Source organism: Bacillus sp. CBEL-1 (genome assembly GCF_004348885.1).
GTDB classification, from domain to species: Bacteria; Bacillota; Bacilli; order Bacillales; family Bacillaceae_H; genus Priestia; species Priestia aryabhattai_A.
The window spans coordinates 230,687-346,029 of record NZ_SBIM01000003.1 but is presented as its reverse complement, the minus strand read 5'-3'; the positions used below and the strand labels follow the sequence as shown (position 1 = coordinate 346,029).

Here is a 115,343-nt window from a genome sequence, read left to right as displayed (position 1 = left end):
ATGTTAAACATAAATAGAGAACATAAGGAGTGAGCGGACGTGAAAGTAATGACATTCTTAAAACGATTGTTTATCGTATGGACTGTTGGTACAGCTACGATTCCAATTAGTTATTTAGGGTTTAATGTAGGGGTAGGTGACAGCATTTTATTAAGCTTTGGCACTGCTGCACTAACAGGAATATTCTTTATCTTTAAAAGCGTTAGAGTTGCATATAAAGACCCGTATAGGGAAGAGCTTGCCTATATCAAGCATCAGGTAAAGGAAGCGCGTAAACAATTAAAAGTTATTAGTAGTTCTCGCTTTAAGCTAAAATCAATTCACATGTGGACAGAGCTTTCTAAGCTATACAGAGTAGGAAAGAGCATGGTTGATATGGTTGAAAAAGAGCCTGAGCGTTATAAGAGTGTTCAGCCATTTTTTACAAATTACCTGCAAGCAACGGTGACGGTTATTGAACGCTACGTATTTTTATTATCTAAACCTACTAAAAGTATTGATGTAAAAGAAAGTATTCATGAAGCTGAAAATGTGATACATGAACTCTCAGCACAGTACGATCAGCTTTTAAATTCTGCTCTTTCTCAAGATGTACTAAGTTTAGATGTAGAAATGAAGGTTTTAAAGCAACATTTTCAAAATGAAGAGGAATATGCGCCAATAAATCGAATGAAGTAAGGATGGGGTTTATATGAAAGAATTGGAAAAAAACCAATCGCTAGATGAACTTTTAAACGATCCGTTTGCATCACCCACTTTGGCTACACAGGCTGATCAACCGGTAGCTAAGCAGCTTTCAACGTACAATAGTTTAGCGCCTGAATATCAGGAAAAAGCACAAAAGATTGCTGAGCAAATTGACTATAAAAACCAGCAGGCTATTCTTCAGTATGGCGTAGCTGCACAGTCTGAGCTTTCCCAGTTCTCACAGTCTGTTTTACAGCATGTGCAAACGAAGGATACAGGTCCTGTGGGAGATGTAATAGCTGATCTAATGTCTAAGATACGTCAGGTTAATCCAGATGATTTTACAACGAAGAAAAAAGGGTTTATCGGGAGAGTATTTTCTGGATTGTCAAAGCCAATTCAAAATTTATTAACTAAATATCAAAGTATTAACGTTGAAATTGATAAAATTGCAGACAAATTAGAGCGCTCTAAGCAAATGCTTTATCGTGATATTACGATGTTGGATAGCTTGTACGATAAAAATAAGCAGTTTTATGATGCGTTAAATATTTATATTGGAGCTGCAGAGTACCGCCTGGAGTCACTTCGAAACGAGGCACTTCCTGCACTTCAACAAGAAGCAAAAGCGAAGAATGACTACTTAATGGCTCAGGAAGTAAATGATTTGAGCCAATTTATTAATCGCTTAGAAAAGCGGGTTCATGATCTGAAGCTAAGTAGACAGATTGCCGTTCAAAGCGCACCACAAATTCGTTTGATTCAAGAAGTAAATCAAACGCTTGTAGAAAAAATTCAAAGCTCTATCTTGACAGCAATTCCCCTCTGGAAAAATCAAGTGGTGATTGCTACTACGTTGTTGCGACAAAAAGCCGCAATGGAAGCTCAAAAGCAAGTATCTAAAACAACAAACGATTTATTAACGCGTAATTCAGAAATGTTAAAGCAAAATACAATTGAAGTGGCAAAAGAAAACGAGCGAGGAATCGTGAATATTGAAACGCTTAGACAAACACAATCAGATTTAATTACTACGCTTGAAGAAGTATTGAAAATTCAAGAGGAAGGCCGCACGAAGCGAACAGAAGCAGAAGCGGAGCTTTATCAGATGGAATCAGACTTGAAAACCAAGTTAATGAATTTAAAATAGATGGAAAAAGCCGAACAAAACTGTTCGGCTTTTTCCTTTATAAATTCTCGATTGAGCGAGTCATTTCTAAAAAGGCATTAACATTTTCTGTTTCAACCGGAGTAAAAATGGTAAGTCGCATAGCCGGACGTTTGTCAGATTCTTTCACTAAGTACGAAGTAGTACGATCCTTGTCGTTGCTGGCTGAATATACACTGCGAAATGAAAGATCCTCATTATAGGATGTGACAGAGTTTTTTTGAACATCAGCAGATACAGCTTCTAATCCTTTTATGGCTTCTTGCTCTATCTTATCCCAGTCCACGTTATTAGGGAGAACTTCAATACGCATCCACAAAGCATCATTAGCATCGTAGTAGATGACATCTTTTCGAGGTTCTTCTTCTGTAAACGTATATCCTTCTAGGACATATAAAGAATACTTTTGATTTTCACTAGTTTTTAAAAATCCCATTTTCTCCTCTTGCATACCTTCGTTTTCATACGTCAGCATTTGCTCAGGAAGTCGAATGGTTTGTTCATCAGATGAAGTATCTGAGGATTCTTTGGGTGATCTCTCTTTTGGAACTTGATCACTTGTGCTCAGAGAAGAGTCATCAGACTTAGAGTTTTCTTGTGCTGTTCCACAGGCTGTCAGCATAAACGCTGTCAAAAGAATTAACAGATATTTTTGCACGCTACCTCTCCTTTAACTGAATGCTATTAATCATATCGAACAATTGTTGTTCATCAGGTGAATTTCTTTTTACGTTGGTTGTAATAATGAGTATTTGTGCTCTACTAGGAACCTTTACGATATATAAGGATGCTTTTTCTTGATGAGTATAGGCTTCAAAAGCAGTAATGAGTGGCTTCTTAATGTGGTGCTGGTCGGCAATCATTTTAGCTTTTCCAAATTGTTCTTCAAAAGTAGATGTAGCTGAATTGACCGATGTAAGCGTATTTGTTGTATCGACTTTTAAGACTTGAATTCTCATCCACGTATGAGGGGATTGAGTCGAGAAAATGATGTCTTTTCCCTCTTCTTCTTTTTGTAATTCATAGTTAGGTAATACCTCTATTGAAAAACCTTGATGACTGGATGCATTCTCCCTTACGTTTTCTTGCTCATGTGCTAAAGGGGATATATTTGTTTTTATTTGAAGGGCACTAAGCGTAAAGATAAACAGAGCTACTATTACTATTCGATAGGTCATACACAGTCTCCTTTATCTGAAGTGAAATTATCAAAACCAATCTTAAATGCTCATGACATTCGATTTCTTACATTTTTCCCCATTCCATTAAAAGTAAACGCATTACCTGCGTTTTTATCGATTTGTTTTCATGTATTTGGGAGAACCTAAAAGAACATTCTAAACAGAAAGAGAGTGGATATTGAGTGAACGAAAAGCCGAAACAAGAGGAGTCGTTAGAACATTCATACGTGTGCAGTGAATCATTCTTTGACAATGACTTACGAGCCATTGTCATATCACAGCTAGAGCAAGATCAAATAGAGAAACAAGAAAGAAGGTAAGCGTATGAAAAAAAGTCTTTTGTTTCTTTGCGTATTTCTCTTTTTCGCCGGTGCATCGAACGGACAAGCAGCAAAAAAAAGTCGCTTTTACTATGAGAAAAAAGGTGATATTGTTTGGGAAGTTCCAACAAGTGAAGAAAAGATTATCGCATTAACGTTTGATGATGGGCCAGATCCGACATATACGCCGCTTATTCTAGATTTACTAAAGGAATACAATGCAAAAGCTACATTTTTTGTTGTAGGTGACCGAGTTACTCAATATCCTACAATTGCAAAAAGAGAGATTAAAGAAGGGCATGAACTCGCAAATCATACGTATAGTCATCTAGAAGTTCGCGGTCAAGATACTGCAAAAATAGAAGGAGAGATCGAAAAGGCTGATGAAAGAATTCAGCAGGTAACAGGTATTAAACCTTATCTCTTTAGGCCTCCTACTGGTTACTATGACGATAAAGTGGTGAAAGCAGCTAAAAACCAACAATATACGGTTGTATTATGGTCGTGGCATCAAGACACGTTTGATTGGAGAAATCCTGGTGTAGACAGAATTGTTCATCAAGTATTGAAAAATGCAAGCTCTGGAGATATTGTTTTGTTTCACGATACAGGTGGAAATCGTACGCAAACAGTTCAAGCACTAAAACAAATACTGCCTGAGTTAAAAGAAAAAGGATATCGTTTTGTTACAATTTCAGAGCTTTTAAAGCATCATCCAAACTATGAATCCCTTTATTTAATGCAAAAGGAAAACACAAACAAAGGCACTCCTTTAAAATAGGAGGTGCCTTTGTTTGTTTAAAGTGTAGATACTTCCTCTTCAGAAGGGTTCTTTTTCTTTTGAAAATATTCTGTAACGCGCTCGCGTTTCTTTTTAGATACAAGAACATATAGAGTATCCCCAGAGAAGATCTTAGTATTTCCGCGAGGTGTAATTAGCTTTTCTTCACGTATAACAGCTGTAATTAAAATGTCTTCCGGTAAGGGAATTTCTTCAAGTGATTTTCCGGAAATTGCAGCATCTGGCACTAGCTTCAGCTCAATCATCTCATTATTAGTTTTTCCCATAGAAACAAGTTCTAAGCTGTGTGGGACTACTTCTTTTTCACCATCTGAAAAATTCAAGTAATTAGCAAGCGGAGAAATTGTTGCTCCTTGCAATAACGCAGAAGTAAGAACAACGAAGAATACCACGTTAAAGATAAGCGCACTGTTTTCAAGACCAGCCATCATTGGGTATGTAGCTAAAACAATGGGAACAGCTCCCTTTAACCCTCCCCACGAAATGAATAGCTGCTCTTTCAGTGTATATTTGCTAAAGAGCATGCTGATGAAAACACCTAATGGTCGAGCAACGAGCATTAATAAAAACGACAGTAAAATACCTTGCCATGTAACCTGGATAAGTTCTTTAGGAAAGACGAGTAGTCCTAAAATAATGAACATAAGAATCTGCATCATCCAGGCAAATCCTTCATTAAATCGTACAATAGCATGACGATACGTTAAATGGGAATTTCCGATAATAACAGCCATTATGTAAACAGCTAGCAAGCCACTCGCTCCAATAAAAGCAGTGACACCATATGTTAAAGCTGCTAAAGCAAGAGATAATACTGGATAAAGGCCGGACGAGTCTAAATTAATGCGATTAATAATCCATACAGAAGCTTTTCCTAGCACTAGTCCCATTATTAATCCCATTCCCATTTGCCAGAAAAAATCGAGGAAAAGAGTAAAGATAGGTGATTCAGGTACTTGGATTAGTTCAATAATTGAAACAGTTAAGAAAATCGCCATTGGATCATTAGAACCTGACTCTGCTTCTAAAGTTGACGTGAGCTTTTGACGAATGTTTTTGGATCCTAAAACGGAAAAAACGGCTGCTGCATCAGTAGAGCCAACAATTGCTCCAAATAATAAGCCCTCTAGCCAAGTAACATCCAAAATATACTTTGCTAACACACCGGTTACAACAGTTGTAATTAAAACCCCTAATGTAGCAAGAGAAATAGAAGGGCGAGCAACGCTTTTGACGTCAGTCCACTTCGTTTGAATACCACCATCAAATAGAATGATAATGAGAGCAATTATTCCGACACCTTGTGCTAAAAGAGCGTTGTCAAAGTAGACGTAATGACTGAGTATCATACCTACAATAATAAACAGTACGAGGGAAGGTAGACCTAAACGAGAAGAGAATTTTGCTGTTAGGACTCCCGTAACTAGAAGAATGGATAAAAGGAAAATTAAATTGTCAATCGTAAAACTCAATGATTGTTCACCTCTTTTTCATAATTAAGTTGAATTTACTTTTGAATGGGTAACAGATAAAAAGCTGTTAGCAAACGTCAAGTTCATTATGTTCCTCCTTATAATAACCAAATCTACAGCAAAAAAGCTGTATCAATAAAAGTATACCATAATCGTCAGAATAGAAGGGATTATTATGCTTCAGCATGTTTTAATTAAAAAAGAACCCGGTTCTATAACCGAGTTCTCTTATTTTTATTTCAGATCTTGCTGATAATAAAGCTCAGGTGCTTTAAATGATTGTCCTCTTTGAGCTTTTGGTCCTTTATGATCTGGTCGAGCGCGATCATACACGGCAGTTCCTACAATTTCAGCAACATCTTGAAGTTTTTCTTTACTGATTTTGTCAATGCTATCTTCTGGAGTATGGTACCATGGCTCAGCTGGATCGTGAATAAATAGTGCAGCAGGGATGCCCGCTTCTGCGAACGGCACATGGTCACTGCGTCCACCTTCTGAATATGGAGTAGCAGCACCATTTAGACGTAGGCTTGAGGCTTGAGCTAATTTTGTTACGAAGTTAGCTTTTCCATCTGCTGTTTTCAATACTAAGTCACCAGCATCGCGACTACCAACCATATCTAAGTTAAACATACCAACGATACGATCTTTCTCATCGTGAGATAAACCATCCACGTACTCTTGAGAACCAATTAAGCCAAGTTCTTCAGCTCCAAATGTTACAAAGCGTAGCTCTGTATCTGTTGGTAGAGACTTTAATACGCGAGCTAATTCAATAACCATTGCTGTTCCAGATGCGTCGTCGTTTGCACCAGGCGCACCCTCAACTGAGTCATGGTGAGCCCCAATTACGATAATATCATCCGTGTTACGTTTCTTTTCAGTTGGTGATTTTGTTGCGGTTACGTTATATGAAATACGTTCGCTAACTTCAGCACCTTCAATATTTACAGTAGCCGTTAGAGTGCCTGCTTTTACTTTTTCAAGAAGCTGTTCACCCTCTGCTTTTGATAAAGCTACAGCTGGCACATAACCATCATTAGCTCCACCAAGCGTTCCGTTTAACTCACCATCAGCATTATTATAAATAATTACGGCTTTAGCTCCCTTTTCGGCTGCATTTAACACTTTTTCACCAAAGCTAATAGAACCACGTTGAATCAGTGCAACTTTACCTGTTAAGTCTTGAGTCGCTAACTCTTCTTTTGTTGCAAGACCAGCATAAACAACTTCAGCGCTGACATTACCGTTTACGCTGTATGTGAAAGAGCTAGGAGAATAGCTTGTCCCATCTGCTGAAAGTTCAACTTTAGATGCTTCAGTATAACCAACGAATGTAAATGGCTCGACGTTTGCTTTATAACCAAATGACTTTAATTTTTTCTGGATATACCAAGCTGCTTTATGCTCAGCCGCAGTTCCAGCTACACGAGGCGTTTTTGCTAAATACTCAATATCATTGTAGATGTTATCTACATTGATTTTGTTGAGAACCTTTTTATCTACCGCATTGTAAGCTTGACTCGATGAAGACTGAGCGACAGGAGCAGCTGCAGTATATGTACTAGATATTGAAAGGGCTAAGCTTGTTGCTAAAGCAACGGAAACAATTGTCTTTTTTGTTTTTTTCATTGTGTTCCTCCTTTGGGAAATTATAGATACAACTTAAAATTTATAATATTCATAAAAATAAAAAAAGGGCAAATATTCCTATTTAGTATGGGTGTTTTAGGGAAAATGCTATTTTTTTATGTCTAAAATTATAAAATTGACAAGAGGTTGTAAAAGAAAAGTAATCAAACCGTTATCGAATTCTTATTGATAAAGTTTCATGGACATGATGTAATAAAAGAAATAAGTGAAGCAGGAAGGGTAAAAGAATGAGAGATGCATATCAAAAGATTATATTGCCATATACGCCTGAGAATCTAAGAATGTTATTGTTACAAGTTTGTGATGATGAAAATATGTTTTCGCATCAAGAGCTCGCTTATTGGTGTGACAAATTTACGTTACATTACTATGAATACGATGCAGATGAAAAGCAGTGGATGAGTGATATGCAACAGCCTGATGCACGCCAAGACTTGGCGAGATCGTATGCTATCGCAAAAGATATTGGTTGGCAGTGGTATTATTACATGTCAAGAGGTACAACATTATCTGATATACAATATACGGATTTACACTACTTAGAGCTCCCAAAGCATTTATTTGTTAGGTGGCTAAATGAATTGTATGAAATGTAAATACATATGCAAAAACACCCCTTAATCAAGGGGTGTTTTTTTATGTTGAACCTTTAATGATAATAAATATGAACAATGACAAACAATTAAAGTGAAAAAATAGTAAAAAAAACGAAAACCGAGTTGACTTATTGGAATTGTTATAATATAAATAAAGGAGACTTATATTTGGAAAGTATTGTAGGAGGAATTATTTTGACTTCATTATTAGTTATTCTTAACATCATTATCATGCTGGCATTAATCGCTGGTTTATATATGATGCAAAAAAAATACGTTTCATTTTCAAAGCGTGTATTCACAGCTTTAGGACTTGGAATTGTATTTGGATTTGCTCTTCAATTTGTATATGGACCAACATCAGAAGTGACAGCTCAAACATCAGATTGGTTTAGTATTGTTGGTAGTGGTTATGTTAAATTTTTACAGATGATTGTTATGCCACTTGTGTTTGTTTCAATTGTGGCGGCGTTCACTCGTTTAAAATTAACGAGTAACATTGGGAAAATCAGTGGTCTAATTATTGGAATTTTAGTTGGAACAACAGCCATTGCAGCAGCAATTGGGATTGTGACAACAACAGGATTTAATTTAGAAGCTGTACAGATTGAACAAGGTGCAGCTGAAACTGAGCGTGGAGCAGCATTAGAAGAGAACTTGTCGGGAATGCAAGCCCAAACAATTCCACAGCAAATCATTGAATTGTTGCCTGCAAATCCATTTTTAGATTTAACCGGAGCACGACCAACTTCAACAATCGCAGTAGTTATCTTTGCTGCATTTATTGGAATTGCTTATTTAGGCGTAAAGCGTAAAAAACCAGAAGAAGCGGCTCTCTTTTCAAAAATTATTGATATGATTTATGCAATTGTGATGCGCGTTGTTACATTAATATTGCGTTTAACGCCATATGGTGTATTAGCCATTATGACAAAGACAATTGCTACGAGTGATATTGATGCCATCGTCAAGCTTGGTAAATTTGTTATTGCGTCTTATGTAGCGTTAGCAGCAATGTTTGCAGTTCATTTACTTTTACTAACGCTTGTTGGTGTAAACCCGGTTACGTATGTAAAAAAAGCATTTCCAGTTTTAACATTTGCTTTCACATCGCGTACAAGTGCAGGTGCATTACCGTTAAATGTGAACACGCAAACAAGACAGCTTGGCGTTCCAGAAGGAATTGCAAACTTTGCAGGATCATTTGGTTTATCGATTGGTCAAAATGGTTGTGCGGGTATTTATCCAGCAATGTTAGCCGTTATGATTGCACCAACGGTAGGTATTAATCCTTTATCACCATCGTTCATCGCCACACTGATTGCCATCGTAGCTATTAGCTCGTTTGGAGTAGCAGGTGTAGGTGGAGGTGCAACATTCGCGGCACTTCTTGTTTTATCTGCACTAGACTTACCGGTTGCGTTAGCAGGATTGCTTATTTCAGTAGAACCTCTTATCGACATGGGACGTACAGCATTGAACGTAAGTGGAAGTATGACAGCAGGTGTTATAACTAGTAAAGTAACAAAAGAATTAGATACAACAGTTTATAATGATAAAACAATTTCGCCTGAAACGGCAGAAGCATAAAAAAGTTGGGACATAAGTATTTCAGCTAATGATTTATCCGAGTGATCGCGAGTTAACTACTTTCGATCACTCGGATATTTTTTGTTTAAAAACTTTTTAAATAGAATAGTTGAATGAAGTGTAGAGCACGAGACTTACGAGGAGAAGGAAAGCAAGCTGAAATCTCGTAGCAAGGAGACTGCATTTCCTTCCTGTGGAAAGCGAGTGTCCGCAGCGCAATGGAATGAACTTATTCTTACAACCTAGCGACTGTAGAAAAAGTCATGATTCTTTTTTGAAAGTAAATCATTTAGCTATGTATCACTCTCTTTTGTGTGAGAAGATTAAAATTTCTAAATAATATGACATATCAGTTGATTTTTTTGAAAAGGGTAGTGTAAACTAATTCTTGGTAACGCTTTCTAAAATTGAAGGAGGTATGGATTTGATGCAAAATATTGGAGCAAAACAAGTTGAGGTAAGTCCAAAACTGAAGCAATTTTTACAAGGTGTAAAGAAGCTATATATTAACGGCCAATGGGTGGAAGCGGCATCTGGAAAGACATTCGAAACAGTAAACCCTGCAACTGGTGAAAAGTTAGCAGATGTAGCTGAAGGGAATGCTGAAGATATTGATCGTGCTGTGTTAGCAGCTCGTGAAGCTTTTGACAATGGACCATGGACAAAAATGTCTGCGGCGGAAAGAAGTCGTTTAATTTATAAGCTTGCTGACCTCATGGAAGAACATAAACTTGAACTTGCTCAATTAGAAACGCTCGATAATGGGAAACCAATTCGTGAAACATCAAATGCAGATATTCCTTTAGCTATTGAACATTTTAGATACTATGCTGGTTGGGCAACGAAAATTGTTGGACAAACTATTCCTGTACAAGGTGCATACTTTAACTATACGCGTCATGAACCACTAGGAGTGGTTGGCCAAATTATCCCTTGGAATTTCCCGTTGCTTATGGCAGCATGGAAGCTGGGTGCTGCCTTAGCTAGCGGTTGTACAATTGTACTGAAACCAGCAGAACAAACGCCTTTATCAGCTCTTTATCTAGCGGGTCTTGCTGAGGAAGCAGGCTTTCCTAAAGGAGTGCTAAACGTCGTTCCGGGATTTGGTAAAACGGCAGGCGAACCGCTTGTAAACCACTTACAGGTAGATAAGATTGCCTTTACGGGATCAACAGCGGTCGGAAAGTCGATTATGAAGCAAGCGAGTGAAACCCTAAAGAAAGTAACGCTTGAGCTTGGAGGCAAATCTCCAAATATCATTTTACCTGATGCAGATTTATCAAAAGCTGTTCCGGGAGCGCTGGCAGGTGTAATGTTCAACCAAGGACAAGTTTGTTGTGCAGGAAGTCGATTATACGTACAAAAAAAATTATATGATAATGTGCTAGCAGACTTAGTGGCACAGTCTAAGGTAATTAAACAGGGTAATGGATTAATAGAAGATACGACAATGGGCCCGCTTGTGTCTGCACAGCAACAGAAGCGAGTCAAGTCATATATTGATAAAGGTGTAGAAGAAGGAGCGGAAGTATTAACAGGAGGTTCGCTTCCGTTTGAAAAAGGGTATTTTGTGGAGCCGACAATCTTTGCCGATGTTGATCATTCCATGACAATTGCACGAGAAGAAATTTTTGGTCCTGTTGTTGCAGCTATGCCATTTGATGATTTAGATGACTTAATTGCTAAGGCAAACGATACGGCATACGGATTAGCAGCGGGCGTGTGGACACAAGACTTGAAGAAAGCTCACCATATAGCTCACGGTATTAAAGCGGGAACAATCTGGGTTAACTGCTACAATGTATTTGATGCAGCTAGTCCGTTCGGTGGCTATAAACAGTCTGGGATTGGAAGAGAAATGGGTAGTTATGCGCTTGATAACTATACAGAAGTAAAAAGTGTATGGGTTAATATGGAATCTTAAAACAATTTCTGAAACAATAGCATATCTATTTGTGAAAAAGAGTAGTCTTTAGTGGACTACTCTTTTTTAATTATACGTTGCATAAACCATCTAGTATTTTGCGGAAGCAATTAGTAACTACTAATTCCATAGAAAGAAGTGATGGATATGAAAGGAATACAAGGCCCGTCAACCTATCGTATGACAGGCCATTTGAAAGATTTTCAAGAAAGTCCGCTTTTGTTTTTGCGCCATCTCAGTGAGTATGGGGAGACAACACGTTTTCGGCTAGGTCACCGAAAATTTTACTTAACAACAAATCCTCAAATGGTAAAAGATGTTGTATTTACAAAAAACAATAGCTTTGTAGATGTAGGGATTAAAAATGTTGTTCGAGCACTTCATGTTCATGATTTATTTGAATTTAATTTTTTGTTGGGAATGCCAAATATAAAATCTTCTTTTGTAAAAAAGCATTTTTCTACCTGTCGAATTGATCATCGTACGATTATACAATCGTACTTATCTTTATGGAAAAGTGGAAGTTTAAGAATATTTAATGAAGAAGTGCAAGAGTTGGCACTATGGTTGTTAGCACATAGCTTTTTTGGTGTAACCCAAAATCATGACTTGACAACCCATTTGAAGAAGATAGCTGAGCTACGCACTAAAAGACATCAACCTTCAATGGTAAAAGTACGCCTTCCGAAAGTGGGAAAGCAAAATCAGATAGAGACAGATGCTATAGCAGGCGTTGTTTCCTGTCTTCAATCTCGTTATGATAATCAATTAGTGGATGAACAGCGTTATATTTACGATACACTTGTTAATGAAGATGAATCTGGTATTCTTCAGCGATTCTTTATCACGTATGACTTAATTTGTAATGCATGCAGCTGGCTAATGTATACGCTTTGTGAGCATGAGGATATTCTACGACATGTTCAGCTGCTAAAAGGTCATGAGCAAGATGAATACATGCGTATGGTTATTTTAGAGTCGCTGAGGCTCTATCCTCCAATTTGGTTATTTGGAAAACAAGCGGTAGAAACTGTTCAAGTTGATAACTATGTGTTTAAAAAAAATGAAACGATTTTTATTAGTCCTTATAGCCTTCATCGAAATGAAGCTTATTTTTTAGAGCCTCATGAGTTTTTACCTGAGCGCTTTTGTTTAGACTTAAACGTAGACATACCAAAGCATCTGTACTTACCGTTTGGTATGATTGCAGAAACTGAGGCTCAAATGGAGTATGTTATGACTATGGCAAGGGCAATTGTCCTCCCGATTGTAACGTCCTTTGATATAAAAAAAGTGCGTTCTATCATTCATCCAAAGGGAGAAATCTTATTGGAGATGAAAGAACCTTTCTCTATTGTGATAACAAAAGAAAAATTACCGATTGTAACGTCTTTGTAAGAGACTTTCTAACTATTGCTACACTAACGTATTGACATTAAACTCATTGAAATCTATCATTAAGTGCATCTATTATGAAAGGTACAGATAGAGGAGCTTATGGATAAACTACTGAATCAATTTATTGAACTTGTTGAAACATCCTTACTGCCTAACTTAATCATTAAAAGTGAAAATGAACATGACCCTGTTGTAGTCGAGTATGTACCTGATGAATGGATCTTAATTGGAAAAGGCAACTACGCAGCTGTTTTTTATCACCCTTTATATGAAGGTCTAGTAGTGAAAGTATATGGTCGAGCGTTTGAAGAGGTAAAAAAAGAAGCAAATGTCTATAAAAAATTAGGAAAGCACCCTGCTTATTCTCAGCTTTATTATTATACAAATAACTACTTAATTCTAAAGAGGCTACAAGGCATTACGCTATACGAAGCAGTTCAAAAGCGGGTTATAATTCCGTTAACAGTTATAGACGATGTAAACGAAGCATTAGCTTATGCTAAATTAAGAGGACTCAATCCCTTTGATGTTCATGGGAAAAACGTAATGATGAAAGATGGGCGCGGATACGTAGTTGATATTTCGGATTTCTATAAAGAAGGCATTGATAAAAAGTGGACGGATTTGGTGAAAGCTTATCACAAAATCTATGTGCCTATTATAAAAAAGTACCACCTTGCGATTTCACCATCTTTATTAAATCTAACAAGACACGTCTATCGCTTGTATCGCAAAGTAAAAAATAAATATAAAAATTATGTATGAAGGTCATCTGCTCTTAGTTCGTTATTAAAAGCAGATGGCCTTTTTATGTTGAAATAGCTATCTTATATAAACCTTTAAATTCTTAGGGAAGCACTCTGGTACTGACATTTATTTTAAGAAAAATAGAAAAAGTATTCAAAATTTCGTTTTAAATGTCGAAATAAAAGACAGGTATACTAAAACCACGATGCATTGAGCGGACAAAGATAGGAGACATAGAAATGGATAAAACATCTTTTTTGGGTTTGATTTTAGCACTGATTGCACTAATGGTAGGGATGTTTCTTAAAGGTGTCAGCCCAACAGTTTTAATAAATCCTGCGGCCATTTTAATCATTATTGTAGGCACAATCGGGGCGGTGGTCATTGCGTTCCCCACAAGTGAAATAAAAAGGGTACCTAAGTTATTTGGCGTTCTTTTTAAAGAGCCAAAAATGGCTACGCCAAAAGATCTTGTGTTTATGTTTTCTGAATGGGCACAGGTTGTTCGAAAAGAAGGCTTATTATCATTAGAAGCAAAAACAGCAGAGGTGGAAGACCCCTTCTTACAAAATGGATTAAATTTAGCAATTGATGGACAAAGCGCAGATTACATTAGAGACGTGCTGTCTGAAGAAATTGAAGCGATGGAAGACCGCCATCAGGCTGGCGCAGCTATTTTTTCACAAGCAGGTACATATGCACCTAGTTTAGGAGTACTTGGAGCAGTCATTGGCTTGATTGCCGCTTTAGGAAACATGGCTGACACAACTAGTTTAGGACATGCTATTAGCGCTGCGTTTGTTGCCACATTACTAGGTATTTTTACGGGATACGTTTTTTGGCATCCATTTGCTAACAAATTAAAACGGAAGTCTAAGCAAGAAGCCAAAATTAAATATATGATGATTGAAGGTGTTCTTTCTTTACTAGAAGGCGAAACACCTAAAGTGATTGAACAAAAGCTTGCATCCTATTTGCCAACAGCTGAGCGTAAGAAGCTATTGCAGGAAAGCGAAGTGGTTGAAAATGAGTAAGAAGCGTTCGCGAAAACAAAAAGAGGATGCTCATGTTGATGAGAGCTGGCTATTGCCATACGCGGATTTATTAACGCTATTACTTGCCTTATTTATTGTTTTGTTTGCCATTAGCTCGGTTGATGCTCAAAAGTTTCAAGCTTTATCAAAAGCCTTTAATGAAATGTTTGAAGGGGGAACAGGTGTGTTAGAGTTTCAAACACCACCTACTCCTAAAGAAGAAAATCTCCCTGCTGAAGACCCGACGGGAAAAAATGTAGCAAGAGATAATGGAATGGACCCAACTGAAAAAGAAGGAGAAAAGCCGTTAACAGAAGAAAACAAGCAGAAGAGTTCTCACGATGCAGATCAGCAAGAATTATTGACTGTTCAACAAAAAGTAAATACATATATTGAGCAAAATGGTCTTAAAGACGAGTTGCAGACCTCACTAACAGATGAAGGGCTACTAATTTCAATTCGCGATAACGTCTTTTTTGCATCTGGAAGAGCGGATGTTCGATCCGAAGATATAAGTCTTGCAAAAGAAATTTCAAACTTGCTCGTGATGGATCCTCCTCGTAATATTATCATTAGTGGTCATACTGATAATGTACCGATACGCAATGCAGGTTTTCAATCAAATTGGGAGCTTAGCGTTATGAGAGCGATTAATTTCATGAAGGTTATTCTAGAAAATAATCGCTTAAACCCAAGTATGTTTAGTGCAAAAGGATTTGGTGAATTTAAGCCCGTAGCCTCGAATGAAACGAATGAAGGCAAGAAGAAAAACCGCCGAGTAGAAATTTTAATTACGCCTCGAACAGAAGCAGAAAATGAGTAAAAACACGGTTTAGTCCGTGTTTTTATTTTTGTATTATAATAAAAGACGACGATTTTCATAAGTTCCGCGCACTAGATTAAGCTCTTCTCCCTCTAAAATTAAATCAATTAAAGCACCATTAAATAAATCAGATACTTGTTTTTTATCATTTGATTGCAAGTATTCAACTCGATACCATTTTTCATTATAACTAAAGTACATAAAGCGTCCCCACGTATAGTCTAGCCAGAATTTAATTGGTTTTCCATTCACAAGCTTCTTTACGTATCCCCAGCTTCTTCCTTGGTGTGAATCGGTCATTTTAGGCTGAGCTGAATTAAATACTTGATAATAAAGTTTATTGTTTAAATCATATAGCATCATACCTAAGCCACTCCTTTTTACTCGTTATTAATTAGTAGTATGCAAGGCAATAGAATTTAGAAGTAGTAAATAGACAAGCTTTCGTCATTTTAAAAATGATGGGAGTGTATACTAAAGAAAAGCTATCTAGAGTTGAAAAGAGGTGTTGATAATGGAAAGCAATTGGCTGATGAAACAAGTTTGGAGAAATCTATTATTTATACATTGGCCCGTTTCTGCAAAAGAGCTACAAAAACTTTTACCAGAGCCTTTAACAATAGATACATTTGAAGGGAAGGCGTTTATTTCACTTGTTCCTTTTACAATGACAGGCATTCGCTTTAAAGGTACGCCGTCTGTCCCATGCATATCTCAACTTCATGAATTGAATGTACGAACATATGTGAAGTATCAAGGCGAACGGGGTGTTTATTTTTTTAGTTTAGACGCAACGAATGCTCTTGCGGTATGGATTGCTAGACGCTTCTTTCATTTACCTTATCTACATGCTGACATAATGGTTAATAAATATAAGGATTCGATCAACTTTGAATGTACAAGGAAGCATAAAGGGTTTCAACAGGAAGAGATATTGTTGACGTATAAGCCTATATCAGCTCCTTATCATACAAAAGAAGGAACTGTGGATGAGTGGTTAACAAACAGGGACCGTCTCTTTACCGTGTACAAAAAGAAAGTTTTTCGAGGGAAACTTTTTCATGACCCTTGGATTTTACAAGATGGACATTATTCTATGAGAAAAAATACGCTTACGACAGCTTACCCACCAATAAATAAGGGTGAAACAATTGTGCATTATGCACAAGATCTTGTTACATATTTTTATCCTTTTCAAAAGATGTGAAGAAGTCAATATAAATAAAGTCTTGAATGATTCTACAAGGTTGTGGTACTATTTGCCTTGTGAAAATAGTGAATATTACATGGGGTAAAAATGGCCTTTTTAAATGTGAAAAGGTGAATGAACGGACGGTATATTTACATAAATTTGTTCAAATTATACATTTTTATCAAAAGATGTATGCGCTTTTACATCCTGCAGCCATTTAGTATTCAAGTCATAAGTTTAGGGGGATTTGATTTTGAAAACACCAAGGTTACCTTCAATTGGTGAAATTGTAATCGTGTTACTTTTATTTCTAGCGGTTGTCGTTTCATTTGCACTCATTTTCGAACTTCCCATCCAATTAGCGCTCTTTATATCATGGTTTATCGTTATTGCGCTAGGTATTCGCTTAGGATATAAATATAATTTTTTACAGAAAGCGATTACAAAAGGGATTGGGAACGGGTTAGAAGCTATTCTAATTTTATTAGCAGTAGGCGCTCTAATTGGAACATGGATTTCTGGAGGAATCGTTCCATCATTAATTTATTATGGTTTAGAGTTTATTAATCCTACGTTCTTTTTATTAGCCACTTTAGTTATTTGTTCAATCACTTCTGTTGCAACGGGTACATCATGGGGAACAGTAGGGACAGCAGGTATTGCAATGATGGCAATAGGGGAAGGAATGGGAATGCCTCTACCACTCGTAGCTGGTGCAGTTATTTCGGGTGCATATTTCGGAGACAAGCTATCTCCGCTATCTGACAGTACAATCTTGTCTGCTTCTATGGCAAAAGTAGATGTAATTGCTCATGTGCGAGCAATGCTTTACTTAGATATTCCAGCTTACATTGTTACATCTATTTTGTTTACCATTGCTGGATTTATGTATGGTGGTAATAACTTTGATAGTGAGCGAGTAGAGTTTTTAAAATCATCTTTACATGACGTGTTCCAAATCAACGTGTGGATGCTTATTCCAATGGTTGTTGTTATTGTGTTATTAGCATTAAAAAAGCCGTCACTACCATCAATTGCAGTGGGTTCTTTACTGGGTGTAATATGGGGAGTGCTTTTTCAGGATTTAAGCGTATCAAGTGCTTTTAATTCAGCTTATAGCGGGTTTTCCATCGAGTCAGACATAACGTTTATAACAGAGTTACTCAACCGCGGTGGGATTGAGAGTATGGTTGGTTCAATTATTGTTATTATTTTTGGGTTAGGCTTTGGTGGTCTTCTAGAAGAGTTAGGTGTACTCAAAGTACTTCTTTCTAAATTTGAACAGTTTTTAACAAATGCAGGAAACGTGACGACTGCTACGATTTTTACAGGTTTATTAGGGAATATTTTTGGTTGTGCTATGTACGTATCGCTTATTTTAACGCCAAAGATTATGCAAGATAGCTATGACCGTCTAAAAATCAATCGACTTGTATTAGCGCGTAACTCCGAAGTAGGAGGAACGTTAACCTCGGGTATGGTTCCATGGACTGATAATGGTATCTTTTTAGCTACAATCTTAGGTGTATCAACATTCGCTTATCTACCATTTATGTGGTTAAGTTTTGTTTCTATCATTATTGCTATTATCTATGGTTATACTGGAAAGTTCATTTGGTATACAACGGATGAAAATAAAAACGTTAGCTAAAAGCTAGCGTTTTTTTTTATGTATTTTATCTGAAAACGTTATCTTTATATTTTGTATTCATGAAATGTTGTAAAAAATCAGAAAAATGTTATAATCAAACAATGATTCTGATAGGAATACTTGCTTTTCGTGAAAATAGTTATAAGGAAAAGTGAGTAAACGAATGTTGGGAAAGATAGAAGGAAAGAAGTGAAGTTAATGGCACAACATGAAGGACAAAATGATTTAAAACGGACGATGAAAAGCCGTCACTTATTTATGGTTTCGCTCGGAGGTGTAATTGGAACAGGTTTATTTTTGAGTTCTGGTTATACAATCGGACAAGCTGGTCCGGGAGGAGCAATGCTTGCCTATTTAGTTGGTGGTTTTATTATGTATTTGGTGATGCTTTGTTTAGGTGAGCTGAGCGTAGCTATGCCACATGCAGGTTCATTTCAGGTGTATGCTACAAAGTTTATCGGACCAGGAACAGGATTTGCTGTAGGGTGGTTATATTGGTTAACTTGGGTTGTCACCGTAGGATCAGAGTTTATTGCAGTAGGACTATTAATGCAGCGCTGGTTTCCAGATTCGCCGGTATGGATTTGGAGCGTATTATTTGCGATTACCATTTTTGTATGTAACGCAATGTCAGTTCGCTTTTTTGCTGAATCAGAGTTTTGGTTTTCTCTTATTAAAGTAGTAGCAATTATTGTATTTATTATAGTTGGAGGAATGGCTATTTTCGGTTTTATTTCAATCGAGGGGCAGTCTGCGCCACTCTTTTCTAACTTTACAGGAGAAGGCGGTATGTTTCCGAATGGATTTACGCCAGTCTTAGCCACGATGGTCGCTGTTAGTTTTGCATTTTCAGGTACAGAGCTAATAGGAATAGCAGCAGGAGAAAGTGAAAACCCAGAGCGTGACGTCCCAAAGTCCATTCGCAACATTGTGTGGCGAACGTTCTTCTTTTTTATTGGAGCTATCTTTGTGCTGTCCGCACTTATTCCATGGAAGGAAGCCGGAGTGACAGAGAGTCCTTTTGTTACGGTATTTGCGCGCATAGGTATTCCATACGCTGCTGATATCATGAATTTTGTTATTTTAACAGCACTGCTTTCGATTGCCAATTCAGGATTGTATGCGTGTGCTCGCATGCTTTGGTCTTTGTCTAAGCAAAATATGATTTCCCCTGCACTTGGAAAGGTGACGTCAAAAGGAGTACCATTAAATGCTTTAATTGTAAGTATGGCGGTTGCTTGCTTATCACTTTTAACTAGCGTTTTTGCAGCTGATACAGTGTATATGGTATTAGTCGGTATATCAGGATTTGCAGTAGTAGCTGTTTGGATGAGTATTGCAGCTTCTCAGTATATGTTCCGCCGCAAGTATATTAAAGAAGGAAATGATGTAGGGAAGCTGGTCTATAAAGCGCCACTTTATCCTATTGTTCCAATTCTTGCATTCTTATTATGCTTAGCATCTTGCGTAGGATTGGCATTTGATCCAAGCCAGCGTATTGCTTTGTATTGTGGAATTCCTTTTGTCCTGCTATGCTATGCAGTTTATTATTGGAGACGACGTAAAGGATTAAAGGTATTTACAGATCAAAGTGAAGCAAAGTAAGAAAAGCCGCTCGTTTCTATAAATAGAAACGAGCGGCTTTATTATCTAACACATGTTTTTAACATTTAACACAGAAAAACACCCTATCCATTCCGAACTGGTTAAGTGTCCCGCAACAAGCGAAATGGTGATGGATAGGGTGCTAAGTTAAGAATAAGCTTTTTGAATCGGAATGTCAATGTTTAGAGGTTTGAACAGTTATATAATGATCCATTGTTATGTTGGGTTCGAAAAAACGTCCCATTTGTTTGTCCCACTCTTCAAATAATGAAGATTGAACAAAGTTCACCATATGGCTTTCGATAGTTTCCCACTCGACAATAATCATATATTTTGTATCCGTTTCAACGCATCGATGAATAGAATGGTCAATATATCCTGGTACGGATGCGATAACGCGAGCAGCTTGATGAAATGCATCTTCAAACTCTGCTAATAAATCTTTTTTTATATGAAAAAAAGCAACTTCTTTAACCATGATGTCCCCCTGTTTCTTCTATAGTATGATAAATAACTTCAAAGATTATCTCACATGGTGAATAGTCAGAGCAAACTTTTTTGACGCTTTCACCATCTTTTCATTTTGTTTTTGTATAGTTAAAAACGTAGAAAGAAAACTGTTCAAAAAGCTCATAATTTTTACGCTTACATACATAGCGTAAGTCATGGATGGAAGTTAGGAGAGGTAAGAAAATGGATAAGAAGAAAAAGAAAAAGCTTTTTTCTTTTCTTGGTATCATTACTGCTGGTGCTATCATTGCGGGTGTTGTATATCAAGTCAATCGCACCGATGCAGTAGCGAGTGTTGATGGAGACAAAATCACAAAGGATCAATTATATGAAGTGTTAATGTCTCAAGGTGGAACTGACGTTTTGGATTCAATGATTGAACAAAAAGTCATTAATAAAGAAGCTGAAAAGAAAAGCGTAACAGTTAGTGAAAAAGAACTTAATAAAGAGCTTGATGCATTAATCACATCATATGGCGGGGAAGACACGTTTAATCAAGCTTTAGAAGCAAGCGGTATTAAAGAAAAAGAAGTTAAAAAAGATTTAGAAACAAATTTAAAGGCTAAAAAATTAGTAGAAGATACAATTGAAATCTCTGAGGATGAGATGAAATCATATTTTGATGAAAACAAAGATTCATTTGATCAGCCGGAGCAGGTAAAAGCAAGCCATATTCTTGTAAAAGATGAAAAAACGGCTAATGAAGTGAAGAAAAAACTGAGCGATGGTGAAAAGTTTGCTGATTTAGCAAAAGAATATTCAACCGATACAGCCTCTAAGGAAGATGGAGGAAACTTGGGATACTTTAGTAAAGAAGATATGGTGCAAGAATTCAGCGATGCAGCATTTAACTTAAAGGTTGATGCCATTAGCAATCCGGTAAAAACGGAGTATGGTTATCATATTATAAAAGTAACTGATAAAAAAGAAGCTCAAGATGCAAATTATGAAAATAGTAAAGATGAAATTAAACAACTTTTATTAGAGAATAAATTCCAGTCTGAATATTCAACTTGGTTAGAAGAAACGAAGAAAAAGTATGACATTGAGAATTTTTCGTAATCCATTATTCTAAATAAAGTGAGGAATTAAAATGAAAACACAAAAGCCTTACAATAAGTTAGAACAAATTGTAGAAAAATTAAAAGAACGCGGTGTGCGAGCTGAGATATGCCGTCGCGTGGTACAAGTAACAGAAAGTGTAAACAATCAATCAAATTCTCATTCTCAACATGCTTTTAACCGTTGACATAGATAAAATGAATAAGGACATAAACAATCAGCAGGTAAACCTACCTGCTGATTGTTTATGTCCTAGCGATAAAGTAGTATATTTATAAATGAATGGAGCTGAGAAAATATGAATGTTTTATTAGCAGAAGATGATTTACAACTAGGAGAGCTAGTAAGTTATATGTTAAAGAAAAAAGCAGGCTTTAACGTCGAGTGGGTGACGGAAGGGCGTGATGCTTACCTATATGCTACTGATGCACATTACGATATTCTCATCCTAGATTGGATGATGCCCAACGGAGATGGAGTAGAAATTTGCCAGCAGCTTCGAAAAGAAGGGTATAATGGAGCTATCTTAATGCTAACAGCAAAAGATGCTGTTCAAGACCGTGTACATGGATTAGATGCTGGGGCAGATGATTATATGGTGAAGCCATTTGAAATTGATGAATTGTTGGCTAGACTAAGAGCTTTGTCTCGTCGTAACTATGCTCCAATTGTTGAAGAAACGGTTGAAATTGATCAAATTACCTTAAACCGTTCAAGTCAAATGATGAATAATGGAGACAAATCAATTCAGCTTAGTCCAAGAGAGTTTCAGCTATTGGACTTTTTACTGAAAAATAAGGGGCAGGTTCTATCAAGAGATATTATCTTAGATCGCGTTTGGGGCTATGAGTCAGATGTCTCCATTAAAACTATTGATGCAACGGTCAAGCTTTTGCGAAAGAAACTAGATCATTTTGGGAAACAAGAGCTAATCCAAAGTATACGTGGAGTAGGTTATAAAATTGACTAAAAAGTTAATAAGAAGAGCTCGTAACCGCATGAAGCAAGATTTATTTAGCAAAACGCAAAATCGTCTTACCTTTCGATACAGTGCACTGTTAATGATATTTCTGCTTTTATTTGTATTTATCGTCTACTCACTTGTGTACGTTGTGATTAGCAGCAATCAGCAACAAAGCTTAAACATGCTGCTCAAGCAAGAAACAAAATTTGTGAAAAGTCTCTTAGTTGAACAAAGTGACCGAGTAGAAGATGAATACCAAGATATTGTTGTGGCTAGAGAAGACGCATTCTTTTACTATGTCGTCAGCCCAGAAGGTCAATTACTAATGGGAAGTGAAGCGAGTGAAGGGTTGAGGCCGAAATTGTTAAATTTAATTAACGGTTGGATTCCAATTGAAAATGAAGTACGTAAAGAACGCATTGAAACAATTCGTCCCAATGTTGAACAGTTTGAGCGAAATGGTCATGCTGAAGATGAATTTAAGGTAAGCATTGATTTGCTTATGACTGGACAGCCAATCTTCTATAAAGGTGAGTTTTTAGGGATGCTTTACATTGGCAAAAACGTTTCGTTCCTATATCAATTGCTAAAGTGGCTGTTAGTAATCATGTTATCGTTAACGGTTTTATTTGTAGGCGTAGCTATTTACATGAGTCGCTTAATGTCAAAGCGTGCAATGATTCCTATTGAAACTGCGTTTTTAAAGCAAAAAGAGTTTGTAGCCGATGCTTCTCATGAGTTGAGAACACCATTAAGCGTAATGTTATCATCTATTAATGCACTAGAAATGCAGGATGAAGTAAATGAAGATCCCTTTTCTAAAAAGCTCGTCGGTAATATGAAAGCAGAAGTAAAAAGGATGACGAAGCTTGTAAGTGATTTGCTCACGCTTGCTCGATCAGATGCTAGCAAAAACCAGCAAGCCTTTAATAGATTTGATGTTAAGAAAATGGTTGAAAAAGTAATACAGTCCGTTGAACCACTTGCTCATTCTAAAAATATTAGCTTACACCTAGAAGCACCTAAGCAGATAGACATTTCTGGAGATGAAGAAAAACTTACACAGCTTATGTATATATTGTTGGACAACGGGATTAAATACACTACTCCAGGCGGACAAGTAGAAGTGTTTGTTAAGCAAAGAACGAATTCAGTTGAAATTCGAGTGACTGATACAGGTGTCGGTATCCATAAAGATGAACAAAAAAGGATTTTTGATCGCTTTTACAGGGCGGACAAATCCAGGTCTAGACAAATGGGTGGGCATGGGCTTGGTTTAGCTATTGCAAAATGGATTGTTGATATGCACAAAGGGACAATTAAAGTGGACAGTGAACCTGAGAAAGGAAGCACTTTTCGAATTAATTTACCTCAATAAAAATGTGCCAGATACTATCGTATCTAGGCACATTTTTTGTCTAGTTTGCACAAAACATCTTTTAAAAAAGGGTAAATTAAACGATGAAAAAATTAGAAAATTCAGTTACATTTAAGGTAATCTAATGCAAGTGGAAGGGGTTTATGGATGAAAAAATATGACTTGCTTATTAAAAGTGGAACGGTTGTGTTAGAAAATGAGGTACGCACAATAGATATTGGCATATATGATGGTAAAATTATCGCTTTAAAGTCTACTATTGATACCAGCCAAGCAAAAGAGGTAATAAGAGGAGAAGGAATGCATATATTACCTGGGGCTATTGATATACATGTTCATTTTGATGAGCCTGCAAGAGAACATTGGGAGGGGTTTGATAATGGTTCAAAAGCGATGGCAGCAGGAGGGTGCACAACTTATTTTGATATGCCTCTAAATGGCGTTCCTCCTACCATAACGGAAGAAGCATTTTTAAATAAAAAGCAGCTTGGAAACAAGAAATCATTTGTAAACTTTGGATTATGGGGAGGATTAGTACCTGGTAATAAAGATGAACTTGAAAAAATGGCAATGCAAGGAGCTATTGGTTTTAAAGCGTTTATGTCAGAAGCAGGATCAGAGTTTGAATTTTCGGACGGACTTACGTTATATGAAGGCATGAAAGAAATTGCGAAGTTGGGCAAGGTTCTTGCCTTGCATGCGGAGAAAGATAAAACGATTAAAGAGCTTCAAAAACAAAAAGAGAAAAAAGGGCTTACATCGATTAGAAGTTATTTAGAGACAAGGCCAATTGAAGTGGAAGTGGAGGCAGTGAAAGAAGCATTAGAGTATGCTAAGCAAACGGGATGTTCACTTCATTTTGTACATATTAGTAGTAAAGAAGCTGTTGATTTAATCTTACATGCTAAAAAAAGAGGAGAAGACGTTACTTTAGAAACTTGCCCACACTACTTGCTGTTTGGAGAAGAAGACTTTGAAGAAATTGGAGCGCTGGCTAAATGTGCACCTCCGCTCAGGTCAGCGGCAGAACAAGAGAAATTGTGGTCATCGATTGAAAAAGGTGAAATCGATATGGTATCTTCTGATCACTCTCCGTGTCCTATGGACTTGAAGCAATCAGATAATATATTTGAAGTATGGGGGGGAATATCGGGAGGGCAGTATACGCTTCAGGCAATGATCACAGAAGGATATCAAAAAAGAGGCGTGCCCCTTACTAAAATTGCACAATTAACTTCAACAGCTCCTGCTAAGCGTTTTGGGTTGTATCCTCAAAAAGGTAGCATTCAAGTTGGGGGAGATGCCGACTTAACAATTGTTGATTTAAAAGACTCCTACACTGTAAAGCAACAACACATGTTTTTTAAACACAAGCATAGCATTTATGAAGGCTATAAATTCAGCTGTACAATTCGCTATACGATTTGTGGAGGTGAAATCGTATACGAATCTGAAACTAATACGTTTGAGCAACCTCTTAACCAGTCAAAATTTGTGCAACAAATAGAAAATACAAACGTACGTTGAGGATGAAAGCATTCATCCTTTTTTTATTGTATAATTTTTATTATATTGGAAAATTATATAGGATAAAAGGCATATCTTTAAAAGAATACTAGGGTAAAAAGAAATAGAAAATATTAGTTTGATATTATAAAAAATCAGTAAAATGAATAATTAAAATAAAAAAATACAAAACGTTTTTTATTTAGGATAAGCTAGGTATAGAGCTATATCTGAAGCTTAAATAAGAAAAAAGTTGCATAAAAATATGTTTATTTACATTTTTTTATATTGACAGAATCATTTTATAAGAATAAAATTTTATTGTTTCTAATTTTATATCATCATAATTTTTTGATATTTTAAAAATTAGTAAACAGGGGAAAAAGGGAGAAAGATAGAGAAAGGATGTAAAATATGTCGCTTGATAAAGAGAAAATTGTCCAAAGTGTTCCTCAAAAAGGATTTTTTGGCCATCCAAAAGGATTATTTACGCTATTTTTCACTGAGTTCTGGGAGCGCTTTTCCTATTATGGAATGAAAGCACTTCTAATCGTGTATTTATACACGGAAGTATCCCAAGGTGGATTAGGTATTGATAAGGGAACAGCAGCATCTATTATGTCCATTTATGGAGCGCTTGTTTACATGTCAGGAATTATTGGCGGATGGATTGCTGATAGGATACTAGGAACCTCAAGAACAGTGTTCTGGGGCGGCGTGTTGATCATGATTGGTCATATCGTTTTAGCTATTCCAGCTGGGTTTAACGGCGTATTAGTAGCTATGTTGTTTATCATTTTAGGGACAGGTTTATTAAAACCAAACGTTTCAAGTGTTGTGGGAGACTTATATAGAGAGAACGACAACCGACGTGATGCCGCATTTAGTATTTTCTATATGGGGATTAACTTAGGAGCATTTATTGCTCCATTAATCGTATCTACGCTTGGAGAAAACTATGGGTTCCATTTAGGTTTCGGTGCCGCAGCAGTTGGAATGTTAGGTGGATTAATTGTTTTTTCTATGACAAAAAAGAAAAACCTAGGTTTAGCAGGTACAGAAGTGCCAAACCCGTTAAAGCCTGGTGAACGTAAAAAAACGTTTGGAATTATTGGTTTAATCGTTGCTGTGCTCGCTATCTTTTTAATTGTAGCAGGAGTGGTAGGCTTCTTAACTCTAACGAATGTTATTGCGTTCATTAGTTTCCTAGCTGTTATTATTCCAATCATTTATTTCACAGTTATGTATCGTAGCTCAAAAACTACAAATGTTGAACGCTCTCGACTACTTGCTTATATTCCACTGTTTATTTCTGCAGTTATGTTTTGGGCAATTCAAGAGCAAGGATCAACAATTTTAGCAATTTATGCTGAAACATCAACACAGTTAACATATGGAAGCTTTACAATTCCAGTAGGTTGGTTCCAATCACTTAACCCATTATTCATTATTTTATTAGCACCTGTATTTGCTAAGCTGTGGGTGTCGCTTGGAGACCGTCAACCATCTACACCACAAAAATTTTCTTTAGGCTTGTTATTTGCCGGTTTTTCATTCTTAGTAATGGTTATCCCGTCAGTAACAGGTGATGCAGATCATTTAACAAGTCCGTTATGGCTTGTATTAAGCTTCTTCTTAGTTGTAATTGGTGAGCTTTGCTTATCACCGGTTGGATTATCAACAACAACAAAATTAGCGCCAAAAGCATTCTCTGCACAAACGATGAGCTTGTGGTTCTTAGCAAGTGCAGCTGCACAGGCAATCAACGCACAGATTGTTCGATTCTATGAAGGAATTTCACAATCTGCATACTTTGGATTATTAGGTGGAATATCTGTTATTCTGGGTATCATCATTTTCCTTTCTTCTTCAAAAATTAAACAATTAATGAAGGGGATTAATTAATAAAAGCCGTCAAAAGACGGCTTTTATTTTTTTGATCCAAAGATATTCATAAATGACCGGTAACTTTGATCATCTTCTTCACCGTTATAAGTAGGAAATTGAAAGAGTGTGTTCATTGCATTCGTTGAATTTTCAGTTTCAGCAATAATTTGATAGATATGAACGGCTTCGGATGTATAACCCTTAGCATGTGCATTTTTTATTTGATTTAGCGTTAAATGAAGTGAGAAGACTTCTTTACGAAGCTGTACCTTTGTGTGCTCGTCCAAATAAAGAAATTTCTCGTAATAAAGATTGGACGCTTGATTAAAGACCCCAAGTCCATTTTCAAGCTCATTTACAGCAATGTGCCTAATCGCTTCATCATCTAACCGTGTAAACGGTTCTTCAATCATTAGACCCAAAACGATGGCTGTATCAGGTTTCAGCATAGCTATTCCCTCCTACTCTCAATTCGTCATTATTATATATGTATGAAAACATTGTTGGAATATTCGTTACACTTTTAAGGCTAGCCGAATATGGCAAGCTCTATACATTTTAATCATTTAATTTTTTTAGTTACAAAATTGCTTTAAAAGTTACAAAACGTATCAAGTTGTCTGAACATTAAGTATCATAGACTTTGTAGAAAGACAGGAGGTTAAGGTAATGGGTACAGCTCGTAAATTGGAAACGTTTTCTGAATATCAACAACCTAAGAAATCAAAAGGGCTATGGTCCAAAATTAACGATGTAAAAGTAGGTGTACTGCCACTTCCACTTTATGTTGTGTTAGCGCTAATTGTTTATGGAGCATCTGTTTACAATCAGCTTCCACCAGATATGATTGGTGGGTTTGCAGTTATTATGGTAATGGGGATTTTACTTGGCGACTTAGGTATGAAAATTCCTATCTTAAAAGATATTGGTGGGCCAGCAATATTAGCACTGCTTGTTCCTTCCATTCTAGTTTTTTATAATTTGATTAACCCTGCTTCTATGGAAGCGGTAACAACGTTGATGAAAACATCAAACTTTCTCTATTTTTATATTTCAGTGTTAGTAGCAGGAAGTATCTTGGGCATGAATCGAAAGGTTTTAATTCAAGGATTCACCAGAATGTTTATTCCATTAGTTGTTGGGACACTGGCAGCAGTGGCGGTTGGTATCCTTGTGGGACTACTATTTGGTTATGAAATTAAGCATACTTTCTTCTATATTATTGTCCCAATTATTGGGGGAGGAATTGGTGAAGGTATTCTACCACTGTCCCTTGGTTATTCTCAAGTGCTGGGTAATTCAGCAGAATCGTTTGTATCACAAATGATACCAGCTGCTGTAATTGGAAATATCGTAGCAGTTATCTGTGCCGGTATGATGAAACGCCTAGGAGAAAATAAGCCGGAACTTACGGGTAACGGTGTATTAGTTAAAACAGCGGGCGGAGATCAAATGGATGAAGAGACTAATATTGATAAGCCTGTTGATTTCTCTTTAATGGGTGCAGGTGTATTAATCGCTTGTTCATTCTTTATCTTTGGTAGCTTAGCTCATAAATTTTTAGGAATCCCAGGTCCAGTATTAATGATTGTAGCAGCAACACTAGTTAAATCTTTACAGCTTATGCCGAAAAAGATGGAACAAGGATCTTATCATTTATATAAATTTATTTCATCAAGCTTAACATGGCCACTAATGGTTGGATTAGGGATTTTGTTTATCCCATTAGATGATGTTGTGAAAATTATTACACCTGCTTATATCGTAATTTGTGCATCTGTTGTTATTGCAATGGTAGGAACAGGTTACTTTGTTGGTAAACTATTAAAAATGTATCCGGTTGACGCTGCCATTGTTACCGGCTGCCATAGCGGTCTTGGAGGAACTGGAGATGTTGCCATCTTATCAGCATCAAATCGAATGTCACTTATGCCGTTTGCTCAGGTAGCAACTCGTTTAGGAGGCGCATCTACGGTAATTATTGCAACATTATTAATGAAAGCATTTAGCTAATAAAAGAAGGGACGTTGACAAGCAAAATGACATTACGTGAAGAAGCACTTAAAATGCATAAAGAAAAACAAGGAAAACTTGGTGTACATTCTAAAGTAGAAGTTCAAAGCGCAAAAGATCTAAGCCTTGCTTATTCACCAGGAGTAGCAGAGCCGTGTCTTGAAATTGCAGACGATGCTGAAAAAATCTATGATTATACGATGAAAGGAAATTTGGTTGGTGTTGTTTCAAACGGGACAGCCGTTCTTGGGTTAGGTAATATTGGGGCGGGTGCTTCCATGCCAGTTATGGAAGGAAAGGCACTGTTGTTTAAGTCATTCGCAAACGTCGATGCATTTCCTATTTGTTTAGATACTGAAGATCCAGACAAGATAGTTGAAACGGTTAAGCTTCTTGAACCTACATTTGGCGGTATTAACTTAGAAGATATTGCAGCACCTTACTGTTTTGAAATTGAAGAACGTTTAAAGAAAGCTTGTAATATTCCAATCTTTCATGATGACCAGCACGGGACGGCAATTGTTACGGCTGCGGGATTATTAAATGCGCTGCGCCTAGCAAATAAAAAACTTGAAGATATTAAAGTTGTAGCAAATGGTGCTGGTGCAGCAGGTGTTGCAATTGTGAAACTTCTTTTAAGCATGGGTGTAAGAGATGTTATATTATGCGATACAAAAGGAATTATTTATGAAGGACGCCCTGTTGGCATGAATCCATTTAAAAAAGAAATGGCGCGCATGACGAATAAACATCAACAAGAAGGTACCTTAGCTGACGCATTGGTAAATGCAGATGTTTTTGTTGGGGTTTCAGCAGCAGGAGCCGTTACACAAGAAATGGTTCGCTCAATGAACGAAGATCCAATTATCTTTGCAATGGCGAATCCAGTTCCGGAAATTATGCCAGAAGAAGCAAAAGAAGCGGGGGCTTTGGTAATTGGTACAGGTCGTTCAGATTTTCCAAACCAAGTTAATAACGTATTAGCTTTCCCAGGTATTTTCCGCGGGGCATTAGATGTACAAGCAAAGGAAATTAATGAAGAAATGAAAGTAGCTGCAGTATATGCAATTGCTGGACTCATTAATGAAACAAATATCCATGCTGACTATGTAATTCCAGATCCGTTCGATAAGAGGGTAGCAGCTCATGTTGCAGCTGCCGTAGCGAAAGCTGCAATGGATTCAGGGGTGGCAAGAAAACAAATCGATGTGGAAGCTTTACGCAGCAAAATGCTTCAAACGAACGAAGTGCCAGAGCTTGTTACAACAAAATAACAAAAAAAGCCAGCGTCAGCTGGCTTTTTTTTATTTAACGGCTAAACGACTTAAAACAAATTCTTCTACTACCTTAGCAACACCATCGTCCATATTTGTATCTGTTACGTGATTTGCTAGCTTTTTAATATCTTCAGGTGCATTACCCATTGCGACGCCTAAGCCTGCAAATTCAATCATGGCCACGTCATTATAGCTGTCACCCATAGCAATAACTTCTTCACGCGTAATACCTAGCTTTTGAATAAGGAAATTAAGGCTTGTTCCTTTCGTTACGCCAACCTCTGTAAACTCTAAAAAATATGGTTTTGAACGCATAACGCTTAGCTGTCCATCAAGCTGTTTTTGTAACTTTTCTTCAACATGAACAAGCTCTTCACCTGGTGCGAGCATTAAGACTTTTACAACGGGTTCTTTTACTGCTTTAACAAAGTTGGGTACTAGTTTAATAGGTAATCCAGTAATATCACTTTCAATATTCGTAAACTCGTTCTCTATTTCCGTAACAATCTCATCTCCTACATAGGTATGAATTAATACGTTTTCTTGTTTGCTTAATGCATCTAATTGATGAACGGTTTCAGGCGGTAATGTACTGCTAAACAATTCTTCCTTAGTACGCCAATCAATAATCTTTGCTCCGTTAAAAGAGAGGATAAAGCTTCCGTAATCAGTTAGTCGAAGCTCTTCAGCGATATGAACCATACCATAGGTAGGTCTACCGGAGGCTAGCACAACTTTTACTCCGGCCTCCTGCGCGTCCATTAACGCTTGCTTTGTACGGGGAGAGATTGTATGGTCATCTCGTAAAAGAGTATCATCTAAGTCTAGTACAATCATTTTATAGGCCATTTTCATAATTCCTTTCTACGACAATATGTTCATATCGTACTACAAAAGGACGGGTAGTTCAATTTTTGTTCAAGTCATGTGAAAAGGAGTGCCTAAATCACACACATAAGATTGAAAAGGCAAATAAAAGCGAAGCAGCTAAAAGATGCTTCGCACATAGCGGTTACTCTAGTTCTGTAATTGGATGACGACGAAAAAACTCGTTTATTTGATGCTCATTGCCATCATTTTCAGCGCTAACGTTTTGAATGCCCTTTGAAGCATTTGGTTTAAGCGGATGTTGATGGAATGCTTCTAATTCTGCACGTGTAATCGTAATGCTTTGAGGAACAACAGTATGAACGTTAAAGTGGACAGAATCAGCATAGTCAATTAATCCAAGTAATATTGTTGCGTTATTAAAAACTCGTTCTTTAGTAAGGTTTGCTGACCAATTGTGTTCAAACTGCCTACTTGTTTCCGTTGATGCTTGTGTATAATCGACGGAAATATAAGAAGGGGATCTTTTGGTTTGCAACGTTATGTTATGAACATTTTCATGTCCAGGAAGTTCATTGATAATGGAAGTAGCATCATGTTGATTTTCATTATACGAATAGTGGGTAGCTGTTGGTTTTTTAACTTCAATTGAAGCATTCTTTTGAGAAGCGTCATTTATAGAGTTGCATCCAACTAATAGGGTGATAAAAGCAAAAAAATAACATAAAAAAACAAGGTTGCGCATGATAAGTCTCCATTCTTTGCTTGAAAATAATATTGTAATTATATACATTAAAGAGATAAATTTACAATAGTTAATAAGAAAAATAATCTAAAACGACCGAAGTTAAAAGGCCAAGTGACGTGATGAAACCCGTAACAGGGCCACCTTGTTCAAAAGCTTCGGGAAGCATCGTGGAAGCTACCATTGCGATAATACCTCCTCCCGCAAATGCAGCAATAAAGCTCATTGTATAAGATGAAGCCTGTTGCAAAAACATGAAGCCTCCTAATGAACTGATAGCAGAAATAAGAACCACTGATAGCCATAGAAATACAACTTTTTTGTGTGAGAACGAGTTTTTAATAAGTCCGGTTGTTCCGGAAATACCTTCTGGAAGGTTACTGATGAAAATAGACATAACGAGCAGTGGACTGACTTGATTCTGTTCAATTAGACTTGCTCCAATCATAATTGATTCTGGAATAGCATCCATTAATGTCCCCCCGAAAATAGCTAAACCTGAACTATTTGTATACTGAGGGCTAGAACGCTTTCGATTAAGACCACCTTTCCTAGCTAACAGTAAATCGAATACTGTAAAAGTTGCTGCTCCAACAATAAAACCTAAAGCAGTTGAGAGCATGCCACCTTCTTTGACAGACTCCTGTAGAAGTTCATAGGAAGCAGCGCCAATTAATACTCCCGTTCCAAATGCCATAATATATGAGTTTACACTTTTTTTCATAGGCAAAAAAATAGCCATCATAGCGCCTATAAAAACGGCAGAGCCAGATAAAGCTCCCCATAAAAAAGCAGAAGTCATTGATATCACACTCTCTTAAGATGTAATCTACATACTGTTAAGTCGGTTTTTCTTTTTCGTATAAATCAATATAGATAAAGCCAGTACGGTCAATTTGACCAAGCATTACATCAGAAATGCTCGCGATATTACGAGTAGAAAGCTGTTGGTGTACCCAGTCGAGCGTAAAAGAGGACGCAGTTAACTCTTTTTCAACAAGTTTTCCATCTTTAATGAGGAGTCGAGGTAGGCCATTGCTGCTTGTAACAATGTTCATTGCTTCCATCGTAACTGCTTGCTGGCTTGACTTTAACTGCACGCTAAAACCACCGTTTTGTTCAATAAGGACCGTCTCTACGTCTTGAAAAGAAAAGATACTTTGAAGTCTAAGCTGACTAGCAAGCTCTTCGACGTTTAACCGCGCCTTCCTTAAATTTTGTTCAAGAATTCGCCCATTCTCCATTAAAATGATGGGTTCCCCATTGTTTAGTAGCCGAAATTTATCAAATTTCATTGAAAGGTAAGAAAATAAAATTTCAAGAACAAGAATGATAACCAAAGCTGGTATATAGTTAGTAAAAGGTTGATTATGATCAACCGCACCTTTAGCAGCAATGGACCCAATGGTGATTCCAACAACGAAGTCACTAAAATTCATTTTTGATAGCTCTCTTTTTCCCATGATTCTGGTTAAAATAAGCAGAGAAAAATAAGCTAATATTCCTCTTAACAGCAAGTCGAAAAGGTGCTCCATGCCACCATCTCCCTAATCTCTCTTTTTTTAGAGAATGTCCAAAGGGGATAGGAAATATGTAAGCGGCAAATAAAAAAAGAGTACAGTAGTGTACTCTTTTCTTGATTCATGAAGAAGCATTGTTCCATTTTGTGTAAGGGGTGGAAGGAGAAGTGAAGTTCATCATTGATGAAATTAACGATTGCGGGCTGCTTGAAATATTGATAAGCTGAATGGCTGATTCTTGTGAAAAGCCCTCTGTTACAGCGTGTTCAACCATACTCATTAACGCATTATAATATCCGTTCACATTGAGTAGTCCAACTGGCTTTTTATGAATACCAATTTGGGCCCAACAAAGTGCTTCAAATAGTTCTTCAAAAGTACCAAACCCTCCTGGCAGGGCAATATAGCCATCAGCCAAATCGTGCATGGCGGCTTTTCTCTCGTGCATGCTGCTTACTTCAATCAATTCTGTAAGCGCGGTATGAACAATCTCACCGCTGAAAAGCCCTTTTGGCATAATGCCTACCACGTGACCGCCATGCTTTAACATTTCATTAGCTACTTCACCCATCAAGCCCATTTTCGATCCACCATAAATTAATTTATAATCATGTTTAGCCATGTACGCTCCCAGTTCTACAGCAGCATTTTTATAGTGGTGGTGAACACCGGAATTGGCTCCAGCAAAAACACAAATCGCTTTCATGTGCATTCCTCCTTTTCACAATGTATAGTAATAACATTTCGTTTATTTATGATAAAACCCTTTTTTATGATAAAAAATAATCGATTCCATAAATGAGAACATACGTTTTTGTTTTGATACTAAAAAAAGTAAAACCTCTTTTGGAGTTACCTTGATTATTAGTATAATTTTCTTTATAATCAAAGCGTATATTAAGTGTTTAATAGAAGGCGTCATGCAGCGTAGTACGCTAGTTAAAACGGAAAAGCTGAGAATTAAGCACACTCATATAAGAATTAACTAATAGAAAGTAGGTCGCGGTATGGCGAAAAAGGAACAGCAAAGTCGTATTGAAAAAGATTTTCTTGGCGAAAAGGAACTTCCAAAAGACGTATATTACGGTGTCCAAACAATGCGCGCAGTTGAAAACTTTCCAATCACTGGATACAAAGTAAACAAAGAAATGATTCGCGCTCTTGCGATGATCAAAAAAGCAGCTGCCATGGCAAATATGGATACTAAACGATTATACGATGGTATTGGAAGCGCTATCGTACAGGCGGCTGACGAAGTGATTGCAGGGCAGTGGCATGAGTATTTCATTGTGGATCCTATTCAAGGTGGAGCAGGTACATCAATGAATATGAATATGAATGAAATTATTGCAAATCGTGCATTAGAGCTAATGGGCCATGAGAAAGGAGATTATGTAAAACTTAGTCCGAACAGTCATGTAAACATGTCTCAGTCTACTAATGATGTGTTCCCTACCGCTATTCATCTATCAACATTGCGCCTATTAGATGATTTATTAGCAACAATGGGTAATATGGTAGAAGTCTTTAAAAAGAAAGCAAAGCAGTTTGATCCAATTATTAAAATGGGCAGAACGCATCTTCAGGATGCAGTACCAATTCGTTTAGGACAAGAATTTGCTGCATACAGTCGTGTTTTAGAGCGTGATATTAAACGTATCAGCCAATCCCGCCAGCATCTATATGAAGTGAATATGGGAGCAACTGCAGTAGGAACGGGTTTAAATGCTGATCCGAAATATATTGAGAATGTGGTGAAGTATTTAGCTGATATTAGCGGACTACCGTTATATGGAGCAGAGCACCTTGTGGATGCAACGCAAAATACAGATGCTTATACAGAAGTATCAGCAGCTTTAAAAGTCTGCATGATGAACATGTCTAAAATTGCAAACGATTTACGCTTAATGGCTTCTGGCCCACGCGCAGGCTTAGCGGAAATTAGTCTTCCTGCTCGCCAGCCCGGATCTTCGATTATGCCTGGTAAAGTAAATCCAGTAATGCCAGAACTAATTAATCAAGTGGCATTCCAAGTTATTGGAAATGACCATACGATTTGTTTGGCTTCAGAAGCAGGGCAGCTTGAGTTAAACGTAATGGAACCTGTGCTTGTCTTTAACCTATTGCAGTCTATTAGCATCATGAACAATGGCTTTGACGCGTTTACAAAATACTGCTTAGAAGGTATTGAGGCAAACGAAGAGCGATTAAAAGAATATGTAGAGAAAAGTGTAGGCGTTATTACTGCAGTTAACCCACACTTAGGATATGAAGTTGTTTCTCGTATTGCAAGAGAAGCTATTATGACAGGGAAATCTGTACGAGAACTTTGCTTACAACATGACGTATTGACAGAAGAAGAGCTAGATTTAATCCTAAACCCTTATGAAATGACGAATCCAGGTATTGCAGGCAACTCACTTTTTGACCGTCAATAATCGTAGGACAAGTAGACAGACTAAGAATTAACACTAAAATGATAAAAATGGAGGAGTCAACATGAGCAATATTATTCGTACTTTAATGATTCAAACACCAAGTGTACCAGGGAATTTAGGACGAGTAGCTACGGCAATTGGTCGCGTAGGTGGCGACATTGGAGAAGTTGAAACAGTTAAGGTAGGCCATAACTATACGCGAAGAAGCATTACCGTACAAGTTGAGAGCGAAGAACAACTAGAAGAGTTACTAGATGCAGTTCGTAGCTTGGATGGAATTACGCTGCACACAGTTTCAGATGAAGTTTTACACGCTCACGAAGGCGGAAAAATTCAAATGAAAAGTAAAATGAAAATTGAAACGTTAGCGGATTTACGACGTGTGTACACACCAGGTGTAGCCAACGTATGCATGGCGATTAAAGAACAGCCAGAAAAAGCAAAAATTTATACAAGCATTAGCAACACTGTAGCTGTTGTAACAGATGGGACAGCAATCTTAGGTTTAGGTAATATTGGACCAGTAGCCGGTATGCCTGTTATGGAAGGGAAAGCAGCCCTTTTTGATCAGCTTACTAATATTAATGCTATTCCTATCTTATTAGATGTGAACAGTCCGGAAGAAATTATTCAAACGGTTAAAAATATCTCACCAGGATTTGGTGGTATTTTACTTGAAGATATTGGTTCTCCGCATTGTTTTGAAGTGGAAGAGCGCTTGAAGAAAGAGCTGGATATTCCAGTTATGCATGACGATCAGCACGGAACGGCGGTAGTTACGTTAGCTGCAGCTATCTCAGCATGTCGCAGTGCTGGTGTTAACTTAAAACAAGCGCGTGTTGGTCAAATTGGCCTTGGAGCAGCTGGTATTGCAATTTGCCGCATGTTGATGGCATATGGTGTCGAAAGCGTAGTTGGGGCTGATAAGTCTGAAGAAGCAAAAGATCGTCTTCGTTCATACGGTGGCGAAACAGTTGATAGCCTAGAAGAGTTAATGAAGCAAAGCGATATTGTTATTGCAACAACAGGTGTACCAGGACTTATTAAGAAAGAATGGGTACAAAAAGGACAAATTATTTTAGCTCTATCAAATCCAAAGCCTGAAATTGAACAAGAAGATGCATTGGAAGCTGGAGCAATTTATGCGACAGATGGACGCTCTGTAAATAATGTATTAGGATTTCCAGGTATCTTCCGCGGTGTACTAAACGCTGGTGTTCGCGATATTACTCACAAAATGCTAGTTGCAGCTGCAGAAGCAATTGCAAATTCAACAAAACCAGGTGATTTAGTTCCTCATCCGCTAAATGTTAATGTACATGAAGCTGTTGCTGAAGCAGTAGAGCGCGCAGCAGTACAAAGTGACGTAAAAAAGAATGTTTATCAATAATGAATAAAAAAACCGCACTGAAATAATTCAGTGCGGTTTTTTATATACAAATTAGAAAAAATATGAAAAAATACATATTATTGAAACTTTTTGGGTAGCACAAGCGTATAAAAAGAAAGAATAAATGAATTGAGAGGATATATATATGGAAATTACACATTTACAGGGGAAGCTACCTTCCGCAGCTAAAAGCGCAATGAGAATTCAAGCGTTGTTGCCACATCTAGTATGGTTAGCTGGCACAATTGGTTATTATGTTCTTGTTTATTTTTTTAATTGGTGGATTTGGGTTTTTTGGGTTTCTGGAGCTTTGCTAATTGTTAGCTTTGTTGTGTATGTTGTTATCGCCCCCAGCATTTACATGAAAGTGTATTCGTACCAACTAACAGAGACGCATATTGAAGTACAAAAAGGTTTGTTTATCTGGAGTCATACAAAAGTGCCGATTGTGAAGGTACAACATGTGGAAACATCTACGGGTCCAATTTTACGTAGATACGGTCTTGCCTCAATTAATGTTGTAACAGCTGCAGGGTTTCTTGAGTTTCCAGCTCTACAATCAGAAGATGCAAATAACTTACGCGAAACAATCGCAAAGATGGCAGAGGTGAAGGACGAATATGAGTAAAAAATTACATCCTCTTGCCGTTCTTGTTCAAGCTGCAAAGTACATAAAAGACAATATTTTACCATTTGCATTTTTAATTATTCTTCAGCGAGATAAGATTTTGACATACTGGTGGATAGGTTTAATCATTGTAGGCATCAGCTTGTTTTTTGCATTTATTAAATGGAAAACATTTCGTTATGAAGTTACGGAAAAAGAAATTCGAATCAAAAAAGGCGTCTTTAAAAAAGAAAATAGTTTTATTCAATTAACGCGTATTCAATCAATTCAAATTGATCAGCCTTTCCTCTTTCGACTAGTTAGACTTGCACGACTTCGTATCGAAACAGCAGGTGGAACAGGAATGGGGGCAGAAGTGGATTTGCCGGGCATCTTGATGAAAGATGCTCACGAGTTAAAAACAATGCTTCAAGCAGGGGAGTCTCTTTCAGTGGAAGAGAGTCCTGAAAGGGAAAATATCATTAAAACATTAAAGGTTCCTACCAGTCGCTTAGTAATTGCTGCTGCATTATCGGCAAACTTTGGCTATATTTTTGCTGGACTAGGTGTGCTGTACGAATACGTGGATGACTTAATCAACCCATGGATTCAAAATGCTTATGAACAAATTATTACCCAGTCAATTGTAGCTATTATCATATTAGTATTTTTTATTTTATGCATAGCGTATATACTTTCTATTATTTTGTACGTAATTCGCTTTGGTAATTTTGTGGTGGAGCGTTATGAAAAGCATCTTCAAGTTCAGTACGGGTTATTAAACAAGCGCTCGCTCACGGTTCCTTTTGAAAAGATTAAGGCAATTACAGTTGAAGAAGGACTTCTTCAACGTTTATTTGGCTGGGGAGCTATTTCGTTAAAAGTCGTAACTTCTGATCTAGAACAAAAAGTATATTTACACCCCTTTCTAAAGAAAAAAGAAATGGTGGATGTTTTTTCAGATTATCTTCCTACTTATCATTATCTTGAGTATAAGCCAAACGTAGTGAGAAACTATGTTTGGTATAAGCTGTTGTATGTCTTCATCCCAGCTTGTATTGCAGTGGTAGCAATTAGCTTTTGGAAAGTTCAGCTTGTGTGGGGAGTAGTTATCCTCTTTCTAGCAGCTTGGCTATTAACATGGTTTGGATATCGCCAAGGAGGCGTAATGATGACACGTGAATTTTTAAGTGTTCGATCGCAGTTTATCACTCGGAAAACAACGATTATGCAGCGTAGAAAGATTCAGGATGTCAAAGTGAAAGCAAGCAGCAGGTTTTGGAAAAAAGGGTGGCGTTATCTTAGTGTATCAACGATGGGGCTTGGTTCTTCCTATGGAGTGGGCTACTTGCCAGAGCGCATATGGAAGCCAATCTTTGATGAAGTTACATGTTGGGATGTTAAGAAAGATAAAGTATGATGAGCAGAATGTGTCCACTGTGTGGAAAACAGAACGGCTGTCAGTATGTTTTAAAAGAAGAAGAATTTACTTGTTGGTGCACAGAAGAAGAGTTTCCTACTGCGTTGACAGCAAGTTCTAGTCATTCTTGCATTTGCAAATCCTGCTTGCAAGTCTATAAAGAGAGTCAGCGTGAAGAGTAGTACTTCCGCTGACTCTCTTTACTTAATTAATCAATGCTTGTAAGGGAGCAGGAATTCGTCCACCGCGATTTACCAATCGTTCAGAGCTGTAAGGATTAACACCCATAACTGGCGCTCGGCCTAGAAGGCCACCGAACTCGACCATTTCACCTTCATTTTTACCGGGTACAGGAATAACACGTACAGCCGTTGTTTTTTTGTTAATCATTCCAATTGCCGCTTCATCAGCAATCATTCCGGAAAGCGTAGCAGGACTAACATCCCCTGTTAAGGCGATCATATCTAAACCAACGGAACATACGCAAGTCATCGCTTCAAGTTTTGACAGATTTAGAGAACCATCAGTAATTCCTTTAATCATCCCATTATCTTCACTTACGGGAATAAAAGCCCCGCTTAGCCCACCGACGTAAGAGCTAGCCATTGCACCACCTTTTTTTACAGCATCGTTCATAAGTGCTAAAGCAGCAATTGTACCGTGAGTGCCCACACGTTCTAAACCAATTTCTTCTAAGATTTCAGCAACGCTGTCGTTAATAGCATTAGTAGGCGCTAGCGATAAGTCCATGATACCGAAGGGGACGTTTAGTCGCTCAGCTACGACGCGTCCAATTAACTCACCAGCGCGCGTAATTTTAAATACCGTTTTTTTAATTACTTCAGATACTTCACCTAAATCAGCGTTAGGATGACGTTTTAATGCATTTAAAACAACACCAGGACCACTAACACCTACATTTAAGACCACTTCACCTTCACCGGATCCGTGAAAAGCTCCGGCCATAAACGGATTGTCTTCAACAGGATTACAAAAAACCACAAGTTTTGCACAAGCAATGCCGTCACGATCTTTTGTACGTTCCGCAGCTTCTTTAATAATAATACCGAGCTGTTTCACAGCATCCATATTAATACCCGTACGAGTGGTAGCTACTGAGATGGAAGAACAAACGCGTTCTGTTACGCTAAGAGCTTCAGGCAGCGCGTCCAGTAGCGTTTGATCACTTTTTGAAATTCCTTTATGAATAAGAGCTGAGAAGCCACCGATAAAATCGACGCCAACCTGCTGTGCAGCGCGGTCTAGTGTTTTAGCAAGGGTAATTGTTTCTTCAACCGTTGCATGGCCTAAAATCTCTGCGATAGGAGTAATTGATATGCGCTTATTGACAATTGGAATTCCATATTCTTTTTCAACCTGTTCCGCTGTTTCTTTTAATTCGCCTGAATATGAAACAATTTTATTGTAAACATTTTGATTCATTGTTTCAAAGTTAGAATCTGCACAGTCTCTTAAACTAATACCCATTGTTACTGTACGGATATCAAGGTTTTCCATTTGGACCATGCGGATGGTTTCCATCATTTCTGTTAAGGCAATGCTCATATTAATTTCTCCTTTATACGCGGTGCATAGCTTGGAACGTTTCTTCAAGCTGCACGTGAATTTTTAAACCAAGCTCTTCGCTAATGTTATTTAAAGAACGTTGTAGCGAGTTTAGTTCAGTAGTTGATACATCGACAATCATCATCATTGTAAAAAAATCTTGTAATATTGTCTGACTAATATCGAGAATATTAACACCTTGATTTGATAAGATAGTTGTGACGCTCGAAATGATACCTACTTGATCTTGTCCAATTACGCTAACCACAGCGCGCTTTTGTTGCATAATAATCACCTCAAAAATAATATAGAAAATAAAAAAAGAGATTGGAAGAATCCAATCTCGAATAGGTCATCGAATAACATACGTATGTATCGTTACTCTTCTGTCCTTTTGCCTGAGATTGTGAATCCTTCGGCGCCGCCTGTGCGGTCTCTCCAGAAGCTGCTCCTGTTGTAGTGTTATCCACAACAATCATTGCTTGGGGAATATTCAACTTAGTATTGGCTCAAAAACCAATAGAGAAATCATATCAACAAAGGAAAGGATAGTCAACGTTTTTTGAACATTTGTATTATTTTATCACGTGTACGTAGGGAGGCTGGGGGTGCTTTGAAGTCCTTTTGCTTAAGGTGGTATGTCACAGTTAAAAGTAGAATAAGCGAAGGGGAAAAGGTACGATTTTTATAAAAATAAAAAAGGAAAGCGTATAGAAGTCGCTTTCCTTTAATAATTGTTGGCTTACTCGTCTTCTCCAGAAGGACGAGTTGTTTGAGTAGCAAGCGTGTCCCAAAAGCTTGTATCTGCTTTTTCTATTGAGCCATCTGCAATAGCTCGTACAGTTGAGTCTAAAGTAGTGATTGTTTGTTTAATTAAATAGCCGTTGCTTTTTTGACCAAGTACATATGATTCGTTGTTGTGATCGGACATTCCGCGCATTTCAAAGAGAAGGGTTGCAATACCATACTCAGTCGCAGCGCCGTTACGGCCAATCGCGTTATCAGAACCGCCAGCATATTTACCAAGGTGTCCCCAACCTTTTGAGTCAACGGAATGAAAGACAACAGACCCTAGCTTTTTCGATTTCTCAACCACTTCAGGATTTACCTGGGGATTTGTTGGATAAAGAATAGAACCGGACACAAGTTTTCCGTCACGTTCACTTTGTGTACCTTGATGATGCAAATCAATCATGTAGTCAATCTTATATTTACTTAATACGTTATTATGAAGAGCCTTTGTTTCAGGTTGCTCTTTTTTTACATGGTCACGGTTTAAGTCTACTTCCATGGCATTATAACGAGTTAAGTGACGATCTCCGCTTGCTCTATAGTCATCCAATGAGAAGTTTACGTCGCCCATCGCTCCGTCAGCGTTCAACATTGGTACAATTAAAATATTTACATTGTCAAGAATTCCTTTTGTTTTATTAGTCCCTAGGTGTTTAATAAACTCTAGAGTTCCTTCAGTCGTTAGTTGTTCATTTCCATGCTGCTGTGTTAAAAACAAAATGGTTGGGTTGTCTGGATTTGATATGTACTTGACTAAATGAATGTCGCGACCTTTTACAGTTTGTCCAATGACTTCAAGGTTCATTGCGCTTTGTTTTGCTTCTTGCGTTTTTAAGAAGTTTACCATTTCTTCATATGTATGGAGAATTGACGTGTTGATCGTTTCATTTTCACCAACGTTTGGACCGTTTCCAACAGCTTGAGCAGGTAGTGTAGTTGATGTAAATACCCCTAATGTCATAATACTAGATAATGATAATACCGTGATTTTCTTTTTCAATGTCATCCTAATTCCCCCAAGATATCAGATTATACGCTATGCCTGTACACACAGCGCTACTCTTTTATAATAGAATAAGTAGTTAAAAAAGGCATGAGCTTAAAATACTGTATTTTGAGAATATTTTAATGAGAAGATTAATAACCTATTGCAATCATACAAGCAAGTGGAAGGTAAGCTAGGAGAGAAGGGGGGAAGTAATGGTAGTGCTGAGTGATGTAAACTATTGATTATCATCATAGGTAGAATAAAAAGTTAGGTATTATAGGAATACTATGCTATACTAAGTTTACCATTTTCTTTACCAGTTACTATCTGTGTTTTGATTTTCCCTATTCATTCGTGAGTAGGGTTTTTATTATGTCTAAATTTTGTTGCAAATTAAAAACAGACTCTACAAGTAGAGTCTGTTCATAGGTGTCTGTATTAATTATGCTTTTTGAACGTTAGTAGCTTGAGGTCCACGTTGACCTTGCTCAACTTCAAAAGTTACAGCTTGACCTTCATCTAAAGATTTGAAACCTTCGCTTTGGATTGCTGAGAAATGTACGAATACATCGTCTCCGTTTTCGCGCTCGATGAATCCAAAACCTTTTTCTGCGTTAAACCATTTTACTTTACCTTGTTCCATAGTTGTTGCCTCCTCGTGTGCTTTGCACACATTGTGTTACTATTCTTGCTCAAATCTTCAGACGAAAGTTGTTAACTTGTCAATCCTTACCGAACAAAAATAATTCTTCCTAAGCATAACAGAAACAACTCAGTATTGCAAGTAAAGGGAGAAATAGCTACGTACTTTTATCAATTTCACTCATTCATCCCAGTTCTTACTGCTGATTTTCTCAATAATCTCGTGCAAATCCCCAGGCTTATGAAACTCAATCGGAGACGCGCCTTTTTCAAACAGAATCGATTCCGCTTCAATTACAGCTACGTAGCGTCCGTTTACTTTCGCTAAGTGAATATTTTCCCCGAAATCCGCTAACAGTCCTTTAATCTCCGTTTCGCCAAGCTTCATTTTAAGCTCGGCATCAGGCGTATGCTCGACGATATGAGCAGCAGCTTCCATAACTTGATGGGTATCCAAACGTTCTTGAAGCTCACGCTTTTCACTTGTTGCCCACAGTTCCATGTCCGATTCAAACTGTTCAAGTTCTACGCTTTCTGCTTCAAACGTTTCGCTGACGTGTTCACGCACCATATCCATTACCTGTGTTTTCATAATCTCAGGCATCGGCTCGTTGTAGTCAATGAACTTTAAGAAGTCTTCAAAGTAACGAGCGTGAGACGCTTGGTGGATGACAAGTTCGCTTTCTTCGACCATGCCTTCTTCAGGCATGTAGGGGTATTGAATAGACTTCATGTTCTTGGTTGTAATGGCCATTTCTACATGGCGAATGAGTGTTGACTCATCGGTAATTGAAGCTACTTTTGGTTCGAAATCACATTTTAAAATAAATACAAACGCATGATCGAAATATTTGCGTGGTACAGCGGATATAACTAAAAAAGCACCGCCTCGCACGGCTGCGGTATCTAAATATGCGTGAATAAACTGTTCGCTATTTTCCTCAAATTCTTCTTTTGTCGTTGCGAAGCGCGTGCGATGAAATAAGTTAAAGTTAGGGTTAGAATCCAAAGCGTGTCCAGGTTCTGTGACAAAGTACCCGAGTTTTGTGGGAACTTGTTCAGCCTTTGGGTGACGTTCAACCTTCCGTTTAACAATCTTTTTAAACTCACCGTCTAAAAAGTCTTTAATTGAGCTCTCTTCATACTCTTCTGTATCTAGCGTTTGAAAATGCTTGTAGCGTTTGTCTGCTTGTTCGTCTTTACCGTCTACTTGAATGACGTAAAATGATAAGAAATTAATTTTAAAATCCATAGCTTCACCTTGTTTCATTAAGAGTTCATCATTTCAGTATAGTGGAAAAGAGAAAAAAGCGTCAATGATAAATAAAGCATAGTTAAACTTGAAAAAACGAAACTTTCTAAAATTTACAAAAAATAGTATAATAGATAACGAGAGTCTAGTAAAAAAGGGAGGGAATTGTATGACTGTAGAATTACATACGAATGAAGCGCCTACTCGTCTGAGGAGTAGACTTTCAAAAGTTGGACCTGGATTAATCACGGCTGCAACGGGTGTTGGAGCTGGGGATTTAGTTGCTGCATTAGTAGCAGGGGCGACGCTTGGCATGACGTTCGCATGGGCTATTGTCGTAGGAGCCATTTTAAAGTACTACTTAAATGAAGGTGTAGGAAGATGGCAACTGTCAACTGGACAAACTATTTTAGAAGGCTGGAATTCAATGGGGAAATGGGCTACCAGCTATTTCGGAGTATATTCAGTTCTTTGGGGATTTGTATTTGGAGCCGCTGTTTCATCGTCGTGTGCTTTAGCCATGCATGCTTTATTTCCTCAGCTCCCGCTTTGGGCATGGGCGATTATTCATGCACTTATTGGTTTTATACTAGTTTGGAACGGGAGATATGCATTAGTTGAAAAGCTGATGACTATTTTTGTTGGCATCATGTTTGTTACGGTTGTAGGAACTGCCATATTGCTTTCTCCAAATCTAACAGCACTTGCTTTAGGCATGGTGCCAAAAGTACCTGAAGGCTCTTTGATGAACGCTTTGGCTTTAATTGGAGGAGTAGGCGGCTCTATTACAATGGCTTCGTATGGGTATTGGATTCGTGAGAAAGGTTGGAACCATCGTTCTTGGATTTCAATTATGCGTCTTGATTCAGCAGTTGCATATATTGTAACCGCTATCTTTACGCTATCTCTTCTTGTCGTAGGAGCGGAGTTTTTATTTGGGACAGGCATAACATTAAGTGGTGAGCAAGGTCTTGTCCAGTTATCGAGCATGCTAGGTGAGCGTTTTAATGAACCAATGCGCTGGTTATTTTTAATCGGTTTTTGGGCAGCGTCCTTTACGTCATTGTTAGGCGTATGGAACGGTGTGCCATACCTATTTGCTGACTTTGTTCGTATTATGAAAAAAGAGCCAAAAAATCCAGGGGTGGTCGTGGAGAAAACAAAACCATATCGTGCGTATTTAATCTGGTTAACATTCCCTTCCATGCTTTTATTGTTTATTGGAAAGCCTGTTGGCCTTATTATGGCTTACGGTGCGTTAGGGGCGTTATTTATGCCGTTTCTAGCTTTATCATTACTTTGGCTTTTAAATTCAAATCGAGTAGAAAAACAATATCGTAATCCATTATGGAATAACGTTATGCTGGCTGTTTGTATTTTATTATTTATTGTACTAATGATAAACGAACTGCGTAATATATTTTAATTATATATAGAAGAGAACAGTATAAATGAAGAAACTCTTCATTTATACTGTTCTAACATAGCAAAAAAGGATTTAACAAACTCATAAAAGATTTGATCAGAGGGTGCTAAATTTCGGTTTCTTGGGATAATCATTCCAACTGTTCGTTTCACTTCAGGAGTATGGATAGGAATCTTTGTTGTGAATCTTGGCGTTGTTTCAGAGACCGTACTTTCAGGTAAAAGTGTAATTCCCATACCTGCTGAGACTAGACCTTTAATTGCATCTAAATCTTCACCTTCAGATGAGATATTCGGCATAAATCCAGCTTGCTTACAAGCATCCACGGCAATCTTACGAAGCACAAATCCATTTGGGAATAAAACGAAATCTTCGTTACGTAGATCACGAAGGCGTAAATTTTCCTGTGTTGCTAAGGGATGACTTGAAGGAACAAGTGCCAGTATCTTTTCCGTAAATAAAATATGCCCTTCAATATCTTCATCGTCTACAGGTACAGGGCCTAAAAAAGCAATATTAATATCTCGCTTCTTAACGGATTCAATAAGAAACTTATAAGAACCTTGTCTTAAGTGAAAAGCAACGTTTGGATGACTCTCTTTAAACGCAGATATAATCGTAGGTAAAAGATGACTTGATAAGCTGGTAGGGAATCCGATTTTAATCGTTCCTCGCTCAGGATCTAAATATTCATCCACTTGCTCTTTTGCATAATCAATTGCTTTCATAGCCGTTTCCGTATGTTCTAGAAATAATTTTCCAATCGACGTTAACTTTACATTTCTTCCTTCTCTTTGAAATAACTCCACGCCCAGTTCATCTTCTAAATTGGCGATTTGTCGGCTGATAGCAGACTGTGCAACGTGCAAATGTTCAGCTGCTTCAGATACGTGCTCACGTCTGGCAACTTCCATAAAATAGCGTAATTGTCTAAGTTCCATTGGCTTACTCCTTCTCTATATCTCGAAATGAGATTGGTTTCATCTAAATTATATATTGTTTATATTAATTTGAAAACTTAAAATATAACCAAGTGGTCTTAATAAATAGATAAAGAAAACGAACGGGGGAGAAAAAAATGACATACAATCAAATGCCGAAAGCTCAAGGTCTCTACCGTCCTGAGTTTGAGCACGATGCATGCGGAATCGGATTATATGCTCACTTAAAAGGAGTGGCATCGCACGACATCGTAAAAAAAGGACTAAATATGCTTTGTCAACTAGATCATCGCGGTGGTCAAGGAAGTGATCCGCTAACGGGTGATGGAGCGGGATTAATGGTTCAAATTCCACATGACTTTTTTACAAAAGCATGTACTGATTTTTCATTACCTCAAAAAGGTCGCTACGGTGTAGGTATGATCTTTTTCTCAAATAATGAGCAAGAACAACAAGAAATCGAAGCGTATATCAATGCTTTAATTGAACAAGAAGGGCAAACGCTGATTGGTTGGAGAACTGTACCAACAAATGTCGGAAAAATCGGAATAGTCGCAAAAGAAAGCTGTCCGCACGTGCGCCAAGTATTTATTGGTGCAGATGAAAGCATTACAGATGATTTGGCGTTTGAACGCAAATTATATATTATTCGTAAACAAGCTGAGTATTGGGCAGCAGAGCGTAAAAATCGCGTTTACTTTTCAAGTTTATCTAGCAGAACGATTGTTTATAAGGGTTTATTAACACCAGAGCAAGTAGATGCGTTTTACCTTGACCTACAAGATGAAAGCTTTACATCTCCGTTTGCTTTAGTGCATTCACGCTTTAGCACAAATACGTTTCCGAGCTGGGAGCGCGCGCATCCAAATCGTTATTTAATTCACAACGGCGAAATTAATACGCTTCGTGGAAATCAAAATTGGATGAAAGCACGTGAGCAGCAGTTCGTTTCAGAAGCTTTTGGTTCAGATCTTCATAAAGTACTGCCAATTTTAGATAGCGAAGGCAGCGACTCGTCCATTCTTGATAATGCGCTTGAGTTTTTCGTGTTAGCAGGCAGAAAGCCAGCGCATGCTGCAATGATGATGATTCCAGAACCTTGGACTGAGAATCCTCATATGTCTGATGAGAAGCGTGCATTTTATGAGTACCATAGCGCTCTTATGGAGCCATGGGATGGACCGACTGCTATTTCATTTACTGATGGAAAACAGATTGGTGCAATTTTAGATAGAAATGGATTGCGTCCAGCGCGTTATTACGTGACAAAAGATGATTATATTATTCTTTCTTCTGAAGTAGGGGTTATTCCAGTAGAAGAGGACAATGTTCTTTATAAAGAGCGTTTAAGCCCAGGAAGAATGTTGCTAATTGATTTAGAAGAAGGGCGTATTATTTCAGACGAAGAAATTAAAGCTGAAATGGCGCAAGCAGCACCGTATCAGCAGTGGTTAGATGAGCAGATGGTAAAGTTAGCTCATTCAGCTGATGAAAAGCCGGAATCTTTTGACGATTTAGTTGTGCGTCAAAAAGCATTTGGCTATACGTATGAAGACATTCATAAATATTTACTACCGGTCGTGAATGAAGGTAAAGATCCGTTAGGTTCAATGGGAAATGATACGCCACTTGCGGTTCTTTCAGATCGACCTCAATCGCTATTTAATTATTTTAAACAGTTGTTTGCGCAAGTAACGAACCCTCCAATCGATGCAATTCGTGAGCAGCTTGTTACTTCAACAATGACGCTGTTAGGTGCAGAAGGTAATTTATTGCATCCAACAGAAGAAAATAGTCGCCGCATCCAGCTAGAAACGCCAGTGTTAACGAATGGACAGCTTCAAACGTTAAAAGAAGATAGTATTAAAGGTTTCAAGAGTGCTGTTCTTTCAACAGTATTTAAAGATGACTTGAAAGCATCTTTAGAAGGCTTATTTAATAATGCAGAAAAAGCAATTGTAGAGGGTGCTAGTATCTTAATCCTAAGTGATCGAGATATTAATGCCAACAGTGCTGCGATGCCAATTTTATTAGTTGCAAGTGCTCTTCACCAGCATTTAATTCGTCGCGGAAGTCGTACAAAGGTCAGCTTAGTTATTGAATCTGGAGAAGTTCGTGAAGTACATCATTTTGCAGCTTTAATTGGTTATGGAGCAGACGCAATCAACCCTTATTTAGCATTTGCAACGTATGATTATGAAATTGCAGCTGGTAATTTAAAAACGTCTTATCAAGTAGCGGTAACAAAGTATGTAAAAGCAGTTACTGAAGGCGTTGTAAAAGTAATGTCTAAAATGGGAATTTCTACTGTGCAAAGTTACCGAGGAGCTCAAATCTTTGAAGCAGTTGGAATCGGTGAAGAAGTTATTGCAGCTTACTTTACAGGTACAGCATCTCAATTAGGAGGAATTGGTCTAGACGTTATTGGAAGAGAAGCGCGTACACGTCACGAATCAGCTTATGCTGAAGCATACGAGCAGACTTTAGAGTCGGGAAGTGACTTCCAATGGCGAAAAACGGGTGAGCATCATGCGTTTAACCCGAAAACGATTCATACCTTACAATGGGCTTGTCGAAAAGGTGATTACGATTTATTTAAGCAGTTTTCCGAAGCTGCAAACGAAGAGCGTATTGGGTTCTTACGTAACCTGTTTGCCTTTAAACAAGAACGTCCAGCTCTTTCAATCGATGAAGTAGAATCTGTGGATTCTATTGTTAAACGCTTTAAATCAGGCGCTATGTCGTTTGGTTCTTTGAGTGAGGAAGCACACGAAGCATTAGCCATTGCAATGAATAAATTAGGTGCTAGAAGCAATAGTGGTGAAGGTGGAGAAAATCCAAGACGCTATGAGCTTGATGAAAACGGTGATAACCGTCGAAGTGCCATTAAACAAATTGCATCAGGACGATTTGGTGTGAAAAGTCACTATTTAGTAAATGCTGATGAGTTGCAAATTAAAATGGCTCAAGGAGCTAAACCAGGAGAAGGCGGACAGCTGCCAGGAAACAAAGTATATCCATGGGTTGCAGATGTTCGTGGATCTACTCCGGGAGTGGGATTAATCTCTCCTCCACCACATCACGATATTTATTCAATTGAAGACTTGGCTCAGCTTATTCATGACTTGAAAAATGCCAACCGTAATGCTCGTATTAGCGTTAAGCTTGTATCAAAAGCAGGTGTTGGAACGATTGCTGCTGGTGTTGCAAAAGGTGTAGCAGATGTAATTGTTATTAGTGGATACGACGGTGGAACAGGTGCGTCACCAAAAACGAGTATTAAACATACGGGCCTACCTTGGGAGTTAGGTTTAGCGGAAGCTCACCAAACTCTAATGTTAAACGGCCTTCGCGAGAAGGTAGTGCTAGAAACAGACGGAAAGCTAATGACAGGAAAAGACGTTGTTATGGCAGCACTTTTAGGTGCAGAAGAGTATGGGTTTGCTACGGCTCCACTAATTGTATTAGGTTGCATCATGATGCGTGCTTGCCATTTAGATACATGTCCTGTTGGTGTAGCAACACAAAATCCAGAGCTTCGTAAAAAGTTCTTGGGTGAGCCAGATCATATCGTAAACTATATGCGTTTTGTTGCACAAGAAGTTCGTGAAATTATGGCGGAGCTAGGGTTCAAAACAATGGAAGAGATGGTTGGACGCACAGATGTGCTGCATGTTAGTGAGCGTGCACAGTCACATTGGAAAGCACAGTACTTAGATTTGACAACACTTTTACATCAAGTAGATGGTGTGCGTACGTTTAAGACGCCTCAAAATCATAAAATTGATCAGTCTCTAGATGTGCAAAAAATCTTACCTGCTGTACAGCAAGCGATTGAAGAGCAATATCAAGTGGACCTTTCATTAGATATTCATAATACGAATCGAGTGGTAGGTACGGTTGTTGGTAGTGAAATTACCAAACGTTACGGTGAGCAAGGATTGGCTGAGGATACGATTACGCTTCGCTTCTCAGGTTCAGCTGGCCAAAGTTTCGGAGCATTTATTCCAAATGGTATGACGCTCCATTTAACAGGTGATGCCAATGACTATATTGGTAAAGGTTTGTCAGGTGGAAAAATCACGGTATCTGCACCAAAGCAATCCACTATCGTTTCAGGAGACAATGTTATTGTTGGAAATGTTGCTTTTATCGGTGCAACAAGTGGAGAAGCATACGTAAGTGGTAGAGCAGGTGAGCGATTTGCAGTTCGTAACAGCGGTGCGCATGTTGTGGTGGAAGGTATCGGGGATCACGGCTGTGAATATATGACAGGTGGTCGAGTTGTTGTTCTGGGAACTGTTGGTAAAAACTTCGGAGCAGGTATGTCAGGTGGTATTGCATACGTACTGGCAGATGATAAAGACGAATTTAAGAAGCTTTGTAATCAAGAAATGATTGGTTTTGAAGGTTTAGAAGCTCATGAGGCAGGCGAAGTAAAAGCGATGATTGAGCGTCACCTTGAATATACAAATAGCCAAAAAGCAGCGTTTGTTTTAGAGAACTGGTCACAAATGATTAGTAAGTTCGTAAAAGTTATTCCAAATGATTACAAGCGTATGATTACTCGTATTGAAGAACAAAAAGAAGCAGGGCTTTCTGAAGAGGAAGCAATTATGAGCGCATTTGAAGAAAATGCACAGCAAGAAAAGAAGTCAATTTCAAAACAACAAGAAGCGGTAGCTCAGTAAGAAAGGGGAGAGTAAAATGGGAAAACCAACAGGATTTATGGAAATTAAACGTGAAAAAGGCAAAGAAAGAGATCCTTTAAAACGTTTAAGTGACTGGAACGAATATGCTGCTCCTTTATCTGATGAGGCACTGAGTCGACAAGGAGCACGATGTATGGATTGTGCAACTCCATTTTGTCATATGGGGATGGATATTAATGCTTTTACATCGGGCTGTCCAATTTATAATTTGATTCCAGAATGGAACGATTTAGTATATAGAGGTCAGTGGAAAGAAGCACTTGATCGTTTAGTAAAAACAAATAACTTCCCTGAATTCACAGGGCGCGTCTGTCCAGCGCCTTGTGAGGGATCCTGTACATTAGCTATTTCAGACCCTGCAGTTTCAATCAAAAATATTGAACGAGCAATTATTGATAAAGGGTTTGAAAACGGTTGGATTACACCGCGTATTCCAGAGAAGCGTACGGGGAAAAAGGTAGCCATTATCGGTTCAGGGCCAGCTGGTTTAGCAAGTGCAGATCAGCTGAACCAAGCAGGACACTCTGTAACTGTATATGAGCGTGCAGATCGTCCTGGTGGCTTGCTAACATACGGCATTCCTAATATGAAGCTTGATAAAGAGGTAGTGGAAAGAAGAATTCGCTTATTAACGCAAGAAGGTATTGATTTTGTTACAAATACAGAAGTGGGCAAAGACGTAACGCGCGAAGAACTTCAAGAGCAGTACGATGCGGTTATCCTTTGTACGGGTGCTCAAAAGCAGCGTAATTTAGTCATTGAGGGTAGAGAAGCAAAAGGTATTCATTTTGCAATGGACTATTTGACAACGACAACAAAAAGTATGCTAGATTCTAATTTTAAAGACGGTCAGTATATCGATGCTAAAGGCAAAGATGTAATTGTCATTGGGGGAGGGGACACAGGAGCAGACTGCGTAGCAACAGCACTACGTCAAGAATGTCGTAGCGTCGTTCAATTTGGTAAACACCCTCAGCTTCCAACAGAACGTACATCTGATAACATGTGGCCAGAGTACCCTCAAGTGTTTAATCTTGAATATGCATATGAAGAGGCTCAGGCAAAGTTCGGAGATGATCCGAGAGAGTATTCAATTCAAACAAAAAAAATTGTCGCTGATGAAAATGGTCATTTAAAAGAGCTTCATACAATTCAGATGGAGAAGCTTGTTGATGAAAGCGGTCGTTATACATTTAATGAAATTCCAGGAACAGAAAAAGTTTGGCCAGCTCAACTGGTCTTTATCGCAATCGGTTTTGAAGGGCCTGAACAACCTGTTCTTGAGCAGTTGGGTGTTGAAACGAAAAACAACAAAGTGGCTGCAGCGTACGGAAAATATACAACAAATGTTGAAGGTGTATTTGCTGCCGGAGACGCACGTCGTGGTCAGAGCCTTATTGTATGGGCTATTCATGAAGGTCGCGAAGTAGCAAAACAAGTAGATCACTACTTAATGGGAGCTACTGTACTGCCATAACATTCAAAAAGAGGACTACACTGTAGTCCTCTTTTTTTAGCGTGGGTTAGGCCCACCAGGTCCAGGATTCTTGCGGAGATGCTCAAAGGCAACGGTTAAAACGGTTGTGGTAATACGAGCTTGTGAAGCAGGGGACACGCTATATAACGCCATGAGCTCAAAAATCCACGGTTCTCTTCGCTGAAGCTGTCGGTATGCTTTCTCAACTTTTTGGTTAATGGTTCCTGTAAAGCTATTATAGTTATCATCTACAAACCTTACAATTGAACGAAACAAGTATTCGGTTAGTTTATCGTCCATGCCTCCGCGTTGTGCTTCACGATAAATGCTTCGATATTGCCTTTTTAAAATTTTCATCACGCGGTCGACGTCTTTAGTAGCGCGCATAAACTCAACTTGGTGAGTTAAGTATGCATACTGATTCTCATCATATCGGTATGGTTCCTCGTAAGACGTATTAATTGTTGGTACAGCATAGGTGTATTGAGGCATTGTGTGATAGTTTGGAGTATAGTCTGGGTAGCTCCAGTGATAATAATACATTCATTTCACTCGCTTTCAAGTAGTGTAAAGTAAATAATCGTTTATCAATTAGTAAACGGGATGGTTTGTGTACTGGTGAAGTTTTTCTAAGTAATATCGAGGTGTTTTAAAGTATTCCCAGGTACTGTAAGCTGAATTTTTTGTGAAAACGTTAATATAAATAGGTGTATCAAGAAAAGTTTCTTTGGCAGGTAAGCTACTATAATAGCAATCAAAAGCTTTTAACAAGTCAACTTCAATTGATGCTTGTAGCGGCTTGATCCCACTGGAAGGAACAGTGAATGACCCAAGTATAGAGGTACATTGATTTTTGTAGGATATACTGTTTTGTTCCTTAATAAGGTCGAAATCAGTTACTATCCATGTCTCATACGACGCAACAGCAGGACTTATAAAGGTAAGTCTTAACTCCCAAGCGTTTATCATCTTTATCCCACCCTATAATCTTTACCTATACTTTTTATATGGAAAGAGGTAAAATTTAACTATAGTGTTTTCACCTAGATAATCATCCATAACATATAAATATGACGGGAGATTGATAGTGTGAATGTCCAAATATTTGATGGTAAAAATGAAAACTGGTTGACAACGAAAAATCCAGCTCAGCTTGCTGCAGCTATGGTTGATGGCAACATCGGCTTAGCACCGGTTTCCTGGGGGAATGAACAAGAAAAAACAGGATGGTATCATATGTATCAGCCTCAAGAGATTACGGGAATTCAAATTAGAGATAGAGTAGAAGATGGAAATATCGTTCTTCGAATTCCTGATAATTGGAATGGAAAGCTAGTTGCTGCCGGTATTCCAGCTACGCGGGGTGAGACGTCAACCGACTTATTGTTTAGTGACTATGTGCTAGCTAAAGGGTATGCATTTGTAGCTTCTGATAAAGGAACACCGGGAAAGGATAAAGAAGGTGATCCATTCGCGAAAGCCAAAAATGCTTTATCAATAGAAGGGGCTTCACTTGCTAAATGGAATAGGCAATTTCGTGCAACGGTATGCTACGCTCAAGAATACTTGCTTACGCACTATAAGACAGTTCAAGTAGCATCTGAGATTCCTACATATGGTATGGGCATTTCAAATGGTGGCTACGTTATTCGATATGCGATAGAAAATGACGGGAAAAACGGTGAGCCAAAGCTCTTTAACGGAGCTGTAGAGTGGGAAGGTGTACTTTGGAGAGCAGAAGACCCTAATTTAATTACATCTCTTACAAAGGTTATTCAGTCTGCAAAGGCTGCTTTATATGATGGGAACTCTGAAGCAGTCCATTCTTTATACGAAGCGGGATTACCTAAAGGAACAGAATTTTTATGGCCTTATCACGATCAATATTATTGGTTTTTAACACTTAATATTTATCGCGATCATTTTGATTCTCAAGCCCCTAAAAGACTACAGTGGCCTGAATACTTAGCTTTAAATGAGCAAGGTATTCGTGACCGGTCCCATGATTATATCTTTGAAAAGTATAGTTACGCAAAGCGTCCACAGAAAGTTAAAGACAAAGTGAAGGAAATTGAAAACACAGGAGAACTTACAGCGCCTTTAATTAGCGTAACGGCAGCATATGATGCCCTTATTTTCCCTAGTGTACATGCGTATCCTTATGAACAGCTAGTAAAAAAAGCAGGTAAAGCTAAATTGCATCGCCATTACGTGATTGAAAATGGAAATCATATTGATGGACTTGTATGGAATGAGAATGTAGACCCTAACCGCAAGCTTCAGCCTATGCTTCCATACGTATATCAAGCATTTGAGCTGCTTATTAAATGGGTAGAAGATACGGTAAACCCACCTGAAAGTCATTTTGTTCATGCGCCTACTGAGCCTTATAAAATAACGAATTTAAAAACAAAGCAACATATGAATCCATTAACAACGCAGGGATAGGCTTAATGCCTTCCCTGTTTTTTAATGTTTAAAATTCAGAGAGAGTGGAAGATACAGAATAAGAGCATATTAACTATTTAATAGATAACGAGGAGTGGACCTGAAATGATGACGCATAAAATGTATATTAACGGACAGTATACGGACTCAACATCGAGAGAATTAATTGAAGTGGTAAATCCTTCAACGGAAGAAGTTATTTCAAAAATTTATAAAGGTACAGAAGAAGATGCAAATAAGGCAATCGATGCAGCATACGAAGCGCAAAAGAAATGGGAAAAAGTCCCTTCGGTGGAGAGAGGGAAAGTGGTTCGGAAGCTTGGGAATCAAATAAAAGAAAAGCGTGAACGTTTCGTACAACTACTTATGGAAGAGCAGGGAAAAAGCAAAGATCAAGCTGAAGGAGAAATTGACACTGCCATTGAATATTTTTATTACATGTCAGAATGGGCTCGGCGTATTGAAGGAGAAATTATTCCAAGTGATCAACCAAATGAAAACATCTTTTTGTACAAACGTCCAATTGGCGTTGTGGCAGGGATAGTACCTTGGAATTTTCCGATGTTTATTCTAGCGCGAAAAGTAGCAACAGCTCTGATTACCGGATGTAGCATTGTTTTAAAACCAAGTCAACAAACACCAAACACAGCTGCTGAATTTACAAAGATTATTGCAGACATGAAAGAACTTCCCGCCGGAGTATATAATTTTATTACAGGAACAGGGTCTACAATTGGGACAGCGATGGCAAGCAATCCGAAAGTAGGGATTGTTACAATGACGGGCAGCGTTCCAGCGGGTACAAAAGTGATGGAAGCAGCAGCGAAAAACATTACCAAAGTTAACTTAGAGCTCGGCGGCAAAGCACCAGCCATCGTAACAAAGAATGCAAATCTAGACGTTGCGGTTAAAAGTATTAAAACATCTCGTCTTACGAACGCAGGCCAAGCTTGTACAAATGCTGAGCGCGTATATGTTCATGAAGACGTTGCTGAAGAATTTATTAAAAAGATAACGCAGGAAATGTCCAATGTGAAAATTGGAAACCCTTTAACAGATGAAGACGTGGAAATGGGACCGCTTGTAAGTAAAGAGCGCCTTGAAACAGTAGAAAAGATGGTAGAAAATGCAGTAAAGCAAGGTGCCGAAATTCAAACAGGTGGCAAACGTTTAGAAAAAGAAAAAGGTTATTTCTATGAACCTACCGTTTTACTCAACGTGACGCAGGATATGGAAATCATGCAGGAAGAAGTCTTTGGCCCAGTTTTGCCAATTATGACTTATAAAGATCTAGATAAAGCCATAGAGCTAGGGAATGATTCAAAGTATGGTCTTTCCTCATCAATTTACACGGATAATATTCATGAGGCAATGAAAGCAGCAAACGAGTTGAAATTCGGTGAGACATTTGTAAACAGAGAAAACTTTGAAGCCATGCAAGGGTATCATGCTGGTATGAGACAATCAGGATTAGGGGGAGCTGATGGTAAGCACGGTGTAGAAGATTTTCTTGTTACGCAAGTCGTTTATATGGAATATAATAAAGATTTTTCATAACCTCTATCCAAGTTTGTGGCTGGGGCGTAAGTATTTTAGCTAACGAGATATCCGAACTATTAGAAGTTAACGACTTTTGATAGCTCGGATATCTTTTTTTATTTCAAAAACAAGTTAAAAGGACCATTTCGTTATGCCTTAGCTCTTTTTTGTATACGATGAGACCGAATTTCTTGAATTTTCCTGTTATTTTGGTATGATAAAATACAATGTGAAACATTTTAAAAAATATGAAACTACATGAAATATAGTTCGTATTTACATATATACGAAATACATATATTTATACACCCTTAAGGAGGAGTGAGTTTTTAAGCTTTTAAAGCTAACAAATAAATCAAGATAAATTAGGGAGTAGATCGTGTGAAAATGCCGCGTTTCTTTAAAAGTGGATTAGGAATTTTATTGTTATTATTAATTTTATTTATGCTGTCAAAAGTACAGTATATCTTACAGCCAATTGGGGTTATGATTACAACTATCTTAGCTCCAATTTTAATTGCAGGGGTTTTATATTACTTACTAAGCCCTATAGTTCGGTTAATTATGAGAGCAAAAATCCCAAAAACATTAGCTATTCTATTTGTTTTTCTTTCATTCATTGGTCTTTTAACCGGTGGAATTGTGTTTTTATATCCTATTATTCAGGAACAGCTGTTGTCCTTAGCAAATTACCTTCCAACGCTTGCGAAAGACGTAATGAATTTAATTAAAGATCTTCAACATTCACCGTTTACCGCTCGCTTTGCGGAAGAAGCAACAAAGTTTGATTTAGAGCAACGTTTAACCGATATACTTGGTAACGTGGGAGATATGGCAACAACAATTGGTACAAGTACGTTAAAAATCTTTGACTTTTTAACTAGTACAATTATTGTTATTATTACCGTTCCATTTGTATTATTTTATATGTTAAAAGACGGAGAAAACTTACCTAAGCGAATTGTTCATTTAACACCAAAGCGCTACCGTCATGATATTGACGAAATTTTAAGTAAGATAAACACAGGACTAAGTGCATTTATCCAAGGGCAAATTATTGTCAGTATGTTCGTTGGAGTTTGCGTTTATATTTGGTATTTATTAATTGGGTTAGATAATGCACTTGTGTTAGCCCTAATTGCATTATTTACGAACCTTATCCCGTTTATTGGCCCGTTCATTGGGACTCTCCCTGGTGTTATTATGGGCTTAATTCAAGATCCGTATATGGCGCTTTACGTTATTTTAGGTGTGTTAATTATTCAACAAATTGAAAGTAACTTAATTTCTCCTCAAGTAATGGGAAGAAAGCTTGACGTCCACCCTGTAACCGTAATTTTACTGTTATTAATAGCGGGTAGCGTAGTAGGGTTCTTAGGGTTGTTATTGGCACTTCCGACGTATACAGTTCTAAAAGTAGTTGTTAGCCACATTTATGGTAGACTAATGGAAAATGACGAGTAGAATAAGCGACGTGTGTGATGTATATCATACACGTTTTTTTGTAGATATTATCCGTTTATTTTTGAATTATAGATAAAAAGATAATAGTTTTTTATAAAAATGTTGAAAAAATACGAACTTTTGTGTTAGATTATTTAATATAATTCGTAGATAAAGATTTGGAAGGAGCCGTTTTACATGACAGCAACGATTATTAAAGGTAAGGAAGTAGCAGCAGAATTACGTGCCGCTTTAAAAGAAGAAGTCGCACAGTTAAAAGAGCAAGGTGTTGTACCAGGACTTACAGTTATTCTAGTAGGTGATAATCCAGCTTCACACTCTTATGTAAAAGCTAAAGCAAAAGCATGTGAAGAAATTGGTGTGGCATCAGAAGTAATTAAACGTGATGTTAACATTACAGAAGAAGATCTATTACAAGAAATTCAACAGCTTAATGAAAGTGAAGCTGTACATGGGATTTTAGTACAGCTGCCATTACCAAATCATATTGATGAAAAAGCTGTGTTAAACGCGATTTCTCCTAAAAAAGACGTAGATGGTTTCCACCCCGTAAGCGTTGGAAATATGGTGATTGGAGACGAGTGCTACCTTCCATGTACACCACACGGCATCATTGAGTTAATCAAGCGTTCAGGTGAAGAAATTTCAGGTAAACATGCAGTTGTAATTGGTCGCAGCAACATTGTTGGAAAGCCAGTTGCTATGCTGCTTCTTCAAGAGAATGCAACGGTAACGATTGCTCATTCACGCACAAAAGATTTATCAGCAATGATTAAACAAGCTGATATTTTAGTCTCTGCCGTTGGGCGACCACGCTTAGTAAAAGCAGAAGACCTAAAGCCAGGTGCTATCGTTATTGATGTTGGAAACACGATGGAAAATGGAAAGCTTGTTGGTGATATTGATTATGAACCAGCAAAAGAAGTAGCAGGATATATTACTCCAGTACCTGGTGGTGTTGGTCCAATGACAATTACGATGCTATTAAAAAATACAGTTGATGCTGCAAAAACAATTAACGGTTTAGTGTGAAAATAAAGGTTTCAGCCATTTGGGTTGGAACCTTTTTTTATTTATTTTTAAAAAGTATATTGACTTGATAATGATTATCATTAATAATTAACGTGTAGTCATTAGAATATACATAGAGGAGAAAATGGGGCATGAACAAAAAACTTACACAACTTTTTAGTTTGCTAATGGTTTTAACGCTTGTGTTTTTAGCAGGCTGCGGAGCATCAGAAAACAATCAATCATCAAGTGAGAAAAAGAGTAATAAAAAGGAAGGTCCAGGGGTTGTAAACTTATATACTAGCCGTCACTATGAAACAGACGATGCATTATACAAAGCGTTCACGGAAGAAACGGGTATTAAAGTAAACGTTGTCAAAGGAGAGGAAAACGAACTGATTGAACGTCTTTCTAGAGAGGGACAAGCAACAAAAGGTGATTTATTCTTAACGTCTGATGCCGGTCGATTACACTGGGCAAAAGAAAAAGAATTGCTTCAAAATGTAGAAAGCGAAACATTAAATAACAATATTCCTGCAAACCTTCGTGATAAAGACAGCGAATGGTTTGGTTTAACAAAGCGCGCACGTGTAATTGTTTATGCAAAAGATCGTGTGAAGCCAGAAGATTTATCAACATATGAAGCATTAACAGAGCCAAAGTGGAAAGGTAAAGTACTTGTAAGGCCTTCTGAAAACGTTTATAACCAGTCGCTTCTTGCTTCGTTTATTTCACTAAACGGTGAAGACAAAGCAAAAGAGTGGGCGAAGGGAATTGTGAAAAATATGGCGCGTGATCCCAAAGGAAATGATCGTGACCAAGCAAAAGCGGTTGTTGCTGGTGAAGGTGACGTTGCTATTATGAATACGTATTACATCGGTGTAATGAAAAACTCTACAGATCCAGAAGAAGTAAAGGTAGCAGATCAAGTAGGCGTGTTTTTCCCGAACCAAGAGACAGATGGTACACACATTAACGTCAGCGGTATTGGTTTAACAAAGTATGCTAAAAATAAAGAAAATGCGATTAAGTTAATGGAATTCTTGTCTAGCGAAGAAGCGCAAGGGAAATTTGCTGAAGCAAACTATGAGTACCCAGTTAACCCGAACGTAGAGCCATCTGAGCTTTTAAAGTCATGGGGAGAGTTTAAAGAGCAAGACCTAAACTTATCTGAGCTTGGTGAAAAGAATGCTGAAGCTGTTAAGCTATTTAATGAAGTAAGCTGGAAATAAAAAATAGATACTCTTTATGCCGTATTTCCGTTTGGAGGTACGGCACTATCTATTTATAGTAAAGGTGGGGAGAAGTAATTGAACTTAATCAGGCAGGTAAAGATTCAGTTTAATACGTGGTCATTTTTTAGCTTTTTGTTTATTACTGTTGTATTGTTACCGATTTTCATTATGAGCGTTCAATTTTTCTCAGAACCTAGCGAAAATTGGACTCATATTAAAGAATTTTTACTAGCAAATTACTTAATAACAACCGTTAAACTTGTCAGTGCGACGGCTATATTTACAGCATTTATTGGAGTAAGTACAGCGTGGCTTTTGTCAGCATATGACTTTCCAATGCGTTCATTTTTTAAATGGGGCCTTATCTTACCCTTAGCCATCCCTCCTTACATTGGTGCGTACACGTATCATGGGATTTTAAATTATACGGGTGTGATACAAGCAACACTGCGTAATTCATTTGATATCACCGTTAATCAAAAATACTTTACTATCATGAACGTACCAGGAGCCATCTTTATTTTCACTATTTTTTTATATCCTTATGTTTATATTATTACGAAGAGTTTTCTCGAAAAGCAGTCCGCATCTTTAATTGAAAATGCTAGACTTTTAGGAAGTAGTCCGCTTCGCTTGTTCTTTCGCGTCGTGTTGCCTATATCACGTGCCGCCGTTATTGGTGGCGTCAGCTTAGTAAGTTTAGAAGTGCTAAACGACTTTGGTGTAGTGAAGTACTTTGGTGTTCAAACGTTTAGTACCGCTATTTTTCAAGCGTGGTTTGGCATGAGTGACTTAGGTTCAGCCATCAAGCTTTCCGGGATGCTTATGCTCATCGTAGTTGGTTTACTTACAATTGAAAAGGTCCTTCGAGGACGCAAGCGGTTTGGGTATTCAACGACAAAAGTGAGACCTTTAACACCCGTTCGGTTAAAAGGTGTCAAGGCTTGGGGAGTTTTTTTATATTTTCTACTTATTTTTATGGTTTCTTTTCTCATTCCGTTTGCACAATTAACTCAATGGGCGCTTATGACGTATGAACAAATTTTAAATCAAGAATTTCTGCAGTTAATTTGGAATTCAACATCAGTAGCTTTTATTTCAGCAAGCATTATTATTGTTATTGCCTTAGTGGTTGGAAACTTCACAAGACTTTTTCAAGGTGTGCTTTCAGCAGTCTTTTCAAAGGTAATTATCCTTGGATATTCTGTACCAGGAGCCGTTATTTCAATTGGTGTATTAGCACTGTTTTTGATTCTTGACCAACAGCTTTTCACTCTGTACGAACAAATGGGTAAAGAACCCACTTTAGTACTAAGCGTCAGTGTAGCCATGCTCATCTTTGCTTATGTTATTCGCTTTTTATCCATTGGATACAACTCAGTCGAAGCTGGCTTTTCAAAAGTGGGCGTAACGTTTACAGAAGCATCTAGAACATTAGGAATGAGCATGACAAAAACATTTTTTAAAGTCGATATGAAGCTTATCAAAGGAGCCATTTTTGGCGGATTTATTCTCGTCTTTATCGATATTTTAAAAGAGTTAACTCTAACTTTAATTTTACAGCCTTTTAATTTTAGTACGCTAGCGACGAAAGCATTTGAGTATGCAGGAAATGAAATGATTCATGAAGCAGCAGTATCATCAATGCTTATTATTTTAATTAGCGGGGTATCTATTTTCTTTTTTCATAAAGTACTAGAAAAGGAGTAAAGCTTATGTATGTACAGGTCAATAATTTATCTTTTCAATATCGGAACGCTTCAAAAGAGACAATAGAAAATTTTAACCTCGAGATCATGAAGGGAGAGGTTGTGTCAATACTCGGACAAAGTGGTAGTGGAAAAAGTACCGTTCTTCGCCTACTGGCTGGACTGGAAGTTCCAAAGACAGGTCAGATTATCATTAATAGTCAAACGATGTGTGATTCACGTGTGTTTATGCAACCTGAAAAAAGAGGAGTGGGTCTTGTCTTTCAAGACTACGCGTTATTTCCCCATATGAATGTGGAAGAGAACGTCAAGTTTGGATTAAAGAAAATGACGAGGAAGCAAAAGTATGCAAGAATTGATGAAGTCTTGGAACTTGTTGGATTAACAGAGTATGGAAAGCGTTACCCGTATGAACTAAGCGGTGGACAGCAGCAGCGCGTAGCATTAGCTCGGGCGCTAGCACCATCGCCGTCTTTACTGATGTTTGATGAACCTTTTAGTAACTTAGATACGGACTTACAGCACCGTATACGAGATGAGCTTAGAGTAATATTAAAGACAACAGGCATAACATCAATTTTTGTGACTCATGATCAAACGGATGCTAAGAAATTAGCAGATCGGGTTATTGTAATGGAAAAAGGTAAAATTATTAGAGTTGGAAAGCCAGAAGAGCTCTTAACGAGAGCCGTATCTTTGGGATAAAAAACAGCCACTTGTTGTAAGGTGGCTGTTTTCTTATTGTCGTATAATGCAGATGAAGAGAATACATTAAGTTGAAACCAAGTGTAAAGGGAGATGGGAAAATTGATTACGCTGCCGCTTCTTGTATACTCTCAACGCATCGTGAAACCGAAATTAGACGTTGTTTACCCAGTTATTCATGGAATGGCTAATCAAGCAGTTCAGTATAAAATGAACGCTAAGCTATTAAAACGAACAAACGAATTAATTGTTCAACAAGGATACGGAGAAAATCCTGATACGACCGAAACGGGATACTATGAATTGAAAAACAATCAGCGTGATGTGCTGAGCTTAATGCTCATAAACTATGCTTTTTCAGGTGGCGCTCATGGGTTAACCGTTGTCGTACCTATGACCTTTAACACCAAAAATGGAAAGGTCTATAAATTAAAGGATTTATTCAAGCCTAATAGCAATTATGTTCAGCGCTTATCTAAGCTCGTGGAGGTACAGATTAAAGAGCGCGATATTATGGTTCTCGGAGAATATACGGGAATTAAGCCAGATCAAGACTTTTATATCGCGGATAAATCGCTTGTATTATTTTATCAGCTCTATGATTTAGCACCCTATGCATATGGGATTCCTTACTTTCCCATTTCTATTTATGATATTCAAGATATAATCGCAGACGAAGGACCTCTTGGTCAAATGTTTGGATAAGGTTACAAAAAATTTCGGTGAGGACGAACGTAGCGCTTTACTTCTGCAGCTAACTGCTGACGAAGGGATTTATTTGATACCGCATTTGCAATATCTTTTGGTACAGGAAATATTCCAATGGAAGTAACGTGCACGCGTACGTCCCCTTCAAAAAGAGTGTCCCCTGCTTTTGTTTTAATCTTTGTGAAAACAAGGGCTTCTTTTGTCGCAGGTTTGTCTATTGAATAAGAGTCTTTAATATGAAATCGAAATGCATAATCTTCGCTCATAAATAGCCTTCCTTTTTTCATTTTTGTTTTATTATATTCACTAGATTCAAGCTATGTAAAGGATAAGTGTGTACGTTAATAACTGTTCATGTTTAAAAAAATGATGCATACATTAAAACGATAATAGAAAAAAGGAGACGATAAACGGATGGCTCATGAACAAGACGAACGTAATTATGAAGCGCCTTATATGGTAACCCAAGTCGATCCTTATGTATTTGCGACTCTTGAATCAGTTAAAGGTAAAGAAGTAGTTATTGAAACCGTACGTGGAAATTTACGTGGAAAAGTTAAGGATGTTAAAATTGATCACGTTGTCATTCAATCAAAAGATTCTAGCTTTTTTGTACGTATTCAACAAATTGTTTGGATTATGCCTGAATAATAAGTAGGGAAAAAGTGCACCTCAATTGTTAGATGGTTTAACGGTTGAGGTGCACTTTTTTTGTATAAAAGTTCATTTGGCGAATGAGACAACCTTATGACTTCATACATCTTAATGGATGGAATTTTTTAGAGACAGAGTGGAGGAATGCGCTATGTTTAAGCGGATTGATAAATTATTAATTGATTTACCAGAGCCGAAAAATCCAGATCCCAACGCTGCTGCCGCTGTACAAGAGCTATTAGGTGGGAAGTTTGGAGAAATGTCTACGCTAAATAACTATATGTATCAGTCGTTTAATTTTCGTACAAAGAAAAAGCTGCGTCCATTTTATGATTTAGTCGCGAGCATTACAGCAGAAGAATTTGGGCATGTAGAACTCGTCTCTAATACAATTAATCTTATGTTAGAAGGATCTACGTTTCCTGGTGACCCAGACATTACGCCAATGCAGAATGCAAAGGATGTACGTAATACCCAGCATTTTATTGCCACTGCGCAAACAGCTTATCCGTTTGATTCTATGGGAAAGGCTTGGACAGGAGAAAATGTCTTTAATAGTGGAAATTTAATTCTGGACTTATTGCACAATTTCTTTTTAGAGTGCGGGGCAAGAACCCATAAAATGAGAGTATATCAAATGACGGATAACCCTGTTGCCCGTGAAATGATTGGATATTTATTAGTTCGTGGTGGCGTTCACGTTGTGGCATACGCCAAAGCGTTAGAGATTGCAACCGGAGTGGATGTTACAAAACTAGTGCCAATTCCAAATTTAAGCAATAAATCGTTCGATGCTGCTAGAAAATATGAAGACCAAGGTGTTCATCGCCGTCTCTATACATTCAGTGATGCTGATTATATGGGAATTGCGAAGATTTGGAAAGGTACGCACCCAGAAGACGGTGGGAAGCTAGAAGTCATTGAAGGAACGCCTAAAGGAGGGAAAATTCCAGACTTAGAAGAAGTAACTGAAGAATTTGCTCCGGGAATAGGTCCAGATGAGTTCGCAGAGATTGCAAAGCGATTACAGCGTAACGCAGGACTATAGTGATAAGCAGGTGTAGATTACACCTGCTTTTTTTTGTAGATAAATAGTTAACCTAAGAAGATTGTTCATAATCAGTTCATATTCGTCTATTACACTAACTCTACAATCAATAAAGGAGTGAAAGAATGAATAGAAAACAGAAAAGAATTGATAAATGGTTAGTGGGCATTTTAACACTGGCTGTAGCCTTAAACTTTATGAATATATGGGAAGATGAATATGTCAATCCATATTACACCTCAGCTGTCAAAAGCATGATGCAAAATTTACATAACTTCTTTTTTGCATCGTTTGATCCAGCTGGGTTCGTAACGGTGGATAAGCCGCCCGTTGCGTTTTGGATTCAAACGATTAGTGCTAAGATTTTTGGCTTTCACGGTTGGAGTGTGATTTTGCCTCAGGCTTTAGCAGGAGTAGGATCAGTTATCTTGCTGTACGTCATGATAAAAAAAATATTTGGTGTAGCTGCGGGGCGAATAGCTGCCCTAACCATGGCTATAACGCCAATTGTTCCAGCCGTTAGTCGAACCAATAATATCGATAGTTTACTCGTTTTTACCCTATTAGTAGCAACGTGGATGCTATTTAAAGCAGTAGCCATGAAGAAACACCGCTGGCTGTTTCTAGCGTTTGTGCTCATCGGTGTTGGATTTAATATGAAAATGATGCAGGCTTATATGGTTTTACCAGCATTTTATTTATTTTACTGGCTAGCAGCAAAGATTGACTGGAAGAAGAAAATAGGCTTATTATCTGGAGCAACAGTACTACTAATTGTTGTATCGCTTTCATGGGCAACAATTGTGGACTTAATTCCAGAAGATAAAAGACCTTATATTGGAAGTAGTGAAACAAACTCAGTATTAGAGTTAGCGCTGGGTTACAACGGTATTTCGCGTTTGACAGGAGAAATGTCTAGTGGGGGTAGCAATGGACAAAATGAACAGCCGATACCTCCAAGCGGTAATATGCAAGATGAACCACCATTAGCAAACGAAGAGTTGCAAACTGGAGAAAATACAGCTGATTCAAGTGACAATGAAAATCAGCAAAACTCAAACTTAGATAGTGGACAAGACTTGAATTTTAAAAATGCACCAGGTGGCCAGTTCCCTCCACAAATGGACGGAGATAACAATGGTCCTGGTGGTGGAAACACTGGAAGATTTAATACAGGAACGCCTGGCGTGTTTCGCTTAATTCAAGACGGGCTGGCAGACCAGATTAGCTGGTTTTTACCACTAGCGATTGTAAGCATTATCGGTTTATTGAGTGGCGTAAGGCTAAAAGAAACCCTGAGCGCGAAAGTTCTTCATACTATATTTTGGTTAGCGTGGTTAGTACCAGTAGCTTTGTTCTTTAGCATTGCAGGATTTTTCCATCAGTATTACCTTATCATGCTAGCACCGCCAATAGCAGCAGTAATAGGAGCAGGACTCCCAGTATTATGGAAGGCGTATCGTAAAAACGAGGGTTGGAAGTCGTGGCTGTTGCCGATAGGTATTGCATTAACAGCTGGGTTGCAGGTTAGCATTATGCTACCTGACAAGGAAACAATTGGTCTTACATTTATCTTGGTTGTAGGGATTATCGGTATTATATTGGCTTTAGCACTTGCGGTCATAAAGCAGCGCTCAGCAATCAATACGTATATGATGACAGCAGCACTTATTGTGCTTGTGATTGGTCCGCTTTACTGGGCAATGACACCAATTTTGTACGGTGGAAACAGCATGCTTCCAGAAGCAGGTCCAACGTCTTCCAAAGATGGCCAGCTGCCTCAAATAGATGATATGGCATTTCCAGGTGATGAACAAGATGTCTCAATGAACAATGACAATCAAGTAGGTACGAATGAAGCACCTAATGATGAAAAGAGTCCTACCAATAGAGAGAAAAGGAATGATGGTCCTGGAATGAACGGACAGGTTAATCAGTCTCTTCTTACGTTCCTTGAAAAAAATCGCAATGGAACAAAGTATCTATTTGCTACCCTTGATTCAACAACGGCAGCACCATATATCATTGAAACGGGCGAAGCCGTAATGACGATGGGAGGCTTTTCAGGAGCTGATTCCATTCTAACAGTGACAAAACTTGAAGAGCTTGTTGAAAGCGGAGATGTTCATTATTTCTTAATAGGAAATCGAGGAATGGGAGGAAACGCTGAGATTATTAGCTGGATTCAGGAAAACGGTACAGAGGTTTCTGCTGAAGAATGGCGAGAAAATGAGGATAATCAGCAAGTTGGTCCCGGTGGAGGGGCTTCCAAGCTTTATTATGTTGATATGGAAGGAGAAGAGTAAATGAGTGCAATTAAATATTCCATTGTCATTCCCGTTTATAACGAAGAAGAAGTTATTCATACAACCTACCATCGTTTAACAGAAGTGATGAAGTCCACGGGAGAAGCGTATGAGCTTCTCTTCGTGAACGACGGTAGCCGCGATAAAACAGCTGATATTTTAATTCAATATAGTCAACAAGACTCGTCAGTTATGCTGTTAGATTTTGCACGTAACTTTGGTCATCAAATTGCAATTACTGCCGGCATGGATTATGCCAAAGGAGATGCGGTTGTGGTGATTGATGCAGATTTACAAGATCCACCTGAATTGATTCTCCAAATGATTGATAAATGGAAGCAAGGTTACGACGTAGTCTATGCGAAGCGTACAAAGAGAAAAGGAGAATCGTACTTTAAAAAACATACCGCCGCCATGTTTTATCGATTACTGCGATCGATGACTGATATTGACATTCCTTTAGACACGGGAGATTTTCGCTTGTTAGACCGTAAAGTATGCGATCAAATGAAGCTATTACAAGAAAAGAATCGATTTGTGAGAGGTCTTGTGAGTTGGGTTGGTTTTAAGCAACTTGCCTTGGAGTATGAACGAGATGAACGAGCAGCAGGGGAATCAAAATATCCGTTGAAAAAGATGCTGAAATTATCGCTTGATGGTCTTACTTCCTTTTCATACAAGCCTTTAAAGCTAGCAACCTATACTGGCATAGCCTTATCTTTTATCGGCTTTGTCTATCTTATTATCGTTTTATATTTAAAGCTGTTTACGGACAACACAATTGCAGGGTGGTCATCTCTTATTGTTATTCAACTGTTATTTAGTGGCTTTATCTTAATGATTTTAGGAATGATTGGTGAATATATTGGGCGGATTTATGACGAAGCCAAAAATCGGCCGCTTTATATTGTGCGAAAAACATACAAGCAACAGCCGGTAAGAAAGTTTGCTCATCGTGAATAAAAAAGGTTTACTTGCATTTTCAAAATTTTCATCAGTTGGTGTCTTAAACACGATAATGGATTTAGGTGTCTACATGGTGCTCACGTCATTTGGCATGTACTATTTAATTGCTCAGTGTCTATCTTATGGAACTGGAGTTGCAAATAGCTATATGCTAAACAGAAAATGGACCTTTCAACGAAAAGAACCCTCAACGGCTAAGGAAGTGACTAAATTTTTAGCGGTCAATTTGGTTACATTCATTTGTAGTTCACTGATTTTATGGCTATGTCATGAATATGCCTCTTTTAATCTTTTTGTAAGTAAAGGGGCTGCAAGTATAGGTAGTTTAGGAATTAATTTCTTGTTAACAAATCGCTATGTGTTTACAAAAACAATGGAAGGAAGGGAACAATATGAACGTTAGAAAAGCTGTCATTCCGGTTGGAGGGTTAGGTACTAGGTTTCTACCAGCCACAAAAGCTATTCCAAAAGAAATGCTCCCAATCGTTGATAAGCCTGCTGTGCAGTATATTGTGGAGGAAGCAGTAGAAGCGGGCATTGAAAGCATTATTTTTATTACAGGTAAGCATAAAAAAGCAATTGAAGATCATTTTGATAAGTCAGTTCAATTAGAGCATCTGCTAGAAGAAAAAGGAAAGTATGAACTATTGGAAAATGTACAGCGTATTTCGAAAATGGCAAGCGTACATTATATCAGGCAGCAGGAGCCTCAAGGGCTTGGGCATGCCATTTTGTGTGCGGAGAAGTTTATTGGAGATGAACCTTTTGCAGTCTTGCTTGGTGACGATGTAATGGTAGGTGAAACGCCAGCTTTGAAGCAGCTTATAAAGACGTATGAAGAAGTAAATCAATCGGTGATTGGTGTTAAAGAAGTAAAGAAAGAAGATGTATCAAAGTATGGAATTATTAAAGCAAGCTCTGCGGTAGGGGATGTATATTCAGTCGAAGGTGTGGTAGAAAAGCCAAAGCTTGAGCAAGCACCTTCCAATGTAGCCATTATGGGAAGATATATCTTAACGCCTTCTATTTTTCAGTCACTAAAAAAAATTGAAAAAGGAGTAGGAAATGAATTACAATTGACAGATGCAATAAATGATTTATCTCAGTATGAACAGGTTTTTAGTGTGCGACTAAAAGGAAGTCGCTTTGACATTGGTGGTAAGTTTGGTTATTTACAGGCAATGATTGAAATGGCTTTAAAAAGAGAAGATTTACGGAATGTATTTTTACCTTACTTGCAGCAAATTGTTCAACAGGAGCAATGGAAAACAAGGTAAGAGCATTGTTCATATTCAATTCATATTTAATTTATATAATAAAGTCACATGATAAAGGATGATAATGGACGGGGGAAATAAAACGTGATTCAAATTTTAGTAGCAGATGATGATCAGCATATTCGAGAATTGATGTTAGTTTATTTAGAAATACAAGGGTTTAAAGTGATTGAGGCCGGTGATGGAGAAGAAGCGTGGAAAAAGTTGGAGGAATTTAGAGTAGACTTGGCCGTGGTAGATATTATGATGCCTTATAAAGATGGCTGGGAATTAACAAGAGAGATTAAAGAATATTTTGATATACCTGTACTCATGGTAACGGCTAGAGGGGAAGCTCACGATAAGCTAAAAGGCTTTGACATTGGAACAGATGACTATGTTGTCAAGCCATTTAACCCTGAAGAATTAGTTGCTAGAGTAAAGGCACTTTTGAGAAGGTACCGAATTGAAGCAAGCAACATTATTCATATTGAAAATATACGATTGGATCGTAACAAGCTGGAAGTACATGTAGGTGAGTATGTCAAAAGCCTTCCTCTAAAAGAATTTGAACTCTTGTTTAAATTAGCCAGTTCACCTGGGAAAATCTTCACAAGAGATCAGCTTATCCAAAGTATTTGGGGCTATGATTACGAAGGGGATGAGCGAACTATTGATGTCCACATCAAAAGGGTGCGCGAGCGCTTAAATCAAAGTAGTCGTAAGGTGAACATTGAAATTAAAACTGTTCGAGGGCTAGGTTATAAACTAGAAGGGTGTTAATGTGAAGTCAATTTATTTGAAACTGGTGCTTTCCTTTATTATAACGATTGTACTAAGCGTTGTTATTACAATTACCATTACAACACTTTTAAGTAAAGACAGACTAGGTGATAAGTTAGAGCCAGATATGTTTCGGATGGGTGAGGAGTTCATTCAGCTATATGGCGCCAATGGTTCAGATGAAGCCGCTCGATTTTTATCCAATGCATCATTTATTCACTTTTCATTTATCATTGTTGATTCTGAATATAATAGAAGAGTATTAGGTGATCGAGGACCAACATTGCCCATTGACAAAAGTGTTGTAGACAATGTTTTGCAGGGAAATCGGTTCTCGACGGTTGAGAGTGAGCCCTCTAATAAACCAAAACCAAATATTGTGGGAATACCTTTTATTGAAAACGATCAGAGATATGCGTTATTTGTTCAGTCGCATCCTCAAAGGCAAATTTCCGTTATTCAAGACGTGCAGCTTATTCAGCTCATAAGCGTACTGTTTATCGGGATTATTTTATTTGCGTATGTTTCTACAATTCTTATCAAACCAATTCAACGGCTAAGTGGAGCGATGAAAAAAGTAGGGAAAGGAGATTATTCGGTTCAAGTTGAGCATGTATCTAGCGATGAAATTGGTTTGCTAACTCAAAATTTCAATCAAATGGCAAAAGAACTCAACAAAATTGAAACGATGAGACAAGAATTTATTGCGAGCGTCTCCCATGAAATTCAATCACCCTTAACTTCTATTAAAGGCTTTTCAAAAGCTTTAAAAGATAATATTGTGAGTGAAGATAAAAAGCAGCAATACTTAACCATTATTGAAAAAGAAAGTACAAGGCTTTCACAATTAAGCTCGAATCTTTTAAAACTAGCGTCATTAGATGCTGAGCATCATCCATTTCATCAAAAAACGTACGATTTGGATGAACAAATTCGTCATGTTATTTTGGCATTAGAGCCACAGTGGATAGGGAAGGGACTTGAAATTGAGCTCGATTTAGAAAAGGTTAAGATTGAAGGAGATGAAGAGCTGCTGGAACAGGTATGGCTTAACCTGCTTTCAAACAGTATTAAATATACTCATCAAAATGGAACGATTGCAGTTTCGATGTCTTCTGTGAACGAAGGGGTGACGGTTTCAGTAAAGGATACGGGTATTGGTATACATGAAGAAGATCAAACTTATATTTTCGAAAGCTTTTATACAGTAGATAAATCAAGGTCACTAAAAAGCAATGGATTAGGTCTTGCGATTTCTAAAAAAATTATTAACTTACATGAGGGATCAATTTCTGTTGAAAGTCGTATAAATAAAGGAAGTACGTTCACCGTATTTCTTCCCAATAAAAAGTCTCAAAGCACCTGAGTTTATACAAATGCTTTGAGGCTCTTTTAATTGGAGCGAGGAATACGAAAAGCAACGTCCACATGTTCAAAACCAATGCGAGGATAGTATTCAACCGCGTTTGGCGCAGATAACAAAATGATAGCAGCTTGGTTAGTTGCTGCTTTTTTCACTTGCGCAAGGAGGGCCTTCCCAATTCCTTTTTGTTGATATTCTTTACATACGGCAAGGTCCGATACATAGCAGCAATAGCTAAAATCAGTTAGACAGCGAGCGACTCCAATTAGCTTTTCATCATCCCAAGCTGTAACTAGTAAGTTCCCATGATTAAGCATTTTCTGAATTCGAGTCAAGTCTTGAACAGGGCGATTGATACCAGAAGACGCAAAGACGTTAGTTAGTTGTTGGGCATTAATTGGCTGATTTACTTTATATGTGATGGTAGTTGACACATTTAAACCTCCTTTTAGTTACAATAGATAATACCATATTTTAACTAAAAGGAATATTCGAATTTTTAATTCCTACTTGACATATAGGTAAAGTATAAATAATATAATAACTATAGATTATTTGGAAAAATGAGATAGTTAATTTGCTGATCGGTCAACCGAAGGCTCATACTTTGTCAAAGTATGAGTTTTTTTTTATCTCAACTCCAAATCGAGATGGTTAGGTGAGGAGGCATATGATGAGACTATCTTCTGCTCATATTACAAGTACTTATAGGTGTTGTTTTTTGCTGACAGTGTAAATAAATAAAAAGATAAAACCAAAGGAGAAGGATAAAATGGCAGCTATTACACAAGAAAAAATTGATTATATTGTGAAGTTATTAAGTGATATTAACTATGGTTCTGTACTAATTACATTGCATGACGGTCAAATTACGCAAGTAGACCATACGGAAAAGAATCGTTTTATAAAAGCAAAAGCATCTGCTTCTAAGTAAATAGTGAAACAGTAGAAAGGAGATGAACATGGAAAACTTATTGCGAAGTGCTGTAACTAAGCGAAAGAATGAGTTGATTCACCGCCTAATTAAAAGTGGGGTTTATAAAAAAGGAGACCAGCATTTATTTGAGCTAACATTGACAGAATTAGAGCACGTGTATCGAAGTTATTACCGAAATGAATAAAAAGTGAAAAAATCCGCTTTCTCTTGATGAAAGCGGATTTTTCTTATGTTATTAAAAGATATTTCAATTGTTCTACAAATAGTCATAAAATTAGTACCAGCTTATAATAACTCATGTTATAATGACGTATAAAACCATTTATTGAGGTGAATCAATGAAAAAATCAGCAGTGAAAATTACGGGCATTGGTACGTATGTACCTGAGAACCGATTGACTAACGAAGATTTGGAAGCATTAGTGGAAACAGATCATGAGTGGATTATTCAGCGAACTGGTATGAAAGAGCGTCGAATTGCAAGAAGCGATGAATATACATCCACATTAGCGATAAAAGCAATTGAAAATTTATTAGATAGATATGATGTAAACATTGAAGATGTAGATTGCATCATCGTAGCGACTACAACACCTGATTATTCCTTACCAAGCGTCGCAAGTCAAATTCAAGCACATTTTCAAATCAGCGAAACAGCGTCCTTTGATTTAAGTGCTGCGTGTGCTGGATTTACGTACGGACTTCATGTTGCAAATGGATTAATTACATCTGGAATACATAAAAAAGTAATCGTAGTGGGTTCCGAAGTGATGTCAAAGATTACGGACTATACAGATCGAACGACATGCGTTCTTTTTGGAGATGGAGCCGGTGCGATGATGCTTGAATATAATGAGCAAGACGCACACTTATTAGCCACGCACTATGGTACGGATGGAACGGGTGGGCAGCACTTATATCGTTCGAATTTATCTACGCATATTGGAGAAAAAGAGATTAATAGGTCAGGTTATCTTGTACAAAATGGCCGTGAAGTATATAAATTTGCAGCTCGTACCGTACCAAAAGGGGTGAAGAAACTGCTTGAAAAAGCAGGCTATCAACCAGGAGATGTTAATTGGTTTGTACCTCACAGCGCGAACTTACGCATGATTGAAACGATTAGTGCCAAACTGGGATTTTCAATGGACCAAACGTTAACTAGCGTACAGTATTGCGGAAACACATCATCGGCATCCATTCCTCTTGCTTTTGATTTAGGCATACAGGAAAAGAAGGTGAAGCAGGGAGATGTTGTTGCACTGTATGGCTTTGGTGGTGGCCTTACGCACTGCGGTGTATTGCTTACTTGGAATTGTATTGAAAAAAACTAGAGGTGAAAATCCTCTAGTTTTTTTATTGCCATTTTTCTTCTATAATCAAAATTATGGTAAAATATTCTTGGTGTTTTTTCTATAAAAGGTTTATCAAACCAAGCGGAATAAGGGGATGTTAATGAATCAACTTTTGTATATTGAAGATAATAAAGAAATTGCGCTACCAATTAAAACCATGTTAGAAAAACTAGGCTATCACATCATTTGGAAAGAAGACGGTGAGAGCGCGCTGTTGCATATTGAAGAAGTAGATTTGGTTATTTTAGATATTATGCTTCCAGGTTTAGACGGATTTTCAATTGGCAAGCGCTTGAAAAAACTAGCTTCAGATATTCCAATATTCATAGTATCAGCTCGAACGTCTTTAGAGGATAAAATTGAAGGTTTGGGCTTTGCTGATGATTATATTACCAAGCCATTTCATCCAGAAGAACTAGCCGCTCGGATTGAAGTATTATTACGACGATTTCAGCGACATAATCGAAATTTGTTAACAATCCATCATTTAAAGGTAAATCTTGATACGCAACAAATTGTAAATCAAGAAACAGCCCAAGAAATTTTATTAACAGGAAAACAATTTCAAATCTTTTATTACTTCTTACAACATTTAAATCAAATTTTAACCAAGGAACAAATTTATGAAGCGATTTGGAAAGAAGCGTATATAGAAGGTGATAAAACATTAATGGTTCACATTCGTTACCTTCGTGAAAAAATTGAAATCAATCCAGCTAAACCTCTTATTATTGAAACAATTAGAGGAATAGGCTATCGAGTGAAAGAGGCATGAAAAGTTATTCGTTATTGACCAAGTACGCCGTTATTATTATTCTCTCGTTAATTGTGGTGCCTGGAACATACTTTATCTTGAATTTTGTTTATCTCTTTCCTGTAGCCTTGTCAGAAGGGCTGTTAGATGAACCTTATAAAGGAAAGAGCTTTTACGAAGAAGCCGTTCATAAAGAGGCGCGTCAATTAGGTAACCAACCTGATAAGGTTATTCATGAACGTTTAAGTGTTTTCCATAAACAGTATCCAGAAGCACGTATCTTTTGGGTAGATGAGAATGGGGAGACACAGAATTCTATCCCAAAAGATATGGATATACCTAAAGCCTGGACGCCTGCCTACACGGTGGAATTTATGAAAGAAAGCTACGATTCAGACCCTTTTACCGTAGTTGCTTTTATTGGTACAGAGCAAAAAGAAGGCTTTTTAGTATTTCAAATAAATCAAGAGCTTTTAGAGTATCCGATGTTCCAGATAGATGATAAATATCGCAATCTTTATGAAGTACTTGTGCTAGCGATCATTGGCGTATTCTTTCTTCTCTCGTTATGGTTTTTCTTAAAAATCCGAAAGCGCTTAACAGCACTATCAAAGGTTATGCAAATTAAAGAGGGGAAAATCCCTAATTATGTTGATTCACCGGCTAATGATGAAATTGGAGAGCTTGAAAAAGCCTTTAATGAAATGGTGAGCGAATTAGAAAAGGCTAGAGAGAGAGAAGCAGAAGAAGCACGTATTCGACGTGAACTTATGACGAATCTATCACATGATATCCGAACGCCTTTAACAACCATTCGTGCACATGGATATAATTTAAAAGATGAAAACTTAACAAAAGATGGACAACAATCACTCAACATAATGAACGATAAGATCTCTTTTGTCAGTAGTTTAATTGAAAACTTGTTTTCTTATAATTTACTACAAAGTGGGAAGTACAGGTATCAACCAAAGGATGTTGATATTATAAAATTGCTTCGTACAGTCATTATTCAATGGTACCCTGTATTTGAAAACGAAGGGTTTGACATCCGCGTTCACTTTCCTGAACAGTCCGTTATTTGGTATATCGATTCTAATTGGCTCGAACGTATTATGGATAATTTATTTCAAAATGTAAAAAGGCACGCTCATAGCGGAAAGTTCTTTAGTATTAGTGTTGAAAGTACACAGGCAGAATCAATGATTATCATCTCCGATAAAGGTCCGGGCTTTAGAGAAAATTGTATGACCACGGAGTATGGAATTGGTCTAGGGGTTGTAGATGCAATGGTAAAAGAAATGGAGCTTGCATGGGAAATTGATACTTCTGATCAAGGTACAACTATAAAGATTATCCAAAGTAGTCATTAAAAAACAAGGCTTTGGCATAAGTAATTCAGCCCCTACTATACCTGAATAATTAAGAGTTCATAACTTTTAATTGTTCAGGCTTTTTGTTGTTGAGGAAAAAACAATTTGGAATAGGGTGGAATGGAACGAACTTGTTCAGTTAACAGAGATAGGATCAACTATTGTTCAACTTTTAGAAGCAATGATTTTGCTATATGCCAAACTCTTTTTATTGATTTACAAATCCATTGAAAAAAGTAGTGAAAAGAAGTGGAGTGTCTCGAACCCATGAAACGGTCCATTTTACACCTCACCTTCGTTTTTTAAACGAAATTTAAACAAAACAAACCGTTTGTTTAAGGTTGGCTTTCTATAATAAAAAGAGAGGTGAAGATATGAATATTATAAAAACGAGTCAGCTAGTGAAAGAGTTTAAAGGAAAAGCAGTTGTAAACAAGATTGATTTGACCGTTAGTGAAGGCGAAATTTATGGATTTTTAGGACCCAATGGTGCCGGCAAAACCACAACGATTCGAATGTTATTAGGATTAATGAAACCTACTTCAGGAAGTATTGAGCTGTTTGGGCGCAATATAAATGGCAATCACTTACACAGCTTGCGTCAAATTGGATCACTTGTCGAAAGCCCATCGTACTATGCGCACTTAACGGCTAGAGAAAATTTAGAAGTGCTTCGCATGGTTTTACAAGTCCCTAAGGCGAGAATTAATGAAGTGCTTTCAATCGTAAATTTATCAAAATACGCGGATCAACGAGTAAGTGGCTTCTCTCTGGGTATGAAGCAGCGATTAGGCATCGCGGCTTCCCTTTTAGGAAATCCTAAGCTGCTTATTTTAGATGAGCCAACAAATGGCTTAGATCCAGCAGGAATCCATGAAATTAGAGATTTAATTAAGCACCTTCCAAAAGAACACGGCGTAACGGTGTTAATTTCAAGCCATCTTTTGTATGAAATTGATCAAATAGCAACTCAGGTAGGCATTATTACGCATGGACAGATGATTTATAGCGGCAGTATTGAATCGCTACGTCAAAAAGCTAAGAAAAGGATTTGGCTCAATACAAGTGATGAAAATAAAACTAAAAGCTTGCTGTTAGCAAGTGGTTGTGTACCTACTTATGAAAATAATCGAATTTTTATCCCCTATATGGAAAATGAAAAAGTAGCTTCAGCGATAAGAAATCTTGTTCAAAACGGTATATCCATTTATCGAGTTGGTGAGCAAGAGCACTCCTTAGAGGATATTTTCTTACAGCTAACGACTGGAGGGATTCAGCATGCTACGAATATTACTGCAGGCTGAGCTGTTAAAGATAAAGAGAAAAGTACTATGGTTACTCGTTTTCTTAGGTCCGTTTGGGGTCGTGAGCCTGCAAGTAGTGAACTATGGTGTCCGAAAAGATTATTTGCTTTCACAAGAACCGGATGCTTGGAAAGGATTAATGCATGAGGTTAATATCTTTATACCAACCGTTGTTATTTTAGGCGCAACAATTTTAACAACGCAACTAGCAGCAGTCGAGTATGACAAAAGTTCGTGGAAACAACTTCTTAGTCTTCCTATAAAAAGAAATATGCTGTATGTAGCAAAGTTTTTAATTGTTTTATGTATGCTATTTATATCTTCTTGTTTATTATTCGTAGGAACCTATCTAGTTGGTTTAGGATTTGGATTTGGTCAACCTAATTCTATAAGCAAATTGATTTTAAACAGTTTTTATCCTTTTTTTGCTGTAATACCTGTAGTAGCAACTCAGCTTTGGATTGCAATTTTGTACCAAAACCAAAGCAAGGCATTATCTTTAGGAATTATGATGGGCGTGTTTATCTTGTATGCTGGCGACATGCCGTTTTGGTTTATTTGGCAGTGGCCAAGCTTAATTTTTACTGACTTTCCTCAATTGTATATGGTAATGGGAGTTATAGTAGGAACACTATTTTGCTTTTTAGGAGCTCTACATTTTCAAAGAAAGGATGTGAAGTAAATGGCGATATGGGATTTAGTAAGAGTAGAAGTTTATAAAATGTATAAATCAAAGATGACAATTCAGCTTATTATTGTAAGTCCCCTTATAGCTGTAATGATTGCGTTTCAAGGCAGTGATAAGGAATTTGTACCCAATCATCAATGGTTAACACCGCTCGTTTTAATGTGCTTTATGCATAGCTTATTTTTACTTCCGTTATTCACAGGTGTGCTAGCATCCCTAAGCTGCAAACATGAACATGATAATGGGGGGTGGCGCAGATTTTTAACACTTCCAGTTAAGAGAAGTCAAGTATACTTAAGTAAATTTATTACTATTATTCTATGTACGGCATGTATTCAGCTCCTCTTTTTTATTAGTTGGATTCTAGTAGGTAAAGTTACTGGCTATACGGATCCAATGCCTCTTTTTAAAATGACGGGAATTGTTGTGAGCGGTTGGATAGCTACGTGGCCTATAGCTGCCTTTATGCTTTTTATGGCAACAAAATTTACAAGTTTTGGAGCAGTGCTAGTAATTAATGTGATTTGTACACTTCCTAATTTGATGGTTGTAAACTCAGAGAGGTTTAATCCATGGTATCCATGGGTACAGCCTTTTCTCGGTATGATGCCCCAAGATGATGGTATTTTTCAATTTTTATTCTTTACGCCAACAACATTACTCATTACTGTTTTAGGAAGCTTTATTTTCTTTTTCCTCAGTGGATTAACCTATTTTAAACATAAAGCTATCTAAATGGTGAAAAAACCCTTCTATTATATATAGAAGGGTTAGCCTGCTTTGGGTAAAGTAAAGCCGAGACCAAATACATCCCGTACATCATGCACGACAACAAATGCTTGGTCGTCCACTTTATGAATAATTCGTTTTAGCTCTAAAAGCTCTTGTTTGTTAATCACAATATAGAGTACTTGTTTGGCTTCTTTTGTATAGCTGCCGTGAGCTGTGAAAACAGTAACGCCACGCTCCATTTTGCTATTAACTTGTTCAGCAACTTCGTTTGAACGAGTTGAAATTATCGTTACCGCTTTGCGAGGATTCAATCCTTCAATAATATAGTCAAGCACCTTCGTACCAATGTAGAGGGCGATAACGGTATACATCGTTTTCTCTCCTCCAATTACAAAGTAGGCACTTCCTACAACGGCTAAATCAATTGCAAGCATAGTTCTACTAATATTCCAATCGAAGTATTGGTTAGCCATTCGAGCAATAACCGCAGATCCACCTGAGGTCCCCCCACCTCTAAACACGAGGCCAAGACCAATTCCAACAAATAAACCAGCAAAGATGGCACCTAAAAGCGTATCGTCCAGCGGTGTTCCTGCTTCTTCAGTTAGATGTAAAAAAACTGAAGTAGCGACAATAGAAAGTACCGTATAGACAATGACGCGCTTATGTAAAAGTTTATATCCAACCAAAACAAGCAGTCCATTGATAATAAAGTTTGTTATACTTGGAGACCACTGGAACAAGTAGTAGGTAATCATAGTAATCCCAGTTACGCCGCCTTCTGCAAGTTCATTTGGAATGGCGAAATAGTTGATACCAAGAGCAAAAATTAAGCTGCCAAGTAAAATTAATATAATTTCTTTTATTCGTTTTACCATCATATACATCTTCTTTCTATTGTATTAATTTCATTCTGACGAAACTATCTCCATGACAATGTATTATATCAAGGAGACTACTGGAATGAAAGACTAGTTTTTTAAAAACGAAAGGTAAATCTTTTGACACGCTGAACTTCATATGGAAGAATGAAAAAGTTATGAAATAAATGAAGTATCCTAGGATAAATAAACATAATTTCTTCTTTACAAAAAGAACGTATGTTCGTTAATATGGATAATGAAAGGGGAGAGGAAATTGTATCAAGAAGAGCTAAAAGAATATGCAAAGCTTTTGATGCCGGAGCATGTAGAACAGATGAAAGAAATTTATCGTTCTCACTTAAAATTAGAGGCGCCACCAGTACGAACAAAAGGTAGAGAAGTTATTAGTCAAATCCTTCATACAGCGTGCGAACAACATCAGCTAGTTAATCTACACGTTTATGAAGGAAGCAGCATTCGAAAGTACAATCGCGTGACGATTGATTGTATTGATCAGCAATCAAACCGCCTGTTAGCAACGGGTCCTTATTATACATATTCTATTCGGGAAAGCTTTGTGGTTAACGCAATGCTTTGCATAGATTGAGCTACTTCAACTTTGAAGTAGCTTTTATTATATTCAGTGGCTTTGTATCTTTTTTAGAGGCTCTGCATATACTGATAAAAAAGCTTACGGCAGCACGAGAGAGTAATGAGTGTAGAAGTGTTCCGTAGCCATGTCAAGAAGAAGGGGAAAGCTATGCAAAATGAAAAAAGTCAAGTGAGAGAAATTGAGTTAACGCAGTTTATTAAAAGAAGGCTCGTTCGCTTTGCATCTAGTTTAGCTATTTCGTCAGCGCTAGCATCCATTTTATATATGTTGCTGTTTTTATTTAAATAACGAACTTCCCAATGGTTGTCCAAAAAAATGGACAACTTTTTGGTGTGGACAAATTTAAGTGGACAAACTCTATTTATCATAAAACAGTCATAAACGTTCAAAATTGACAGGTTTAGTAATTGATATGACCGTTTTATAACGTTTGGTTATAATAATCCACTTCATTATAAGTATACTGGTATAAGTATACTGAAGTCTACATATTGAAGCGCTTCCGTTAATTGTAAGTTTTAATTAAAAAACTTAAAAAAGTGAATGAATATGATTTTTTATGATTGATTTTGATTGATTTGCATGTTAAAGTAAAACCATGAAAGATAAATGAAAACGCTTTTTTGGAAAAGGAGTCACGTTATGCTAACACCTGAAAGGCATCAGCTAATGTTAAAGCTTTTAAAAGAAAAAGAGCTTGTTAAAGTGCAGGAATTTATTGAAGTGACCGGTGCCTCTGAGTCCACAATACGTCGAGACTTAAGTCAATTAGAAGAGGAGCAGCTGCTTAAACGTGTTCATGGTGGTGCTTCATTAATTCAGAAAAAGCGAATTGAACTAAGCGTCATAGAAAAAGCTGATAAAAATGTAGAAGACAAACAAAGAATTGCTGAATACGCATCTTCACTTATCCATGAAGGCGATTGCATCTTTTTAGATGCCGGAACGACAACATATGAAATGATTCCATTTTTAAAGCAAAAAGATGTAGTTGTTGTAACAAATGGACTTATGCATTTAAATTTAATGCTTGAAGAAGGTATTAATCTTTATCTAACAGGTGGTGCTGTCAAGCATAAGACTGGAGCTTTAATTGGAAACGGTGCGCTTTTAAGTTTAGAGCAGTATCGCTTTGATAAATGCTTTATGGGAGCAAACGGAATTCATCATCAATATGGATACACAACACCGGATTCTGAGGAAGCGCTCATTAAACAAACAGCGATGAAGTTATCTCAAGAGTCCTATATTCTAGCAGACTCAACAAAGTTTTTTGAAACCAGCTTTGCTAAAATAGCAGACCTACATGCAGCAACTGTTATTACAAATGAGCTACCGCAAGAGGTGCTTGTACAATATGCAAACAAAACAGACATAAAGGTTGTGAAATTATGATCTATACATGTACGTTAAACCCTTCAGTTGATTACATTGTACATGTAACAGACTTTCAAGAAGGCGAATTAAACAGAACAACAAGCGAAGTAAAGTTTCCCGGTGGAAAAGGGATTAATGTGTCTCGCGTGTTGAAACGATTAGGCGTTGAAAACAAAGCGCTTGGCTTTATCGGTGGGTTTACTGGAACTTATATCGAAGATTATTTAAAAGAGGAAGAAATTAAAACAGCTTTTACAAAGGTCAATGAAGATACTCGCATTAATGTAAAACTAAAAACAAAAGCTGAAACAGAAGTAAATGGACAAGGTCCTACGATTTCGGAAGCAGCTCTTCAGGAGCTTTTACAGCAAATCGCTCAGATGAAAGAGCAGGATATGCTCGTGTTGGCAGGGAGTATTCCGAAAACGCTTCCAAAAAATATTTATGAAACGATTGCACAACAAGCGACTGCTAAAGGTGTAAAAGTTGTGGTGGATGCAAGTGGGAAAACGCTTCTAGATGTAGTAAAGCATAACCCATTTTTTATTAAGCCAAATCACCACGAGCTTGGCGAATTATTCAACGTTGAGGTAAGCGGAGTGGAAGATGCAATTCAATACGGTCAAAAGCTAGTGGAAATGGGAGCAGAAAACGTAGGAGTTTCCATGGCTGGGGATGGAGCACTGCTGATTACAAAAGATGCGGTGTACCGAGCAACTGCACCAAAAGGAAATGTTAAGAATTCAGTTGGAGCAGGTGACTCACTCGTAGCGGGCTTTTTAGCAGCTTACACAAAAGAAAATGACTTACTTGAGGCATTCCGTACAGGTGTGGCATCAGGTAGTGCTACAGCTTTTTCACTTGAACTATGTGAAAAAAGCTATGTAGAAGAATTATTAGAACAAGTTTCAATTACAAAGATAAAGTAGGGGGAAACGAGAATGAGAATTACAGAGCTATTAAAAAAAGACACAATCATTCTTGATCTACAAAGCTCATCCAAAGCAGATGTTATTGATGAGCTAGTTGGCAAACTGGATGAAGCAGGTCGTTTAAACGATCGTGAAGGATATAAACAAGCAATTTTAAACCGTGAATCCCAAAGTACAACAGGAATTGGTGAAGGAATTGCGATTCCACACGCAAAAACAAGCTCGGTAAAGACGCCAGCGATTGCGTTTGGACGCTCAAAAGAAGGGCTTGATTACGAATCACTTGATGGTCAGCCGGCACACTTATTCTTCATGATTGCAGCGAGTGAAGGAGCAAATAATGCACACTTAGAAACGTTATCGCGCTTATCGACGTTACTAATGGATACAGATTTCCGTCAGTCATTATTAAGTGCTGCGTCGATTGATGAAGTTATCCAGTTAATTGATGATAAAGAAACTGAGAATGAACAGCCAGAAGAAGAAGTGGATACAAAGTCAGATGATGAGCTAGTTTTAGCAGTTACGGCTTGTCCAACGGGTATCGCCCACACTTATATGGCAGCAGATAGTTTAAAAGCAAAAGCAAAAGAAATGAACGTTACGATTAAAGTTGAGACAAATGGTTCCAGTGGAATTAAGAACGCGTTAACAGCTGAAGAAATCGAAAAAGCAACAGCGATTATCGTAGCAGCTGACAAACAGGTTGAAATGGCTCGTTTCGCCGGCAAAAAGGTTATTCAAGTGCCAGTAGCACAAGGGATTCGTAAACCAGAAGAGTTAATTAATCGAGCGCTTAAAGGAGATGCACCTGTTTATAGCGGTGACGGTGGTAAATCTGAGAATGATTCTTCTGGAAGCTCGGAGCGTAAAGGGTTTTATAAACACTTAATGAGCGGTGTATCTGCAATGCTTCCATTCGTAGTAGGAGGCGGGATTTTAATTGCCATCTCGTTCATGTTTGGAATTGATGCAGTTAAACCCGATGATCCAACCTATAATGCATTTGCAGCAGCATTAAATACAATTGGTGGCGGTAACGCATTTGGCTTAATGATTCCAGTCTTAGCTGGTTTCATCGCGATGAGTATTGCTGATCGTCCAGGTTTAGCACCAGGTATGGTCGGTGGTTTAATGGCCTCTACTGGTCAAGCAGGTTTTTTAGGTGGATTAATCGCAGGTTTCTTAGCGGGTTATATCGTACTTGGGCTGAAAAAGTTATTCAGTCGTTTACCACAGGCTTTAGATGGCATTAAGCCAGTTCTTTTATATCCATTATTTGGTATATTTGTTACTGGAATGATCATGCTTTACGTCATTATTGATCCGGTTAAAGCAATCAATGATGGATTAACACAGTGGTTGAGTGGGTTTGAAACGGGTAACTTAGTACTATTAGGAATTATCTTAGCTGGTATGATGGCCATTGACATGGGTGGTCCAATCAACAAAGCGGCATTTACGTTTGGTATTGCGATGATTGATGCAGGAAACTTTGGCCCTCATGCTGCAATTATGGCTGGTGGTATGGTTCCTCCATTAGGCTTAGCGTTAGCAACGACAATCTTCAAAAATAAATTTACGCAACAAGAACGTGAAGCAGGAAAAACATGTTACGCGCTGGGAGCTTCATTTATTACAGAAGGAGCTATTCCATTCGCAGCAGCAGATCCAGGTCGCGTAATTCCAGCAGCGGTTATTGGTGCAGCAGTAGCGGGTGCATTAACAATGGTATTCGGCATTGGTTTACCAGCTCCTCACGGTGGCATTTTCGTAATTGGTGTAGTAGAAGGTAACCCATTCTTATACGCACTAGCTATTATTATCGGTGCAGTTGTAACGGCTCTACTTGTTGGAGTATTGAAAAAGAAAAAAACAGTTTAAAAGCTGAAACCTCCTGCAAAAAGCAGGAGGTTTTGTTTTTCTCTTGTAGACATTTGTTCTTTTTGAGAGTACAATAGGTTTATTATCTGAAGAATTATTAGAAAAATTAGACAGAAGGCTTTTTTGTCAGACAAATTATGTTACAATAGTTGAATATTAAAAACAGGTAAGGAAGTGTCTCAAAGATGAAGGTTTCGAAATTTGGTGGGAGTTCAGTTGCAAGCGCAGAGAAATTTAAACAAGTTGCACAAATCATTCAAGCAGACAAAGAGAGAAAAATGATTGTTGTATCTGCACCAGGTAAGCGATATGCTGATGACACAAAAATGACAGATTTATTAATTGCACTCGCTGGGCAGATTCAGCTAGGTGAAGATTATGTAGAAGAGTTTGGCAAAGTCATTGATCGTTATCGAGAAATTGTGACTGAGTTAGAAATGTCTGAAGGGATTATTACAGAAATCATTGAAAACATTGACTCCCTAATTTCTTTACATAAAGATGACCCATTCCGCTTATTAGACTGTTTGAAAGCAAGCGGTGAAGATAATAATGCAAGGTTAATGGCTGCATATCTACAGCATTTAGGAGAAGAAGCTTCATATGTGAACCCTAAAGAAGCTGGTATTTTTGTATCAGATGAACCAGGTAGAGCAAGAATTTTGCAGCTTTCGTATGAAGAGTTACCGAAGTTAAAAGAGCGGGAAGGTATTTTAGTTATCCCAGGCTTCTTTGGTTATTCTGAACAAGGCAACATTGTGACATTTTCAAGAGGTGGTTCTGATATTACAGGTTCTATTGTTGCAGCGGGTGTTAAAGCAGACTTATATGAGAACTTTACAGATGTAGATGCAATTTATAGCGTAGATCCAAGGCTTGTTGAAAAACCGAGTGAAATGAAAGAAGTGACCTACCGAGAAATGCGTGAATTATCTTATGCAGGTTTTTCTGTATTTCATGACGAAGCGCTTGAACCGGTCTTTAAATCTGGAATTCCAGTATGTGTTAAGAACACAAATAATCCGAAGGCAAAAGGAACATTCATTGTTTCTAAGCGAAAAGTTGGTGACCAACCTGTCGTAGGCATTGCAGGTGATAAAGGCTTCTGCAACATTCATGTTGATAAATACTTGTTAAATCGTGAAATCGGATTTGGCAGACGCCTTTTGCAAATTTTAGAAGACGAAGGGATTTCATATGAGCATACGCCATCTGGAATCGATAACATTTCAGTCGTTATGCGTGAACATCAGCTAACGCCGGAAGTAGAAGAGCGTGTACTTGACCGCATTCAAACAGAACTAGAAGTAGATAACATTTCAATTGAAAGAAACTTGGCGCTAGTAATGGTAGTAGGAGAAGGAATGAACAGCTCTGTTGGAATTGCGGCTAAAGCTACAGAAGCATTTGCCAAAGCAGGCGTGAATTTAGAAATGATTAACCAAGGTTCTTCAGAAGTAAGCATGATGTTTGGCGTAAAGGCTGATGCACTTGAAAAAGCTGTTCAGGCATTGTACAATACTTATTTTAATAAAATGTACAGTATTTCATATTCAAGCGTAAAGTAATGTACTAATATGTGTATAATAAACGCCTCGTTGGGTATACGAAGAGTAGTCGTATATTTAAGGAGGCGTTTTTATGTTGAAAAAAGTATCTGTTCTTTCTGTATCGTTCGCTGCTTTATTAGGTTTAGCTGCATGTAACAATGATGAGGTGGAATCTCCGCCGCCAGAAGCTCCAGTTGAGGATAACGTAGATCAGCAGTCAACAAACAACGAAAATGATCAGAATATGGCGTTTAATTTCTCAAAGTTTGATTTAGATGTAGAATATAAAGGTTTAAATAATGACTATGAAGTAGAATATGAAAATGAAAAAGATGATATGGAAGCAAAGATTGACGATGAAGCAAACGATAATCACTTAAAAGGCAACGAGGCTTTTGATGAACTATCACCTCAGTTTGAAAAATTAACGTTTGACCAAAATACATCTGAAGAAGATGTTGTCAAAGAAGTATCAAAGGTATTTAATTTAAAAAATGATTATGAATCATTTGAATTAGAAATACGTTTTGCTGATGGAACTGAAAAAGAATACAATATTAACAAATAAAACAAGAGGCTGAGACATAAGTATTTCAGTCAATGATCTGTCCGAACGATTGAGAGTCAACTCTCAATCGTTCGGATTTTTTATTGACTCAAAAAACAAGTTTAAAAAAGAGTGGAATAGAGCGTAGGACATAGGAGAATTAAAGGAAAGGTTTAGATTTTTCTCCGTGGAAAGAAAGTATCTGGAGCGTGATGGAAAGGCTTTGTTTCTACAATCTATGATAAAAAAGTAATGCTTTATCTTTGACTTGAGAAGGAATCATTTTGTTATATCCTGGTCTCTTTTTGTTTTGACGTCTAAAAACCTATGAAATGTGAAAGGATGATGATATGACAGCTGAAGGAGGAATAAAGAATGAAAACAATTGTAATGAAATGCTGTGTCAGCGCAGTTTTTTTACTATTAGCAGCCTGTGGATTAGGACAAGGTCATCAACATTCCCAGGAGGAATATCAACCAGCAGCAGAAGTAAATAAGGGATCGATTGCCCCATTAACTGTAGAATTAATGAATACAAAAGGAGCAAAGGTAGGGATAGCAACGCTTACCGAAGAAAAAAATGGAGTGCGTATTAAAATTGAAGCAAAAGGGCTAACCCCAGGTAGGCATGGTTTTCATATTCACGAAATTGGTAAATGTGAAGTGCCAGATTTCAAAACGGCAGGTGGACATTTTAATCCCTATGATCGAAAGCATGGATTTAAAAACCCTAAAGGTCCTCACGGTGGTGACCTTCCTAATTTAGAAGCAGATGAGCGAGGGACAATTAAAGCAGAGACTTTCGCTTCGCTTGTAACGCTAGAAGAAGGAAAGCCTAATTCATTACTTGATGTTGACGGTTCATCGCTTGTTATTCATGCAGGTCCAGATGATTATGAAACGGATCCTGCAGGAAACTCTGGGGACCGTGTTATTTGTGGCGTTATTACCAAGTAAAATGTTTTTTAGTGAAAGTCGCGGTTATTCGCGGCTTTTTTCTTTTTGTTGATATTTTGGAGCAGACTATAAGTTGTCACATGAAAAAATGGAGCGCACAATAAGAGAAAGGAGGGTGATGAATGTGAATAGAGAAGTTGTCGTAATAGGTGGGGGAATCGGTGGGCTCACAGCAGCGGCTTTGTTAACAAAAGTAGGGTTTTCTGTTACCGTGTTGGAAGCATCAAGGGAATGGGGGGGCTGTGCAGGAAAGTTCAACCGAGGTAAGTATACGTTTCCTGTAGGCGCAACGCTCGGAATGGGTTTTGAACAAGGTGGGGTTCATGAAAGAATCTTACGTTTTCTTGGTCTTGATGTGGAAGTTCAAAAGCTCAGTACGGTTATGGATGTACATTTCCCTCACCGAACACTCACTTATTATCAGAATCGTCAAGCACATATCGCTTACTTACAGAAAGAATTTAAAGGGTATGAGAGTAACATTATGTCTTTTTATAAAGAGGTGGAGCAAATTGCATTAGAAGTGAGAAAACTCATGGCTCACTTACCTATTTTACCTCCTAAAACTTTTGCAGAATGGAGAAAGCTTGTAGCAGCGCTGGAATTTTCATCTTTACGGTTAATCCCTCACTTTCCCCAAACGTTCTCAGCGTTACTGAAGAAGCACGGCTTGCAAGGAGAAAAGGACTTTGTTCATTTTATTGATGGCCAGCTAATTGATAGCATGCAAACAACAAGCGCATCTTGCTCGTTAGTTTTAGCATGTTTAGCACTAGACATTTATCACGAAGGAGCGTTTTATGTAAAGGGAGGACTGTATCAAGTTGCAGAAGTACTTCAGATGTACATTGAAGACTATGGAGGAAAGACACTGAAAGGAAGAGAGGCAGTGCGAATAGAAAGAAAAGACAATCGGTGGATAATCCATGACCATCGTAATAATGCCTATGATGCTTTTCATGTTGTGTGCAACGTTCCCATTCAAAACTTAAGCACAATACTAGATAAAGATGTGTACATGAAACTAACCCCAAAGCTGAGAGCGAAAGCAAAGTTACCGCAGTGGTGTACATTTACGATGTATTTGGCTATCAAGGAAGAAGATTTACCGAGTAACCTTTCTTTATTTCAGCAGATCCTTCTTTCAGAGCAAGGAGTTATGACAGAGGGTGAACATATTTTTGTATCGATTTCTCACCCTAATGACGAGAGACGAGCACCACAAGGCTATCGAACGATTACGGCCTCAACTCATATCGACTTAAGCAAGTGGCAAACAAGAGAGGCGTATGATCAAAGAAAAAAAATAATGGAAAAGAAAATGATTGCGGGCATAAAAACATTAATTCCACATATTGAAAGGGCCATTCATCAAATTTCTGGTGCACCCATGGCATGGGAACGTTTCACATCAAGAGCCCACGGAGGTGTAGGCGGATTTCCTCAAACGCTAGAGCATGCTTTGTTTAACAGCCTTTCTCACCGCTCAGGTATTAACGGTTTATGGCTCTGTGGAGATACGATTTTCCCTGGTGCAGGAACGATTGGAGCATCTGTAAGTGGGTATCATGTATTTCAAAGCATCACTGAACATAAATATACTATATAACATGTGTGTGTTAAAAAATGGGAGGTGTGTGCTTTGCGAGCAGAGGTTAACGCCTTGTTATTTATGGACCCAGGTATTGACGATTCCGTGGCGCTTATGTATGCTCTTTTACATCCTAATATTAATGTAGTAGGAGTTGTGAGCGGATATGGAAATGTATCAAAAGAAGATGCAATTTTAAATACTTCTTATATTTTAACATTAGCAAACCGTAAAGATATTCCAATTATTGAAGGAGCTAAAGGGCCAATTACTGGTGAAATCTCTGTATTTTATCCCGAGATACATGGAGAAACGTTAGGACCAATTAATGTTTCTTCATCCTATGCGTTACCAGTGGAACCATTTAGTAAATCATTTGAATTAATTGAAGCATATAAAGGAAATATTACGGTTGTTGCTACGGGGCGCTTAACAGAATTAGCTATGTTATTTGTACTTCATGGGGATGTATTAAATGAGTATGTAAGTGAATTTTTGATAATGGGTGGGGCCTTTATGGTGCCAGGAAATGTTACACCTGTTGCAGAAGCTAACTTTCATGGTGACCCTATCGCGGCTAATGTAGTGATGGAACGAGCAGAAAAAGTTCGGGTATATCCATTAAATGTTACACATAAGGTGATTGTTAAACCCGAAACCATTCAAAAAATATCATCAACCAGTCAAAATCCATTTCAAGCTCTAGTCATACCAATTTATACTTATTATTTTGAAGCCTATAAAAAGCAATGGCCTGGTATACAAGGGACGCCTATACATGACATCGTCCCGTTAATGGCTTTAGTTAACGAGAAGCTGATTCAATATGTTCAACGTAAAGTAAGTATAGAGTTAAGTGGAGAAGCAAAAGGAGAAAGCATCGCAGATTTCCGTCCCAGAACATTAGTGGAAGAGCAAAAAGAGCCATCGTATATAGCATGGAATATTAATGAACAGGAATTCTTGAAAGAGCTTACAACAATTCTAGTTAGGCCTGTAATATAAGTAAAGTCCCCATGGTTATGGGGACTTTACTTGTTATGATAAAAAGAGCTTCCACCACTTTCGCTTTCTTTTCATATCAGCAGCAGCCGTTTGACGAAATGTTTGAACAAAATCATTGAACATTTCCTCTCGTTCAGAAACATTTTGACGATGAAGCTTTCGTTCTTTTTCCATTTCTTTTAAATAGTAAACTCGTTCTTCGTTCATGGAATCAATTAAATCTCGCAGCTCTTCTGTCGTATGACTAGAAGAATTAGAGAGTTTTTCGACCATAAATTTAACTTGATTCATTGCCACGGTAGAGTTGCTAGAAAAGCGGTCAAGCAAATATTGCATCTCTTTTGATGACTCATCGGCGTTTGTTACAATATCTTTCATGTATAGTTTCATTTCTTCAGCGCTCTGCTCCGCGGTATGCGATTGTTCATCCATAATAGATGAGATTTCATCCAGTGCTTTTTCGTTGGCACGAATGATTTTTTTAGACATATTCTCGACTTCTTTAGCGTTACGCTCTGAAGACTCAGAGATAACGGCTCCTACAGTTTCAACCATTTCGTACGTTTGATTAGCGCTCTTTTCAAGCTCTTTTTTTACTTCACCAACAATTTCTTCACGCACTTCATTACGCATTCCTTCCCGCATTTCTTTTAATAAATCATCTTTAAATGAATTCAGTACTTCAAAAACATCCTCATAACGTCGAACAGCTTCTACAAGCTCACCTTGCAGCATCTCTCTTTCGTGAACGATGACATCATGAGCAGATGGTTTTTCTGGTTCGATAGCAGACTCCTCAGTTTGCTCATTCACAAACTCCTCCATAGATGATACTATTTTTTCTTCACTTAATGGCTGTTCAATAGAAGGAATGGTTTGTTCGGTGGTAATCTTTGCATCGTGTGTCTCAATTTCTTCTGTATTTGCAGGTGCAAATTCATCAACTTGTGTCGGAGCAGCTTCTTCATAGACTACCTTCGTTTCTTGACTCACAAGCTGTACGTATTCTTTTACTTCATCTAAGGTACAGTTTTCAGCAAACAGCTGGTTAATATCACTGAGTAACTCAATCTTTTCTTCCGTATATACACGCGCCCCGTCTATTCGATCAATATATAAATAGCCTTTTAAGGAATTTTCCCACCCTTTTAATGTGCGGCGGTCTATATTTAGGCGGTCACATACAGCTTTAATTGTATAAATCTCAGTCATTTTTTTTCCTCCTCTAATTCTTTCCTAATAATAAAAGTATGTACTAGCTTGATTTTCGTTGTATGTTGTATTCACCATATCTAACTAATTTTTCCTGCTAGGTGACAAAGGTTGTCAAAACTAGACGACATTAGCCTTTTATGTAAACAAAAAGAGAAATTTGTAAAACGCTCGTATGTATAAAAAGTTGACAACATAAACTAAGTTCGGTAAGATATGTTCAAATGTTTAAGTTTTTAAACATACAAACAGAAAGGGTGTTTTAAATGAAAAAAGGATATGCTTTAATTACAGGTGCATCAGGTGGAATTGGAAAACAGTTGGCATATCATTTTGCAAAAGATGGCTACTCACTTGTCTTAGTAGCACGCAGTAAACAAAAGCTTGAAGAGCTAAAGAGAGAGCTTGAAGATAACTATTCAATTTCGGTTTTAATTAGTATAAAAGATCTTTCTAAACAAGAAGAAGCGTTAAAACTTTACGATGAGATAAAGCAACAGCGAATTACAGTTGAGTTTCTAGTCAACAATGCTGGCTTTGGTTTATATGGTACATTTATCGAGACATCTTGGTCTGAAGAAGCAGATATGATTGACTTAAATATAAAAATGCTTACCTATTTAACAAAATTATTTTTACCGGAAATGGTGGAGCGGAATGAAGGGCGAATCCTTAACATTGCATCAGTAGCTGCATTTTTACCTGGACCATTGATGGCGGTTTATTATGCAACAAAGGCTTACGTTTTATCGTTTACTGAAGCGTTGGAAAATGAGTTGAAAGATACTAACGTAACCATTAGTGCACTGTGTCCGGGTCCTACTAAGACAGGATTTAGTGACCGAGCTAATTTAAGTAGCTCAAAATTATTTGAATCAGGAGCTCTACGTGTGGAAGACGTAGCGAAAACAGGTTATGAACAATTTATGAAAGGGAAAACAGTGATTATACCTGGAGCGAAGTTTAAAGTAGCAACTATGCTACCGAGGTTTTTGCCACGTAAATTGATTACAAAAGTTGTAAGAAGCATGCAAGAAGTTAAGTAGGAGAGGAAAGAAGTTATGAGTACACGCGCAATGGAATTATTTCGATCAAGTATCCCTGTCTTTCAAGCATTAAGCGATTCAGCAAGGCAGGACATCATTTTATTACTAGCAGAAAAAGAGCCACTAACGGTCAATGAAATTGCAAACGAGTCAACACTATCTCGGCCGGCAGTATCTCATCATTTAAAGATATTGCGTGATCAAAAGCTTGTAAGCATTGAACAAAAAGGAACACAGCGGTATTATTCACTTGCATTAGAAGATGCGGTCGAGCTGTTAAAAGATTTAATTTCAACGGTGGAAACTGAATGTTTATAATTAAAGAGGTGAAAAAATGAAGCATAGTGAGTATTACGTTACAGATGAGATGGTTATCAGTAATATTGTAGAGAAACAAAAGCGCTATTTTTACGAGCAGAAAACCAAATCCAAAGCAGTTCGAATACAGGCTCTAAAAGACTTACAATCCATGATTAAATCCAATGAAGAAGCGATTATGGACGCTTTGAAAAAAGATTTAAACAAATCGGAAGTAGAAGCATACACTTCTGAAATCGGCATTTTGTTAGAAGAAATTCGCTTTACGTTAAAGCATTTAGATGGGTGGATGAAACCTAAAAAAGCAAAGACGACGCTGACTCATATTGGTTCAAAAGGTTATATTATTCCAGAACCTTACGGAGTTTCGCTTATTATTGCACCATGGAATTACCCGTTTCAGCTAGCTATTTCACCGCTAATTGGTGCTATCGCAGCAGGTAATACGGCAATTATCAAGCCGTCGGAACTGACGCCTAACGTTTCAAGGATAATGGAGGAGCTTATTGCTAAAACGTTTGATCCTTCGTTTGTTACAGTTATAGAAGGAGCGGTGGAAACGACTCAAATTTTATTGAAGCAAACGCTAGATTATATTTTCTTTACAGGAAGTGTCAATGTTGGAAAAGTTATTATGCAAGAAGCAGGAAAGCAGCTCATCCCAGTCACATTAGAGTTAGGAGGCAAGAGTCCTTGTATTGTGCATAAGGATGCAAATATTGAACTTGCGGCCAAGCGCATCATGTTTGGTAAAAGTATGAATGCTGGTCAAACGTGCGTTGCTCCAGACTATCTGTTAGTTCATAAAGATGTAAAGGTTCAGCTTATTGCTGAGCTTCAAAAAGCCGTAACGCAGTTTTATGGTGAAGATGCACTCACGAGCGGGCGCTATGGCAGAATTGTTAGTGAGAGACATTTCGATCGTTTAATTGAGTTTTTACAAGATGGAAAACCTGTAATTGGCGGTACTTATAATGAAGAAACGCTACAGATTGCTCCAACTGTCTTAGATGAAGTAAAATGGGATTCAAGCGTGATGCAAGAAGAAATCTTCGGGCCGATTTTACCCCTTATTGAATACGAAAGTGTAGATGAGGTTGTAAGTGCAGTTCATCAAAAAGCAAAGCCGTTAGCTCTATATTTGTTTTCAGAAAGTGAAGACGTTCAGCAGCAAATTATCAATACAACTTCATTTGGTGGTGGATGCATTAACGATACAATTATGCACTTAGCAACCCCACACCTTCCGTTTGGAGGAGTGGGAGAAAGTGGAATTGGTCAATATCACGGTGAAGCTAGTTTTAAAACGTTTTCTCACTTTAAAAGTGTTCTGAAACAAACGACAAAGTTTGATTTTGCTTTTAAATATCCGTCTGACAATCAAAGTTTAAAAACGATTAAAAAATTCTTAAAATAACGTTAAATGAGAGGGCTTCTCTTTATAAGAAGCCCTGTTTGTTATGAGTGCACAGTGGTTTGAGAGAGGGGCCATTGCTCTTGTTTATAGGCCATGTCCCAAAATAAATACTCAAGTTCACAGCTTTTTATAAAGTGTTCTTTCATGCGTTGACGTTCCTCAACAGAAGCTTTTTCTGCTAGATTATCCAATTTTTCACAAAACCACTTTGTCGTTTCTTTCATTTCTCCGTTAGTATAAAAGGAAATCCATTCGTAAAAAGGATGATCTGGTGTTATGTTTCTTTCGTTTGCAATACGTTCCCCAATTTCAACGTACGTCCATGGACAAGGTAATAAAACAGCAATAATTTCACCTAGTGTTCCTGTATGTGCCACTGTCATCATGTGACTGATATAGTGGTTGGCTGTTGGTGCTAATGGTTGATGCTTCATGTCTTCATATCGAATGCCAGCTACTTCACAAAAATTATTATGGGGATGGACTTCACTATGTAAAACAATTGAAATACCGTTGTTAAACACTTCCATTTCATCGCGGGTACTACATTTTGTTAACGCCGCACCATATATACGAACAAAAGCAGTTAAATACTCATAGTCCTGTGCTACATAGTGAATTAAAGCTTCTTTTGGAACTTTTCCCTCCTTAATACCTACAACAAAGGGATGTTGAAAAATGGCATCGTAAATGTAAGATGCTTCCTTGCGTAATTGAGCTGAAAATGACAATTGTTATTCCTCCCTAATTGAATCCACAAGAAGAGCACGTATAAATAGGGACAAAAACAAAAAAACACCCCATTATCTATGGAGTGGTAAAGGCAATTGTGGATGTATGACACAACAACGCCGTACCACTTCCCTACGCTGGTATAAACCAGATCAGGTTCAAAGGGATCAAGATTCCTTGTCTCAGCCAAAAGGCACCCCTAGTGGATTCTTTCATGTGTTCCTATTTAATCTAACATAAAAAAAAGAATTATACAAAAGTTTAGAAAGAATGATTCAAAAGTAACAAAGTATAGTGATCTGAATATTTATATTGTTTAAAAAATAACCGAGATAAATTACCTATGAAACTAGTAACTATACGCTTGAAGTAGTTGATGAAAAAATAAGAAAATTGTCACGAATCCTGTCGAAATGTGCAAAGGCTGCACTATCATGCTATAATAATCGTAAGCTCGTTACGTTTAAACAAGCTCAATTAAAGAATTAAGCTACAAATTAAAAAGGTGTTTAGCTGAAGCTAAATGGCCTTTTCAGTTTGCTTAGTTTAATATAAATTAGTCCTGTCAATTTAGTAGGAATTATATTTTTTAAGGAGGTTGTTTAATGAATTTATCAGCATGGGATTTATTTGTGGATGTTGGTTTCATCTCACTTCTATTAGTGGCTGGTACCATTATTCGAGCAAAGGTCAGGTGGGTACAAAATTTATTTTTACCTGCGAGTATTATTGCAGGAATTTTGGGCTTAGCATTAGGGCCAAACGGTATTGGTCTCATTCCATTCACTAATCAAATTGGAACGTATCCAGGTATCTTAATTGCGGTCATCTTTGGTGCGATTCCAATTGCAACTCAAAGTGTAAAGTTTAAAGAAATAGCTGGCCGCGTAGGTAGTATGTGGTCATATTCTCAAATGATTATGCTAGCGATGTGGGGAGTCGGTTTACTATTTTCATTGCTACTATTAAATAACGTTTGGGGAGATTTAAACTTAGGGTTTGGTTTGTTATTAGCAGCAGGATTTATTGGTGGGCATGGAACAGCGGCTGCTGTGGGAGACGCATTTGCAAAGCAAGGATGGGAAGAAGGATTATCGTTAGCGATGACATCAGCAACAATTGGTGTTATTTGCTCAATTGTAGTAGGACTAGCGTTTATTAAATATTATTCAAAAAAAGGTGAAACAAATTACCTTGCAAGATTTGAAGATTTACCACGAGAACTACGCACAGGATTAATCCCTCCCGAAAAGCGCACTTCTACAAAAATGGATACGGTATCATCGATTGCTGTTGATCCACTTGTCTTACATGTAGCGTTAGTGACAATTATCGCATTGGGTGGTTATTACTTAAGTGAGTTAGGTCAAACGTTGTTGCCTTCAGTAACAATACCAGCTTTCTCCTTAGCATTTCTTGTAGGGCTAGCTATTAAAGGTATTATGAAGAAAACGAACAGCGATCAGTATATTAATGCAGACGTAATGAATCGAATTAGCGGAAGCGCAACAGACTTTTTAGTAGCGTTTGGTATCGCTTCTATTAGTTTATCAGCAGTAGCGAGCTACATCGTACCTTTTGCACTGTTGTTAGTGTTTGGCCTAGTGTTTGCATGGTTTGTATTCCGAATTCTTTCTGGTAAGTTCTTTGGTCCAATTTGGTTTGAACGAGGAATTTTTACTTGGGGTTGGATTACAGGAACAACAGCAATGGGAATTGCATTATTGCGTATCGCGGACCCAGAAAGCAAAAGTAAAACACTTGATGATTATGCATTGGCGTATATACCGATTGCGCCGGTAGAGATTCTTCTTATTACATTTGCTCCGTTAATGATCGCAACGAACCAGCATTGGTTGTTTGTACTTATTACACTTGGAGCGAGCATCGCTATTTATTTATTTGCAATGTCAAGAGGCTGGGTGAAAAACGAAAAGAAATCATCGAGTCAATCAAGAAGTATAGAAGCAAACTCAAAATAAAAACTCAGCCTTAGGCTGAGTTTTTATTTTTTTTAGGAGTCAAAAGGCCTATTCTAAGAAATTTTGTGAACGAGTGCATAAATTTAGTTCAGACGAGGTATTAATGAAGAGAAGCTACTATTTGATCTTTTTAGCTAGGACGACTATATTCACATCTACAGGAAAGGAGAAATAGTATGGCGAATTTTCGTTTTTATAGCATCTTAAATGCGATTGGTCTCGTTCTCGTGTTAATCGTAAACTATTTAGCAAACGCGTTACCGATAGGTGGGCAAAATACAGGTGAGGTGTCTGATAGTGTGCCAACGCTATTTACACCAGCGGGTTATGCATTTGCAATATGGGGGCTCATCTATACGCTTTTGGTCATCTGGGTTATTCGTCAATTTATTGCAAGAGAAGATCAAAAAGAAATTTATGCGAAAATTGGTATTTGGTTCTTTATTAGTTGTTTACTAAACAGTGCTTGGATCTTTATCTTCCAATATCGTTATTTCACTCTTGCCTTACTCGTAATTGTTCTATTCTTAGTAACGCTGATGATTATTTACTCCATTATTCAAAATTCAAGAATGACAACGTGGTTCATGAGGCTGCCAATTTCTATTTATATTGGGTGGGTCTCCGTAGCAACAATTGTTAATGTCTTTGTTGTATTCCAAGCTAATGGAATTGAAACGTTATTTGGTTTAAGTGAAGAGACGTGGGCCATCATTATGCTTATAGTGGGAGGAATATTAGGTATTCTGTTTACAAGAAAAAACAGAGACATTGCATATTCACTCGTGTTTGTATGGGCTTTTATTGCAATTTCTGTTAAGCAAAGTGCATATTCAGGAATTGTAACAACAGTTTGGATTGTAGTTGTGATATTGGTCCTTAATATCCTTGTTCAACTCATTCGTAATTATCGAAAGTGAAGAAATCCTAGCGATGGCTAGGGTTTCTTTTTTTCGTTGCGCTCCTCTAATAAGGAAGAGGTAAAACCAATTAAGCAAATCAATATGCCAAAAGGGACAACAATGGGAATAAAAGATAAAATAAAGGTCATTCTGTACCCTCCTTTACACAGGATTGATTATATCTATAAGTATGTAGAGAAGAAAAAAATAGTCTAGGATGTTTAAATACGTGCATTCAAGGCTATAGGATAAGTGATAAAGTAGAAGAGGAGCGGAAAAAATGACCTATTTAGTAGCGTATACGAATAAAGAAAACATGGAATATAGTCAAATTACATGCCGAAATCAGGCGGAAGCGGAGCAAGAAGCCCTTAGGTTAGAAAAGGAGGGACATTTGCATATTGAAATTATTTCGAATCAAGAAGCATATGACGGTGACGAATCTTCTTTTCGTGAATAGTTAGAACTGAAAAATTATTGTAAGAAAATGAAATAAGCAATGTTTTTCTTGAAAAAGTGCAATAGAGAATGATTTTCTCTTCGAGATATGATAAAGTACTATTCAGATGAGTATAGAAGAGGAGAGAATTTGGTTATATGAGTAAAGCAAATCAGTGGTCTTCACGTTTAGGATTCGTATTAGCATCTGCAGGTGCTGCGATCGGTCTTGGTGCCATTTGGAAATTTCCCTATGTGACTGGGACAAGCGGTGGAGGAGCATTCTTTTTATTATTTGTACTGTTTACGCTCTTTATTGGATTGCCGCTGTTGTTAGCGGAATTCATTATTGGTAGACATACTGGAAAAGAAGCGATTAGTGCGTATAAGGCAATTGCCCCCAATACAGCTTGGGTTTGGATTGGGAGAGTAGGTGTTCTTAGCTGTCTTGTCTTGCTGTCTTTTTACAGCGTTGTAGGCGGATGGATTATGCTTTATACCATTATGAGCTTTAGTGGATTACTTACTGGGAAAGAATATGGTGCACTTTTTAATACGATTATCGCAGAGCCTTATCTCGTAATTGGAGCGCAGGCTTTATTTTTGATTATCAACGTATATGTTATATCAAGAGGAGTTCAAAAAGGGATTGAGCGTGCAAATAAATATATGATGCCTTTGTTATTTATTTGTTTTTTAATTATCGTTGTTCGTTCTTTGACCCTAGATGGCGCAACAGAAGGTATAGAGTTCTTCTTGAAGCCTGACTTTAGCGCTATTACAGGTACATCTGTCCTGTACGCATTAGGGCAGTCTTTCTTTTCTTTATGTGTGGGTTTATCTTGCATGGTTACGTATAGTTCATATTTAGGAAAAGACATAAGCTTAACAAAATCTGCTGGTTCCATCTCTATTTTAAATCTGGTTGTATCATTGCTAGCTGGACTAGCTATTTTCCCTGCCGTATTTGCATTAGGCATGGAGCCAACCGAAGGGCCAGGATTACTTTTTGTTGTATTGCCACAAGTGTTTGAGCAAGTACCATTTGGATCTGTATTTTTAGCACTATTCTTGCTGTTATTTTTATTTGCAACGTTAACGTCGTCTTTTTCACTACTCGAAATTATTGTGGCGGCTCTTACAAAAGAAAAGCAGGAAAAACGCCCGAGATCTGCAATGTTAGCAGGGGGGATTGTCTTTCTTGTAGGATTGCCTTCAGCGTTGTCATTTGGTGTTTTAAAGAATGTCACGGTGTTTGGTAGAAACATTTTTGATACAGCAGATTTCTTTGTAAGTAATTTAATGCTTCCTATAGGAAGTTTATTAATCGCTATTTTTATTACATGGAAAATGAAAAAAGAACACGTGTTTGAAGAATTTAAAGCCGGAAGCGTCAAGTCCGAAAAGCTATTTTCAACGTGGTTTATCTTAGTTAAATATGTGTTACCGTTCATTATTATTGTGGTTTTATTTAACTTAGTTAGTGCCTATTAGGCAAAAAAAAGCACTCCAGAAGGAGTGCTTTTTTTTATTTTGCAAAAACGTGGTCACCAATTGTAGTAGTAACTTCTTTTTGACGTAGCCATTGGTTATCTGTTTTTGAAGGGTTGAAGAAGAAGAGAGAACCGCTTCCTTGTCCGTGTAATGCTAACGCTTCATTTACTGCTTTTTTCGCTTCAGCATCCGCTGGCTTGTTAATTTCACCATTGCTTACAGGTTCAAACTGGCCTTTTTGGTAAATGACTTCACGAATAGAATTTGGGAATGCATCATCATCGACGCGGTTTAAGATAACAGTCGCAACTGCAACCTTTCCAGGATAAGGCTCTCCTTTTGCTTCTGCATGAATAATACGAGCTAATAGATCTTTGTCTGTACTGCTAATTGAACTTGGGATTTTTAGTGTTTCATTGATTGCAAGTCCGTCAGTTTCTTTATTGTTTTCCTCTTTTAAATCTTTGATAGAGACACCATATTCCATCCCAATTTTATAAAGGGAATCGCCGCTTTCTACGCGATGCGTTGTTTCCGCTGCGCTTGCTGAATGCCCTAATCCGAGCATAGGCACTGTTAAAGCACCAATAATAGCTAATCTTTTCCACATAGTTTTATAACCTCCGATGTGTATTGTTTTAGCGTGCACGTTCTAAAGAGTAACAGCTTACGAGGTGTCTTGTCATTAATGAAAACATACCAGTCTAGGAAGATATTAAATAAATTTAACAATAATCGTAATAAATGCCCATATCTTTAATGGATAGTAAACGTTGCGCTTTAAAGGAGTGAAATAACGAAGAAGAGTACCTATCCGTAAAGATACAATTAATTCAAATAATTATTCTTATTTCTAAAAAGAGGATTGACTTGAAATTCAAGGTGGCTTATAATGAGCGTGTAACTAGTTAACCGTTTAACTGGAGTGGGTATATGAATGGAAAAATAACGATTCGAGATGTTGCAAAGCACGCAGGAGTTTCTCCCGCAGCTGTATCTTATGTGTTAAATGGTATTAACAAAGTATCAGATGAAACAAAACAGAGAATTTTGAAAGCGGTTAAAGAACTTGAATATGAACCAAATCTAACGGCAGTAAGTTTGTCAAAGCGAAAATCAAACGTCATTGCGGTTATGTTTCCTTTAGTGAATGATTCCCTTGTTACGATGTTTAAAGATAATCACTATCAAAGTGAAATGATTAGTGGAATCGAATACGTACTTCGTAAAAATGGATATGATTTACTCATTTCAGGTGTGCAAAGTCCAAGTGAGTGCATGAAATGGATTCGCAAGCGAAACGTAGATGGCCTAGTATTTTTAGGCGTATTTCCAAATCGTTTATACGAAGAGATGAAAGCGTTATCTAAGCCTATCGTGTTAGTAGATACATACGATAAGTACGAGCGTTATTTCAATCATATTACGATGAACGATGAGGAAGGTGGCTATCAAGCTACGAAACATTTAATTGAGCTAGGTCATAGTGCAATCGGTTTCATTGCTCATCGAATGACAAATAGCCCTATCGACCATAAGCGGTTTATTGGCTACGAAAAAGCGCTCAAAGAGGCGGGGATCAAGCCGTGCAAATCACATATATTCGAAGCGTTAGATAGTTCATTTGAAAATGGATACAGGGTGGGAAAAGAGTTATTATCACGTCCACATTCTATGTCTGCATTCTTTGCTTCATCTGATACGCTAGCATTAGGAATAATGAAAGCGCTACAAGAAGAAGGTAAGCGCATACCAGAAGATTATTCAATTGTAGGATTTGATGATTTAACGTTTAGTAGTTATGCTACACCTAGCTTAACTACGGTACGTCAAGATGTATTTAATAAAGGGTCGGTAGCTGCCACATCAATTATTCAAGCAATTGAAAATGAAACTACCGCACTTCAACATATTCGACTGTCGACTGAGCTCGTTCAGCGGGAGTCCACAGCTAAAAAGAAAAGGTAAGTGGCAGGTTAATCGGTTCACTAAAAACAAATGGTGTTAAAGGGGATATAAAAATGACAAAAGTAACGGTATGGAACGAAAATCGTCACGAGCAAAAAAATCCAGTTGTAAGAGAAGTTTATCCAGAAGGGATTCACGGCGCTATTGCTTCATTTTTACAAGAAGCTGGGTATACAGCAGCTACAGCTACGCTTGATGAGCCTGAGCATGGGTTAACAGATGAAGTTCTTGAAAATACTGATGTGCTTGTTTGGTGGGGGCATTTAGCTCATGAAGAAGTATCGGATGAAGTAGTCCAAAAAGTACAGCAACGCGTGTTGGATGGTATGGGACTAATCGTCTTACATTCGGGACATTTTTCAAAAATCTTTAAAACATTAATGGGAACAAGCTGTGATCTAAAATGGCGTGAAGCAGATGAAAAAGAGCGCTTATGGGTTATCGATCCTTCTCACCCAATTGCAGAAGGGATTTCAGAATTTATTGAACTTGAGCGTGAAGAAATGTATGGAGAGCATTTTGATATTCCCGCTCCAGATGAACTTGTTTTCACAAGTTGGTTTGAAGGTGGAGAAATCTTCCGCAGCGGATGCACGTATAAGCGTGGAAACGGAAAGGTGTTTTACTTCCGACCAGGACATGAAACATATCCAACTTACCACAATAAAGATATCCAACGCGTAATTGTAAACGCTGTAAATTGGGCAAAGCCTGTTGATCGCAAACGTCCAGTATATGGAAACGCTCAACCGCTTGAAAAAATTACGGTAAAAAACTAAGGAACTAAAGGGGAGAAAAATAATGGAGAAATTAAAAGTAGCAGTTATCGGTTGTGGAAGTATTGCTCAGTATCGTCATTTGCCAGAATATAAAATAAACAAACATGTAGAGCTAGTAGCCGTTTGTGATATTAACGAAGAGCGTGCCAATAAAGTAGCAAGTGAATACGGCGTAAAGGCTTATACAAGTTATGAAGAGCTATTAGCAAGCGGAACAGTGGATGCAGTTAGCGTTTGTACACCGAACTACCTGCATGCTCCTATCTCCGTTGTAGCATTAAACAGCGGGGTACATGTTCTATGTGAAAAGCCAATGGCAACGTCAAAAGAATCTGCTGAAGCGATGATAGAAGCAGCTAAAACAAATGACAAAAAGCTAATGATTGCTCATAACCAACGTTTTGTAGCATCTCACCAAAAAGCGCGCCAATTAATTGAAAACGGTGAAGTTGGAAGAATCTATAGCTTCCGTACAGCTTTCGGACACGGCGGTCCAGAAGGGTGGAGCGTAGACGGTAAGGACAGCTGGTTCTTTAGAAAAGAAGAAGCATTTATTGGAGCGATGGGAGATTTAGGTGTTCATAAAACTGACTTGCTTCGCTACATTTTAGGGGAAGAAATTGTTGAAGTTGGTGCATTTGTTGAAACAACTGCAAAAGATTTTGGCGATGTAGATGACAATGCGGTTTGTGTATTAAAAACAGAAAGCGGTATTGTGGGTACGCTAGCAGCAAGTTGGGCGTACACAAGCAAAGAAGATAATTCAACAATCATTTATGGCGAAAAAGCAATTTTACGCCTAGAAGACGATCCAAACCATTCATTAGTAGTTCAATACGCAACTGGAGAAGTTGTGAAGTACGAGTTAGGGAAAATTCAATCAAATGATGATGGTGGTCAGAGCAACTCTCATGTTGTTGAAAAATTTGTGGAAGCAATTATTAATGATACAGAAACACCGGTTTCAGGCGAAGAAGGATTTAAGTCATTAGCTGTTATTTTAGCTGCTCTTGAGTCTAGTGAAACAAAACAAATTAAGCAAGTGTAATGAGGTGATAGCTGTGAAAGTAGGAATTATTGGAGTGGGCGGTATTGCAGTAGGCCGCCACATTCCAGCATTTAAACAGCTACAGGATGAGTGTGAGATTGTGGCCGTGAGTGATATTAATGTTGAGCGCGCAACGGAAGTAGCAAATGAGCATGGTATTCCACATGTATTTATTGACTACAAAGACATGTTTGCAGAAGTCGATGCCGTTTGTATTTGTACACCGAATAAATTCCATGCTGAATATGCAATAGAAGCGTTAAAAGCTGGTATCCACGTGTTATGTGAAAAGCCAATGGCTTTATCGAAAGCAGAATGCGAGCAAATGATTCAAGAAGCAAAGAAAGCAGATAAAGTGCTAGCGATTGCTTATCATTATCGATTCATGAAGGAAGCACAAGCTGCTAAAAAAAGCATGGATGAAGTTGGGAAGCCGCTTGTTGCCCGCGTAAGAGCAATGAGGCGTCGAAAAGTACCAGGATGGGGCGTGTTCACTAATAAAGACTTGCAAGGTGGAGGAAGCTTAATCGACTACGGCTGTCACCTTCTTGACTTAGCTGTATGGCTAATGGGGAATCCAAAACATACAGAAGTAGTGGGATCTACGTATAACGACTTAAGTCGGTCACCCAACCAGCTAAATCAGTGGGGGACGTTTAATCACGAAACGTTTGAAGTGGATGACCACGTTACAGCCTATATCAAGTTTGATAACGGTGCATCGTTGTTACTTGAGACATCTTGGGCAGCTAATATAGCAGACGACGAAGAGCATGTAAGCATTTCTGGTGTTAATGGAGGCATCAATGTGTTTCCGTTTGAATTATATACGTCTAAAAATGGCATGTTGTTAAACAGCCAAGCAGCTTGGATAGATGGGGAAGAAAACTATAGCTTATTGCAAGCGAATAATTTTATTAATGCTTGTAAAGGTAAAGAAGACCTTGTCGTAAAGCCGGAAGAAGCGCTTCAAACATCAGCTATCATTGATGCTATTTATAATAGTAGTAAGAACTAAAAGAGGAGGAGACTAAGTTGAAATTAGGGGTATTTACTGTATTATTTGCGGATAAATCATTTGAAGAAATGCTGGATACTGTTAAAGCTGCTGGGCTTCATGCAGTGGAAATTGGAACAGGGGGCTATCCTGGAAACAATCATTGTCCGTTGGATGAGCTTTTAGAGGATGAAGCTGCACGAGAAGCGTATAAAAATCAAATCACGGATCGTGGATTAACGATTAGCGCATTCAGCTGCCATGGAAACCCAATCTCACCAGAGGTTAATTTTGCAAAAGAATCTCATGAAACGCTATTAAAAACGATTAAACTAGCTTCGTTACTAGATGTCCCAGTTGTGAATTGTTTTTCAGGAACAGCAGGTGATCATGATGGGGCAAAATATCCAAACTGGCCGGTTACACCTTGGCCAAATGAGTATGGTGACGTTTTAAAGTGGCAGTGGGAAGAAAAATTAATTCCTTATTGGAAAGAAGTAGGCGCGTATGCACAAGAGCACAATGTGAAAATTGGTTTGGAGCTTCACGGTGGGTTTTTAGTACATACACCGTATACGTTATTAAAGCTACGTGAAGCAACATGCGACGCAATTGGTGCAAACTTAGACCCAAGTCATTTGTGGTGGCAAGGGATTGATCCTGTTGCAGCCATTAAAATTCTTGCTAAAGAAAATGCGATTCATCACTTCCATGCAAAAGATACGTATTTGGATCAAGAAAACATTAATATGTATGGATTAACAGATATGCAGCCTTATGGTGAAGTTCGCTCTCGCGCATGGACATTCCGCTCAGTAGGGTGTGGACATAGCTTAACAGAATGGTCTGATATGATGAGCGCTTTACGTACGTATGGATATGATTATGTTGTAAGCATAGAGCATGAAGACCCAATTATGTCAATTAACGAAGGGTTTAATCGTGCTGTAACAAACCTTCAAAGTATTTTAATTGAAGAGCAGCCTTCACAAATGTGGTGGGTATAAATAAAACAACGCACTTTAAAAAGTGCGTTGTTTTATTTGGATACATAAGGATGATCCGTAATCCAAAATCGCCAAGGGTAATCTTTTGCTTCACCAGAATTATCGATGCCAATCCTTGGTCCTGACGAAATAGATGTAGGCGTAAATCCTTTTGAGATGTAAAGAGGTGAACTAGTAATGTCATGTCCATAAGCATTCATTGTAATCGCAAGTGCTTTTGTTAACTTTCCAGGTCCGTTTGTCCAATTTTTGGGCAGAGCATGCTTTCGACGCTCTTGAATAAGATTAATTCCACTAAAAGGTTCGATTGCTCGAATTAACACAGCTTCTGGCTTATCAACTGGGCCGCTGACAATATTAACAAGGCAGTGGGTGTGCATCACATAGGTATATACATTGCCGGGAGCACCGAACATCACTTCCGTCCGCTTTGTTCGCCGGTTATTAAAGCTATGTGCAGCGCGGTCTTCAGGCCCCATATAGGCTTCTGTTTCAACGATAAATCCAGAGGTAGTACCCTCAGTTGTTTCGTGAATAAGTAAACAACCGAGCAGGGATTTTGCTAAAGATAGTGTTGGTTGTTTATAAAATGAAACATCTAGAGGCTGAAGTGTTAATGTACCGTCCACAGATAATCCCCTTCCTTTATGCTAAGTTAATCTTCAGGTGTTTCTACCGCAACACGTTTATATCCTAAAAATAACATAAATGATACGATGATTAATACTGTCATGCCGATGAACAAATTCTGAAATGCTGCTTCAATTGGTAAGCTTTTTTGCCAAACGATTGCTACTCCTGTTAAGGCTACGCCCGTAGCTCCACCAACGAACTGAGAAAGTTGTGAGAATCCCATTCCTGTACCAACACTATCTGAAGGTAAAACACGTGAAATTTCGTTCGCTACGCTAGACGTAAGAGACGTGAAGCCAACGCTCATAAACATATAAACAAACAGAATTGCTGTTGGAGACACCGTGCTAAAAAATGTAAATAATATAGCGGCAAGACATAAAAACAGATGGCCAAATCGAATTAATACGTTGTTTCCAAATTGATCAATAATTTTACCAATAAAACGAGAAGCAACTGCTGAAAGAATGGCACCTGGGAAAATTAGCAAGCCGATTTCAGCAGAGCTTTTTTGGAAAACTTGTACCAATAATAACGGCATAATAAAAAGAGTAGCAAAATGAGTCATGTATGCTGCAAACCCAATTCCATTTAATAGTAAATAGCCTTTACTTTGAAAAAGCTTGGGCTCAATAAACGGATGGTTATGCTTGCGGATACGAATGCTTAATAAAATAATAGCTACAATACCGACTGCTAGTAGTACCAACGAATAGGAAGTTAAAAATAGTAAAAAGCCAGTCACGCCTGCTGCTGTTAGGATACCACCTAGAATATCAAAGTAAACTTTCTTTTTATCTTCAGCAGGTAATACTTTATGAAATAGTGGGATGAAAATCAAAACTAATCCTGTAACGATGAATAGAAAGTTCCAGCCCATATACTCGGTCACTGCTCCTCCAATAACAGGTCCAAGACCAAATCCAAGCGACGCAGCAGAAGAAATCATAGACATTGATTTACCACGTCTAGATTTTGGAATATAGCGCGTGATTAAAATCATTGCTAGTCCAGGTACTGCTGCTGCCCCGGCAGCTTGAAGAACGCGAGCGAATAACAACATTGTAAAGTTGTTCGAAACAAAGCCGATAATTGAAGCAATTCCAAGAAGCGTTAAGCCAGTTGTTAGTAGCTGTCTAATCGGAACGAAGTCGGATAGTCGACTATATGTAATTGTCGCAATCGCAAAAACAACAGAATAGCCAGTAATAATCCAAGCAGAGGTTGAAGATGTTAAAGCAAATTCAGTGGATACTTTAGGAAGAGCAACATTAAACATTGTAGTGTTCATTACTACAAGCATAACTGTCAAACTCCAAAAAGGAATAACAACAGATTCTTTAAATGGTTTTGGTTCTAAGATTGAATGCTCTTCATTCTCTTCATTCGTAGTAATAGTAGTGGTAGTCATCTTTATCTCCTTACAAAATAGCATATTTAAACAAGGTTTAATGATATGTCATTAATTCTCAAACTTGTCTACAGGTATATAAATATAGAATTTTATGATACGTTTGTCAATCTTTTTCGGGTTACGAAATAAAATCAGGTGCACGCACCTGATTTTATTTCGCTTTTAAAGCTTTTCTTCCTTCTCAAACGTCACTTTATGCTCTTTGGCAAGCTTTTTAATATCACTTGCATATTGACGCATTCCCTTTCTTGCTTCATCTAACATTACATTAGCTTCAACAATTAATTCAGGGTCTTGTTTCTCAAGAGCACTGACAATCTTTGCAAAAGCATTATACTGAGTATTGGCAGCTTTAATGTAATCTTCATGAAGTGCTCGTAGCTCATCTGTTTCTACTTCAATTTTTTCCAGTTCTTCAATAAATTCACGATACTGTGGAATCACGTCATCCACAAGCGTATTGTACATTGTAAAATCATCTGTGTAGTTAGCTCCAGATACGCTGTCATATGCTTCAACCGCCTGTATTTCTATTTTACTGACCTTGGGAATTTCATTGTTTGAGTAGTTTAATAAATCGTCTTGAACGGGGTCGTTTAGGCAGGCTGATAAAAGCAACAGCAGTGGAGTAAACAGCAGCAAAAGTTTTTTCTTCATTTAACTTTCACCTCCATTATTAAGTGTATGAACGTACTGCTTGACACAGTATCAATATTCTTACTGTCTCGTGTAGCGAAAGTAGAAAGAATTTTCATAAGTAATGAGGGATTTTAAAATTTAATTTCAATTTTTATAAAAACTATTGAAATTAAATTTTAAATGAGTTATTGTTTATACTGTAAACGTTAACAGAATGAATCGTTTAGGAGGAGAAGAAATGCTAGAAAATTTAACTACTGAGGCTCGTAATGAAAAAACAATGAATTTAGACGAAATGTCTATTGTAGAGTTTCTAACAACAATGAATAAAGAAGATGAAAAAGTGGCTAAAGCCGTTAATGATGAAATTCCTTCCATTGCAAAAGCTGTAGAAGCAATCATAGAAGTAAAAAAACAAGGTGGTCGTCTTATTTATATAGGTGCGGGAACTAGCGGCCGAATTGGATTATTAGATGCTGTAGAGTGTCCACCTACTTTTGGTACAAATCCTGAAGAAGTGCTAGGCTTAATGGCTGGTGGAGAGAAAGCTTTTATTAAAGCGGTTGAAGGAGCAGAGGATAGCAAAGACTTAGGTAAAGAAGATTTGCAAAACATTGGCCTGACTAACGGAGACATCGTGGTAGGAATTGCTGCAAGTGGTCGAACACCTTATGTTATTGGCGCTTTAGAGTATGCTCGTTCAATTGGAGCTCCAACTGTAGCAGTTAGTTGTAACAAAGGTTCTGACATCGGAAGAATAGCTGATATTAGCATTGAAGTTGTAGCAGGTCCTGAGGTATTAACGGGTTCTACTCGCTTGAAAGCTGGAACTGCACAAAAGCTCATTTGTAATATGTTATCAACAGCTTCTATGGTAGGGGTTGGAAAAGTTTATGGGAACTTAATGGTAGATGTACAATTAACTAATGAAAAGCTTGTGGAGCGTGCAAAACGTATCGTAATGGAGGCGACTTCATGTACGTATGAGACAGCAGAGGAATACTTGGAAAAAACAAATTCTAATTCTAAACTTGCTATTGTTATGATCTTAACAGGACTTTCATATGAAGAATCTCTACAACGTTTAGAAACTACGAAAGGGTTTGTTCGTCAAGCAATTGCTAAATAAGTAGCGAATTTATAAAGGAGATAAGAACAGCTATGAGTAAACATCATCAAATAGCTAAAGAACTACTTCAAGCTCTTGGAGGTAGTTCTAATATAGCTAACTATACACACTGTATGACAAGGCTTCGAGTTACGCCAGTTAATCGTAGTAATATTAATGAAGCTAGTATAAAACAAGTAAAAGGAGTAGTGGGGGTTGTTGATGACGATACGTATCAAATTATCTTAGGGCCAGGAGTGGTTACGAAAGTTGCTGAACAATTTGGTATCGTAATTCAAGAAGATTCCGAAGGTCTTGCATCTCAAGGAAGTTCGACTGAGAACTTAACGTCAAAAGGTGCAGATATGAAATCGGAACTGAAAAAGAAAAATAATACCCCGTTTAAAAATTTTTTAAGAAAAGTTGGAAGCATTTTCATACCTTTAATCCCGGCTTTCGTTGGTGCGGGTTTAATAGCTGGAATTGCATCAATTTTAGCAAATAGTATCACGGCAGGAGACCTTGATCAAGACACATGGCAGCAGTATGTGACGATTTTAAATGTAATAAAAAATGCAATTTTTAGCTATTTAGCTATCTACGTTGGTATCAACGCAGCAAAAGAATTTGGAGCAACGCCGGCTTTAGGAGGAGTTATTGGTGGAATAACTCTCTTAACCGGAGTCACAGAAGAGTTACCTATTATAAATATCTTTACTGATCAGCCGCTATCTGCTGGTCAAGGCGGTGTAATTGGAGTTTTAATTGCGGTATGGTTGCTTTCCTTTTTAGAAAAGTTTTTACGCCGATTTATTCCTGATGCAATAGATATCATTGTCACACCTACGATTGCACTTCTCGTTATTGGGTTGCTAACTATCTTCTTTATTATGCCGTTTGCTGGCTTAATTTCTAGTAACTTAATTGGAGGAATAGATTGGACGCTTGAACGTGGAGGCATCTTTGCAGGCTTTGTATTAGGGGTAGCATTTTTACCATTAGTAATGTTAGGTCTGCATCAAGTATTAATTCCGATTCATATTGAGATGATAAATACAGCTGGCATGACCATCTTACTGCCAATCCTTGCAATGTCTGGTGCTGGACAAGTAGGAGCAGCTTTAGCATTATGGGTTCGTTGTCGTAAAAATGAATCACTTACTACAGTTATTAAAGGCGCTCTTCCTGTTGGTATTTTAGGTATTGGTGAACCACTTATTTATGGAGTTATTCTTCCTTTGGGTCGACCATTTATTACAGCTTGTATTGGTGGAGGAATTGGCGGGGCTGTCATTGGGATGTTCGGTAATGTTGGGTCCATTGCGATTGGTCCCTCAGGTTTAGCTCTAATTCCACTAATTGCAAATAGTTTATGGTTGAAGTATATTATTGGTTTAGCTGCAGGTTATGCTGGAGGGTTCATCTGTACCTATTTATTCGGTGTACCAAAGGATGCTATGTTAGGAGATTCTAACAAAGAAAAACTTGAGAGCAATAATAAAGTTGAAGTTGCTACTGAACTTCATACAAAAGAAAATAAAACGTTAGAAAGCGAGTTCGAACTTCCTTTTGATGGCTATGTTATGCCCCTAGAGGAAGTGCCAGATGCTGTGTTCTCTTCAAAAATGATGGGAGATGGTTTCGCTATTACTCCTACTAATGAGACGCTGACCTCTCCTATTGAAGGAGAAGTAGTAAGTATTTTCCCTACAAAGCATGCCCTAGGCTTAAAAACAGATGAGGGGTTAGAAATACTAATTCACGTTGGAGTCGAAACAGTCGCTCTAAAGGGACAAGGCTTTACCTGCTTAGTAGAAGAGGGACAAAGTGTTAAACGAGGTACGCCTCTTCTTAAGTTAGATTTGGACTATATTAAAGAAAATGCCAAGTCGATTGTAACGCCAATCATTTTCACAAATTTACCTAAAGAGCAAACAGTAAAAATCAATAAGCAGGGCTTTTATAATCAAGGAACCGATAAGGTTTTCACACTATAAGATTATTAAAGTACATCGCTAGTTCATAGGTAACATTTAAAGCTTCTCTGACTTTAATAAGTTATGTCGAGATAATTATTGTGATTTAAGTGCATTTTAAGCAAACAATGAGAAGAAGCTTTACTGTTGCATCAAAACCTACTTATATAGTAGACTTTTACTATAGCTTAATAAAATGGGGAGCTTGCGGATGCAGGCTGAGAGTATGATTAGGAAACCATCATAGACCATTTGAACCTGTTGGATAATGCCAGCGTAGGGAATGTAAGTAGATTGTAAAAAGCACCTTGCGTTCATGCAGGGTGCTTTTTTTATATCGAAAGGTAGGAGGACGGAAAAATGACAAAGCAAAAAGAAATAGGCCATTTATTATCTCAGGTGAGACAAGAGAAGCCTCTAGTACATAATATGACGAACGTTGTTGTAACAAATTTTACAGCGAACGGTTTACTCGCTTTAGGTGCATCGCCCGTAATGGCTTACGCAAAAGAAGAGGTTGCAGATATGGCAAAAATCGCTGGAGCACTCGTACTTAATATGGGAACGTTAACAAGTGCTGAAGTTGAAGCGATGATAATTGCAGGAAAAGCAGCCAATGAGGCAGACGTTCCGGTTGTATTTGATCCGGTGGGAGCGGGTGCAACGCCGTTTCGCACAGCTAAAGCAAGAGAATTATTGAATAAAGTAAATATATCAGTGATTCGTGGGAATGCTGCTGAAATTGCTAATGTTGTAGGAGAAAGCTGGGCGATAAAAGGTGTAGATGCAGCATCTGAAGAAGGGGATATCCTTACATTAGCTAAAACGGCTGCAAAGCAGTTGGAAACAATTGTTGTTGTAACGGGTGTACAAGATGTGGTTAGTAATGGAGACTCAGCTTATATTATCACAAATGGGCATTCAATGCTTGCAAACGTAACAGGAACAGGTTGTTTATTAACATCCGTTATTGGTGCTTTTGTTGCAGTTGAAAAGAAAAGAATAGTTGAAGCGGTTATTGAAGCATTATGTGCATATGAAGTTGCAGCTGAACTTGCAGCTGATAAAGCAGCAGGTGAAGGGCCAGGAAGTTTTCAGGCAGCTTTTTTAGATGCCTTATATCATGTTCAGCCAGAGCAAGTAAAACAAGGGGCACGAATTGAACAGCAGTAGAAGGGAGCTAACAAAAGGTGAATATTAAAGATTGTTTAAAGGTTTATTTTATTATGGGGAGTAATAATTGTAAGGAAGATCCTAGAGTTGTATTAAGGGAAGCGATTGCTGGTGGGATTACCATGTTTCAGTTTCGTGAAAAAGGAGACGGAGCTCTGCAAGGGAAAGAAAAGTATCAGCTTGCTTATGATCTTCAGCAAATCTGTAAACAGCATGAGATACCTTTTATTGTAAACGATGATGTTGATTTAGCAATTAAATTAGAGGCTGATGGTATTCATATTGGTCAAGAGGATGAAAAGGCATATATTGTGAAAGAAAAAGCTCCTCATCAACTAATTGGTGTATCAGTTCATTCGATTGAAGAACTACAGCAGGCAATTAAAGATAAAGCGGATTATGTGGGAATGGGGCCTGTCTTTCCAACCACTACAAAAACAGATACAAAAGCTGTTCAAGGCACAAACTTAATTCAGCAAGCTCGTCAAGAGAAGATTGATTTCCCCATTGTAGGAATTGGGGGTATAACAGCCGAAAATGCTCCGAAAGTCATTCAAGCTGGTGCTGACGGAGTATCTATTATTACAGCGATTAGCTTAGCAAGTTCACCTAAGAAAGCGGCAGAACAGTTGCTTCGAGCGATACAATAAAAAAATGCCTCCCACAGGAGGCATTTTCTATCTAGACTATAAGCTTATAGAAATTGGTGTATCTTTTCCTTCATTCATCAATTTGATATGAGCAGGCGTAATTTCAAGTAAAACGTAGTTAGGGTCATCAGGTCCATTAAACCACTTTGACATATGGTCATTCCAAAAGCGGTTCTTTAGCTCTTGACTATCATTAATTTTAGCAATCCCAGATACTTCTACATAATTGTCTCCGTATCCTTCGCCGCTATAGCCAAGCAAAATATGCACGTTGCCGTTTTCCTCAATTTCATCAGCTTTATGCGTAGCTATGCTTGTCGGGGTGTACAAGGTAATGTCACCATCTTTTTTGAAAAACGTCATGTAGCGAGAATTAGGCTTTTGATTCACAACGGTTGCTAATGTGCCCACTCGATTTTCATCTAGTAAGTTCGATAACTTGTCTATCATTTCTTGCTTATTCATTTGAATCAGCTCCTTAAGTTTATCGTCTTACTTAAGGTATACCACCGCTCAAAAAAACCTAAACATTGGAGTAAGAATACTAACCTTTCCACTAGTTGGGCATAATCTAGCCGATTTTAGACAGTTAAACAAGGTTAGAATTGCAATTTAACTATAAGCAATTTGTTTCTTTTTTATCAACGAATAACAAATCGTTATAAGAACAAAATAGTCTGTATATGGATTTAGCAGGGGGAATAGATACATCAAAGGAGAATTAAAAATGATAGCAAGATTATATAACTTAGCACTGTTAGTACTGCCATGGTTAACGCTATTTAAAACAGATAAACAAACCTTCAAAAGATATTTACCGGTTATTACGTTTAGTTCATTAGCCATTTCCTTACTAAGTGAGCTTGCCAAAAGTTTTAAATGGTGGAGAGTACGAAAGCCACTTGTACCTAGACTTTCTAGTGATATTTCATTTGTATTTGGAGGATTTTTCATTGCGAACTTTTGGGTGTTTAGATTAACCTACGGAAAGTTTATTCCTTATATGTTGCTGAATGCTGTATTTGACTACATGTTTGCATACCCACTTACGACACTTGGTGAAAAGCTTCGCGTATATAAAATGGGCACGCTCTCCCGTTTTAATCTTTTTCTAATGTGTATGGGAATGGCAGTAGTCAACTATCTCTATCAAATGTTTATAGATGATGCTTTAGAGCCAAAAAAGAATTCATCTAAAGAATCACTGAACCAGCACAATTGAGTTTAAAAGTATTTTCTTGATTGAGGGAAAATACAGCGGCAGTGAAAATACTTATTTTACGTGTCTAATAAGTTTATATGGCGTCGACAAAAAAGAGTAGAAAACCGTAATGATTTACTACTCTTTTGTTCGTTTTTATGTTTTTAGGCTTTACTACGAATTTTTGAATAGACAATAATATCATTATGTAAACTATAGTGAAGTAAAAAGCCCGCACTGCCGTAACCCGAAGTGTCTTAAATACCCAGATCAACTAGGTGGGTGTTCGCACAATCGGTTTTAGCGTCCCAAAAAGGGCATGCTATCCGCAACTGAATTTTGAACTCCCTTTTAACACTCAAAGGTTT

Annotated in this window: 111 protein-coding genes, 1 other RNA gene, 1 pseudogene and 2 riboswitches (1 of these 115 cut by a window edge); of the genes and pseudogenes, 82 read left to right on the top strand and 31 right to left on the bottom strand. The window is 37.7% G+C overall.

The genetic code is table 11. From position 1 onward, the window contains the following. Positions 1 to 48 precede the first annotated feature (48 nt). Positions 49 to 678 carry a 5-bromo-4-chloroindolyl phosphate hydrolysis family protein gene (locus tag EPL02_RS01880; RefSeq protein WP_256993268.1) on the top strand — a complete coding sequence of 210 codons (630 nt, stop codon included), beginning with the start codon at positions 49 to 51 and terminating at the stop codon, positions 676 to 678. Between the two features lie 13 nt (positions 679 to 691). Continuing rightward, positions 692 to 1,837, top strand: a complete 1,146-nt coding sequence (locus EPL02_RS01875; protein ID WP_094909775.1) for a toxic anion resistance protein — start codon at positions 692 to 694, stop codon at positions 1,835 to 1,837. Between the two features lie 37 nt (positions 1,838 to 1,874). On the opposite strand, the gene EPL02_RS01870 is transcribed toward EPL02_RS01875, so the two are convergent. Both EPL02_RS01870 and EPL02_RS01865 read right to left on the bottom strand, forming a co-directional pair. After that, the gene (locus EPL02_RS01870) at positions 1,875 to 2,513 is read right to left on the bottom strand and encodes a hypothetical protein (protein ID WP_094909776.1); all 639 of its coding nucleotides are present in this window, start codon (positions 2,511 to 2,513) and stop codon (positions 1,875 to 1,877) included. Between the two features lies 1 nt (position 2,514). After that, on the bottom strand, positions 2,515 to 3,033 hold the full coding sequence (locus tag EPL02_RS01865; protein WP_094909777.1) for a hypothetical protein: 519 nt from the start codon (positions 3,031 to 3,033) through the stop codon (positions 2,515 to 2,517). A gap of 185 nt (positions 3,034 to 3,218) precedes the next feature. Between EPL02_RS01865 and EPL02_RS20735 the strand changes: the two genes are divergently transcribed. Further along, positions 3,219 to 3,356, top strand: coding sequence for a hypothetical protein (locus EPL02_RS20735; protein ID WP_165932494.1), 138 nt, complete (start codon positions 3,219 to 3,221; stop codon positions 3,354 to 3,356). A gap of 4 nt (positions 3,357 to 3,360) precedes the next feature. Continuing rightward, positions 3,361 to 4,137 carry a polysaccharide deacetylase family protein gene (locus tag EPL02_RS01860; protein ID WP_094909778.1) on the top strand — a complete coding sequence of 259 codons (777 nt, stop codon included), beginning with the start codon at positions 3,361 to 3,363 and terminating at the stop codon, positions 4,135 to 4,137. Between the two features lie 17 nt (positions 4,138 to 4,154). On the opposite strand, the gene EPL02_RS01855 is transcribed toward EPL02_RS01860, so the two are convergent. Both EPL02_RS01855 and EPL02_RS01850 read right to left on the bottom strand, forming a co-directional pair. Next, the gene (locus EPL02_RS01855) at positions 4,155 to 5,630 is read right to left on the bottom strand and encodes a potassium/proton antiporter (protein WP_094909779.1); all 1,476 of its coding nucleotides are present in this window, start codon (positions 5,628 to 5,630) and stop codon (positions 4,155 to 4,157) included. 234 nt (positions 5,631 to 5,864) lie between these two features. Beyond that, positions 5,865 to 7,262 (bottom strand): M28 family peptidase, encoded by a 1,398-nt coding sequence (locus EPL02_RS01850; protein WP_094909780.1) that lies wholly within the window; start codon positions 7,260 to 7,262, stop codon positions 5,865 to 5,867. A gap of 248 nt (positions 7,263 to 7,510) precedes the next feature. Between EPL02_RS01850 and EPL02_RS01845 the strand changes: the two genes are divergently transcribed. The 7 genes from EPL02_RS01845 to motB all read left to right on the top strand — a co-directional run bounded on the left by EPL02_RS01845 (position 7,511) and on the right by motB (position 15,395). Beyond that, positions 7,511 to 7,879: a hypothetical protein gene (locus EPL02_RS01845; protein ID WP_094909781.1), complete on the top strand. Its 369-nt coding sequence runs from the start codon at positions 7,511 to 7,513 to the stop codon at positions 7,877 to 7,879. Positions 7,880 to 8,110: 231 nt separating this feature from the next. Further along, positions 8,111 to 9,469, top strand: coding sequence for an L-cystine transporter (locus tag EPL02_RS01840; RefSeq protein ID WP_179289191.1), 1,359 nt, complete (start codon positions 8,111 to 8,113; stop codon positions 9,467 to 9,469). A gap of 427 nt (positions 9,470 to 9,896) precedes the next feature. Beyond that, the gene (locus EPL02_RS01835) at positions 9,897 to 11,393 is read left to right on the top strand and encodes an aldehyde dehydrogenase family protein (protein ID WP_094909782.1); all 1,497 of its coding nucleotides are present in this window, start codon (positions 9,897 to 9,899) and stop codon (positions 11,391 to 11,393) included. Positions 11,394 to 11,540: 147 nt separating this feature from the next. Next, positions 11,541 to 12,791: a cytochrome P450 gene (locus EPL02_RS01830; protein ID WP_165932493.1), complete on the top strand. Its 1,251-nt coding sequence runs from the start codon at positions 11,541 to 11,543 to the stop codon at positions 12,789 to 12,791. A 99-nt stretch (positions 12,792 to 12,890) separates the two neighbouring features. Further along, complete coding sequence (locus EPL02_RS01825) at positions 12,891 to 13,556, top strand: serine/threonine protein kinase (protein ID WP_131886878.1); 666 nt, start codon at positions 12,891 to 12,893, stop codon at positions 13,554 to 13,556. A 221-nt stretch (positions 13,557 to 13,777) separates the two neighbouring features. Further along, positions 13,778 to 14,572, top strand: coding sequence for a flagellar motor stator protein MotA (motA, locus tag EPL02_RS01820; RefSeq protein ID WP_094909785.1), 795 nt, complete (start codon positions 13,778 to 13,780; stop codon positions 14,570 to 14,572). Then, complete coding sequence (gene motB, locus EPL02_RS01815) at positions 14,565 to 15,395, top strand: flagellar motor protein MotB (RefSeq protein WP_094909786.1); 831 nt, start codon at positions 14,565 to 14,567, stop codon at positions 15,393 to 15,395. The genes motA and motB overlap by 8 nt, the downstream gene beginning before the upstream one ends. Before the next feature lie 33 nt (positions 15,396 to 15,428). On the opposite strand, the gene EPL02_RS01810 is transcribed toward motB, so the two are convergent. Further along, positions 15,429 to 15,758: a hypothetical protein gene (locus EPL02_RS01810; RefSeq protein WP_094909787.1), complete on the bottom strand. Its 330-nt coding sequence runs from the start codon at positions 15,756 to 15,758 to the stop codon at positions 15,429 to 15,431. Positions 15,759 to 15,909: 151 nt separating this feature from the next. Here EPL02_RS01810 and EPL02_RS01805 point away from each other — a divergent pair, with 151 nt between their 5' ends. From EPL02_RS01805 to EPL02_RS01795, 3 genes are all read left to right on the top strand, one after another. Beyond that, positions 15,910 to 16,602, top strand: coding sequence for a YqjF family protein (locus EPL02_RS01805; RefSeq protein ID WP_094909788.1), 693 nt, complete (start codon positions 15,910 to 15,912; stop codon positions 16,600 to 16,602). Positions 16,603 to 16,840: 238 nt separating this feature from the next. Next, positions 16,841 to 18,238, top strand: coding sequence for a Na+/H+ antiporter NhaC (nhaC, locus tag EPL02_RS01800; RefSeq protein ID WP_131886877.1), 1,398 nt, complete (start codon positions 16,841 to 16,843; stop codon positions 18,236 to 18,238). 198 nt (positions 18,239 to 18,436) lie between these two features. Then, on the top strand, positions 18,437 to 19,843 hold the full coding sequence (locus EPL02_RS01795; protein WP_094909790.1) for an amino acid permease: 1,407 nt from the start codon (positions 18,437 to 18,439) through the stop codon (positions 19,841 to 19,843). Positions 19,844 to 20,018: 175 nt separating this feature from the next. On the opposite strand, the gene EPL02_RS01790 is transcribed toward EPL02_RS01795, so the two are convergent. Then, positions 20,019 to 20,321 (bottom strand): antibiotic biosynthesis monooxygenase family protein, encoded by a 303-nt coding sequence (locus tag EPL02_RS01790; RefSeq protein ID WP_094909791.1) that lies wholly within the window; start codon positions 20,319 to 20,321, stop codon positions 20,019 to 20,021. A gap of 215 nt (positions 20,322 to 20,536) precedes the next feature. On the opposite strand from EPL02_RS01790, the gene EPL02_RS01785 reads away from it, so the two are divergent. The 6 genes from EPL02_RS01785 to EPL02_RS01765 all read left to right on the top strand — a co-directional run bounded on the left by EPL02_RS01785 (position 20,537) and on the right by EPL02_RS01765 (position 27,168). Next, positions 20,537 to 21,415 carry a peptidylprolyl isomerase gene (locus EPL02_RS01785; RefSeq protein WP_131886876.1) on the top strand — a complete coding sequence of 293 codons (879 nt, stop codon included), beginning with the start codon at positions 20,537 to 20,539 and terminating at the stop codon, positions 21,413 to 21,415. Between the two features lie 31 nt (positions 21,416 to 21,446). Then, positions 21,447 to 21,602 (top strand): hypothetical protein, encoded by a 156-nt coding sequence (locus EPL02_RS20730; RefSeq protein WP_153301180.1) that lies wholly within the window; start codon positions 21,447 to 21,449, stop codon positions 21,600 to 21,602. A gap of 111 nt (positions 21,603 to 21,713) precedes the next feature. Beyond that, positions 21,714 to 22,385, top strand: a complete 672-nt coding sequence (locus EPL02_RS01780) for a response regulator transcription factor (protein WP_131886875.1) — start codon at positions 21,714 to 21,716, stop codon at positions 22,383 to 22,385. Next, a complete protein-coding gene (locus EPL02_RS01775; protein ID WP_131886874.1) occupies positions 22,378 to 23,757 on the top strand; it encodes a sensor histidine kinase in 1,380 nt (459 codons plus the stop codon). Before EPL02_RS01780 ends, EPL02_RS01775 begins: the two co-directional genes overlap by 8 nt. Before the next feature lie 147 nt (positions 23,758 to 23,904). Beyond that, positions 23,905 to 25,284 carry an allantoinase gene (locus EPL02_RS01770; RefSeq protein ID WP_131886873.1) on the top strand — a complete coding sequence of 460 codons (1,380 nt, stop codon included), beginning with the start codon at positions 23,905 to 23,907 and terminating at the stop codon, positions 25,282 to 25,284. A gap of 393 nt (positions 25,285 to 25,677) precedes the next feature. Continuing rightward, a complete protein-coding gene (locus tag EPL02_RS01765; protein WP_094909796.1) occupies positions 25,678 to 27,168 on the top strand; it encodes a peptide MFS transporter in 1,491 nt (496 codons plus the stop codon). A gap of 23 nt (positions 27,169 to 27,191) precedes the next feature. On the opposite strand, the gene EPL02_RS01760 is transcribed toward EPL02_RS01765, so the two are convergent. Continuing rightward, positions 27,192 to 27,599, bottom strand: a complete 408-nt coding sequence (locus EPL02_RS01760; protein ID WP_094909797.1) for a hypothetical protein — start codon at positions 27,597 to 27,599, stop codon at positions 27,192 to 27,194. Between the two features lie 220 nt (positions 27,600 to 27,819). Here EPL02_RS01760 and EPL02_RS01755 point away from each other — a divergent pair, with 220 nt between their 5' ends. Continuing rightward, a complete protein-coding gene (locus EPL02_RS01755) occupies positions 27,820 to 29,163 on the top strand; it encodes a 2-hydroxycarboxylate transporter family protein (RefSeq protein ID WP_094909798.1) in 1,344 nt (447 codons plus the stop codon). Positions 29,164 to 29,189: 26 nt separating this feature from the next. Next, entirely contained in the window at positions 29,190 to 30,437 is a 1,248-nt protein-coding gene (ystJ, locus tag EPL02_RS01750) for an NADP-dependent malic enzyme (protein ID WP_094910154.1), read from the top strand. Positions 30,438 to 30,467: 30 nt separating this feature from the next. Here ystJ and EPL02_RS01745 read toward each other — a convergent pair whose 3' ends face one another. The 5 genes from EPL02_RS01745 to EPL02_RS01725 all read right to left on the bottom strand — a co-directional run bounded on the left by EPL02_RS01745 (position 30,468) and on the right by EPL02_RS01725 (position 34,239). Further along, entirely contained in the window at positions 30,468 to 31,289 is an 822-nt protein-coding gene (locus EPL02_RS01745; protein WP_094909799.1) for a Cof-type HAD-IIB family hydrolase, read from the bottom strand. 163 nt (positions 31,290 to 31,452) lie between these two features. Further along, positions 31,453 to 32,013 carry a DUF4825 domain-containing protein gene (locus tag EPL02_RS01740; protein ID WP_165932492.1) on the bottom strand — a complete coding sequence of 187 codons (561 nt, stop codon included), beginning with the start codon at positions 32,011 to 32,013 and terminating at the stop codon, positions 31,453 to 31,455. A 70-nt stretch (positions 32,014 to 32,083) separates the two neighbouring features. Continuing rightward, the gene (locus EPL02_RS01735; protein ID WP_131886871.1) at positions 32,084 to 32,815 is read right to left on the bottom strand and encodes a ZIP family metal transporter; all 732 of its coding nucleotides are present in this window, start codon (positions 32,813 to 32,815) and stop codon (positions 32,084 to 32,086) included. A gap of 37 nt (positions 32,816 to 32,852) precedes the next feature. Then, positions 32,853 to 33,548 (bottom strand): YetF domain-containing protein, encoded by a 696-nt coding sequence (locus EPL02_RS01730; RefSeq protein ID WP_131886870.1) that lies wholly within the window; start codon positions 33,546 to 33,548, stop codon positions 32,853 to 32,855. A gap of 106 nt (positions 33,549 to 33,654) precedes the next feature. After that, entirely contained in the window at positions 33,655 to 34,239 is a 585-nt protein-coding gene (locus EPL02_RS01725; RefSeq protein WP_094909803.1) for an LOG family protein, read from the bottom strand. A 301-nt stretch (positions 34,240 to 34,540) separates the two neighbouring features. Between EPL02_RS01725 and aspA the strand changes: the two genes are divergently transcribed. The 5 genes from aspA (at position 34,541) to EPL02_RS21250 (ending at position 39,570) form a co-directional block, all read left to right on the top strand. Continuing rightward, on the top strand, positions 34,541 to 35,971 hold the full coding sequence (gene aspA / locus EPL02_RS01720; RefSeq protein ID WP_131886869.1) for an aspartate ammonia-lyase: 1,431 nt from the start codon (positions 34,541 to 34,543) through the stop codon (positions 35,969 to 35,971). A 61-nt stretch (positions 35,972 to 36,032) separates the two neighbouring features. After that, positions 36,033 to 37,361 carry an NAD-dependent malic enzyme gene (locus EPL02_RS01715; protein WP_094909805.1) on the top strand — a complete coding sequence of 443 codons (1,329 nt, stop codon included), beginning with the start codon at positions 36,033 to 36,035 and terminating at the stop codon, positions 37,359 to 37,361. Between the two features lie 145 nt (positions 37,362 to 37,506). Continuing rightward, the gene (locus EPL02_RS01710) at positions 37,507 to 37,989 is read left to right on the top strand and encodes a PH domain-containing protein (protein WP_131886868.1); all 483 of its coding nucleotides are present in this window, start codon (positions 37,507 to 37,509) and stop codon (positions 37,987 to 37,989) included. Then, a complete protein-coding gene (locus EPL02_RS01705) occupies positions 37,982 to 39,388 on the top strand; it encodes a PH domain-containing protein (protein ID WP_131886867.1) in 1,407 nt (468 codons plus the stop codon). Before EPL02_RS01710 ends, EPL02_RS01705 begins: the two co-directional genes overlap by 8 nt. Then, on the top strand, positions 39,385 to 39,570 hold the full coding sequence (locus tag EPL02_RS21250; protein ID WP_094909808.1) for a cysteine-rich CWC family protein: 186 nt from the start codon (positions 39,385 to 39,387) through the stop codon (positions 39,568 to 39,570). Before EPL02_RS01705 ends, EPL02_RS21250 begins: the two co-directional genes overlap by 4 nt. Positions 39,571 to 39,592: 22 nt before the next feature. Here the strand turns inward: EPL02_RS21250 and EPL02_RS01695 are convergent, their stop codons facing one another. The 5 genes from EPL02_RS01695 to EPL02_RS01675 all read right to left on the bottom strand — a co-directional run bounded on the left by EPL02_RS01695 (position 39,593) and on the right by EPL02_RS01675 (position 44,628). Beyond that, positions 39,593 to 40,954 carry a PFL family protein gene (locus tag EPL02_RS01695; protein ID WP_131886866.1) on the bottom strand — a complete coding sequence of 454 codons (1,362 nt, stop codon included), beginning with the start codon at positions 40,952 to 40,954 and terminating at the stop codon, positions 39,593 to 39,595. Between the two features lie 13 nt (positions 40,955 to 40,967). Continuing rightward, on the bottom strand, positions 40,968 to 41,240 hold the full coding sequence (locus EPL02_RS01690; protein WP_131886865.1) for an ACT domain-containing protein: 273 nt from the start codon (positions 41,238 to 41,240) through the stop codon (positions 40,968 to 40,970). 90 nt (positions 41,241 to 41,330) lie between these two features. Then, positions 41,331 to 41,406: riboswitch (glycine riboswitch) on the bottom strand. Between the two features lie 290 nt (positions 41,407 to 41,696). Beyond that, positions 41,697 to 42,752 (bottom strand): M14 family zinc carboxypeptidase, encoded by a 1,056-nt coding sequence (locus tag EPL02_RS01685; RefSeq protein WP_131886864.1) that lies wholly within the window; start codon positions 42,750 to 42,752, stop codon positions 41,697 to 41,699. Positions 42,753 to 43,176: 424 nt separating this feature from the next. After that, a complete protein-coding gene (locus EPL02_RS01680) occupies positions 43,177 to 43,377 on the bottom strand; it encodes a cold-shock protein (RefSeq protein WP_025908891.1) in 201 nt (66 codons plus the stop codon). A 180-nt stretch (positions 43,378 to 43,557) separates the two neighbouring features. After that, positions 43,558 to 44,628 carry a DUF3900 domain-containing protein gene (locus tag EPL02_RS01675; protein ID WP_131887133.1) on the bottom strand — a complete coding sequence of 357 codons (1,071 nt, stop codon included), beginning with the start codon at positions 44,626 to 44,628 and terminating at the stop codon, positions 43,558 to 43,560. 169 nt (positions 44,629 to 44,797) lie between these two features. On the opposite strand from EPL02_RS01675, the gene EPL02_RS01670 reads away from it, so the two are divergent. Further along, positions 44,798 to 46,054 (top strand): Nramp family divalent metal transporter, encoded by a 1,257-nt coding sequence (locus EPL02_RS01670; protein WP_094909812.1) that lies wholly within the window; start codon positions 44,798 to 44,800, stop codon positions 46,052 to 46,054. A 38-nt stretch (positions 46,055 to 46,092) separates the two neighbouring features. Here EPL02_RS01670 and gltC read toward each other — a convergent pair whose 3' ends face one another. Continuing rightward, positions 46,093 to 46,995, bottom strand: coding sequence for a glutamate biosynthesis transcriptional regulator GltC (gene gltC / locus EPL02_RS01665; protein ID WP_094909813.1), 903 nt, complete (start codon positions 46,993 to 46,995; stop codon positions 46,093 to 46,095). Positions 46,996 to 47,132: 137 nt separating this feature from the next. On the opposite strand from gltC, the gene gltB reads away from it, so the two are divergent. After that, positions 47,133 to 51,686 carry a glutamate synthase large subunit gene (gene gltB, locus EPL02_RS01660; protein ID WP_131886863.1) on the top strand — a complete coding sequence of 1,518 codons (4,554 nt, stop codon included), beginning with the start codon at positions 47,133 to 47,135 and terminating at the stop codon, positions 51,684 to 51,686. Between the two features lie 16 nt (positions 51,687 to 51,702). Continuing rightward, positions 51,703 to 53,184: a glutamate synthase small subunit gene (gltD, locus tag EPL02_RS01655; protein WP_131886862.1), complete on the top strand. Its 1,482-nt coding sequence runs from the start codon at positions 51,703 to 51,705 to the stop codon at positions 53,182 to 53,184. 36 nt (positions 53,185 to 53,220) lie between these two features. On the opposite strand, the gene EPL02_RS01650 is transcribed toward gltD, so the two are convergent. Continuing rightward, positions 53,221 to 53,727 carry a hypothetical protein gene (locus tag EPL02_RS01650; RefSeq protein WP_256993233.1) on the bottom strand — a complete coding sequence of 169 codons (507 nt, stop codon included), beginning with the start codon at positions 53,725 to 53,727 and terminating at the stop codon, positions 53,221 to 53,223. A 48-nt stretch (positions 53,728 to 53,775) separates the two neighbouring features. Then, positions 53,776 to 54,153: a hypothetical protein gene (locus EPL02_RS01645; protein WP_131886861.1), complete on the bottom strand. Its 378-nt coding sequence runs from the start codon at positions 54,151 to 54,153 to the stop codon at positions 53,776 to 53,778. Positions 54,154 to 54,273: 120 nt separating this feature from the next. Here EPL02_RS01645 and EPL02_RS01640 point away from each other — a divergent pair, with 120 nt between their 5' ends. From EPL02_RS01640 to EPL02_RS01605, 8 genes are all read left to right on the top strand, one after another. After that, positions 54,274 to 55,632 carry an alpha/beta hydrolase gene (locus EPL02_RS01640; RefSeq protein WP_131886860.1) on the top strand — a complete coding sequence of 453 codons (1,359 nt, stop codon included), beginning with the start codon at positions 54,274 to 54,276 and terminating at the stop codon, positions 55,630 to 55,632. A gap of 105 nt (positions 55,633 to 55,737) precedes the next feature. Next, the gene (gene aldA, locus EPL02_RS01635) at positions 55,738 to 57,189 is read left to right on the top strand and encodes an aldehyde dehydrogenase (protein WP_131886859.1); all 1,452 of its coding nucleotides are present in this window, start codon (positions 55,738 to 55,740) and stop codon (positions 57,187 to 57,189) included. A gap of 369 nt (positions 57,190 to 57,558) precedes the next feature. Continuing rightward, positions 57,559 to 58,635, top strand: a complete 1,077-nt coding sequence (locus tag EPL02_RS01630; protein WP_094910157.1) for an AI-2E family transporter — start codon at positions 57,559 to 57,561, stop codon at positions 58,633 to 58,635. Between the two features lie 177 nt (positions 58,636 to 58,812). Beyond that, positions 58,813 to 59,667: a bifunctional methylenetetrahydrofolate dehydrogenase/methenyltetrahydrofolate cyclohydrolase FolD gene (folD, locus tag EPL02_RS01625; protein WP_094909819.1), complete on the top strand. Its 855-nt coding sequence runs from the start codon at positions 58,813 to 58,815 to the stop codon at positions 59,665 to 59,667. Positions 59,668 to 59,798: 131 nt separating this feature from the next. Continuing rightward, on the top strand, positions 59,799 to 60,878 hold the full coding sequence (locus EPL02_RS01620) for a Fe(3+) ABC transporter substrate-binding protein (protein ID WP_131886858.1): 1,080 nt from the start codon (positions 59,799 to 59,801) through the stop codon (positions 60,876 to 60,878). A gap of 87 nt (positions 60,879 to 60,965) precedes the next feature. Then, positions 60,966 to 62,591 carry an ABC transporter permease gene (locus tag EPL02_RS01615; RefSeq protein ID WP_413691236.1) on the top strand — a complete coding sequence of 542 codons (1,626 nt, stop codon included), beginning with the start codon at positions 60,966 to 60,968 and terminating at the stop codon, positions 62,589 to 62,591. A 5-nt stretch (positions 62,592 to 62,596) separates the two neighbouring features. After that, complete coding sequence (locus tag EPL02_RS01610) at positions 62,597 to 63,295, top strand: ABC transporter ATP-binding protein (RefSeq protein ID WP_094909821.1); 699 nt, start codon at positions 62,597 to 62,599, stop codon at positions 63,293 to 63,295. 93 nt (positions 63,296 to 63,388) lie between these two features. Beyond that, entirely contained in the window at positions 63,389 to 64,000 is a 612-nt protein-coding gene (locus tag EPL02_RS01605; protein WP_256993234.1) for a DUF3298 and DUF4163 domain-containing protein, read from the top strand. Positions 64,001 to 64,002: 2 nt separating this feature from the next. Here EPL02_RS01605 and EPL02_RS01600 read toward each other — a convergent pair whose 3' ends face one another. Further along, complete coding sequence (locus tag EPL02_RS01600; RefSeq protein WP_094909823.1) at positions 64,003 to 64,269, bottom strand: diaminopimelate epimerase; 267 nt, start codon at positions 64,267 to 64,269, stop codon at positions 64,003 to 64,005. Between the two features lie 148 nt (positions 64,270 to 64,417). On the opposite strand from EPL02_RS01600, the gene EPL02_RS01595 reads away from it, so the two are divergent. The 8 genes from EPL02_RS01595 to EPL02_RS01560 all read left to right on the top strand — a co-directional run bounded on the left by EPL02_RS01595 (position 64,418) and on the right by EPL02_RS01560 (position 72,382). After that, on the top strand, positions 64,418 to 64,654 hold the full coding sequence (locus EPL02_RS01595) for a YuzF family protein (RefSeq protein ID WP_256993235.1): 237 nt from the start codon (positions 64,418 to 64,420) through the stop codon (positions 64,652 to 64,654). A 154-nt stretch (positions 64,655 to 64,808) separates the two neighbouring features. Next, on the top strand, positions 64,809 to 65,705 hold the full coding sequence (locus tag EPL02_RS01590) for a manganese catalase family protein (protein WP_131886857.1): 897 nt from the start codon (positions 64,809 to 64,811) through the stop codon (positions 65,703 to 65,705). A 125-nt stretch (positions 65,706 to 65,830) separates the two neighbouring features. After that, complete coding sequence (locus tag EPL02_RS01585; protein ID WP_131886856.1) at positions 65,831 to 68,011, top strand: glycosyltransferase family 39 protein; 2,181 nt, start codon at positions 65,831 to 65,833, stop codon at positions 68,009 to 68,011. Then, entirely contained in the window at positions 68,012 to 68,974 is a 963-nt protein-coding gene (locus EPL02_RS01580) for a glycosyltransferase family 2 protein (RefSeq protein ID WP_131886855.1), read from the top strand. Beyond that, positions 68,967 to 69,380 (top strand): GtrA family protein, encoded by a 414-nt coding sequence (locus tag EPL02_RS01575; protein WP_094909826.1) that lies wholly within the window; start codon positions 68,967 to 68,969, stop codon positions 69,378 to 69,380. The genes EPL02_RS01580 and EPL02_RS01575 overlap by 8 nt, the downstream gene beginning before the upstream one ends. After that, positions 69,370 to 70,254, top strand: coding sequence for a UTP--glucose-1-phosphate uridylyltransferase GalU (gene galU, locus EPL02_RS01570; RefSeq protein ID WP_131886854.1), 885 nt, complete (start codon positions 69,370 to 69,372; stop codon positions 70,252 to 70,254). The genes EPL02_RS01575 and galU overlap by 11 nt, the downstream gene beginning before the upstream one ends. An 84-nt stretch (positions 70,255 to 70,338) precedes the next feature. After that, complete coding sequence (locus tag EPL02_RS01565; RefSeq protein WP_131886853.1) at positions 70,339 to 71,016, top strand: response regulator transcription factor; 678 nt, start codon at positions 70,339 to 70,341, stop codon at positions 71,014 to 71,016. A 1-nt stretch (position 71,017) separates the two neighbouring features. Then, positions 71,018 to 72,382, top strand: coding sequence for a sensor histidine kinase (locus EPL02_RS01560; RefSeq protein ID WP_094909828.1), 1,365 nt, complete (start codon positions 71,018 to 71,020; stop codon positions 72,380 to 72,382). Between the two features lie 26 nt (positions 72,383 to 72,408). Here EPL02_RS01560 and EPL02_RS01555 read toward each other — a convergent pair whose 3' ends face one another. Then, positions 72,409 to 72,813, bottom strand: coding sequence for a GNAT family N-acetyltransferase (locus EPL02_RS01555; protein WP_179289186.1), 405 nt, complete (start codon positions 72,811 to 72,813; stop codon positions 72,409 to 72,411). A 338-nt stretch (positions 72,814 to 73,151) separates the two neighbouring features. Here EPL02_RS01555 and EPL02_RS01550 point away from each other — a divergent pair, with 338 nt between their 5' ends. The 8 genes from EPL02_RS01550 (at position 73,152) to EPL02_RS01515 (ending at position 79,525) form a co-directional block, all read left to right on the top strand. After that, positions 73,152 to 73,313, top strand: a complete 162-nt coding sequence (locus EPL02_RS01550; RefSeq protein WP_094909829.1) for a YezD family protein — start codon at positions 73,152 to 73,154, stop codon at positions 73,311 to 73,313. Between the two features lie 28 nt (positions 73,314 to 73,341). Next, complete coding sequence (locus EPL02_RS01545; protein ID WP_094909830.1) at positions 73,342 to 73,500, top strand: Fur-regulated basic protein FbpA; 159 nt, start codon at positions 73,342 to 73,344, stop codon at positions 73,498 to 73,500. Between the two features lie 154 nt (positions 73,501 to 73,654). Beyond that, positions 73,655 to 74,650, top strand: coding sequence for a ketoacyl-ACP synthase III (locus tag EPL02_RS01540; protein WP_094909831.1), 996 nt, complete (start codon positions 73,655 to 73,657; stop codon positions 74,648 to 74,650). Between the two features lie 121 nt (positions 74,651 to 74,771). Continuing rightward, positions 74,772 to 75,446 carry a response regulator transcription factor gene (locus EPL02_RS01535; RefSeq protein WP_094909832.1) on the top strand — a complete coding sequence of 225 codons (675 nt, stop codon included), beginning with the start codon at positions 74,772 to 74,774 and terminating at the stop codon, positions 75,444 to 75,446. Next, on the top strand, positions 75,443 to 76,798 hold the full coding sequence (locus EPL02_RS01530; protein WP_131886852.1) for a HAMP domain-containing sensor histidine kinase: 1,356 nt from the start codon (positions 75,443 to 75,445) through the stop codon (positions 76,796 to 76,798). Before EPL02_RS01535 ends, EPL02_RS01530 begins: the two co-directional genes overlap by 4 nt. A 374-nt stretch (positions 76,799 to 77,172) precedes the next feature. Next, a complete protein-coding gene (locus tag EPL02_RS01525; RefSeq protein WP_094909835.1) occupies positions 77,173 to 78,102 on the top strand; it encodes an ABC transporter ATP-binding protein in 930 nt (309 codons plus the stop codon). Beyond that, complete coding sequence (locus EPL02_RS01520; RefSeq protein WP_094909836.1) at positions 78,077 to 78,784, top strand: ABC transporter permease; 708 nt, start codon at positions 78,077 to 78,079, stop codon at positions 78,782 to 78,784. Before EPL02_RS01525 ends, EPL02_RS01520 begins: the two co-directional genes overlap by 26 nt. Next, entirely contained in the window at positions 78,785 to 79,525 is a 741-nt protein-coding gene (locus tag EPL02_RS01515) for an ABC transporter permease (RefSeq protein ID WP_094909837.1), read from the top strand. It abuts the gene before it with no gap. A 35-nt stretch (positions 79,526 to 79,560) separates the two neighbouring features. On the opposite strand, the gene EPL02_RS01510 is transcribed toward EPL02_RS01515, so the two are convergent. Then, positions 79,561 to 80,400: a YitT family protein gene (locus EPL02_RS01510; protein ID WP_094909838.1), complete on the bottom strand. Its 840-nt coding sequence runs from the start codon at positions 80,398 to 80,400 to the stop codon at positions 79,561 to 79,563. A gap of 259 nt (positions 80,401 to 80,659) precedes the next feature. On the opposite strand from EPL02_RS01510, the gene EPL02_RS01505 reads away from it, so the two are divergent. From EPL02_RS01505 to EPL02_RS01465, 10 genes are all read left to right on the top strand, one after another. Further along, the gene (locus tag EPL02_RS01505; RefSeq protein WP_165932491.1) at positions 80,660 to 80,992 is read left to right on the top strand and encodes a YolD-like family protein; all 333 of its coding nucleotides are present in this window, start codon (positions 80,660 to 80,662) and stop codon (positions 80,990 to 80,992) included. 153 nt (positions 80,993 to 81,145) lie between these two features. After that, entirely contained in the window at positions 81,146 to 81,286 is a 141-nt protein-coding gene (locus EPL02_RS20725; protein WP_165932490.1) for a hypothetical protein, read from the top strand. Positions 81,287 to 81,640: 354 nt separating this feature from the next. Then, positions 81,641 to 82,393 (top strand): DeoR/GlpR family DNA-binding transcription regulator, encoded by a 753-nt coding sequence (locus EPL02_RS01500; RefSeq protein ID WP_131886851.1) that lies wholly within the window; start codon positions 81,641 to 81,643, stop codon positions 82,391 to 82,393. Further along, positions 82,390 to 83,304 carry a 1-phosphofructokinase gene (gene pfkB, locus EPL02_RS01495; protein ID WP_094909840.1) on the top strand — a complete coding sequence of 305 codons (915 nt, stop codon included), beginning with the start codon at positions 82,390 to 82,392 and terminating at the stop codon, positions 83,302 to 83,304. The genes EPL02_RS01500 and pfkB overlap by 4 nt, the downstream gene beginning before the upstream one ends. Before the next feature lie 12 nt (positions 83,305 to 83,316). Continuing rightward, positions 83,317 to 85,191, top strand: coding sequence for a PTS fructose transporter subunit IIABC (locus EPL02_RS01490; RefSeq protein ID WP_094909841.1), 1,875 nt, complete (start codon positions 83,317 to 83,319; stop codon positions 85,189 to 85,191). A 185-nt stretch (positions 85,192 to 85,376) separates the two neighbouring features. Further along, the gene (locus EPL02_RS01485) at positions 85,377 to 86,759 is read left to right on the top strand and encodes an aspartate kinase (RefSeq protein ID WP_094909842.1); all 1,383 of its coding nucleotides are present in this window, start codon (positions 85,377 to 85,379) and stop codon (positions 86,757 to 86,759) included. A 73-nt stretch (positions 86,760 to 86,832) separates the two neighbouring features. Further along, on the top strand, positions 86,833 to 87,309 hold the full coding sequence (locus EPL02_RS01480; protein ID WP_131886850.1) for a YusW family protein: 477 nt from the start codon (positions 86,833 to 86,835) through the stop codon (positions 87,307 to 87,309). Between the two features lie 354 nt (positions 87,310 to 87,663). Then, positions 87,664 to 88,245 (top strand): superoxide dismutase family protein, encoded by a 582-nt coding sequence (locus EPL02_RS01475; RefSeq protein ID WP_094909844.1) that lies wholly within the window; start codon positions 87,664 to 87,666, stop codon positions 88,243 to 88,245. Positions 88,246 to 88,363: 118 nt separating this feature from the next. After that, positions 88,364 to 89,854: an FAD-dependent oxidoreductase gene (locus tag EPL02_RS01470; RefSeq protein ID WP_286175157.1), complete on the top strand. Its 1,491-nt coding sequence runs from the start codon at positions 88,364 to 88,366 to the stop codon at positions 89,852 to 89,854. A gap of 24 nt (positions 89,855 to 89,878) precedes the next feature. Further along, positions 89,879 to 90,841 (top strand): nucleoside hydrolase, encoded by a 963-nt coding sequence (locus tag EPL02_RS01465; protein WP_397428354.1) that lies wholly within the window; start codon positions 89,879 to 89,881, stop codon positions 90,839 to 90,841. A 33-nt stretch (positions 90,842 to 90,874) separates the two neighbouring features. Here the strand turns inward: EPL02_RS01465 and EPL02_RS01460 are convergent, their stop codons facing one another. After that, a complete protein-coding gene (locus EPL02_RS01460) occupies positions 90,875 to 92,053 on the bottom strand; it encodes a MerR family transcriptional regulator (RefSeq protein WP_094909846.1) in 1,179 nt (392 codons plus the stop codon). Between the two features lie 266 nt (positions 92,054 to 92,319). On the opposite strand from EPL02_RS01460, the gene EPL02_RS01455 reads away from it, so the two are divergent. The 3 genes from EPL02_RS01455 to EPL02_RS01445 are packed head-to-tail and all read left to right on the top strand — an operon-like array spanning position 92,320 to position 94,834. Continuing rightward, positions 92,320 to 93,099 (top strand): SDR family NAD(P)-dependent oxidoreductase, encoded by a 780-nt coding sequence (locus EPL02_RS01455; protein ID WP_094909847.1) that lies wholly within the window; start codon positions 92,320 to 92,322, stop codon positions 93,097 to 93,099. 15 nt (positions 93,100 to 93,114) lie between these two features. Then, positions 93,115 to 93,417, top strand: a complete 303-nt coding sequence (locus EPL02_RS01450; RefSeq protein ID WP_094909848.1) for an ArsR/SmtB family transcription factor — start codon at positions 93,115 to 93,117, stop codon at positions 93,415 to 93,417. A gap of 49 nt (positions 93,418 to 93,466) precedes the next feature. Then, on the top strand, positions 93,467 to 94,834 hold the full coding sequence (locus EPL02_RS01445; protein WP_165932512.1) for an aldehyde dehydrogenase: 1,368 nt from the start codon (positions 93,467 to 93,469) through the stop codon (positions 94,832 to 94,834). Positions 94,835 to 94,875: 41 nt separating this feature from the next. Here EPL02_RS01445 and tenA read toward each other — a convergent pair whose 3' ends face one another. Further along, positions 94,876 to 95,565 (bottom strand): thiaminase II, encoded by a 690-nt coding sequence (tenA, locus tag EPL02_RS01440; protein WP_094909850.1) that lies wholly within the window; start codon positions 95,563 to 95,565, stop codon positions 94,876 to 94,878. Positions 95,566 to 95,678: 113 nt separating this feature from the next. Continuing rightward, positions 95,679 to 95,777: riboswitch (TPP riboswitch) on the bottom strand. Positions 95,778 to 96,171: 394 nt separating this feature from the next. Here tenA and EPL02_RS01435 point away from each other — a divergent pair. The 4 genes from EPL02_RS01435 (at position 96,172) to EPL02_RS01420 (ending at position 100,382) form a co-directional block, all read left to right on the top strand. Then, entirely contained in the window at positions 96,172 to 97,548 is a 1,377-nt protein-coding gene (locus EPL02_RS01435) for a sodium/glutamate symporter (RefSeq protein WP_131886848.1), read from the top strand. Between the two features lie 176 nt (positions 97,549 to 97,724). After that, on the top strand, positions 97,725 to 98,468 hold the full coding sequence (locus EPL02_RS01430) for a TspO/MBR family protein (protein ID WP_094909852.1): 744 nt from the start codon (positions 97,725 to 97,727) through the stop codon (positions 98,466 to 98,468). A 262-nt stretch (positions 98,469 to 98,730) separates the two neighbouring features. Continuing rightward, a complete protein-coding gene (locus EPL02_RS01425; protein WP_094909853.1) occupies positions 98,731 to 98,910 on the top strand; it encodes a hypothetical protein in 180 nt (59 codons plus the stop codon). Positions 98,911 to 99,047: 137 nt separating this feature from the next. Further along, positions 99,048 to 100,382 (top strand): sodium-dependent transporter, encoded by a 1,335-nt coding sequence (locus EPL02_RS01420; RefSeq protein WP_131886847.1) that lies wholly within the window; start codon positions 99,048 to 99,050, stop codon positions 100,380 to 100,382. Positions 100,383 to 100,416: 34 nt separating this feature from the next. Here EPL02_RS01420 and EPL02_RS01415 read toward each other — a convergent pair whose 3' ends face one another. After that, the gene (locus EPL02_RS01415) at positions 100,417 to 100,992 is read right to left on the bottom strand and encodes a cell wall hydrolase (RefSeq protein WP_131886846.1); all 576 of its coding nucleotides are present in this window, start codon (positions 100,990 to 100,992) and stop codon (positions 100,417 to 100,419) included. A 323-nt stretch (positions 100,993 to 101,315) separates the two neighbouring features. On the opposite strand from EPL02_RS01415, the gene EPL02_RS01410 reads away from it, so the two are divergent. Genes EPL02_RS01410 through EPL02_RS01390 form a run of 5 tightly spaced genes read left to right on the top strand, consistent with a single transcriptional unit; the run spans position 101,316 to position 106,181 of the window. After that, positions 101,316 to 102,350, top strand: coding sequence for a LacI family DNA-binding transcriptional regulator (locus tag EPL02_RS01410; protein WP_094909855.1), 1,035 nt, complete (start codon positions 101,316 to 101,318; stop codon positions 102,348 to 102,350). A 53-nt stretch (positions 102,351 to 102,403) separates the two neighbouring features. Continuing rightward, positions 102,404 to 103,129, top strand: a complete 726-nt coding sequence (locus tag EPL02_RS01405) for a ThuA domain-containing protein (protein WP_094909856.1) — start codon at positions 102,404 to 102,406, stop codon at positions 103,127 to 103,129. 22 nt (positions 103,130 to 103,151) lie between these two features. Then, entirely contained in the window at positions 103,152 to 104,177 is a 1,026-nt protein-coding gene (locus EPL02_RS01400) for a Gfo/Idh/MocA family protein (RefSeq protein ID WP_131886845.1), read from the top strand. Positions 104,178 to 104,190: 13 nt separating this feature from the next. Then, a complete protein-coding gene (locus tag EPL02_RS01395) occupies positions 104,191 to 105,195 on the top strand; it encodes a Gfo/Idh/MocA family protein (protein WP_131886844.1) in 1,005 nt (334 codons plus the stop codon). 17 nt (positions 105,196 to 105,212) lie between these two features. Then, a complete protein-coding gene (locus EPL02_RS01390; protein ID WP_094909859.1) occupies positions 105,213 to 106,181 on the top strand; it encodes a sugar phosphate isomerase/epimerase family protein in 969 nt (322 codons plus the stop codon). A gap of 32 nt (positions 106,182 to 106,213) precedes the next feature. Here the strand turns inward: EPL02_RS01390 and EPL02_RS01385 are convergent, their stop codons facing one another. The 3 genes from EPL02_RS01385 to EPL02_RS01375 all read right to left on the bottom strand — a co-directional run bounded on the left by EPL02_RS01385 (position 106,214) and on the right by EPL02_RS01375 (position 108,885). Next, positions 106,214 to 106,810, bottom strand: coding sequence for a DNA-3-methyladenine glycosylase (locus EPL02_RS01385; RefSeq protein ID WP_094909860.1), 597 nt, complete (start codon positions 106,808 to 106,810; stop codon positions 106,214 to 106,216). A 26-nt stretch (positions 106,811 to 106,836) separates the two neighbouring features. Next, a complete protein-coding gene (locus EPL02_RS01380) occupies positions 106,837 to 108,225 on the bottom strand; it encodes an MFS transporter (protein ID WP_131886843.1) in 1,389 nt (462 codons plus the stop codon). 165 nt (positions 108,226 to 108,390) lie between these two features. Next, positions 108,391 to 108,885, bottom strand: a complete 495-nt coding sequence (locus EPL02_RS01375; protein WP_131886842.1) for a hypothetical protein — start codon at positions 108,883 to 108,885, stop codon at positions 108,391 to 108,393. 220 nt (positions 108,886 to 109,105) lie between these two features. Between EPL02_RS01375 and murQ the strand changes: the two genes are divergently transcribed. The 5 genes and pseudogenes from murQ (at position 109,106) to thiE (ending at position 113,774) form a co-directional block, all read left to right on the top strand. Then, the gene (gene murQ, locus EPL02_RS01370) at positions 109,106 to 109,996 is read left to right on the top strand and encodes an N-acetylmuramic acid 6-phosphate etherase (RefSeq protein WP_131886841.1); all 891 of its coding nucleotides are present in this window, start codon (positions 109,106 to 109,108) and stop codon (positions 109,994 to 109,996) included. 32 nt (positions 109,997 to 110,028) lie between these two features. Continuing rightward, positions 110,029 to 111,435: pseudogene (locus EPL02_RS01365) on the top strand (PTS transporter subunit EIIC); the annotation flags it as partial. Further along, on the top strand, positions 111,433 to 111,972 hold the full coding sequence (locus EPL02_RS21065; protein WP_256993269.1) for a PTS sugar transporter subunit IIA: 540 nt from the start codon (positions 111,433 to 111,435) through the stop codon (positions 111,970 to 111,972). The pseudogene EPL02_RS01365 and the gene EPL02_RS21065, both read left to right, overlap by 3 nt. Before the next feature lie 339 nt (positions 111,973 to 112,311). Beyond that, complete coding sequence (thiM, locus tag EPL02_RS01360) at positions 112,312 to 113,124, top strand: hydroxyethylthiazole kinase (RefSeq protein WP_131886839.1); 813 nt, start codon at positions 112,312 to 112,314, stop codon at positions 113,122 to 113,124. A gap of 17 nt (positions 113,125 to 113,141) precedes the next feature. Beyond that, positions 113,142 to 113,774 (top strand): thiamine phosphate synthase, encoded by a 633-nt coding sequence (gene thiE / locus EPL02_RS01355; RefSeq protein WP_256993239.1) that lies wholly within the window; start codon positions 113,142 to 113,144, stop codon positions 113,772 to 113,774. A gap of 36 nt (positions 113,775 to 113,810) precedes the next feature. Here the strand turns inward: thiE and EPL02_RS01350 are convergent, their stop codons facing one another. Further along, complete coding sequence (locus EPL02_RS01350; RefSeq protein ID WP_094909866.1) at positions 113,811 to 114,239, bottom strand: pyridoxamine 5'-phosphate oxidase family protein; 429 nt, start codon at positions 114,237 to 114,239, stop codon at positions 113,811 to 113,813. Positions 114,240 to 114,501: 262 nt separating this feature from the next. Between EPL02_RS01350 and EPL02_RS01345 the strand changes: the two genes are divergently transcribed. Further along, positions 114,502 to 114,996, top strand: a complete 495-nt coding sequence (locus tag EPL02_RS01345) for a hypothetical protein (RefSeq protein WP_094909867.1) — start codon at positions 114,502 to 114,504, stop codon at positions 114,994 to 114,996. A gap of 204 nt (positions 114,997 to 115,200) precedes the next feature. On the opposite strand, the gene ssrS is transcribed toward EPL02_RS01345, so the two are convergent. After that, positions 115,201 to 115,343, bottom strand: a non-coding RNA gene (ssrS, locus tag EPL02_RS01340) — 6S RNA; it runs 35 nt beyond the window's last position.

Coding starts and splice junctions, on each gene's coding strand:
- EPL02_RS01880 (WP_256993268.1), top strand. CDS start 49: ATGACATTCTTAAAACGATTGTTTATCGTATGGACTGTTGGTACAGCT.
- EPL02_RS01875 (WP_094909775.1), top strand. CDS start 692: ATGAAAGAATTGGAAAAAAACCAATCGCTAGATGAACTTTTAAACGAT.
- EPL02_RS01865 (WP_094909777.1), bottom strand. CDS start 3,033: ATGACCTATCGAATAGTAATAGTAGCTCTGTTTATCTTTACGCTTAGT.
- EPL02_RS01860 (WP_094909778.1), top strand. CDS start 3,361: ATGAAAAAAAGTCTTTTGTTTCTTTGCGTATTTCTCTTTTTCGCCGGT.
- EPL02_RS01850 (WP_094909780.1), bottom strand. CDS start 7,262: ATGAAAAAAACAAAAAAGACAATTGTTTCCGTTGCTTTAGCAACAAGC.
- EPL02_RS01845 (WP_094909781.1), top strand. CDS start 7,511: ATGAGAGATGCATATCAAAAGATTATATTGCCATATACGCCTGAGAAT.
- EPL02_RS01840 (WP_179289191.1), top strand. CDS start 8,111: ATGCTGGCATTAATCGCTGGTTTATATATGATGCAAAAAAAATACGTT.
- EPL02_RS01835 (WP_094909782.1), top strand. CDS start 9,897: ATGCAAAATATTGGAGCAAAACAAGTTGAGGTAAGTCCAAAACTGAAG.
- EPL02_RS01830 (WP_165932493.1), top strand. CDS start 11,541: ATGAAAGGAATACAAGGCCCGTCAACCTATCGTATGACAGGCCATTTG.
- EPL02_RS01825 (WP_131886878.1), top strand. CDS start 12,891: ATGGATAAACTACTGAATCAATTTATTGAACTTGTTGAAACATCCTTA.
- motA (WP_094909785.1), top strand. CDS start 13,778: ATGGATAAAACATCTTTTTTGGGTTTGATTTTAGCACTGATTGCACTA.
- motB (WP_094909786.1), top strand. CDS start 14,565: ATGAGTAAGAAGCGTTCGCGAAAACAAAAAGAGGATGCTCATGTTGAT.
- EPL02_RS01810 (WP_094909787.1), bottom strand. CDS start 15,758: ATGATGCTATATGATTTAAACAATAAACTTTATTATCAAGTATTTAAT.
- EPL02_RS01805 (WP_094909788.1), top strand. CDS start 15,910: ATGGAAAGCAATTGGCTGATGAAACAAGTTTGGAGAAATCTATTATTT.
- EPL02_RS01795 (WP_094909790.1), top strand. CDS start 18,437: ATGGCACAACATGAAGGACAAAATGATTTAAAACGGACGATGAAAAGC.
- EPL02_RS01790 (WP_094909791.1), bottom strand. CDS start 20,321: ATGGTTAAAGAAGTTGCTTTTTTTCATATAAAAAAAGATTTATTAGCA.
- EPL02_RS01785 (WP_131886876.1), top strand. CDS start 20,537: ATGGATAAGAAGAAAAAGAAAAAGCTTTTTTCTTTTCTTGGTATCATT.
- EPL02_RS20730 (WP_153301180.1), top strand. CDS start 21,447: ATGAAAACACAAAAGCCTTACAATAAGTTAGAACAAATTGTAGAAAAA.
- EPL02_RS01780 (WP_131886875.1), top strand. CDS start 21,714: ATGAATGTTTTATTAGCAGAAGATGATTTACAACTAGGAGAGCTAGTA.
- EPL02_RS01770 (WP_131886873.1), top strand. CDS start 23,905: ATGAAAAAATATGACTTGCTTATTAAAAGTGGAACGGTTGTGTTAGAA.
- EPL02_RS01765 (WP_094909796.1), top strand. CDS start 25,678: ATGTCGCTTGATAAAGAGAAAATTGTCCAAAGTGTTCCTCAAAAAGGA.
- EPL02_RS01760 (WP_094909797.1), bottom strand. CDS start 27,599: ATGCTGAAACCTGATACAGCCATCGTTTTGGGTCTAATGATTGAAGAA.
- EPL02_RS01755 (WP_094909798.1), top strand. CDS start 27,820: ATGGGTACAGCTCGTAAATTGGAAACGTTTTCTGAATATCAACAACCT.
- ystJ (WP_094910154.1), top strand. CDS start 29,190: ATGACATTACGTGAAGAAGCACTTAAAATGCATAAAGAAAAACAAGGA.
- EPL02_RS01745 (WP_094909799.1), bottom strand. CDS start 31,289: ATGGCCTATAAAATGATTGTACTAGACTTAGATGATACTCTTTTACGA.
- EPL02_RS01740 (WP_165932492.1), bottom strand. CDS start 32,013: ATGCGCAACCTTGTTTTTTTATGTTATTTTTTTGCTTTTATCACCCTA.
- EPL02_RS01735 (WP_131886871.1), bottom strand. CDS start 32,815: ATGACTTCTGCTTTTTTATGGGGAGCTTTATCTGGCTCTGCCGTTTTT.
- EPL02_RS01730 (WP_131886870.1), bottom strand. CDS start 33,548: ATGGAGCACCTTTTCGACTTGCTGTTAAGAGGAATATTAGCTTATTTT.
- EPL02_RS01725 (WP_094909803.1), bottom strand. CDS start 34,239: ATGAAAGCGATTTGTGTTTTTGCTGGAGCCAATTCCGGTGTTCACCAC.
- aspA (WP_131886869.1), top strand. CDS start 34,541: ATGGCGAAAAAGGAACAGCAAAGTCGTATTGAAAAAGATTTTCTTGGC.
- EPL02_RS01715 (WP_094909805.1), top strand. CDS start 36,033: ATGAGCAATATTATTCGTACTTTAATGATTCAAACACCAAGTGTACCA.
- EPL02_RS01710 (WP_131886868.1), top strand. CDS start 37,507: ATGGAAATTACACATTTACAGGGGAAGCTACCTTCCGCAGCTAAAAGC.
- EPL02_RS01705 (WP_131886867.1), top strand. CDS start 37,982: ATGAGTAAAAAATTACATCCTCTTGCCGTTCTTGTTCAAGCTGCAAAG.
- EPL02_RS21250 (WP_094909808.1), top strand. CDS start 39,385: ATGATGAGCAGAATGTGTCCACTGTGTGGAAAACAGAACGGCTGTCAG.
- EPL02_RS01695 (WP_131886866.1), bottom strand. CDS start 40,954: ATGAGCATTGCCTTAACAGAAATGATGGAAACCATCCGCATGGTCCAA.
- EPL02_RS01690 (WP_131886865.1), bottom strand. CDS start 41,240: ATGCAACAAAAGCGCGCTGTGGTTAGCGTAATTGGACAAGATCAAGTA.
- EPL02_RS01685 (WP_131886864.1), bottom strand. CDS start 42,752: ATGACATTGAAAAAGAAAATCACGGTATTATCATTATCTAGTATTATG.
- EPL02_RS01680 (WP_025908891.1), bottom strand. CDS start 43,377: ATGGAACAAGGTAAAGTAAAATGGTTTAACGCAGAAAAAGGTTTTGGA.
- EPL02_RS01675 (WP_131887133.1), bottom strand. CDS start 44,628: ATGGATTTTAAAATTAATTTCTTATCATTTTACGTCATTCAAGTAGAC.
- EPL02_RS01670 (WP_094909812.1), top strand. CDS start 44,798: ATGACTGTAGAATTACATACGAATGAAGCGCCTACTCGTCTGAGGAGT.
- gltC (WP_094909813.1), bottom strand. CDS start 46,995: ATGGAACTTAGACAATTACGCTATTTTATGGAAGTTGCCAGACGTGAG.
- gltB (WP_131886863.1), top strand. CDS start 47,133: ATGACATACAATCAAATGCCGAAAGCTCAAGGTCTCTACCGTCCTGAG.
- gltD (WP_131886862.1), top strand. CDS start 51,703: ATGGGAAAACCAACAGGATTTATGGAAATTAAACGTGAAAAAGGCAAA.
- EPL02_RS01650 (WP_256993233.1), bottom strand. CDS start 53,727: ATGTATTATTATCACTGGAGCTACCCAGACTATACTCCAAACTATCAC.
- EPL02_RS01645 (WP_131886861.1), bottom strand. CDS start 54,153: ATGATAAACGCTTGGGAGTTAAGACTTACCTTTATAAGTCCTGCTGTT.
- aldA (WP_131886859.1), top strand. CDS start 55,738: ATGATGACGCATAAAATGTATATTAACGGACAGTATACGGACTCAACA.
- EPL02_RS01630 (WP_094910157.1), top strand. CDS start 57,559: ATGCCGCGTTTCTTTAAAAGTGGATTAGGAATTTTATTGTTATTATTA.
- folD (WP_094909819.1), top strand. CDS start 58,813: ATGACAGCAACGATTATTAAAGGTAAGGAAGTAGCAGCAGAATTACGT.
- EPL02_RS01620 (WP_131886858.1), top strand. CDS start 59,799: ATGAACAAAAAACTTACACAACTTTTTAGTTTGCTAATGGTTTTAACG.
- EPL02_RS01610 (WP_094909821.1), top strand. CDS start 62,597: ATGTATGTACAGGTCAATAATTTATCTTTTCAATATCGGAACGCTTCA.
- EPL02_RS01605 (WP_256993234.1), top strand. CDS start 63,389: ATGGGAAAATTGATTACGCTGCCGCTTCTTGTATACTCTCAACGCATC.
- EPL02_RS01600 (WP_094909823.1), bottom strand. CDS start 64,269: ATGAGCGAAGATTATGCATTTCGATTTCATATTAAAGACTCTTATTCA.
- EPL02_RS01595 (WP_256993235.1), top strand. CDS start 64,418: ATGGCTCATGAACAAGACGAACGTAATTATGAAGCGCCTTATATGGTA.
- EPL02_RS01590 (WP_131886857.1), top strand. CDS start 64,809: ATGTTTAAGCGGATTGATAAATTATTAATTGATTTACCAGAGCCGAAA.
- EPL02_RS01585 (WP_131886856.1), top strand. CDS start 65,831: ATGAATAGAAAACAGAAAAGAATTGATAAATGGTTAGTGGGCATTTTA.
- EPL02_RS01580 (WP_131886855.1), top strand. CDS start 68,012: ATGAGTGCAATTAAATATTCCATTGTCATTCCCGTTTATAACGAAGAA.
- galU (WP_131886854.1), top strand. CDS start 69,370: ATGAACGTTAGAAAAGCTGTCATTCCGGTTGGAGGGTTAGGTACTAGG.
- EPL02_RS01550 (WP_094909829.1), top strand. CDS start 73,152: ATGGCAGCTATTACACAAGAAAAAATTGATTATATTGTGAAGTTATTA.
- EPL02_RS01545 (WP_094909830.1), top strand. CDS start 73,342: ATGGAAAACTTATTGCGAAGTGCTGTAACTAAGCGAAAGAATGAGTTG.
- EPL02_RS01540 (WP_094909831.1), top strand. CDS start 73,655: ATGAAAAAATCAGCAGTGAAAATTACGGGCATTGGTACGTATGTACCT.
- EPL02_RS01535 (WP_094909832.1), top strand. CDS start 74,772: ATGAATCAACTTTTGTATATTGAAGATAATAAAGAAATTGCGCTACCA.
- EPL02_RS01530 (WP_131886852.1), top strand. CDS start 75,443: ATGAAAAGTTATTCGTTATTGACCAAGTACGCCGTTATTATTATTCTC.
- EPL02_RS01525 (WP_094909835.1), top strand. CDS start 77,173: ATGAATATTATAAAAACGAGTCAGCTAGTGAAAGAGTTTAAAGGAAAA.
- EPL02_RS01520 (WP_094909836.1), top strand. CDS start 78,077: ATGCTACGAATATTACTGCAGGCTGAGCTGTTAAAGATAAAGAGAAAA.
- EPL02_RS01515 (WP_094909837.1), top strand. CDS start 78,785: ATGGCGATATGGGATTTAGTAAGAGTAGAAGTTTATAAAATGTATAAA.
- EPL02_RS01510 (WP_094909838.1), bottom strand. CDS start 80,400: ATGGTAAAACGAATAAAAGAAATTATATTAATTTTACTTGGCAGCTTA.
- EPL02_RS20725 (WP_165932490.1), top strand. CDS start 81,146: ATGCAAAATGAAAAAAGTCAAGTGAGAGAAATTGAGTTAACGCAGTTT.
- EPL02_RS01500 (WP_131886851.1), top strand. CDS start 81,641: ATGCTAACACCTGAAAGGCATCAGCTAATGTTAAAGCTTTTAAAAGAA.
- pfkB (WP_094909840.1), top strand. CDS start 82,390: ATGATCTATACATGTACGTTAAACCCTTCAGTTGATTACATTGTACAT.
- EPL02_RS01490 (WP_094909841.1), top strand. CDS start 83,317: ATGAGAATTACAGAGCTATTAAAAAAAGACACAATCATTCTTGATCTA.
- EPL02_RS01485 (WP_094909842.1), top strand. CDS start 85,377: ATGAAGGTTTCGAAATTTGGTGGGAGTTCAGTTGCAAGCGCAGAGAAA.
- EPL02_RS01480 (WP_131886850.1), top strand. CDS start 86,833: ATGTTGAAAAAAGTATCTGTTCTTTCTGTATCGTTCGCTGCTTTATTA.
- EPL02_RS01475 (WP_094909844.1), top strand. CDS start 87,664: ATGAAAACAATTGTAATGAAATGCTGTGTCAGCGCAGTTTTTTTACTA.
- EPL02_RS01470 (WP_286175157.1), top strand. CDS start 88,364: ATGAATGTGAATAGAGAAGTTGTCGTAATAGGTGGGGGAATCGGTGGG.
- EPL02_RS01460 (WP_094909846.1), bottom strand. CDS start 92,053: ATGACTGAGATTTATACAATTAAAGCTGTATGTGACCGCCTAAATATA.
- EPL02_RS01455 (WP_094909847.1), top strand. CDS start 92,320: ATGAAAAAAGGATATGCTTTAATTACAGGTGCATCAGGTGGAATTGGA.
- EPL02_RS01450 (WP_094909848.1), top strand. CDS start 93,115: ATGAGTACACGCGCAATGGAATTATTTCGATCAAGTATCCCTGTCTTT.
- EPL02_RS01445 (WP_165932512.1), top strand. CDS start 93,467: ATGGTTATCAGTAATATTGTAGAGAAACAAAAGCGCTATTTTTACGAG.
- EPL02_RS01435 (WP_131886848.1), top strand. CDS start 96,172: ATGAATTTATCAGCATGGGATTTATTTGTGGATGTTGGTTTCATCTCA.
- EPL02_RS01430 (WP_094909852.1), top strand. CDS start 97,725: ATGGCGAATTTTCGTTTTTATAGCATCTTAAATGCGATTGGTCTCGTT.
- EPL02_RS01425 (WP_094909853.1), top strand. CDS start 98,731: ATGACCTATTTAGTAGCGTATACGAATAAAGAAAACATGGAATATAGT.
- EPL02_RS01420 (WP_131886847.1), top strand. CDS start 99,048: ATGAGTAAAGCAAATCAGTGGTCTTCACGTTTAGGATTCGTATTAGCA.
- EPL02_RS01415 (WP_131886846.1), bottom strand. CDS start 100,992: ATGTGGAAAAGATTAGCTATTATTGGTGCTTTAACAGTGCCTATGCTC.
- EPL02_RS01410 (WP_094909855.1), top strand. CDS start 101,316: ATGAATGGAAAAATAACGATTCGAGATGTTGCAAAGCACGCAGGAGTT.
- EPL02_RS01405 (WP_094909856.1), top strand. CDS start 102,404: ATGACAAAAGTAACGGTATGGAACGAAAATCGTCACGAGCAAAAAAAT.
- EPL02_RS01400 (WP_131886845.1), top strand. CDS start 103,152: ATGGAGAAATTAAAAGTAGCAGTTATCGGTTGTGGAAGTATTGCTCAG.
- EPL02_RS01380 (WP_131886843.1), bottom strand. CDS start 108,225: ATGACTACCACTACTATTACTACGAATGAAGAGAATGAAGAGCATTCA.
- EPL02_RS01375 (WP_131886842.1), bottom strand. CDS start 108,885: ATGAAGAAAAAACTTTTGCTGCTGTTTACTCCACTGCTGTTGCTTTTA.
- murQ (WP_131886841.1), top strand. CDS start 109,106: ATGCTAGAAAATTTAACTACTGAGGCTCGTAATGAAAAAACAATGAAT.
- EPL02_RS21065 (WP_256993269.1), top strand. CDS start 111,433: ATGTTAGGAGATTCTAACAAAGAAAAACTTGAGAGCAATAATAAAGTT.
- thiM (WP_131886839.1), top strand. CDS start 112,312: ATGACAAAGCAAAAAGAAATAGGCCATTTATTATCTCAGGTGAGACAA.
- EPL02_RS01350 (WP_094909866.1), bottom strand. CDS start 114,239: ATGAATAAGCAAGAAATGATAGACAAGTTATCGAACTTACTAGATGAA.
- EPL02_RS01345 (WP_094909867.1), top strand. CDS start 114,502: ATGATAGCAAGATTATATAACTTAGCACTGTTAGTACTGCCATGGTTA.